General features: G+C 72.2%; 104 protein-coding genes, 1 tRNA gene and 1 pseudogene (2 of these 106 running past the window's edge). 72 read left to right on the forward strand and 34 right to left on the reverse strand.

The window, feature by feature from the left end; all coding sequences use genetic code 11:
- From folE to lysS, 9 genes are all read left to right on the forward strand, one after another.
- Positions 1-549, forward strand: partial view of a GTP cyclohydrolase I gene (gene folE, locus QQZ13_RS08865; RefSeq protein WP_284528659.1) — the 3' portion only. It extends 42 nt beyond the left edge of the window; the window shows 549 of its 591 coding nt (coding positions 43-591); its start codon lies off the left edge, out of view; the stop codon is at positions 547-549.
- Between the two features lie 13 nt (positions 550-562).
- Positions 563-1,384: a dihydropteroate synthase gene (gene folP, locus QQZ13_RS08870; RefSeq protein ID WP_284528660.1), complete on the forward strand. Its 822-nt coding sequence runs from the start codon at positions 563-565 to the stop codon at positions 1,382-1,384.
- On the forward strand, positions 1,381-1,761 hold the full coding sequence (gene folB / locus QQZ13_RS08875) for a dihydroneopterin aldolase (protein WP_284528661.1): 381 nt from the start codon (positions 1,381-1,383) through the stop codon (positions 1,759-1,761). Before folP ends, folB begins: the two co-directional genes overlap by 4 nt.
- Positions 1,758-2,312: a 2-amino-4-hydroxy-6-hydroxymethyldihydropteridine diphosphokinase gene (folK, locus tag QQZ13_RS08880; RefSeq protein ID WP_284528662.1), complete on the forward strand. Its 555-nt coding sequence runs from the start codon at positions 1,758-1,760 to the stop codon at positions 2,310-2,312. The genes folB and folK overlap by 4 nt, the downstream gene beginning before the upstream one ends.
- Positions 2,309-2,803, forward strand: coding sequence for a DUF3180 domain-containing protein (locus QQZ13_RS08885; RefSeq protein WP_284528663.1), 495 nt, complete (start codon positions 2,309-2,311; stop codon positions 2,801-2,803). Before folK ends, QQZ13_RS08885 begins: the two co-directional genes overlap by 4 nt.
- Positions 2,748-3,365: a PH domain-containing protein gene (locus QQZ13_RS08890; protein WP_284528664.1), complete on the forward strand. Its 618-nt coding sequence runs from the start codon at positions 2,748-2,750 to the stop codon at positions 3,363-3,365. Before QQZ13_RS08885 ends, QQZ13_RS08890 begins: the two co-directional genes overlap by 56 nt.
- On the forward strand, positions 3,362-5,005 hold the full coding sequence (locus QQZ13_RS08895) for a PH domain-containing protein (protein ID WP_342395263.1): 1,644 nt from the start codon (positions 3,362-3,364) through the stop codon (positions 5,003-5,005). The genes QQZ13_RS08890 and QQZ13_RS08895 overlap by 4 nt, the downstream gene beginning before the upstream one ends.
- The gene (locus tag QQZ13_RS08900; RefSeq protein WP_284528665.1) at positions 5,002-5,682 is read left to right on the forward strand and encodes a Rossmann-like and DUF2520 domain-containing protein; all 681 of its coding nucleotides are present in this window, start codon (positions 5,002-5,004) and stop codon (positions 5,680-5,682) included. The genes QQZ13_RS08895 and QQZ13_RS08900 overlap by 4 nt, the downstream gene beginning before the upstream one ends.
- A gap of 65 nt (positions 5,683-5,747) precedes the next feature.
- A complete protein-coding gene (gene lysS, locus QQZ13_RS08905) occupies positions 5,748-7,268 on the forward strand; it encodes a lysine--tRNA ligase (RefSeq protein ID WP_284528666.1) in 1,521 nt (506 codons plus the stop codon).
- Here lysS and QQZ13_RS08910 read toward each other — a convergent pair.
- Positions 7,219-8,427 (reverse strand): DUF4192 family protein, encoded by a 1,209-nt coding sequence (locus QQZ13_RS08910; protein WP_284528667.1) that lies wholly within the window; start codon positions 8,425-8,427, stop codon positions 7,219-7,221. The genes lysS and QQZ13_RS08910 overlap by 50 nt on opposite strands.
- A gap of 111 nt (positions 8,428-8,538) precedes the next feature.
- Between QQZ13_RS08910 and QQZ13_RS08915 the strand changes: the two genes are divergently transcribed.
- The 3 genes from QQZ13_RS08915 to QQZ13_RS08925 all read left to right on the forward strand — a co-directional run bounded on the left by QQZ13_RS08915 (position 8,539) and on the right by QQZ13_RS08925 (position 11,031).
- The gene (locus tag QQZ13_RS08915) at positions 8,539-8,727 is read left to right on the forward strand and encodes a hypothetical protein (RefSeq protein ID WP_284528668.1); all 189 of its coding nucleotides are present in this window, start codon (positions 8,539-8,541) and stop codon (positions 8,725-8,727) included.
- Positions 8,728-8,785: 58 nt separating this feature from the next.
- On the forward strand, positions 8,786-10,255 hold the full coding sequence (gene cls / locus QQZ13_RS08920; protein ID WP_284528669.1) for a cardiolipin synthase: 1,470 nt from the start codon (positions 8,786-8,788) through the stop codon (positions 10,253-10,255).
- 68 nt (positions 10,256-10,323) lie between these two features.
- Positions 10,324-11,031: a hypothetical protein gene (locus tag QQZ13_RS08925; RefSeq protein WP_284528670.1), complete on the forward strand. Its 708-nt coding sequence runs from the start codon at positions 10,324-10,326 to the stop codon at positions 11,029-11,031.
- 39 nt (positions 11,032-11,070) lie between these two features.
- On the opposite strand, the gene QQZ13_RS08930 is transcribed toward QQZ13_RS08925, so the two are convergent.
- Positions 11,071-11,301, reverse strand: a complete 231-nt coding sequence (locus QQZ13_RS08930) for a helix-turn-helix transcriptional regulator (RefSeq protein ID WP_284528671.1) — start codon at positions 11,299-11,301, stop codon at positions 11,071-11,073.
- On the reverse strand, positions 11,298-11,906 hold the full coding sequence (locus tag QQZ13_RS08935; protein WP_284528672.1) for a hypothetical protein: 609 nt from the start codon (positions 11,904-11,906) through the stop codon (positions 11,298-11,300). The genes QQZ13_RS08930 and QQZ13_RS08935 overlap by 4 nt, the downstream gene beginning before the upstream one ends.
- Before the next feature lie 164 nt (positions 11,907-12,070).
- Between QQZ13_RS08935 and QQZ13_RS08940 the strand changes: the two genes are divergently transcribed.
- The 6 genes from QQZ13_RS08940 to yicI all read left to right on the forward strand — a co-directional run bounded on the left by QQZ13_RS08940 (position 12,071) and on the right by yicI (position 21,465).
- Positions 12,071-14,596, forward strand: a complete 2,526-nt coding sequence (locus QQZ13_RS08940; protein ID WP_284528673.1) for an ATP-dependent Clp protease ATP-binding subunit — start codon at positions 12,071-12,073, stop codon at positions 14,594-14,596.
- Positions 14,597-14,779: 183 nt separating this feature from the next.
- Positions 14,780-15,793, forward strand: a complete 1,014-nt coding sequence (locus tag QQZ13_RS08945) for a LacI family DNA-binding transcriptional regulator (protein ID WP_284528674.1) — start codon at positions 14,780-14,782, stop codon at positions 15,791-15,793.
- Positions 15,794-15,932: 139 nt separating this feature from the next.
- On the forward strand, positions 15,933-17,258 hold the full coding sequence (locus QQZ13_RS08950) for an ABC transporter substrate-binding protein (protein WP_284528675.1): 1,326 nt from the start codon (positions 15,933-15,935) through the stop codon (positions 17,256-17,258).
- A gap of 72 nt (positions 17,259-17,330) precedes the next feature.
- Complete coding sequence (locus tag QQZ13_RS08955) at positions 17,331-18,302, forward strand: carbohydrate ABC transporter permease (RefSeq protein ID WP_284528676.1); 972 nt, start codon at positions 17,331-17,333, stop codon at positions 18,300-18,302.
- Between the two features lie 83 nt (positions 18,303-18,385).
- A complete protein-coding gene (locus tag QQZ13_RS08960; RefSeq protein WP_284528816.1) occupies positions 18,386-19,213 on the forward strand; it encodes a carbohydrate ABC transporter permease in 828 nt (275 codons plus the stop codon).
- Positions 19,213-21,465: an alpha-xylosidase gene (gene yicI / locus QQZ13_RS08965; RefSeq protein WP_284528677.1), complete on the forward strand. Its 2,253-nt coding sequence runs from the start codon at positions 19,213-19,215 to the stop codon at positions 21,463-21,465. Before QQZ13_RS08960 ends, yicI begins: the two co-directional genes overlap by 1 nt.
- Here the strand turns inward: yicI and QQZ13_RS08970 are convergent.
- Positions 21,462-22,340, reverse strand: coding sequence for a transglutaminase family protein (locus QQZ13_RS08970; protein ID WP_284528678.1), 879 nt, complete (start codon positions 22,338-22,340; stop codon positions 21,462-21,464). The two genes, yicI and QQZ13_RS08970, sit on opposite strands and share 4 nt — an antisense overlap.
- Positions 22,337-24,874 carry a circularly permuted type 2 ATP-grasp protein gene (locus tag QQZ13_RS08975; protein WP_284528679.1) on the reverse strand — a complete coding sequence of 846 codons (2,538 nt, stop codon included), beginning with the start codon at positions 24,872-24,874 and terminating at the stop codon, positions 22,337-22,339. The genes QQZ13_RS08970 and QQZ13_RS08975 overlap by 4 nt, the downstream gene beginning before the upstream one ends.
- A gap of 129 nt (positions 24,875-25,003) precedes the next feature.
- Here QQZ13_RS08975 and QQZ13_RS08980 point away from each other — a divergent pair, with 129 nt between their 5' ends.
- From QQZ13_RS08980 to QQZ13_RS08990, 3 genes are all read left to right on the forward strand, one after another.
- Positions 25,004-25,543 carry an amino-acid N-acetyltransferase gene (locus tag QQZ13_RS08980; protein WP_284528680.1) on the forward strand — a complete coding sequence of 180 codons (540 nt, stop codon included), beginning with the start codon at positions 25,004-25,006 and terminating at the stop codon, positions 25,541-25,543.
- A 45-nt stretch (positions 25,544-25,588) separates the two neighbouring features.
- Entirely contained in the window at positions 25,589-26,257 is a 669-nt protein-coding gene (locus QQZ13_RS08985) for a hypothetical protein (protein ID WP_284528681.1), read from the forward strand.
- A 389-nt stretch (positions 26,258-26,646) separates the two neighbouring features.
- Positions 26,647-27,054: a dehydrogenase gene (locus tag QQZ13_RS08990; RefSeq protein ID WP_284528682.1), complete on the forward strand. Its 408-nt coding sequence runs from the start codon at positions 26,647-26,649 to the stop codon at positions 27,052-27,054.
- 12 nt (positions 27,055-27,066) lie between these two features.
- Here the strand turns inward: QQZ13_RS08990 and radA are convergent, their stop codons facing one another.
- The 5 genes from radA to QQZ13_RS09015 form a co-directional block, all read right to left on the reverse strand.
- Positions 27,067-28,425: a DNA repair protein RadA gene (gene radA, locus QQZ13_RS08995; protein ID WP_284528683.1), complete on the reverse strand. Its 1,359-nt coding sequence runs from the start codon at positions 28,423-28,425 to the stop codon at positions 27,067-27,069.
- A 153-nt stretch (positions 28,426-28,578) separates the two neighbouring features.
- The gene (locus QQZ13_RS09000) at positions 28,579-29,958 is read right to left on the reverse strand and encodes an HNH endonuclease signature motif containing protein (protein WP_284528684.1); all 1,380 of its coding nucleotides are present in this window, start codon (positions 29,956-29,958) and stop codon (positions 28,579-28,581) included.
- A 149-nt stretch (positions 29,959-30,107) separates the two neighbouring features.
- On the reverse strand, positions 30,108-31,061 hold the full coding sequence (locus tag QQZ13_RS09005; RefSeq protein WP_284528685.1) for an L-lactate dehydrogenase: 954 nt from the start codon (positions 31,059-31,061) through the stop codon (positions 30,108-30,110).
- 57 nt (positions 31,062-31,118) lie between these two features.
- The gene (locus tag QQZ13_RS09010) at positions 31,119-31,748 is read right to left on the reverse strand and encodes a hypothetical protein (protein WP_284528686.1); all 630 of its coding nucleotides are present in this window, start codon (positions 31,746-31,748) and stop codon (positions 31,119-31,121) included.
- A gap of 66 nt (positions 31,749-31,814) precedes the next feature.
- Complete coding sequence (locus tag QQZ13_RS09015) at positions 31,815-33,203, reverse strand: MFS transporter (RefSeq protein WP_284528687.1); 1,389 nt, start codon at positions 33,201-33,203, stop codon at positions 31,815-31,817.
- 84 nt (positions 33,204-33,287) lie between these two features.
- Between QQZ13_RS09015 and QQZ13_RS09020 the strand changes: the two genes are divergently transcribed.
- Positions 33,288-33,378, forward strand: a tRNA-Ser gene (locus tag QQZ13_RS09020).
- A gap of 49 nt (positions 33,379-33,427) precedes the next feature.
- Here the strand turns inward: QQZ13_RS09020 and QQZ13_RS09025 are convergent.
- A pseudogene (locus QQZ13_RS09025) lies at positions 33,428-33,645 on the reverse strand (tyrosine-type recombinase/integrase); the annotation flags it as partial.
- A gap of 173 nt (positions 33,646-33,818) precedes the next feature.
- On the opposite strand from QQZ13_RS09025, the gene QQZ13_RS09030 reads away from it, so the two are divergent.
- The 4 genes from QQZ13_RS09030 (at position 33,819) to QQZ13_RS09045 (ending at position 36,452) form a co-directional block, all read left to right on the forward strand.
- Positions 33,819-34,661, forward strand: a complete 843-nt coding sequence (locus QQZ13_RS09030; protein ID WP_284528688.1) for an alpha/beta fold hydrolase — start codon at positions 33,819-33,821, stop codon at positions 34,659-34,661.
- A 150-nt stretch (positions 34,662-34,811) separates the two neighbouring features.
- Positions 34,812-35,504, forward strand: coding sequence for a hypothetical protein (locus QQZ13_RS09035; protein WP_284528689.1), 693 nt, complete (start codon positions 34,812-34,814; stop codon positions 35,502-35,504).
- Positions 35,482-35,895: a phage holin family protein gene (locus QQZ13_RS09040; protein WP_284528690.1), complete on the forward strand. Its 414-nt coding sequence runs from the start codon at positions 35,482-35,484 to the stop codon at positions 35,893-35,895. Before QQZ13_RS09035 ends, QQZ13_RS09040 begins: the two co-directional genes overlap by 23 nt.
- Complete coding sequence (locus QQZ13_RS09045) at positions 35,892-36,452, forward strand: DUF3618 domain-containing protein (protein WP_284528691.1); 561 nt, start codon at positions 35,892-35,894, stop codon at positions 36,450-36,452. Before QQZ13_RS09040 ends, QQZ13_RS09045 begins: the two co-directional genes overlap by 4 nt.
- Positions 36,453-36,526: 74 nt before the next feature.
- Here QQZ13_RS09045 and QQZ13_RS09050 read toward each other — a convergent pair whose 3' ends face one another.
- Entirely contained in the window at positions 36,527-37,243 is a 717-nt protein-coding gene (locus QQZ13_RS09050; protein ID WP_284528817.1) for a TetR/AcrR family transcriptional regulator, read from the reverse strand.
- Positions 37,244-37,352: 109 nt separating this feature from the next.
- Here QQZ13_RS09050 and QQZ13_RS09055 point away from each other — a divergent pair, with 109 nt between their 5' ends.
- The 7 genes from QQZ13_RS09055 (at position 37,353) to QQZ13_RS09085 (ending at position 43,917) form a co-directional block, all read left to right on the forward strand.
- Positions 37,353-37,721, forward strand: coding sequence for a hypothetical protein (locus QQZ13_RS09055; RefSeq protein ID WP_284528692.1), 369 nt, complete (start codon positions 37,353-37,355; stop codon positions 37,719-37,721).
- 103 nt (positions 37,722-37,824) lie between these two features.
- Positions 37,825-38,790, forward strand: a complete 966-nt coding sequence (locus QQZ13_RS09060; RefSeq protein WP_284528693.1) for a TIGR03885 family FMN-dependent LLM class oxidoreductase — start codon at positions 37,825-37,827, stop codon at positions 38,788-38,790.
- On the forward strand, positions 38,787-40,448 hold the full coding sequence (locus QQZ13_RS09065; RefSeq protein ID WP_284528694.1) for an alpha-amylase family protein: 1,662 nt from the start codon (positions 38,787-38,789) through the stop codon (positions 40,446-40,448). Before QQZ13_RS09060 ends, QQZ13_RS09065 begins: the two co-directional genes overlap by 4 nt.
- 12 nt (positions 40,449-40,460) lie before the next feature.
- Positions 40,461-41,228: a histidine phosphatase family protein gene (locus QQZ13_RS09070; RefSeq protein ID WP_284528695.1), complete on the forward strand. Its 768-nt coding sequence runs from the start codon at positions 40,461-40,463 to the stop codon at positions 41,226-41,228.
- The gene (locus QQZ13_RS09075) at positions 41,212-42,063 is read left to right on the forward strand and encodes an ADP/ATP-dependent (S)-NAD(P)H-hydrate dehydratase (RefSeq protein WP_284528696.1); all 852 of its coding nucleotides are present in this window, start codon (positions 41,212-41,214) and stop codon (positions 42,061-42,063) included. The genes QQZ13_RS09070 and QQZ13_RS09075 overlap by 17 nt, the downstream gene beginning before the upstream one ends.
- Before the next feature lie 99 nt (positions 42,064-42,162).
- The gene (locus tag QQZ13_RS09080; RefSeq protein WP_284528697.1) at positions 42,163-42,960 is read left to right on the forward strand and encodes an SDR family oxidoreductase; all 798 of its coding nucleotides are present in this window, start codon (positions 42,163-42,165) and stop codon (positions 42,958-42,960) included.
- A gap of 9 nt (positions 42,961-42,969) precedes the next feature.
- Positions 42,970-43,917 carry an NAD(P)-dependent oxidoreductase gene (locus QQZ13_RS09085; protein ID WP_284528698.1) on the forward strand — a complete coding sequence of 316 codons (948 nt, stop codon included), beginning with the start codon at positions 42,970-42,972 and terminating at the stop codon, positions 43,915-43,917.
- A 17-nt stretch (positions 43,918-43,934) separates the two neighbouring features.
- Here QQZ13_RS09085 and QQZ13_RS09090 read toward each other — a convergent pair whose 3' ends face one another.
- Both QQZ13_RS09090 and QQZ13_RS09095 read right to left on the reverse strand, forming a co-directional pair.
- Positions 43,935-45,677, reverse strand: a complete 1,743-nt coding sequence (locus QQZ13_RS09090; protein WP_284528699.1) for a cell wall metabolism sensor histidine kinase WalK — start codon at positions 45,675-45,677, stop codon at positions 43,935-43,937.
- Positions 45,678-45,836: 159 nt separating this feature from the next.
- A complete protein-coding gene (locus tag QQZ13_RS09095) occupies positions 45,837-46,157 on the reverse strand; it encodes a biopolymer transporter Tol (RefSeq protein ID WP_284528700.1) in 321 nt (106 codons plus the stop codon).
- Between the two features lie 140 nt (positions 46,158-46,297).
- Here QQZ13_RS09095 and QQZ13_RS09100 point away from each other — a divergent pair, with 140 nt between their 5' ends.
- Positions 46,298-46,741, forward strand: coding sequence for a hypothetical protein (locus QQZ13_RS09100; protein ID WP_284528701.1), 444 nt, complete (start codon positions 46,298-46,300; stop codon positions 46,739-46,741).
- A 22-nt stretch (positions 46,742-46,763) separates the two neighbouring features.
- On the opposite strand, the gene QQZ13_RS09105 is transcribed toward QQZ13_RS09100, so the two are convergent.
- Positions 46,764-47,531 (reverse strand): IclR family transcriptional regulator, encoded by a 768-nt coding sequence (locus QQZ13_RS09105; protein ID WP_284528702.1) that lies wholly within the window; start codon positions 47,529-47,531, stop codon positions 46,764-46,766.
- 290 nt (positions 47,532-47,821) lie between these two features.
- Between QQZ13_RS09105 and QQZ13_RS09110 the strand changes: the two genes are divergently transcribed.
- The 15 genes from QQZ13_RS09110 to QQZ13_RS09180 all read left to right on the forward strand — a co-directional run bounded on the left by QQZ13_RS09110 (position 47,822) and on the right by QQZ13_RS09180 (position 61,842).
- Positions 47,822-48,724 (forward strand): ABC transporter substrate-binding protein, encoded by a 903-nt coding sequence (locus QQZ13_RS09110; protein WP_284528703.1) that lies wholly within the window; start codon positions 47,822-47,824, stop codon positions 48,722-48,724.
- A gap of 77 nt (positions 48,725-48,801) precedes the next feature.
- Positions 48,802-49,725, forward strand: coding sequence for an amino acid ABC transporter permease (locus tag QQZ13_RS09115; RefSeq protein WP_284528704.1), 924 nt, complete (start codon positions 48,802-48,804; stop codon positions 49,723-49,725).
- A gap of 5 nt (positions 49,726-49,730) precedes the next feature.
- On the forward strand, positions 49,731-50,513 hold the full coding sequence (locus tag QQZ13_RS09120) for an amino acid ABC transporter ATP-binding protein (protein ID WP_284528705.1): 783 nt from the start codon (positions 49,731-49,733) through the stop codon (positions 50,511-50,513).
- The gene (locus tag QQZ13_RS09125) at positions 50,510-51,253 is read left to right on the forward strand and encodes an SDR family NAD(P)-dependent oxidoreductase (RefSeq protein WP_284528706.1); all 744 of its coding nucleotides are present in this window, start codon (positions 50,510-50,512) and stop codon (positions 51,251-51,253) included. The genes QQZ13_RS09120 and QQZ13_RS09125 overlap by 4 nt, the downstream gene beginning before the upstream one ends.
- The gene (locus QQZ13_RS09130) at positions 51,250-52,017 is read left to right on the forward strand and encodes an SDR family NAD(P)-dependent oxidoreductase (protein WP_284528707.1); all 768 of its coding nucleotides are present in this window, start codon (positions 51,250-51,252) and stop codon (positions 52,015-52,017) included. Before QQZ13_RS09125 ends, QQZ13_RS09130 begins: the two co-directional genes overlap by 4 nt.
- 46 nt (positions 52,018-52,063) lie before the next feature.
- Positions 52,064-52,552 carry a hypothetical protein gene (locus tag QQZ13_RS09135; RefSeq protein WP_284528708.1) on the forward strand — a complete coding sequence of 163 codons (489 nt, stop codon included), beginning with the start codon at positions 52,064-52,066 and terminating at the stop codon, positions 52,550-52,552.
- 33 nt (positions 52,553-52,585) lie between these two features.
- Entirely contained in the window at positions 52,586-53,029 is a 444-nt protein-coding gene (locus QQZ13_RS09140) for a DUF3830 family protein (protein ID WP_284528709.1), read from the forward strand.
- A 109-nt stretch (positions 53,030-53,138) separates the two neighbouring features.
- Entirely contained in the window at positions 53,139-53,615 is a 477-nt protein-coding gene (locus QQZ13_RS09145; protein WP_284528710.1) for a hypothetical protein, read from the forward strand.
- 32 nt (positions 53,616-53,647) lie between these two features.
- Positions 53,648-54,073, forward strand: a complete 426-nt coding sequence (locus QQZ13_RS09150; RefSeq protein ID WP_284528711.1) for a hypothetical protein — start codon at positions 53,648-53,650, stop codon at positions 54,071-54,073.
- 85 nt (positions 54,074-54,158) lie between these two features.
- Positions 54,159-55,721 carry a histidine ammonia-lyase gene (hutH, locus tag QQZ13_RS09155; protein ID WP_284528712.1) on the forward strand — a complete coding sequence of 521 codons (1,563 nt, stop codon included), beginning with the start codon at positions 54,159-54,161 and terminating at the stop codon, positions 55,719-55,721.
- The gene (gene hutU / locus QQZ13_RS09160; RefSeq protein WP_284528713.1) at positions 55,718-57,379 is read left to right on the forward strand and encodes a urocanate hydratase; all 1,662 of its coding nucleotides are present in this window, start codon (positions 55,718-55,720) and stop codon (positions 57,377-57,379) included. Before hutH ends, hutU begins: the two co-directional genes overlap by 4 nt.
- Positions 57,376-58,578, forward strand: coding sequence for an allantoate amidohydrolase (locus QQZ13_RS09165; RefSeq protein WP_284528714.1), 1,203 nt, complete (start codon positions 57,376-57,378; stop codon positions 58,576-58,578). The genes hutU and QQZ13_RS09165 overlap by 4 nt, the downstream gene beginning before the upstream one ends.
- Positions 58,578-59,894 (forward strand): formimidoylglutamate deiminase, encoded by a 1,317-nt coding sequence (locus tag QQZ13_RS09170; RefSeq protein WP_284528715.1) that lies wholly within the window; start codon positions 58,578-58,580, stop codon positions 59,892-59,894. The genes QQZ13_RS09165 and QQZ13_RS09170 overlap by 1 nt, the downstream gene beginning before the upstream one ends.
- Positions 59,891-61,057 (forward strand): imidazolonepropionase, encoded by a 1,167-nt coding sequence (gene hutI, locus QQZ13_RS09175; RefSeq protein ID WP_284528716.1) that lies wholly within the window; start codon positions 59,891-59,893, stop codon positions 61,055-61,057. The genes QQZ13_RS09170 and hutI overlap by 4 nt, the downstream gene beginning before the upstream one ends.
- Positions 61,058-61,149: 92 nt before the next feature.
- Positions 61,150-61,842 (forward strand): hypothetical protein, encoded by a 693-nt coding sequence (locus tag QQZ13_RS09180; protein ID WP_284528717.1) that lies wholly within the window; start codon positions 61,150-61,152, stop codon positions 61,840-61,842.
- 27 nt (positions 61,843-61,869) lie between these two features.
- On the opposite strand, the gene QQZ13_RS09185 is transcribed toward QQZ13_RS09180, so the two are convergent.
- Complete coding sequence (locus tag QQZ13_RS09185) at positions 61,870-62,412, reverse strand: Dps family protein (RefSeq protein ID WP_284528718.1); 543 nt, start codon at positions 62,410-62,412, stop codon at positions 61,870-61,872.
- Positions 62,413-62,544: 132 nt separating this feature from the next.
- Here QQZ13_RS09185 and QQZ13_RS09190 point away from each other — a divergent pair, with 132 nt between their 5' ends.
- Positions 62,545-63,285 (forward strand): sulfite exporter TauE/SafE family protein, encoded by a 741-nt coding sequence (locus QQZ13_RS09190; protein ID WP_284528719.1) that lies wholly within the window; start codon positions 62,545-62,547, stop codon positions 63,283-63,285.
- A 28-nt stretch (positions 63,286-63,313) separates the two neighbouring features.
- Here the strand turns inward: QQZ13_RS09190 and QQZ13_RS09195 are convergent, their stop codons facing one another.
- Positions 63,314-67,132, reverse strand: a complete 3,819-nt coding sequence (locus tag QQZ13_RS09195) for a hypothetical protein (RefSeq protein WP_284528720.1) — start codon at positions 67,130-67,132, stop codon at positions 63,314-63,316.
- Between the two features lie 643 nt (positions 67,133-67,775).
- Here QQZ13_RS09195 and QQZ13_RS09200 point away from each other — a divergent pair.
- The 4 genes from QQZ13_RS09200 to QQZ13_RS09215 all read left to right on the forward strand — a co-directional run bounded on the left by QQZ13_RS09200 (position 67,776) and on the right by QQZ13_RS09215 (position 70,626).
- Positions 67,776-67,979, forward strand: coding sequence for a cold-shock protein (locus tag QQZ13_RS09200; RefSeq protein ID WP_284528818.1), 204 nt, complete (start codon positions 67,776-67,778; stop codon positions 67,977-67,979).
- Between the two features lie 181 nt (positions 67,980-68,160).
- A complete protein-coding gene (locus tag QQZ13_RS09205; RefSeq protein ID WP_284528819.1) occupies positions 68,161-69,267 on the forward strand; it encodes an acyl-CoA desaturase in 1,107 nt (368 codons plus the stop codon).
- 25 nt (positions 69,268-69,292) lie between these two features.
- Positions 69,293-70,135: a transposase gene (locus QQZ13_RS09210; protein WP_284528721.1), complete on the forward strand. Its 843-nt coding sequence runs from the start codon at positions 69,293-69,295 to the stop codon at positions 70,133-70,135.
- Between the two features lie 146 nt (positions 70,136-70,281).
- Complete coding sequence (locus QQZ13_RS09215) at positions 70,282-70,626, forward strand: hypothetical protein (protein ID WP_284528722.1); 345 nt, start codon at positions 70,282-70,284, stop codon at positions 70,624-70,626.
- Positions 70,627-70,974: 348 nt separating this feature from the next.
- Here QQZ13_RS09215 and QQZ13_RS09220 read toward each other — a convergent pair whose 3' ends face one another.
- From QQZ13_RS09220 to QQZ13_RS09230, 3 genes are read right to left on the reverse strand one after another with little or no spacing between them, the layout of a single operon-like run.
- Entirely contained in the window at positions 70,975-71,790 is an 816-nt protein-coding gene (locus QQZ13_RS09220; RefSeq protein ID WP_284528723.1) for an ABC transporter permease subunit, read from the reverse strand.
- Positions 71,787-72,713, reverse strand: a complete 927-nt coding sequence (locus QQZ13_RS09225) for an ABC transporter ATP-binding protein (protein ID WP_284528724.1) — start codon at positions 72,711-72,713, stop codon at positions 71,787-71,789. Before QQZ13_RS09225 ends, QQZ13_RS09220 begins: the two co-directional genes overlap by 4 nt.
- A 26-nt stretch (positions 72,714-72,739) precedes the next feature.
- Positions 72,740-73,456 (reverse strand): TetR family transcriptional regulator, encoded by a 717-nt coding sequence (locus tag QQZ13_RS09230; protein WP_284528725.1) that lies wholly within the window; start codon positions 73,454-73,456, stop codon positions 72,740-72,742.
- A 112-nt stretch (positions 73,457-73,568) separates the two neighbouring features.
- On the opposite strand from QQZ13_RS09230, the gene QQZ13_RS09235 reads away from it, so the two are divergent.
- Positions 73,569-73,895 carry a hypothetical protein gene (locus QQZ13_RS09235; protein WP_284528726.1) on the forward strand — a complete coding sequence of 109 codons (327 nt, stop codon included), beginning with the start codon at positions 73,569-73,571 and terminating at the stop codon, positions 73,893-73,895.
- 47 nt (positions 73,896-73,942) lie between these two features.
- On the opposite strand, the gene QQZ13_RS09240 is transcribed toward QQZ13_RS09235, so the two are convergent.
- A complete protein-coding gene (locus QQZ13_RS09240; protein ID WP_284528727.1) occupies positions 73,943-75,328 on the reverse strand; it encodes an aspartate aminotransferase family protein in 1,386 nt (461 codons plus the stop codon).
- 129 nt (positions 75,329-75,457) lie between these two features.
- Between QQZ13_RS09240 and QQZ13_RS09245 the strand changes: the two genes are divergently transcribed.
- Entirely contained in the window at positions 75,458-76,153 is a 696-nt protein-coding gene (locus QQZ13_RS09245) for an SDR family oxidoreductase (protein WP_284528728.1), read from the forward strand.
- Positions 76,154-76,296: 143 nt separating this feature from the next.
- The gene (locus QQZ13_RS09250) at positions 76,297-77,850 is read left to right on the forward strand and encodes an APC family permease (RefSeq protein ID WP_284528729.1); all 1,554 of its coding nucleotides are present in this window, start codon (positions 76,297-76,299) and stop codon (positions 77,848-77,850) included.
- 6 nt (positions 77,851-77,856) lie between these two features.
- Here the strand turns inward: QQZ13_RS09250 and QQZ13_RS09255 are convergent, their stop codons facing one another.
- Positions 77,857-78,831, reverse strand: a complete 975-nt coding sequence (locus QQZ13_RS09255; RefSeq protein WP_284528730.1) for a hypothetical protein — start codon at positions 78,829-78,831, stop codon at positions 77,857-77,859.
- 501 nt (positions 78,832-79,332) lie between these two features.
- Between QQZ13_RS09255 and QQZ13_RS09260 the strand changes: the two genes are divergently transcribed.
- The 5 genes from QQZ13_RS09260 (at position 79,333) to QQZ13_RS09280 (ending at position 87,249) form a co-directional block, all read left to right on the forward strand.
- Positions 79,333-79,821, forward strand: a complete 489-nt coding sequence (locus QQZ13_RS09260) for a glutaminase (protein ID WP_284528731.1) — start codon at positions 79,333-79,335, stop codon at positions 79,819-79,821.
- 49 nt (positions 79,822-79,870) lie between these two features.
- Positions 79,871-82,081, forward strand: coding sequence for a glycogen debranching protein GlgX (gene glgX, locus QQZ13_RS09265; protein ID WP_284528732.1), 2,211 nt, complete (start codon positions 79,871-79,873; stop codon positions 82,079-82,081).
- Between the two features lie 14 nt (positions 82,082-82,095).
- Positions 82,096-84,558 (forward strand): malto-oligosyltrehalose synthase, encoded by a 2,463-nt coding sequence (gene treY, locus QQZ13_RS09270; protein ID WP_284528733.1) that lies wholly within the window; start codon positions 82,096-82,098, stop codon positions 84,556-84,558.
- 73 nt (positions 84,559-84,631) lie between these two features.
- Entirely contained in the window at positions 84,632-86,374 is a 1,743-nt protein-coding gene (treZ, locus tag QQZ13_RS09275) for a malto-oligosyltrehalose trehalohydrolase (RefSeq protein ID WP_284528734.1), read from the forward strand.
- 56 nt (positions 86,375-86,430) lie between these two features.
- Positions 86,431-87,249, forward strand: a complete 819-nt coding sequence (locus QQZ13_RS09280) for a tryptophan-rich sensory protein (protein WP_284528735.1) — start codon at positions 86,431-86,433, stop codon at positions 87,247-87,249.
- Positions 87,250-87,271: 22 nt separating this feature from the next.
- On the opposite strand, the gene QQZ13_RS09285 is transcribed toward QQZ13_RS09280, so the two are convergent.
- Positions 87,272-88,267: a LacI family DNA-binding transcriptional regulator gene (locus tag QQZ13_RS09285; protein ID WP_284528736.1), complete on the reverse strand. Its 996-nt coding sequence runs from the start codon at positions 88,265-88,267 to the stop codon at positions 87,272-87,274.
- 72 nt (positions 88,268-88,339) lie between these two features.
- On the opposite strand from QQZ13_RS09285, the gene QQZ13_RS09290 reads away from it, so the two are divergent.
- A complete protein-coding gene (locus QQZ13_RS09290; protein ID WP_284528737.1) occupies positions 88,340-89,857 on the forward strand; it encodes an alpha-N-arabinofuranosidase in 1,518 nt (505 codons plus the stop codon).
- Between the two features lie 37 nt (positions 89,858-89,894).
- Here the strand turns inward: QQZ13_RS09290 and QQZ13_RS09295 are convergent, their stop codons facing one another.
- The 4 genes from QQZ13_RS09295 to QQZ13_RS09310 all read right to left on the reverse strand — a co-directional run bounded on the left by QQZ13_RS09295 (position 89,895) and on the right by QQZ13_RS09310 (position 95,457).
- Complete coding sequence (locus QQZ13_RS09295) at positions 89,895-92,132, reverse strand: glycoside hydrolase family 3 N-terminal domain-containing protein (RefSeq protein WP_284528820.1); 2,238 nt, start codon at positions 92,130-92,132, stop codon at positions 89,895-89,897.
- A 123-nt stretch (positions 92,133-92,255) separates the two neighbouring features.
- Positions 92,256-93,143, reverse strand: a complete 888-nt coding sequence (locus tag QQZ13_RS09300; RefSeq protein WP_284528738.1) for a carbohydrate ABC transporter permease — start codon at positions 93,141-93,143, stop codon at positions 92,256-92,258.
- On the reverse strand, positions 93,140-94,159 hold the full coding sequence (locus tag QQZ13_RS09305; RefSeq protein WP_284528739.1) for a carbohydrate ABC transporter permease: 1,020 nt from the start codon (positions 94,157-94,159) through the stop codon (positions 93,140-93,142). The genes QQZ13_RS09300 and QQZ13_RS09305 overlap by 4 nt, the downstream gene beginning before the upstream one ends.
- Positions 94,160-94,167: 8 nt before the next feature.
- Positions 94,168-95,457: an ABC transporter substrate-binding protein gene (locus QQZ13_RS09310; protein ID WP_284528740.1), complete on the reverse strand. Its 1,290-nt coding sequence runs from the start codon at positions 95,455-95,457 to the stop codon at positions 94,168-94,170.
- A gap of 124 nt (positions 95,458-95,581) precedes the next feature.
- Here QQZ13_RS09310 and QQZ13_RS09315 point away from each other — a divergent pair, with 124 nt between their 5' ends.
- Positions 95,582-96,640, forward strand: coding sequence for a LacI family DNA-binding transcriptional regulator (locus tag QQZ13_RS09315; RefSeq protein ID WP_284528741.1), 1,059 nt, complete (start codon positions 95,582-95,584; stop codon positions 96,638-96,640).
- On the opposite strand, the gene QQZ13_RS09320 is transcribed toward QQZ13_RS09315, so the two are convergent.
- Positions 96,546-97,772, reverse strand: coding sequence for an ROK family transcriptional regulator (locus QQZ13_RS09320; protein ID WP_284528742.1), 1,227 nt, complete (start codon positions 97,770-97,772; stop codon positions 96,546-96,548). The genes QQZ13_RS09315 and QQZ13_RS09320 overlap by 95 nt on opposite strands.
- Positions 97,773-97,938: 166 nt before the next feature.
- Here QQZ13_RS09320 and xylA point away from each other — a divergent pair, with 166 nt between their 5' ends.
- Together xylA and xylB are read left to right on the forward strand one after the other, a co-directional pair.
- Positions 97,939-99,129 (forward strand): xylose isomerase, encoded by a 1,191-nt coding sequence (xylA, locus tag QQZ13_RS09325; RefSeq protein ID WP_284528743.1) that lies wholly within the window; start codon positions 97,939-97,941, stop codon positions 99,127-99,129.
- Between the two features lie 97 nt (positions 99,130-99,226).
- Positions 99,227-100,534: a xylulokinase gene (gene xylB / locus QQZ13_RS09330; RefSeq protein WP_284528744.1), complete on the forward strand. Its 1,308-nt coding sequence runs from the start codon at positions 99,227-99,229 to the stop codon at positions 100,532-100,534.
- Between the two features lie 133 nt (positions 100,535-100,667).
- On the opposite strand, the gene QQZ13_RS09335 is transcribed toward xylB, so the two are convergent.
- Positions 100,668-101,393: a GMP synthase gene (locus QQZ13_RS09335; RefSeq protein ID WP_284528745.1), complete on the reverse strand. Its 726-nt coding sequence runs from the start codon at positions 101,391-101,393 to the stop codon at positions 100,668-100,670.
- 105 nt (positions 101,394-101,498) lie between these two features.
- Here QQZ13_RS09335 and QQZ13_RS09340 point away from each other — a divergent pair, with 105 nt between their 5' ends.
- From QQZ13_RS09340 to QQZ13_RS09355, 4 genes are read left to right on the forward strand one after another with little or no spacing between them, the layout of a single operon-like run.
- Positions 101,499-102,134 (forward strand): RNA polymerase sigma factor, encoded by a 636-nt coding sequence (locus QQZ13_RS09340; protein ID WP_284528746.1) that lies wholly within the window; start codon positions 101,499-101,501, stop codon positions 102,132-102,134.
- On the forward strand, positions 102,131-102,595 hold the full coding sequence (locus QQZ13_RS09345; RefSeq protein WP_284528747.1) for a hypothetical protein: 465 nt from the start codon (positions 102,131-102,133) through the stop codon (positions 102,593-102,595). Before QQZ13_RS09340 ends, QQZ13_RS09345 begins: the two co-directional genes overlap by 4 nt.
- A gap of 48 nt (positions 102,596-102,643) precedes the next feature.
- Positions 102,644-104,320: a S8/S53 family peptidase gene (locus QQZ13_RS09350; protein WP_284528748.1), complete on the forward strand. Its 1,677-nt coding sequence runs from the start codon at positions 102,644-102,646 to the stop codon at positions 104,318-104,320.
- Between the two features lie 46 nt (positions 104,321-104,366).
- Complete coding sequence (locus tag QQZ13_RS09355) at positions 104,367-106,835, forward strand: CHAT domain-containing protein (RefSeq protein ID WP_284528749.1); 2,469 nt, start codon at positions 104,367-104,369, stop codon at positions 106,833-106,835.
- Between the two features lie 277 nt (positions 106,836-107,112).
- Here the strand turns inward: QQZ13_RS09355 and QQZ13_RS09360 are convergent, their stop codons facing one another.
- Positions 107,113-107,880: a LysR substrate-binding domain-containing protein gene (locus tag QQZ13_RS09360; RefSeq protein WP_284528750.1), complete on the reverse strand. Its 768-nt coding sequence runs from the start codon at positions 107,878-107,880 to the stop codon at positions 107,113-107,115.
- Positions 107,881-107,911: 31 nt separating this feature from the next.
- Between QQZ13_RS09360 and QQZ13_RS09365 the strand changes: the two genes are divergently transcribed.
- The gene (locus QQZ13_RS09365) at positions 107,912-108,310 is read left to right on the forward strand and encodes a DUF1304 domain-containing protein (RefSeq protein WP_284528751.1); all 399 of its coding nucleotides are present in this window, start codon (positions 107,912-107,914) and stop codon (positions 108,308-108,310) included.
- Between the two features lie 120 nt (positions 108,311-108,430).
- Here the strand turns inward: QQZ13_RS09365 and QQZ13_RS09370 are convergent, their stop codons facing one another.
- The 4 genes from QQZ13_RS09370 to QQZ13_RS09385 are packed head-to-tail and all read right to left on the reverse strand — an operon-like array spanning position 108,431 to position 111,560.
- The gene (locus QQZ13_RS09370) at positions 108,431-109,033 is read right to left on the reverse strand and encodes a thermonuclease family protein (RefSeq protein ID WP_284528752.1); all 603 of its coding nucleotides are present in this window, start codon (positions 109,031-109,033) and stop codon (positions 108,431-108,433) included.
- Positions 109,034-109,072: 39 nt separating this feature from the next.
- Positions 109,073-109,480 carry a transferase gene (locus QQZ13_RS09375; protein ID WP_284528753.1) on the reverse strand — a complete coding sequence of 136 codons (408 nt, stop codon included), beginning with the start codon at positions 109,478-109,480 and terminating at the stop codon, positions 109,073-109,075.
- Positions 109,481-109,521: 41 nt separating this feature from the next.
- The gene (locus tag QQZ13_RS09380; protein ID WP_284528754.1) at positions 109,522-110,619 is read right to left on the reverse strand and encodes a bifunctional glycosyltransferase family 2/GtrA family protein; all 1,098 of its coding nucleotides are present in this window, start codon (positions 110,617-110,619) and stop codon (positions 109,522-109,524) included.
- Positions 110,616-111,560: a phosphodiester glycosidase family protein gene (locus tag QQZ13_RS09385; RefSeq protein WP_284528755.1), complete on the reverse strand. Its 945-nt coding sequence runs from the start codon at positions 111,558-111,560 to the stop codon at positions 110,616-110,618. Before QQZ13_RS09385 ends, QQZ13_RS09380 begins: the two co-directional genes overlap by 4 nt.
- A 111-nt stretch (positions 111,561-111,671) precedes the next feature.
- Between QQZ13_RS09385 and QQZ13_RS09390 the strand changes: the two genes are divergently transcribed.
- Positions 111,672-111,733 carry the 5' end (the start) of a YitT family protein gene (locus QQZ13_RS09390; RefSeq protein ID WP_284528756.1) on the forward strand. It continues 616 nt past the right edge of the window, so the window shows 62 of its 678 coding nt (coding positions 1-62); its start codon is at positions 111,672-111,674; its stop codon lies beyond the right edge, outside the window.

Here is a 111,733-nt window from a genome sequence, read left to right on the forward strand (position 1 = left end):
CTCCTCGAGGCGATCGGGGAGGATCCCGACCGTCCGGGCCTGCGGCTGACCCCGCAGCGGGTCGCCGACGCCTACGCCGAGTTCTTCTCGGGCGTGGGGGAGGATCCCGCGGCCCCGCTCGCGCACACCATCTCGGTGACCCGCGGTCCCGCTCCCGACACGCTGCCCTCGGGGGCGGTGATGCTCCGCGACATCCGCTTCCGGTCGGTGTGCGAGCACCACCTCCTGCCGTTCGCGGGTCATGCGCACATCGCCTACCTGCCGGGTGAGCAGGTGGTCGGGCTCGGCGCGCTGCCGCGCGTGGTCGACGTGCTCTCCGCGCGCCCGCAGGTGCAGGAGCGGCTCGGCGAGCAGATCGCCGACGTCATCGCCGGCTCGCTCGACACCCGCGGGGTGCTCGTCGTCCTCGATGCGACCCACGAATGCGTCACCATGCGCGGCGGACGTCAGCCCGACGCGTCGACGGTGACCGTCGCCGCCCGCGGCGAGCTGGCCGATCCCGCCGCCCGCGCGGAGATCATGCTGCTGCTGACGGGCCGCGCCCCGTGACGGGCACGACGCCATGACCCTCCTGATGGGAATCGTCAACGCGACGCCGGACTCGTTCAGCGACGGCGGGCGCTACCTCGGCGTCGACGACGCGGTCGCCCACGGGCGCGCGCTCGTGGCCGCCGGTGCCGACATCCTCGACGTCGGAGGCGAGTCCACGCGGCCGGGGGCGCAGCGGGTGCGTCCCGACGTGGAGCGCTCGCGGGCGCTGCCGGTCATCGAGGCGCTCGCCGCCACGGGCGCCATGATCAGCGTCGACACGATGAACGCGTCCACCGCGCAGGCGGCCATCGACGCCGGGGCGCTGATCGTCAACGACGTGTCGGGCGGACTGGCAGACCCCGAGATCCTCGAGGTCGTCGCCGACACCGAGGCGCACATCGCGCTGGGTCACTGGCGGGGTCCGTCCACCCAGATGTACGCGCGGGCGCAGTACGACGACGTGGTCGACGAGGTCGTCGCCGAGCTCGCCGAGCGCCGGCACGAGGCGATGGCAGCCGGGATCCCGCCGGGGCGCATCATCCTCGACCCCGGATTCGGCTTCGGCAAGCGCGGAGCGCAGAACTGGGCCCTGCTGCGCGGGCTCGAGCGCATCGTCGCGATGGAGTCCCGGGTGCTCGTGGGAACGAGCCGCAAGGGCTTCCTCGCCGAACTGCTGACGGACGCGACGGACGGCACGGCGGGCGGGGGCGAGGCGACACAGGATCGCCGCGACCTAGCGACCGCGGTCACGAGCGTCCGTGCGGCCGAGGCGGGCGTCTGGGCCGTGCGGGTGCACGACATCGCGACGACGCGCGACGCGCTCGCCGTCTGGACCCGGGGGAGGCGGCCATGACCACCGACGAGATCGCGATCACCGGCATCCGTGCCGTGGGATACCACGGCGTCTACGACCACGAGCGGCGCGACGGTCAGGAGTTCGTCGCCGACGTGGTGCTCGCGCTGTCGCTGCGCCGCGCCGCCGCGACCGACGACGTCGCCGACACCGTCCACTACGGCGAGCTCGCCGAGCAGGTGGCCGGCATCCTGTCGGGCGAGCCGGTCGACCTCCTCGAGACGCTCGCCGAGCGGATCGCCGGCGCGGCCCTCTCGTATCCGATCGTCGACGGCGTGACCGTGACGGTCCACAAGCCCCAGGCGCCGATCGCGGTGCCGTTCGGCGACGTGTCGGTGACCGTGCGGCGGCGCCGGGACGCGGCGGTGGGCGCATGAGCCGCGATCTGGCGCAGGGCGTCGAGGCCGGCTCGCGCCGGCGCGGTGGCCGTCCCGCGGTGCCGGCCGTCATCGCGCTGGGGGCGAACCTCGGCGACCGCGCCGACACGATCGAGGCGGCCCTGGCCGACCTCGCGCGGCTGCCCCTGACCGAGGTGATCGACGCGGCCGAGCCGATCGAGTCCGTCGCGCTGACTCCGACGGGACGGGACGAGTCGGCGCCCGGCTACCTCAACTCGGTCGCGCGGATCCGCACGCGGCTGGCACCGTCGGTGCTCCTGGACTATCTGCATGCGATCGAGGAGCGGCACGGCCGGGAGCGTCGCGCGGCGGGTCAGCCGCGCTGGCAGGACCGCACGCTCGATCTCGACCTGATCGTGTACGGCGAGGTCGTCTCCGACGACCCCGCCCTCACGCTGCCCCATCCGCGGGCCGCCGAGCGCGACTTCGTGCTGGCGCCGTGGCTCCTGCTCGACGGCGATGCCGTCCTGCCCGGACGGGGCCGCGTCGCCGACCTCCTCCGCGCCCTCGGCGACGAGGAGTCGCGATGAAGCGCACCGGTCCCGTCCCCCTCCTGATCGCCGTCGCGATCGGCGTCGTCGCCGGGTTCCTGATCGATCAGGTGCTGACCGCCGGCTCCCAGCCGACGTTCACGCCCTCGCTCATGCTTCCCGTGCTCCTGGTCCTGCTGAGCGTCGCGCTGGTGGCGCTGGCGCTCCCGATCCGCCGCGCGACCGCGGGTGCCGAGGGCCGCCGCGTCGACCCGTTCCACGCCGTGCGGATCGCCATGCTGGCGCGCGCGTCGAGCATCGTCGGCGCGCTCGTGACGGGCGTCGGCGGCGGACTCCTGCTCTTCCTCCTCACGAGACCCGTCACTCCCTCGTTAGGCTCGACGGGTGCGGTGCTGGCATCGGCGGCCGGAGGACTCGTCCTCGTGATCGCCGGTCTCGTGGCCGAGCACCTGTGCACCCTTCGGAAGGACGACGATGACGATCAGCCCGGATCAGCCGACCCCGGCTTCGGACTCTCCCACAGCGACTGACCCGGTCGCCGCCGCCCCCGCGGGCGGTGACGAGACGCTCGACGCCGGCACGTACGACGTCGTCGTCGAGCCGCGCAGCGAGAATCGGCTGCCGCTGGGCGACGGCACGTGGCACCAGATCTCGCGGAAGTACATCGTCGTCCAGCTCATCTCCAACGCGCTCTTCCTCGCGCTCGTGGTCGCGGCAGCCGTCGTGCTCGGGCTGGTCCTGAACCAGGCGTGGGTGTGGATCCCCGCCGCGGCCGTCGTCGCGGTGACGCTCGTCACGCTCATCGTGCTGCCGCGGCAGGCGCGCTCGATCGGCTACCAGCTCCGCGACGACGACCTCGTCTTCCGCCGCGGCATCCTCTGGCAGCGCATGGTGGCCGTGCCGTACGGGCGCATGCAGCTCGTCGACATCACCCACGGCCCGCTCGACCGCGGGTTCGGGATCGCCCAGCTCAAGCTCGTCACGGCCGCGGCGGCCACCGGCGTCACCATCCCGGGGCTCACCCAGGCGGCGGCCGAACGACTGCGCGACACGCTCATCGACGTCGCCGAGACGCGCCGGACCGGACTGTGAGCACGCCCGAGACACCCGCCGTCCCCGCGCCGGCCGCCGTGGCGGACGTGCGCTCGCCGCTGAGCGACGGCGAGTGGCACCGTCTCCACCCGATGACGCCGCTCATGAAGGGCGGGCTCTTCCTCGTCGTCGTCATCGGCATCGTGGTCACCAATCTGCGGGACCGGCTGATCGCGCTGTTCCTGCCGGGCATGGCCGACGAGTACGAGTACGCGGGCGACCCGATCGACTTCATCGTCGCCAACGACCTCCTCATCGTCGCGGCGCTCGTCGTGCTGGGCGTGCTGATCGTGCTGCTGGCGCTGTTCTGGCTGTCGTGGCGGTTCCACACCTTCCGCATCACCGGCGACGACGTGGAGGTCCGCAGCGGCGTGCTCTTCCGCACTCATCGCCGGGCGCCGCTGGACCGGGTGCAGGGTGTGAACCTCACCCGGCCGATGATCGCCCGGATCCTCGGCATGGCCAAGCTGGAGGTCGTCGGCGCCGGCCTCGATGCCAACGTGAAGCTCGAGTACCTGTCGACGCCCAACGCCGAGGCGGTCCGCGGCGACATCCTGCGCCTGGCGTCGGGTCGCCAGCTCGCCGAGGGCCGCCGGGAGACCGGCGGGTCGCCGCGCGGACGCGCGGCCGCGGTGGTCAGCGCGGGGATCACGGGCCTCATCGAGGGCGAGGAGGGCGCGGACGACCATCCGGCCTCCGTGGTCCACCTTCCCCCGGGGCGGCTGATCGGCGCGCACCTGATGTCGGGATCGACCATCTGGCTGATCCTGCTGGTCATCGGCGTCGTGATCGGCTCGATCGTCGGGACGCCGTGGGTGCTGTTCTCGATCGTGCCGGCCCTCATCGGTTTCGGGGCCTACTGGTTCCGTCAGATCACACGGTCGCTGCGGTACTCGATCGCACCGACGCCGGCGGGCGTCCGCATCACCTTCGGCCTGTTCACGACGATCACCGAGACCCTGCCGCCGGGCCGCATCCACGCCGTCGAGGTCGCCCAGCCCCTGCTGTGGCGCCGCCTGGGGTGGTTCCGCATCCGGGTGAACCGGCTCTCGGGTCGCGCGGCGACCGATACCTCGTCGCAGCAGTTCTCCGACGTGCTCCCGGTGGGAACGCTCGCCGACGTCGACCGCGTGCTCCGGCTCATCCTGCCGGGACTCCCCGACGACGCGCTGTCCGCGGTGCTGGAGCGCGGGATCCTCGGCCCCGTCGCAGGCGACCCCTACTCGAACACGCCCCGCCGCGCGCGCTGGCTGCGCCCGCTGTCCTGGCGGCGCAACGGGTTCCTCCTCACCGCCGACGCCCTGCTGCTGCGCAGCGGCGTGCTGCGCCGGGCGCTGGTCGTGCTGCCGCTCGCGCGGCTCCAGTCGATCCGGCTGTCGCAGGGTCCCGTAGCGCGGGCCCTGGATGTCGCCGACATCACCGGGCACACGGTGCTCGGCCAGGTCTCGGGCTCGCTCGGGATCCTCGACCGCACCGCAGCGGTGACCCTGTGGGCCGACGCCGCCGCCGCGGTGATCGACGCCTCGTCGCGCGACCACTCCCACCGCTGGGGGACGACGCCCGCCGAGCCGGTCGCGCCCGAGGCGGCCCCGGCGACGCCGGGCCCGATCGACGCGGCGTCGGCGGAGCTGTCGCCGTGATCCGCAGCGGGCGCCTCGGCGTGGGCATCATCGGCGCCGGCCGCGTGGGACCGGTGATCGGTGCGGCGCTGGGTGGCGCGGGCCACGCGGTGACCGGCATCACGGCCGGCTCCGACCCCGACCGCGTCGAGGCGGTGCTCCCGGGCGTGCCGGTGCTGCCCGCCGACGAGGTGGTGCGCCGCAGCGAGCTGGTGGTGCTGGCCGTGCCGCATGCGGAGCTTCCCGCGCTCGTCGAGGGTCTCGCCGAGCTCGGAGCGTGGCAGGTCGGTCAGCTCGTGCTGCACACCGACCCGTCCTACGGCGTCGACGTGCTCGCGCCGGCCTCGGCTCGCGGCGCGATCCCGCTGGCCGTGCATCCGGCGATCGCCTTCACCGGCACCTCGATCGATCTGCGGCAGCTGCGGGACTCCTACGCCGCCGTGACCGCCCCCGGCGCCGTGCTCCCGATCGCCCAGGCGCTCGCCGTCGAGCTGGGATGCGAGCCCGTCGTCGTCTCCGAGGAGGCCCGCTCCGCGTACGGCGAGGCGATCGCGACGGCGACCGAGTTCTCGGCCTCGCTCCTGCGCCAGTCCTCGGAGCTGCTCGCCGCAGCCGGCGTGGAGGAGCCCGGACGGTACCTGTCCACACTCGTCCATTCGACCGTCGACCGCGCCCTGCAGGGCCTCGACGCCTCCTGACGCGCGGCGGAAGTGCGCGGCGGCGCGCGTGAGAGAATCGAGGGTCTACTTCTGAGGAGCCTGCAATGACCGACGCGCCCGTGCCCGCCGCCGAGCCAGCCGAAGACGACGTCTTCGAGCAGAAGGCGGTCCGCCTGGCCAAGCGCGAGCGACTGATCGCCGACCGCGCGGACGCAGCCGGCGGTGCCTACCCGGTGGCCGTCCCCGTCACGGACACGATCCCGCAGCTGCGGGAGCGCTTCGCCGACCTCGAGGCGGGCGCCGAGACGGGTGTCGTCGCATCGGTCGCGGGCAGGGTCGTGTTCAGCCGGAACACCGGCAAGCTGTGCTTCGCCTCGCTGCAGTCCGGCGACGGCAGCCGGATCCAGGCGATGGTCTCCCTCGCCGAGGTCGGCGAGGAGTCGCTCCAGTCCTGGAAGGAGCTCGTCGACCTGGGCGACCACGTGTCGGTCACGGGTCAGGTGATCTCCAGCCGCCGCGGCGAGCTGTCGATCATGGTCACCGACTGGGCGATCGCCGCGAAGGCGCTGCTTCCGCTGCCGAACCTCTACACCGAGCTCAGCGAGGAGAGCCGTGTGCGCTCCCGCTTCCTCGATCTGATCGTGCGCGACCTCGCCCGCGACACCGTCGTCGCCCGCGCCAAGGTCAACGCGAGCCTGCGCAGCACCTTCGCCGCGCACGGCTTCCTCGAGGTCGAGACGCCGATGCTCCAGGTGCAGCACGGCGGCGCCGCCGCCCGTCCCTTCGTCACGCACTCGAACGCGTTCGACGCCGACCTGTTCCTGCGGATCGCCCCGGAGCTGTTCCTGAAGCGCGCCGTCGTCGGCGGCATCGACCGGGTGTTCGAGATCAACCGCAACTTCCGCAACGAGGGGGCCGACTCCACCCACAGCCCCGAGTTCGCGATGCTGGAGGCCTATCAGGCCTACAGCGACTACCACGGGATCGCCGACCTCACGCAGGAGCTCGTCCAGAACGCGGCGGTCGCCGTGGCAGGTTCGACCACCGTGACCTGGGCCGACGGCACCGCGTTCGACCTGGGCGGGCAGTGGGACCGCATCTCGATGTACGACTCGCTCTCGGAGGCCGCGGGTCGCGCCATCACGCCGCAGACGCCGCTGACCGACCTGCAGGCACTGGCTGCCGAGGTGGGCGTCGAGGTGCCCGCGAAGATCGCCACCCACGGGAAGCTCGTCGAGGAGCTGTGGGAGCACTTCGTCAAGGGCGGTCTGGAGCGTCCGACCTTCGTGATGGACTTCCCGCTCGACACCAGCCCGCTCGTGCGCGAGCATCGCTCCATCGCGGGCGTCGTGGAGAAGTGGGACCTGTACGTGCGCGGCTTCGAGCTCGCCACCGGGTACTCCGAGCTCGTCGACCCCGTCATCCAGCGCGAGCGCTTCGTCGAGCAGGCTGCGCTCGCCGCGCGCGGAGACGACGAGGCCATGCGCGTGGACGAGGAGTTCCTGCGCGCCCTCGAGCACGGCATGCCGCCCACCGGGGGCATGGGCATGGGCATCGACCGGCTGATGATGGCGATCACCGGCCTCGGGATCCGCGAGACGATCCTCTTCCCGCTGGTGAAGTAGGCCCCGTCCTACGGGCGGACGGGTCGTCGTCCTCGCCCCGGCGGAACGCCCAGTCCGGAAGGTGGGCCGACGCCACGAACGAGCGGACGATGTCGGCCAGGCCGTGCTCGCGATCGCCGTCGAGCGCCGCGTCGGCGTAGTGCGCGGCGTGGGTCGAGCGACCGAGCGCCCACGACAGCCAGCCGCACACCGCCAGCGGACCGGCGCGCCTGCCTGCGGCCGTGAGCGCCGCGACCTGGCGGACGAGCGCGAGCGCGCTCTCGAGCCGGGCGGGATCCGGACTCGCGCCCTCCCCCCACATCACCGCGGCGAGATCGGCGGGATACTCCTCCCCGTCCTCCCAGCGGCGCTGCGCGTCCATCGCGCCGGCCCCGCCCGCGGCGTCGCTGGCCCATTGCACGAGCGCCACATCGCGCAGCGCCGGGCGCGACAGGCACCACCCGAGGAGGGCGGCCTGCAGGGGGGACAGCGTATCCGGGTCCCACTGGAGCGCCCGCTCGTACAGCTGCGGCAGGTCGTCGAGCTCGCACGCGGCGGCCAGGGCCGCCGGATCGACACGATCGGCGCGCGGGGACTCGGGTGGCAGCCCGCAGAGCACCGACAGCGCGGCGGAGAGCGAGCGGTGAGCCGCACCGACGCGGCGCCGGTCGGCGGCGGAGCGCTCGGGCAGCTGCGCACCGGTGGACTGGTCGCCATGGACCTCCGGGAGGCCGGCGCCCGCGTCGGGCCCACCGGGCAGGGGATGGGCGACCAGCTCGGACAGCGCGCGCACGCGCGCGGGTCCGACGCGCTGCGACCCCCACCCGTCGGCGGCGACGACGAGGGCGTCGATGAGGTCGAGCCCGCTCGCATCGGCGGTGCGGCGCAGGCCGTCGACGAGGTCGCGGTGCGGCAGGCCCTCGCCGGTGGGGGCATCGCTGTAGACGACGACCACCAGGCCGTCGGCGACCTCGACACGGCAGACCATGCCGATGACGGTCGCGGCGAAGCCGTCGTCGACCATCGCCTCCCGCGGCGGCAGATCGAGCCGCATCGCGCCGAGACTGCGCCCCCGCCGCATGGGCACGACCACGAGGCTGCGGGTCGGCGTGTAGCCGAGCATGCGCGGGATCAGGGACAGGAACTGCGCCGCGTCGGCGGCCTTCACGGTGGTGGTCATCCCCCGAGCGTGCCGCGCCGGATGCGGCCCGACACCGTCGTCCACAGGCGCTCCGCACCCTCGTCGCGCACCCGCCCGATGGGGAGGAGGCGGCGGCGTACGATGGATGCCATGGACACCGACTACTGGGCAGCCGTCGTCTGGTCGCTCGCGCCCACCGTGGTCGTGCTGGGGCTGTTCATCTTCGTGCTGCGCTCGATCCTGCGGATGGACCGCAACGAGCGCCGGGTCTTCACGCGGATCGAGGCGGAGGAGCGGGCCAAGCGCGGTCTCCCGCCCGTCGCCGACGATCGGCCCTGACGCCGCGCGCGACACCCGCCCGATACGCTGAGCGCATCCGAAACCTGGGAGCGCGAACGTGCTGAGCATCACCATCGACTGGCACTGGACCTGGTGGGTCGTCGTGGTCCTCGTCTTCGACATCACCGTCCGCGTGCTCGCGATCATTGTGATCCCGCGCAACCGCCGCCCCACCGCGGCGATGGCCTGGCTGCTCGCGATCTACTTCATCCCGATCATCGGCATCCTGCTGTTCCTGCTCATCGGCAACCCTCGCCTGCCGCGCAAGCGTCGCAAGAAGCAGGAGCAGATCAACCAGTACATCCGCGACACCAGCCGCGGGCTGGACTTCGGGACCCTCCGCCCGAACGCCCCCGAGTGGTTCCGCTCGCTCGTGACGCTCAACCGCAACCTCGGCGCCCTCCCCATCGCGGGAGACAACGGCGCGACCATGATCGCGGGCTACCAGGACAGTCTCGACGCGATGGCCGAGGCGATCCGCGGTGCGCGCAACTACGTCCACGTGGAGTTCTACATCCTCCAGGCAGACGCATCGACCGACAACTTCTTCCGCGCGCTCGAGGAGGTCGCCGAGCGCGGCGTCGTCGTCCGCGTGCTCATGGACCACTGGGCCAACCGCAGCAAGCCCTTCTACAAGGAGACGCTCCGCCGCCTCGACACGATGGGGGCGCACTGGCGCCTCATGCTCCCCGTCCAGCCCTTCAAGGGGAAGTACCAGCGTCCCGACCTCCGCAACCACCGCAAGCTCCTCGTGGTCGACGGCGCGGTCGCGTTCATGGGATCGCAGAACGTCACCGACTCCACCTACAACCTGAAGAAGAACATCAAGCGAGGGCTGCACTGGGTGGACATGATGGCCCGCATCGACGGACCCGTCGTGGCCTCCGTCAACGCGGTGTTCCTCAGCGACTGGTACAGCGAGACCGACGAGATCGTCCAGGGCATCGAGCTGTTCGACGTGAGCGCCGGCACCGGCGATCTCGACTGCCAGGTCATCCCGTCGGGCCCCGGGTTCGAGTTCCAGAACAACCTGAAGCTGTTCATGGGGCTGCTGTTCGCCGCGCAGCGGAAGATCATCATCGTCAGCCCCTACTTCGTCCCCGACGAGGGACTGCTCCTCGCCATCCAGACGGCCTGCCAGCGCGGCATCCACGTCGAGCTCTTCGTCTCCGAGGAGGGCGACCAGGCGATGGTCTACCACGCGCAGCGCAGCTACTACGAAGCCCTCCTGCGCTCCGGGGTGAAGATCTGGATGTACAAGCGGCCCTACATCCTCCACTCCAAGTCGATGTCCATCGACGACGAGGTGGCCGTGGTCGGATCGAGCAACATGGACATGCGCTCGTTCGGTCTCAACCTCGAGATGTCGCTCCTCGTGCGCGGCGAGGAGTTCGTGCAGCAGCTGCGCGCCGTCGAGGACCGCTACCGCGAGGACTCCCGTGAGCTGACGCTGGAGGAATGGCGCCAGCAGCCGCTGCGCTCCACCGTGCTCGACAACCTGGCGCGCCTCACGTCGGCTCTGCAGTGAGACGGATCCCCACGGGCCGACACTCGGGGAGTGGATGCCGTCGCATCCGCACGATCGAAAGGACCCTCATGCCTCGCCGTCCCGTCTCCGCCCTCGTGGGGCTTGCGCTCGCCGCCCTCGCCCTGTCCGGCTGCGCGACCGGCGGCGTCAACGGCGGCGCGGGCGGCCCCGGCGGCGACGAGCAGCCGGGCGCGGGCGGCCTCTCGGTCGGTGCCGCGTGGCTCGCGGGCGGATCGATGATCGCGGTCGTGACCGAGGGCAGCTCGACGTGCACGCCGTCCGTCGAGGACGCCGTGCTCGACGAGGGCGTCCTCGTCGTGACGCTCACCGAGGACACCGGCGAGGACCGGCCGTGCACCGACGACCTCGTGAAGCGCGGCACCGTCGTCGGTGTGCCCGAGGGCGTCGAGCCCGGTACCGGCATCGACATCCAGGTGACGATGGACGGCGGCTTCGGCGAGACCTCGCTCGAGGGCTACTCCGGCGGCGCGGTCGACGAGTACACGCCCTCCGCCGGCTGGGTGGACGACCAGACGTTCGCCATGCTGACCTGGGGATCGTCCTCCTGCGCGCCGCAGGTCGAGTCGGCGACCGCCGCCAGCCCCGGCGCGATCGAGCTGACCTTCGTCGATCCCCCCGCCGACCAGGTGTGCACCATGGACATGGCGCCGCGCGTGACGGTCGTCACCGTCGACGGCGAGGTCTCGCGGGATGCGGCGATCACCGTCTCCGGCGGCGGTGCCGATCGCCCGTCGCCGTCCATCCCCATCGACTGACGCGACGGGCGCCCGGGCCGGCCGGATGCCGCGGCGGGATCAGTCCACGCGGACGAGGAGGTCGCCGACCTCGCAGTCCAGGGCCCGGCAGATCGCCGACAGCGTCGAGTAGCGGATCGCTCGGGCGCGGTCGTTCTTCAGGATCGACAGGTTCACCACCGACACCCCGACCAGCTCCGACAGGCGCGTGAGGGTCATCCCGCGCTCGGCGAGCAGCTCGTCGAGGCGGCAGTGGATGCCGGTGAGCTCGTCGTCGTCGGCGGGGGTCACACGAGTCCCTCGGTGTCGCGCTCGAGCTGCGCTCCGGCCCGGAACACGAACGCGAGCGCCATGATCCCGAACCCGACGACGATCGGCAGGGGCGCGAACTCGAACTGCACGAGCGCCACGCCCCCCAGGCCGTCGTCGAGGTCGGTCGCCGCCATCATCTGCCCGAGTCCGCCGAGACCCTGCGAGAGAAGGCTGCCGAAGGCGACCGCGCTGCCGGTCACGAGGATCGCGGTCTGCATGCTGCGGTGGAAGGGGCGCCGCTGGGCGACGCGCCAGAGCACGTACCCGAAGCTTGCCGTCACCACTCCGACCGTGAGGGCGGCGAGGGCGTCGCCGCCGGCGAGAGCCCAGACGGCGCCGCCGCCGAGCCCGTCCGCCGTGGCGAGGAGCCGGTCGCCGTGGGCCGTCACCACGCCCTCGCCCGCGGGCAGGGGGATGTCGGCGAACAGCTGCACCGGGTAGCGCTCGGGCGCGATCAGGCGGAACAGTGCGCCGATGAGGCCCGTGCCGGCGATGAACGCGCCCGCGAAGACACCGGCCGCGAGGATCAACACGATCGCGGTGCGATCCGCTCTTCCGGGAACGGCGGGTGTCTGCGTGCTCATACCTGTCTCCATATCGAGAATCGTTGTTATCGAAAAACGATATGGATGCCCGTCGTCGGTGTCAAGCGGCGTCACGCCCCCAGCGAACACGGGCATACCGGCATCCGACGGTGGTTATCGTCTTTCGTAAGCGCCAGAACACTCGGCGCGTGGAGGAGTGGACGATGTTCGAGAGATTCACGGACCGTGCCCGTCGCGTGGTTGTGCTCGCCCAAGAAGAGGCGAAGATGCTCAACCACAACTACATCGGCACCGAGCACATTCTGCTGGGCCTGATCCACGAGGGGGAGGGCGTCGCAGCCAAGGCCCTCGAGAGCCTCGGCATCTCGCTGGATGCCGTGCGCGAGCAGGTGCAGGACATCATCGGCCAGGGCCAGCAGCAGCCGACCGGCCACATCCCGTTCACGCCGCGCGCCAAGAAGGTGCTCGAGCTCTCGCTGCGCGAGGCGCTGCAGCTCGGCCACAACTACATCGGCACGGAGCACATCCTGCTCGGGCTCATCCGCGAGGGCGAGGGCGTCGCCGCCCAGGTGCTCGTCAAGCTCGGGGCCGACCTCAACAAGGTCCGCCAGCAGGTCATCCAGCTTCTGAGCGGCTACCAGGGCAAGGAGCCCGCGGGCGTCGCCGCCGGCGCCGGCGAGCAGAACCAGCCGGCCGCCCAGGGCGGATCGGCCGTGCTCGACCAGTTCGGCCGCAACCTCACGCAGGCCGCGCGCGACAACAAGCTCGACCCGGTGATCGGACGCGAGAAGGAGATCGAGCGCGTCATGCAGATCCTGTCGCGCCGCTCCAAGAACAACCCGGTCCTCATCGGCGAGCCCGGCGTCGGCAAGACGGCCGTCGTCGAGGGGCTGGCCCAGGCGATCGTCAAGGGCGATGTGCCCGAGACGCTCAAGGACAAGCAGGTCTACTCGCTCGACCTCGGCTCGCTCATCGCGGGCTCCCGCTACCGCGGCGACTTCGAGGAGCGCCTGAAGAAGGTCACCAAGGAGATCCGCACGCGCGGCGACATCATCGTCTTCATCGACGAGATCCACACGCTCGTGGGCGCCGGTGCCGCGGAAGGCGCGATCGACGCCGCGTCGATCCTCAAGCCGCTCCTGGCCCGCGGCGAGCTGCAGACGATCGGTGCGACCACGCTCGACGAGTACCGCAAGCACTTCGAGAAGGACGCCGCGCTCGAGCGCCGCTTCCAGCCGATCCAGGTGGCCGAGCCCTCGCTCCCGCACGCGATCAACATCCTGAAGGGGCTGCGCGACCGCTACGAGGCGCACCACAAGGTGCAGATCACCGACGGCGCCATCGTCGCGGCGGCCAACCTCGCCGACCGCTACATCTCCGACCGGTTCCTGCCCGACAAGGCGATCGACCTGATCGACGAGGCCGGCGCACGCCTGCGCCTCTCGATCCTCTCGAGCCCGCCCGAGCTGCGCGAGTTCGACGAGAAGATCGCCAAGGTCCGGGAGGACAAGGAGCGCGCGAGCGAGGACCAGGACTTCGAGAAGGCCGCCGCCCTGCGCGACGAGGAGAAGAGCCTGCTCGCCGAGCGTCTGCGCCTGGAGAAGCAGTGGCGCTCGGGCGACGTCGCCTCCCACGCGGTCGTCGACGAGGGTCTGATCGCCGAGGTGCTCGCGCAGGCCACCGGCATCCCGGTGTTCAAGCTCACCGAGGAGGAGACCAGCCGCCTCATGTTCATGGAGAAGGCGCTGCACCAGCGCGTCATCGGCCAGGAAGAGGCGATCGCGGCTCTGTCGAAGACCATCCGCCGCCAGCGCGCGGGGCTCAAGGACCCCAAGCGCCCGTCGGGCTCGTTCATCTTCGCCGGCCCCACCGGTGTCGGGAAGACGGAGCTCGCGAAGGCTCTCGCGGAGTTCCTCTTCGACGACGAGGGCGCGCTGATCTCGCTCGACATGAGCGAGTTCGGCGAGAAGCACACCGTCTCGCGGCTGTTCGGTGCCCCTCCGGGCTTCGTCGGCTTCGAAGAGGGCGGGCAGCTCACCGAGAAGGTGCGCCGCAAGCCGTTCTCGGTGGTGCTGTTCGACGAGATCGAGAAGGCCCACCCGGACATCTTCAACTCGCTGCTGCAGATCCTCGAAGAGGGTCGCCTGACCGACGGTCAGGGCCGCGTCGTCGACTTCAAGAACACGGTCATCATCATGACGACCAACCTGGGTTCCTCGGCGATCGCCGGCGGCCCGGTCGGGTTCCAGGTCGAGGGCAACGCGCAGACGAGCTACGAGCGGATGAAGGGCAAGGTGGACGAGGAGCTGAAGCGTCACTTCAAGCCGGAGTTCCTCAACCGTCTCGACGACATCATCGTCTTCCCGCAGCTGAGCAAGGACGAGCTCCGTCAGATCGTGGGGCTGTTCACCAAGCGGCTCAGCGAGCGTCTGCTCGACCGCGACATGACGGTGGAGCTGTCGGACGCCGCGAAGGACCGCCTGATCGAGATCGGCTTCGACCCGACGCTCGGCGCCCGGCCCCTGCGCCGTGCCATGCAGCGCGAGGTCGAGGACAAGCTCAGCGAGAAGATCCTGCACGGCGAACTCAGCAGCGGCGACCACGTCAAGGTCGGCGCGGAGAACGGGCAGTTCACGTTCGAGCACGGGCCGCGGGGCGAGAAGGTCGCGATCGGAGTCGGCGCCGCCGGCGAGATCAGCGCCACGCCCGACATCGCCGCCACCTCCTGACCTGACGCGACACACGAAGAGCGGATGCCACCCGGCATCCGCTCTTCGTCGTCTGTGCCGGCCGTCAGATATGTTGCCTGCTTCGACAAAGTCCTTGCGTCCACGCGTCGTGTCTGCGTACCATGCTCTCGAAGCGCTTCCGCGAAACGCTTCGAGCACCGCAGACGAGACGACGGAGTCGACATGGCGAACATCACCGAGGTGGCCGAGGCCGCCGGTGTGTCGATCAGCACCGTCTCCTACGCCTTGAGCGGCAAGCGGCCGGTCGCGCCGGACACGCGTCGCCGGATCGAAGCGGCCGTCCGCGATCTCGGGTACAGCCCCAACGCCGGAGCGCGCATGCTCGCCGGCCGGCGCACCCAGATCTTCGCCCTCACCGAGCCGCTGCGGGCCGATTCCCACGCGCCGACGCACATGTCGTTCGTGCTGGCGACCACCGTGGCCGCGCGCCGTCACGACTACGACATCCTGCTGCTCACCGACGAGCAGGCCTCGGCCGGCATGAGCCGCGTGGCCTCCAGCGGTCTCGTCGACGCGATCCTCGTCCTCGACGTCGGCCCCGACGACGAGCGCGTGCCCCTGGCCCGGTCGATCGACACCCCGACCATCTTCATCGGCGTCCCCGACGACAGGGCGGGGCTCGTGTGCGTCGACCTCGACTTCGAAGCCGCCGCGGTGCTCGCCGTGGATCGCCTCGTCGATGCGGGGCACCGGAGCGTCGGCCTCATCGGTCAGCCGGACGTCGCGTACGAGAAGTCGAACTTCCCGCCGCGGCTGCGGCGTGCGTTCGAGGCGCGCGCCGCCGAGCGCGGTGCGCGTGCCGTCGCGCGCACGTCGGGCGACCGCAGCACGAGCGCCGCGGCCACCCGCCGCGCCGTGGCCGAGATGCTCGATGACGGGGTCACCGCCCTCGCGGTGCACGCCGCCGACGACGTGCACCAGGTGGTCTTCGCCGAGCTCGCCGAGCGCGGCCTCTCGGTGCCGGACGACGTGTCGGTGATCTCGGTCGCCGCCTCGTTCGACACCGCCGCGCTTCCCGTCGAGGTGGATGTGATCCCCCTCATCCCCGAGGCGTCCTGCGATCTCGCGGTGGAGCTCGCGCTGCAGAGCCTCACCGACGAGCCGCCCGAGGCGACGCTGCACCTGATCCCTCCCACCCTCATCGTCCGCGGGTCGATCGCGCCGCCACGGCGCTGACCCGCACCTCCGCCCAACTGAACATCGCGCTTCTTCATCCGCGTCATCGAAGCGCTTCGACAACGGCTTCCGCGCCCGCGCCGACGCGTCGACGCATCCCGACAGACCAATGACGGTCACTGCGAAAGGAGTGCCACCGATGGCACGCATCACCCACAGCACCACCCGGCCGGCCGCGCGGCGAGGAGCCGCAGCGCTGGCCGTCCTGACGGTCGGAGCACTCGGCCTGGCCGCCTGTTCGGGCACCGCCGAGGAGACGCCCACCGAGGGCGGCACCCTCAAGCTCTGGCATTACGAAGGCGCCGACAGCGCCATGGGCAAGGCCTGGGCCGAGGCGATCGACGTGTTCGAGGAGGAGACGGGAGCCACCGTCGAGTTCGAGGAGAAGTCGTTCGAGCAGATCCAGTCCACCGCCAGCCAGGTCCTCGACACCGACGCGGCGCCTGACCTCATGGAGTTCAACAAGGGGAACGCGACCGCCGGGTTCCTCGCGAGCACCGGGCTGATCACCGACATCAGCGATGCGGTGGAGGAGTACGGGTGGGCCGACAAGCTGGCGCCGTCGCTCCAGACCACCGCGAAGTACAGCGACGACGGCGTCATGGGCGGGGACACGTGGTACGGCGTCCCGAATTACGGCGAATTCGTCGGCGTGTACTACAACCTCGACGCGTTCGCCGAGGCAGGACTGGAGGTCCCCACCACCTACGCCGAGTTCGTCGACGTGCTCGACGCGTTCGTCGCGAAGGGCATCACTCCGCTGGCCGAGGCCGGTGCCGAGTACCCGCTCGGCCAGCTCTGGTACCAGCTCGCGCTGAGCCAGGCCGACCGCCAGTTCGTGAACGACTACCAGCTCTACGAGAACCCCGTGGACTGGCAGGGCTCCGAGATCACGTACGCGACCGAGACGCTCTCGGACTACGTCGACAAGGGCTACATCGCCTCGGACGTGTCGTCGGTCAAGGCCGAGGACGCGGGGGTGTCGTTCATCAACGGCTCCGCGCCGATCTTCGTGTCGGGCTCGTGGTGGTACGGCCGGTTCGTCGCGGAGGCGACGGGCTTCGACTGGACGATGACCGCCTTCCCCGAGGCGACGCTGTCGCTCGGCTCGTCGGGCAACCTCTGGGTCGTCCCCGAGAACGCGGCCAACAAGGAGCTCGCGTACGAGTTCATCGACATCACGATGCGGCCCGAGATCCAGGCGATCATCGGCAACAACGGCGGCGTGCCGGTCGCGGCCGACCCCGCCGACATCACCGACGAGAAGAGCCAGGAGCTCATCACCGTGTTCAACGGCATCCTCGACGCCGACGGGCTGTCCTTCTACCCCGACTGGCCCGCGCCCGGCTTCTACGACGTGATCGTCCAGCAGCTGCAGGGTCTCGTCACCGGATCGCAGGACGTCGCCACGACCAACGCGAACCTCGGCGCCCAGTACGACGAGGGCACGGCCGACTTCCGCTGATCACCCGGGGCGGCGGCCGGCACCGCGCGCGGCCGCCGCTCCCCCCACCCCGTCCCGGACCGAGGAGTCCCCATGACCACCGCCACGCGACCCGTGCGGCGCATCCGCACCGCGCTCCCCGCGGACGAGCCGTCGATCCCGCAGCGCTCCGGCGGCACCGGCGCCTACTGGCTCTACCTGCTGCCCGGCCTCGCGCTGCTCGTCGTCGTCGTGCTCGTCCCGCTCGTCTGGAACGTGTACCTGACCTTCACGAAGTGGCGCGGGGTGCGCGAGCCGGAGTTCATCGGCCTCGAGAACTGGCAGAAGCTGCTCACCGACGACGACTTCTGGACCTCGTTCGGCAACTCCGTGTGGATGGTCCTCGCGATGGTCGTCGTCCCGACGATCGTGGGCCTCGCCGTCGCCGCACTCCTCTTCGACGTCGTCGGGCGGAAGTTCGGCGGCAGGGTCGGCAGCTTCCTGCGCGCCACGTACTACCTGCCGCAGATCCTCCCGGTCGCCGTCGCCGGCATCGTGATCGGCTGGATCGTGCGGCCCGGGGGCGAGGGCGCGCTCAACCAGATCCTCGCCGTCTTCGGCATCGGCCCGGTCGACTGGCTGGGTCAGATGCCCTCGGCGCTCCTGGTGCTCATGGTCGTGCTCGTCTGGGTGCAGATCGGCTACCCGGTCGTCGTCTTCATGGCTGCCCTGCAGCGGGTCGATCCCGAGCTGTACGAGGCGGCCGAGCTCGACGGCGCGAACTGGCGGCAGCGATTCACCGCGATCACGATGAGCATCATCCGTCCCGAGATCTTCGTGGTCACCCTCACCTGCACGATCGCGGCCCTGAAGGTGTTCGGCCCGGTCTACGTCATCACCGGCGGCGGTCCGGCCGGCGCGACGCTCGTGCCCGCCTACTACGCCTACCAGGAGTTCTTCACCAAGCGGAACGTCGGCTACGGCGCGACGATCGCGACAGTTCTCACGATCGTCGTCGTGATCGTCTCGATCGTCTTCATCCGGGTGCAGACCTCGCTCGAGCGCAAGGAAAGGGCGGGTCTGTGATGGCTGCCACCACCGTTCTGGTCACCGAGGCCGCTGCCGCCCGCGGCTCCTCGCCCCGGCCGCAGCGCCGCCCCCGCGGGGGGATGACGCGCAAGCGCGGCGTGGACTGGCTCCTCCTCGCGCTCGTCTCGCTCGGAGCCCTCCTCGTGCTGGCGCCCTTCTACCTGGTGCTCGTCAACTCCTTCAAGTCGCCGATCGACTACGCGACGTCGGGACCGCTCGCCTTCCCCGAGGCGCTGGACTTCACCGGCATACAGAAGTTCTGGGAGCGGGTGAACTTCCCGCAGAAGGTCTGGAACTCGATCCTGATCTCCGGCGTCGTCGCCGCGGCCGCGGTGCTGCTGTCGATGCTCAACGCGTTCGCGATCGGCATCGGGCGGGTGCGGGGGCGCGCCTGGATCGTGCTGCTGTTCCTGCTGGCGAACCTGCTCCCGCAGGAGGCGCTGCTCTACCCGCTGTACTACATGTTCAAAGAGGTCGGCCTCTACGACAGCGTGTGGGCGGTCATCATCATCTTCACCGTCGTGCAGGCCGCCTTCGGCACGTATCTGCTGTCGGCCGTGTACGGCACGTTCCCGAAGGAGATCCTCGAGGCGGCATCGCTCGACGGCGCCACGCGCTGGCAGATCCTCTGGCGGGTGGTCTTCCCGATCAGCCGACCCACGCTGTCGGTGCTGCTGATCTTCTTCTTCATCTGGACGTGGAACGAGTTCCTCATCCCGCTGACCTTCCTCGCGTCCAACGCCAACCAGACGGTGCCCGTCGCCATCAGCGTGCTGCAGGGCGACCGGCTCATGGACGTGACCACGACGAGCGCGTCCGCACTCCTGGGCATCATCCCGACGCTCATCTTCTTCCTCATCTTCCAGCGCACGCTCACACGCGGCATCACGGCAGGAGCAGTCAAGTAATGAAGTTCACCGACGGGTTCTGGCAGCTGCGCCCGGGCGTCACGGCGCTGTACGCGCAGGAGGCCTTCGACATCGAGGAGACCGACGCCACGGCCGACGGCCCCGGCCTGCGCATCACGGCGCCCACCGCGGTCATCACCGGACGTGGCGCGACGCTCAACCGCCCGGTGCTGACGGTCACCCTGTCGGCGCCCCGGGAAGGGGTGATCCGCGTCCGGGTCGCCCACCACGAGGGCGCGCCCTGGCACGGGGGCTTCGACCTGCCCGGAGCCCGCGACGGCGGAGCCGCGGCGGACGGCGCCGCCGAGGTCGGGGTGGACGACGCCGGGGGCACGGTGCGCTCCGGCGCGCTCACGGCGCGCGTGGCGGCGGGTGCGCCCTGGTCCCTCTCCTTCGAGGTGGACGGACGCCGGGTGACCGGCAGCGGCCACAAGTCGGCGGCCTATCTGCGGCTGAGCGCCGACGCGGCCGTCGACCACGGCATCGTCGGCAACGCGCGCGCCGAGACGGGGGTGCCCGACGAGCGCGTCTTCGTGCACGAGCAGCTCGACCTCGGGGTGGGGGAGACGATCTACGGCCTCGGGGAGCGGTTCGGCCCCCTCGTGAAGAACGGCCAGTCGGTCGACATCTGGAACGCCGACGGCGGCACCTCCAGCGAGCAGGCGTACAAGAACGTGCCGTTCTACGTGTCCTCCGCCGGCTATGGCGTGCTCGTCAACGACCCGGGTCACGTGTCCTTCGAGGTCGGCTCCGAGGCGGTGGAGCGCGTGCAGTTCGCCGTTCCCGGCGAGGTGCTCGAGTACTTCGTCATCGCCGGACCCACCCCCGGCGAGGTGCTGACGCGCTACACGGCGCTGAGCGGGCGACCGCCGGTGGTCCCGGCGTGGTCGTACGGACCGTGGCTGTCGACCTCGTTCACGACCGACTACGACGAGGCCACCGTCACCTCCTTCATCGAGGGCATGGCCGCGCGCGACCTGCCGCTGTCGGTGTTCCACTTCGACTGCTTCTGGATGCGCGAGTTCAACTGGTGCGACTTCGAGTGGGATCCGCGCGTCTTCCCCGACCCGGAGGGGATGCTCGCCCGTCTCCACGACCGCGGGCTGCGGGTGTCCGCCTGGATCAACCCCTACATCGGCCAGCGCTCGCCGCTGTTCGCCGAGGCGGCCGCAGCCGGGTACCTCGTGCGCCGCCGCGACGGCTCCGTCTGGCAGTGGGACCTCTGGCAGGCGGGCATGGGACTCGTCGACTTCACGAACCCGGCAGCCACGGCCTGGTACCAGGGGCACCTGCGGCGGCTGCTCGGACAGGGCGTCGACTGCTTCAAGACCGACTTCGGAGAGCGGATCCCGACCGATGTCGTCTGGCACGACGGCGCCGACCCGGCCCGTATGCACAACCTCTACACGCAGCTGTACAACCGCGCGGTGCACGACGTGCTCGTCGAGCAGCGCGGCGCGGGGGAGGCGGTGCTGTTCGCCCGGTCCGCGACCGCCGGCGGCCAGACGATGCCGGTGCACTGGGGCGGCGACAACACGTCGACCTTCGTCTCGATGGCCGAGAGCCTGCGCGGCGGACTGTCGCTGGCGATGAGCGGGTTCGCGCACTGGAGCCACGACATCGGCGGCTTCGAGGGCACCCCCGACCCCGCGGTGTTCAAGCGCTGGACGGCGTTCGGCCTGCTCTCGAGCCACAGCCGCTTCCATGGGTCCGACTCCTACCGGGTGCCGTGGGCCTTCGACGAGGAGGCGGTGGAGGTGACGCGCCGGTTCTCCCAGCTGAAGATGCAGCTCATGCCGTACCTGTACCAGCTCGGCCTGGATGCGGCCGAGTCCGGCCTGCCGCTCATGCGGCCGCTGTGGATGGAGTTCCCGGACGACCCCGCCGCCCGGTACGTCGATCGCCAGTACATGCTCGGGCCGAGCCTGCTGGTGGCGCCCGTGTTCACCGCCGACGGCGAGGTGGAGTTCTACCTGCCCGACGGGCGCTGGACGAGTCTGCTCACCGGTGAGACGGTCGACGGCGGGCGGTGGCGCCGGGAGCGGCACGGCTTCGACTCGCTGCCGCTGTACGTGCGTGCCGGTGCGGTGCTCCCGTGGGGGGCGCGGGTCGACCGTCCGGACTACGACTACCTCGAGGGCCTGCGGCTGCGGGTGTTCCCGGGCGGGGAGGGGCAGGCGACCGTGGTCGTCACCTCCCCGGACGGCCGGCGCGAGGAGTTCGTGGTGGATCTGTCGGAGGTGACCGGCTAGAGCGGGGCGACGTCGACCGACACGCGCAGCGTGGAGGTCTTGGCCTTCGTGTAGATGATCCCCTTCACCGGGGAGACGTCGCCGTAGTCCCGTCCCCAGGCGACGGTGACGTAGCGGTCGTCGGCCCAGTGGTTGTTCGTCGGGTCGATCGCGAGCCACTGGTCGGTGCCGGGGAGCCAGACGGCCAGCCACGCGTGCGAGGCATCGGCGCCGAACACCCGCTCCTTGCCGGGCGGGGGCTGGGTGGCCAGATAGCCGGAGACGTAGCGCGCGGCCACGCCGTGGGCCCGCAGGCACGCGAGCGCGACGTGGGCGAAGTCCTGGCAGACGCCGGCGCGCTTGCGCATGGCGTCGGCGACGGTGCTCGTGACGGTCGTGGCGGTCGCGTCGTAGTCGAAGTCGCGGAAGATCCGCTCCATGAGGTCGGTCGCCGCCTCGCCGATCGGGCGGCCGGGCGTGAGCGACTGCGCGCCGTAGGCGGCGGCCTCGGCGTCGTGGCGTACGCGCGGCGACTCGATCGCGTACTCGGTCGCGCGCCACGCCTCGGCGATGCCGGGGTGCACGAGCGGGCGGGCCCGCTCCCACGGCTGCGCCAGCGCCGACGCGTCGTACACCGGCACGTCGACGGCCACCTCGCTGGCCGACTCGATCGTGAGCGCCGCATGCGGATCGGTCACATGGAAGTAGGTGGACGCGTTGCCGAAGTAGTCGACGTCGGCCGCGAGGTCGCCGGGCACGGGATCGACGGTGACGGCCGCCTGCGAGACGCGCTGCCACGGAAGCTCGCGCGGGACCAGGTGGAACTGGCCGACGCTGTCCTTCACCGGCTTGGCGTAGGTGTAGGCGGTGCGGTGCCACACGCGGTAGCGCTTCATGCGCGCGCCTCCATGAGCTCGACCAGCGACAGCTCCGACAGCGGCACCGGCGGCGGCCCGCTCTCGAAGTGCAGGCGCGTGATGGCGTCCGACAGCTGCTCCAGCTGCGACTCGACGTCGTCGAGGTAGGCGGCCAGCGCCGGCCGGCGGCCCGCGGTGACGGCGGACAGCTCGGCCACATCGATCTGACGCAGCTGCGTCTCCAGGTGGTCCAGCAGCCGCTCGGCGCGCGTGGACCCGGTCGAGGCGGGCATCGCGGCCAGGTGGCCGCGGAGCTCGACGAGCGTGAACAGCAGCGACCGCGGGTTGTCCGCGTCGAGCAGCAGCAGGTCGAGCACGTCGGCGGTGCGCGTCGATCCCCGGTAGCGGCGGCGGTAGGTCACCACGCTCTCGGATGCCAGGAGCAGTGCCTCGAGCACCTCGCGGTCTCCGCGCAGGTCGCGGCGCTCGGTGGCGCCGACGCTCAGCAGCTGGCAGATCTGCAGCCCGCGCTCCAGATGCCGGCCCGCCTCGATCATGTGCCACCCGGTGTCGCGGATCATGTTGGCCGTGACGCCGTAGAGCGACAGGATCGCGGCGAGCATGCGGCCGCCCGACTCCGCCGTGCGGTGCGCGTGCACCGAGCCCTGCAGGGCGCGGGTGGCCCGGTCGATGTTGGAGAACACGCGCCAGGTGTCGCCCGAGAGCTGATCGCGGACGCTCTCCATGGCCTCGCGCAGCCGGGCGATGGAGTGCGCGGCCGAACCGGGGCGGTGGGTGTCGAGCAGCAGCGAGCGGAACTCCGCCTCGGGGTCGGTCCATCGCGTGCCGGCCAGCCGGTGCAGGGCCGCCAGGAGCACGCGTGCGCTGGGCTGACCGCCGGCCGGCGCACCCGGCTGGTCGAACTCCGCCTGCGTCGCCAGCAGCAGCCGCAGGAGGTCCTCCGTGCGCTCGGCGTAGCGGCCGGTCCAGTACATGTCCGACAGTGCGCGGGGAGCGAGGGTCGGGACGGTGCGCGCCGTCTGCAGGGGAGCGATCTCGGTCAGCCCCTGGTCGGCGTCGGTCTCGGCGCCCTTCAGCACCCAGACGTCCTTCGTGATGGGGGCCGACGTCGCGGTCGCCCGGATCGTCGCGAGGCCGCCGACGAGGGGGCGGTAGGCCGAGCCGTAGCGCAGGGTGAAGGCGCGGAAGCTCATCGCGCGGGCGGAGGCCCGGCCGGAGGATCCGGACCCGGCGTTCCACACGGGAGCCTGCGACAGCGGGAGGAGCTCCTGTCCGACGAAGCGGTGGGGCTCCGCGTCGATGAGGGCGAGGATCTCGTCGGCCGTGCGATCCGCGAGCGCCTTGCGCGGCTCGTCGATGCGCCGCACGAGCAGGGTCGGGTCGCCCGCGGCGAGGCGGGTGCGCACGAAGGCGCGGTCGTCGGGGTCGCCGCACCACCAGGTCGTGACCGACGGCAGCCGCAGCTGCTCGCCGAGGAGGTGCTCGCACGCGGCGGGGAGGAACGGCAGCAGACCCGGGTTCTCGAGGACCCCGGCGCCGAGCCCGTTGACCAGGCGCACCCGGCCGCGCCGCACCGCCTCGGCGAGGCCTGCCACCCCCAGGCGCGAGTCGGCGCGCAGCTCGAGCGGGTCGCACCACGCGGCATCCACTCGCCGGATGATCACATCGATGCGTTCGGTCGGCTTCTTGCCGGGCCATCCTGCCGGCTTCATCCACACCCAGCCCTCGTGCACGACGAGGTCGCTGCCCTGCACCAGCGGGAATCCGAGCGCACCGGCGAGGAACGCCTGGTCGAACGCGGTCTCGGACAGCGCTCCCGGAGACAGGATCACGATGCGCGGGTCGTCGACGTCGGCGGGGGCGTGCGACAGGAGCGCGGCCCGCAGCGCGGCGAAGTACGGCTCCATGCGGTGCAGGTCGCCCTCCTGGTGGAGGTCGGGCAGCACCTGGGAGATGACGCGCCGGTTCTCGGCCGCGAAGCCGAGTCCCGACGGAGCCTGGACGCGGTCGGCCAGGACGTGCCACTCCCCGTCTGCAGACCGGCCGAGGTCGGTCGCCGACAGCAGCAGCGGATGGGGGTCGAACGCGCTCTCGCGACCCATCGGACGGATGAACCCGGAGTGGCCCACGACGACGGCGGCGGGGACGATGCGCTCGCGCAGCAGGGTCTGCGGGCCGTACAGGTCGACGAGCAGGGCGTTGAGCAGCTCGGCGCGCTGGGCGAGGCCGACGTCCAGCGGTGCCCAGCCGGCGGCGTCGATGACGTGCGGCATCGGGTCGAGCTGCCACGGCTGGGTGCCCGTGTCGGGCCGGATGTACGAGACGCCGTCGTCGGCGAGGAACCGGGTGATCTCGCCCTCGACGCGCCGGAGCTCGTCGGCGGTCAGCGACAAGGCGTGGGTGGCCAGGCTCTTCCAGCCGGGACGGAGCCCGCCGTCGCTGTCGACGACCTCGTCGTAGCGCGTCGCCGCGACCGAGCCGTCCACCGAGGGCGCGTCGAAGGGCAGTGTCGGCTGCGACACTGCCGTGGCGTAGTCACGCAGCACACTCACGCCGGCCCCTCCTCCAGACACCCAGAGTACGGGTCCCGCGGGGGTGCGAGGCGCCACAGGCGACGACCGGGAGCGTGCAGCTCGCGGACGCCGGCCCGGGCGCCGGGCGCGGCGCAATACAGTGGTGCGGTGACCGAAGCACAGGCTCCCGCGCGCGCCGAGCGCCGCTACACGGTGCGCCCGGCGCGCACCGGCGACGTCCGCGGCATCCTCGACCTCCTCGATCCGTGGGTGCAGCGCCGCATCCTCCTCGGCAAGGAGCTCGTGACGCTGTTCGAGTCGGTGCAGGAGTTCGTCGTCGCCGAGATCGACGGCCGCCTCATCGGGTGCGGCGCGCTCCACGTGATGTGGGAGGACCTCGGCGAGATCCGCACACTCATCGTCGCGGAGGACTGGCTGCACCACGGCGTCGGCGGTGCGATCGTCGCGCGGCTGGAGGAGCAGGCCCGCGCGCTCGGCCTCACGCGGCTGTTCTGCCTCACCTTCGAGGTCGAGTTCTTCTCCCGCCGCGGCTTCACCGAGATCGGCGAGCAGGTCGTCGACCCCGATGTCTACTCGCAGCTGCTGCGCAGTCCCGACGAGGGTGTGGCGGAGTTCCTCGACCTCGCCCACGTCAAGCCCAACACGCTCGGCAACACGCGCATGCTCAAGACGCTCGAGGGCGCCTAGGCGCGTCCGCCGCGGGCGCTCGGCGCAGCCGCTTAGCCTGGGACGGTGAGCACTCGCCCCGTCCGTCGACACTCGCCCGCCGTGTACCGGCGGCGGCGGCTCGCGGTGCTGCTCCTCGTGGTGCTCGTGATCGGCGCGGCTGTCGCCCTCGCCCTCTGGCGGCCGTGGGAGGGCAGCGCGGCGGCGGCGCCGTCGCCGAGCTCGTCGGGGACCGCAGCCTCGCCGGACGCCTCGCCCAGCGCCTCGGCCGGTGCGCCGGCGACGCCGTCCGGGACGCCGTCCGCCGCGGCCTCGCCGAGCCCGTCGGCCAGCACGATGCCGGTCTGCAGCTCGGGCGATGTGACGGTGTCGGCCGTCACCGACCGCGACAGCTACAGCGCCGGCGCGGAGCCCCAGCTGTCCATCCGCATGGAGAACGGCGGCGACACGGCGTGCGCCATCAACGTCGGCACCGCCGCGCAGTCGTTCACGATCTCGAGCGGCACCGACGTGTGGTGGCGCTCGACGGACTGCCAGACCGAGCCGAGCGACCAGATCGTCCAGCTCGACCCCGGTCAGACCGTCTCGAGCGTCGAGCCCCTCGTGTGGGACCGCACGCGGTCCTCGGTCAGCACATGCGACGACGACCGGCCGAGGGCACTCGCGGGGTACTACAACCTCGTCGTCTCCGTGGGGGGAATCGACTCCGAGCCGACGCAGTTCCGCCTGCGGTAGAGCGGCTGGGACCGGTCACAGGTACTGAGAACATTCTCATGAATTGTCCCCCTAACGGTGGACACACGCTCAGGAAGTCGTGCTTACACTGGATACAGCTCCCATTCGGCTAACCCCCGTTGTCCCCAGCAGCGGATATCGAGATCAACCCCAGTGATCTCGATCTCGGATCCCGGCCGTGGTGAGCGCAGGGCCCTCTCGAGTTTCCCAGTCCCCAATGGGGGGATCGAGAGGGCCCATCTCTTTGCCTCGAATCGTTGCCTCGAGTATCCGGGGATCTCTGCCCCGAATCTTCGCCCCGATCCCTCCGCTCCGAGCCCACAGCCCCGAGCCGGTGACCGTCTGCTCCGGGCGGCCGAGTGCGGAACGGCGCGAATAGGCTGGTGTCCATGGCCGGCAAGAAGCGTGCGAAGGACAAGCCCCCGCTCGATTTCCGCAATCCGCAGCTGGCGGACGCCCTGCAGACCCAGGACATGGCCGCCCTGGCGTTCGCCCTGCGCCACGGGCCGACCGTCGTGCCGCTGATGCGGCCGGGTCAGCGCGACAATCCGCTCGACACCGGCGAGGTGTGGACCTATCGCGACCCGAACACCGGTCAGGTCGCCCTGCTGCTCTTCAGCGATGCGGCGCACAAGCCGGCCACTCTTCCGCCCGCCGTCGGGCTGCAGTCGCCGGGCTGGCTGCGCGCGTTCCTCGGGGTGCACGGCGACGAGATCACCACCGTCATCTTCGACGTCGCGGGGCCTCATCCGATGCAGGCCTCTCCGGCCGACCTGATCGCGGCGCTCGATCTCTGACCGCTCCGGCGCTCAGAATCCGGGCTCGTCGTCGGTGTCGGGCCGGTGGCGGCGCGCGACGTCCTGGAGCGCGCCGGCGAGATCGCGGGAGGACGTGTCGACGATCGCGGTGTAGCCCAGGCGCTCGGCCTCGGTGCGTCGCTGCGCATGCTGGGTCACGGCGCGGATCTCGCCCGAGAGGCTGAGCTCGCCCACGGCGACCAGTCGCGCGGGGTTGGGTCGCTCGCGGACGGCGGAGGCCACGGCCAGCGCGATGGCGAGATCGGCCGCGGGCTCGGTGAGCCGCACGCCGCCCACGGTGGAGACGTAGACGTCGTGGGTGGACACCGCGATCCGCGCACGCTTCTCGAGCACCGCGAGGATCATCGCCACCCGTGCGGAGTCGACGCCGCTGACGATGCGGCGCGGGTTGGGTGCCTGGGTCTGGATCGTGAGCGCCTGGACTTCGACCGGGAGCGCTCGGCGCCCCTCGAGGGCGACGGTGACGCAGGAGCCGGGCTGCCGGGAGCCGTGTCCGAGGAAGAGGCTGCTGGGGTCGGGGACCTCGGCGATGCCGTCGCCGGTCATGTCGAAGCATCCGACCTCGTCGGTGGCGCCGAACCGGTTCTTGAGCGCGCGCACGAAGCGAAGCGAGGTCTGCCGGTCGCCTTCGAAGTGGCACACGACGTCGACCAGGTGCTCGAGGATGCGGGGGCCGGCGATCGATCCGTCTTTCGTGACGTGACCGACGATGATGACGGGCAGGTCGCGCTCCTTGGCGATGCGGATGAGCGTGGAGGCGACCTCGCGTACCTGGCTCGGGTGACCGGCGACCCCGTCGCTCAGCGACGACGAGACGGTCTGCACCGAGTCGACGATGAGCAGCTCGGGCCGCACCTCGTCGATGTGACCCAGGATGGTCGCGAGATCGGTCTCGCTGGCGAGGTACAGCTCATCGTGGAGCGCTCCGGTGCGCTCGGCGCGCAGGCGCACCTGGCCGAGAGACTCCTCGGCGCTGGCGTAGAGGACGCGTCGCCCCGCCCGGGCGCTCTGCGCGGCCACCTCGAGGAGCAGCGTCGACTTGCCGACGCCGGGTTCGCCCGACAGCAGGATGGCCGCGCCGGGGACGATGCCTCCGCCGAGCACGCGGTCGAACTCCCCGACGCCGCTCGTGCGCCGCGGTGTCTCGCTCGTGTCGATCGACGTGATGGGCTGTGCGGCACGGCTGGGGGCGAGGGCGGTGACGCTGTGCACGATGCCGGTCTGCGTCGCCGCCTCGACCACGGTTCCCCACTGCTGGCACTCGCCGCAGCGGCCGACCCACTTGGATGCGGTCCACCCGCACTCGGTGCAGCGGAATGCGGTCGCCGCAGCGGGTCGTCGGGATGCCATGTGCCCAGCGTACGGCGGGCCGCCGACACGGCTGCCGTCGGCGCGACAGTTGTGCGCAGTCGTCGTCGCCTGGGCCGCCGGGAGGGGACGACGACTGCCAACTTCATGGTGCGGACGTGGGGGAGCAGGCGGGATGGGCACGCGGGCGAGCGGTCAGAACGGCACGTCGGATGCGCCGGCGCCGGGGTCGCGTGCGCGGTCGGTGGAGAGGCCGGCATCGGTGGTGAGGCCGGGGCCCGGGTCGGGGACGAACGTGAGGGTCCGCGCTGGCCGGTCGGGGTGCTGTCTGCCGGTGGGGCTGGTCCAGTGCAGCACCCCGTCGGGTGTCTGTCTGACCCGCCACGCGGAGTGGTGTTTCAGGGTGTGGTGCCGTCGGCAGAGGTGGGCGAGGTTGGTGATCTCGGTGGGTCCGTCGTGCTGCCTGGCGGTGGTGTGGTCGATGTCGCACCGCCGGGTCGGGATCCGGCAGCCCGGGAACCGGCAGTGCTCGTCCCGCACCTGCAGGGTCCGTTTCAACTGATCCGAGGGGCGGTACCGGTCCACGGCGAGCACGGTGCCGGTGACGGGGTGGGTGAGGACCCGGTCCCACCCGGTTGCGGTACCCGCGAGCCGGAGCGCGGTGGCGGTGTCGATCGGGGCGTGGCCGGTGAGCTCTGCCGGTGTGGTGTCCGCGCCGAGGGCCGTGAGTGCCGGCACCGTGATCTGCACGTGCGCGACGATCGCCTCCGTTTCGGGGATCGACGCGTTCGAGACCTCGGGCGTCGCGTGCCCGGTCAGCAGCAGGTCCGCGAACACGTCGGCACGGATCTCGTCGATCCGCCGGCAGTCCTGCGCGATCGACGTATCCAGCAGCGTCGCGGCACCCGCCTCTGCGCTCCCTGCACCACGGCGTGCGTCGATGACGCGCCGCGCGTATCGGTCGAGGCGGTCACGGATCCCGTGCGCCAGGTGCGCGGGCAGCGTCGCGATCAGTTCGGCCATCCCGTGGTCCAGATCCCGCACCCACACGCACCGCCCCCGCGCCGCGACCGCGTGCCGCTCGGCGAGGGGGACGGGGTGCAGGCGGGCGGCGAGCATCCGCACCGCCGGCCGCAACCGTCCGGGCGTCTCCCGCCGGGCCACCTCGACCGCGGCCTCCTCGAACACGGCGCGGGCCTCGTCGTCGTCGATCGGCAGTCCCGCCTCGACGATCACCCGCACGTGCGCCCCCGAGACGTCCCCGGCAGCGAGAGCGGCCCACGCCGCAGGGAACCGCTCCGTCAGCACCACCGCGTCGGACAGCTGCCGCTGCACCGTCCGATCCGATACCCGCAGCGCGGCGCCGAGCTGCGCCGCCATCGACCGCAGCGGAATGTCCCGCACCTCCGACGGTCCCGGCACGTCCTCCTGCGCCCGCACCACTACCACGGCCCGCGCCAGAACTGCCGCCTCGCGGGCCTGCAGCGCCGCCATCCCGCGTCGGATCTCGACGAGCTCCTCCACCACCGCATCCACGCCGAACGTCGCCGGGCGGAGCAGAGCGGTGTTCGTCATGCCTCCATCCTTCCCGGAGGCACCGACACCGACACCGACAAAGCCCCGGTCAGGGCCGCTTCCTGTGGATAACGGCGCAGCCAACCCACCTGGGGAGGAAACCCCGAACCCCCAGCCGCGAAGCCGCGGCCTTCACCGACTGACCGGGCTCAGCGGAGCGAGGCGGCGACCTCGCGCAGCGCGCCGGCGGAGTGCTGCAGCAGGTCGAGCTCGTTCGGCGCGAACGTCGTCTCGCGGATCGGTACCGCGCCGACGCTGCTGACCACCGACGGAACGGACAGTGCCACGCCGGACACACCGTGGAAGTCGTCGAGCACCGTCGAGACCGGCATCACGGCGTGCTCGTCCTGCAGGACCGCCTCGACGATGCGGGCGCTGGACAGGCCGATCGCGTAATTGGTGGCGCCCTTGCCCTGGATGACCTTGTACGCGGCGTCGCGCACGTCGACGGCGATCTGGTCGAGCTCCTCGGCGGTGAACTTCGGCTGACCGTTGAGCGGCACCCAGTCGAGGATCGGCACCGTGCCGATCGTCGCGTGCGACCACAGCGGGAACTCGGTGTCGCCGTGTTCGCCCACGATGTAGGCGTGCACGCTCGCGATCGAGACACCCGCGCGCTGCGCGATCTTCCAGCGCAGCCGCGAGGTGTCGAGCACCGTGCCGGAGGCGAAGATCCGCTCGTACGGCAGCCCCGTGGACTCCTGCGCGAGCACCGTCAGCACGTCGCACGGGTTCGTGACGATGACGAAGACGGCATCGGGGGCGACATCGAGCAGCTGCGGCATCATCGTCTTGAGGATCCCGGCATTCACCCCGGCCAGCTCGATGCGCGTCTGACCCGGCTTCTGCTTCGCGCCCGCCGTGATGACCACGACGTGGGATCCCTTCGCGACCGAGATGTCGGCGCCGCCGATGATGTCGCTCGACCCGGTGAACTGCGCGCCGTGGGCGAGGTCGAGCACCTCGGCCTCGGTCTTCTCGGCGGCGATGTCGTACAGCGCGACGTGACGCGCGGACCCGCGGATGAGGGCGGCGTAGGCGACGCTGGAGCCCACCGCGCCGGCGCCGACGACGGTCAGTTTCGAGTTCTCGATCACGCTCATGGGCCCAGTTTGGCAGGCGGGGGATGCCGCGGCCAGCGGCGTGGCGGGGCTCCCTGCTTACGGGGTGACCCAGATGTCCGTTCCGTCGCCGACCGACAGCACCACGGCCGGACTCGTGCTGTGCTCGGTCTCGAACACCAGCGTGCCGCCCGACGCCTGGCCGGGCTCCAGCGTGCCCATCGGCGGCGACTGCTCCTCGAGGCGCAGGTCGGGGTCGGCGTCGACGATGTCGGTGGCGGAGCCCGCGTAGCGGATCCCGATCGTGGCCACATCGGCGGCCTCGCCGCCGGAGCGCGCGATCATCACCTTGACGACGGCGAACACCTTGCCCTCGGCGGGGACCGCGTCGGGCGAGGTCGACTGCACGTCTTGCGTGGCATCGGCGTCGAGTTCGGTGACGACGATCGTGAAGCAGTCGGCGACGATCTCCTCGCCCACCCGGTACGGATCGGCGGCGGTGCCGGCGGGCGCGTCGGACGCCGCGGCCGGGCAGTCGCCCTCGGGTTCCGCGCCCGGGTCGTCGCCCGGCGTCGTCGGGGAGGGGGAATCGGTGGCGGGGGTCGTCGCCGGCGATGGTGAGGATGACTCCGTCGGCTGCGTCGCGGTCTCGGCCGCGCATCCCGTCGTGAGCAATGCCATCCCCAAGAGCATCGCCAGCGCCGACCGCCGAAGCGGCAGGCTCTTCATCCCGTCATCCTCGCATCCCCTCGTCGTCGCAGCCAGGGGTTGCGCCGTCGAGAGGCCGATGCTCTGTCAGGACGCCGGCTGGTCGGCGCGCTCGCTGCGGTGCAGCGCATTGCGGATGCCGACGAACGACACGGCGGCCCCGGCTGCCAGCAGGACCGTCGTCACGATCGCCGCGCGGTGGAAGCCGGCGAGGTCCAGCGCGCCACCGGTGACCGCCGCCAGCGCTGCGATCGCCAGCAGCCCCGCGACCCGGGCGACGGCGTTGTTGACGGCCGATGCGATCCCCGACCGGTGGTGATCGGCCGAGCCCAGGATCGCCGAGGTGAGCGGCGCGACCGTGACCGCGAGACCCAGTCCCAGCAGGATCATGCCCGGCAGAACCTGCAGCCAGTAGTCGAAGTCCTCGGACACGGTCAGCAGCAGCGCGGTGCCGACCGCCATGATCAGGGGGCCGATCGTCATGAACAGCCGCGGTCCGACCCGTCCCGCCCACGAGCCGATCCTCGAGCTGAGTGCGATGACGATGAGTGTCGTCGGCAGGCTCGCGAGCCCCGCGAGCGTTGCGCTCAGGCCGGCGCCCTGCTGCAGGTAGACGGCCACGACGAAGCCGTTGAGGGAGAGCCCCGCGTAGACGAAGAACGTCGCCACGTTGCCGGCGGAGAAGTTGCGGCTGCGGAAGAGGTCGAGCGGCAGGATCGGCGCGTCGGTCAGGTGCTGGCGCCACACGAACGCGGCGAGCAGGAGAATGCCGGCCGCGAGTGGGATCCAGATCTGCGGGGCGTCCCAGCCGGAGTGCGGCTGCTCGATGAGCGCGAAGACCGCCGCGCCGAGGCCGAACGTGCAGAGCGCCGCGCCGAGCCAGTCCACGTGCGCGCCGGGCTCGCGCTCGTCGGCGACCCCCATGCGACCCACCAGCCAGAGGCAGACGCCGATCGGCAGCACGTTCAGCAGGAAGACCCAGCGCCACGAGAAGAGGTCGACGATGACGCCGCCGATCAGCGGGCCGACGATCATCGCGCTGGTCGTGAGCGAGGTCCAGATGCCGATCGCGCGCGAGCGCAGCGGATCGTCCATCGTCGAGGTGATGAGGGCCAGCGAGCTCGGCACCAGGAACGCACCGGCCGCACCCTGAAGTGCGCGGAACGCGATGAGGAGCGTCGTGTCGGGCGCCAGGGCGACGGCGACGGACGCGATCCCGAAGCCGATGAGCCCGATACGCAGGACGAGAACCCGCCCGTACGCGTCGCTGACGGCACCGGCGACCAGGATCAGCGCGCCGAGGGTGACGAGGTAGGCGTCGACGGCCCACTGCTGCGTCGACAGGCCGCCACCGAGCTCGGCCGCGATCGCGGGGAGTGCGACGTTCACCACGGTGCCGTCGAGGAACGCCACGAACGAGCCGAGCACCGCGACGGTCAAAACGGTGCGCTGCGATGTCGTCATCCGCTCGGCCATGGGTTCACCGTACGCCCGTCCGCCGACGTCGGGGGTGAGGGCGACGATTCGCGGCATCCCCGCGGATGACGTAAACTCTTCGGCGGTGACGTGTCCGAGCGGCCGAAGGTGCAACTCTCGAAAAGTTGTGTAGGGTAACCCCCTACCGTGGGTTCAAATCCCACCGTCACCGCCACGATAAGACCCCCGAGAACCGCGGAATTACGCGGATCGTCGGGGGTCTTTCACATTGTCGGACCTTCGTGTGGCAACAGCATGGCAACAACTGAGGACGATCGGGCGCGATCGAGCGCGTCCGACACGCGGTTGAGGTCTTCGTCGAACAGGTCGGCGTAAGTGTCGAGAGTCATCGATGCCGAGGCGTGCCGAGCACGCGTTGTACTTCCTTAACGTTGGCGCCGGCGCTGATCGCGAGACTGGCCGCGGTGTGCCGGACGTCGTGCGATGAACGGAACGTGGATGGTGGCCAATCCTCCATCAGATCCGTCACTTCGAGGTCGAATGGAGCGTACTTCGCGATGACTTCGTCGGAAGAGCTCCGAATCGCCCTATCAGCCGGCGCGGGCGTCGGACAAGCCCCTCGGTCGCCTGTATGGGCTCGCGCACTGTGGTGGCATGTCGCCACACGGGGAGCAGGTGACCCGCGAGGGCGGCTTCCGCCGAATGACCGGCGTCCGGAGAGGGTGCGTCACCGTCGAGCGGTCGTCGTCCCGCGGACTGCCGTTCCGCCTGTCGACCTCGACGGTGCGTGGCGCGACACTCCGGGTGGTGCTCGTCCACGGGATCGGGATGTCGCACCGGTACATGCGTCGACTCCACGAGGCTCTCCGGCTGCAGGCGACGGTCGTGTCGGTCGACATGCCGGGTCACGGTGGTGTGCGCCGGCCCGACGGTGATGCCACGGTCGCCGACATGGCGCTCGCGCTGGCCGAAGCGGTTCCGGCGGTGCCCGGCGTCACGACCGTGTGGGTCGGCCACTCGATGGGCGCCCAGTGGGTCACGGAGCTCGTCGGATCGTCGCATCCGGGGCGCCGAGCGGGGAGACCCGCCGACGGCATCGTCCTCATCGGACCGGTCGCCGACGCGCGCCGTCGCTCGCCTCTCGCGCATGCCGCGAGACTCGGCAGCGACATGCTGCGCGAGTCGCCGCTCGCCAACGCGATCGTCCTGGGCGACTATGTCCGCTGCGGCATCCCGTGGTACGTCGCGCAGCTGCGGCACATGCTCGCCTACCCGATCGAGGCGCGGCTGAGCGCGGTCCCCGTGCCCGTGCTGGTGCTCCGCGGAAGCCGTGACCCGATCGCCGTCACGGAATGGTGCCGGCTGCTCGCAGATCGCGCGCCCGATGGCCGCCTGATCGAGATCGGCAGCCACGCCCACATGGTGCAGCACGGCGCCGCCCGGGCCGTGGCCGACTGCATCGTCGAGTTCGCTCGGGACGCCGCGCGGAGCCAGTGAGAGCGAGCCTCGGCGCGCGCGACTTACAGCGTAAGGTGCGTGCGGTCAAGGGACCTGACCGCGCGATCGCGTCGGCCTACACCTGTTGCACCGGTCGATAGATCGGTCTGCGAGAGGAGCACCAGGTCGGATAGTTACGGGACGGGCCCAATGGGCTCGCACGACGGGGCCTCAGGCTCGTCGGGAAAGGTCGACGCGGCCAAGCAGGAAGCCGCGGATGTGAAGGACACGGCGGTCACGGAGGCCAAAGAGGTCTTGGGGACGGTGAAGGAAGAGGCGGCCACCGTCGTCGGCGAGGCGAAGTCGCAGGCGAAGGATCTCTTCGCCCAGGGCCGGCGAGAGCTGACCGACCAGGCGAACTCCCAGCAGCAGCGCCTTGCACGCGGGCTCCGCTCCACGGGTGACGAGTTGGGCGCGATGGCGTCCGGTTCGGGCGGCGCCGGCCTGGCGGGCGATGTCGCCCGGCAGGTGTCGAGCCGTCTGTCGGCTGCGGCGACGTGGCTGGGTGAGCGCGATGCCCAAGGCGTCGTCATGGAGGTGAAGCGGTTTGCGCGGCGCAAGCCCGGGACGTTCATCCTGGGTGCGGCACTCGCCGGCGTCGTGATCGGCCGCCTGACTCGGGCCCTGGCCTCCAGCGCGTCCGAGGACACCGCCGCGCCGGCCGCCGCTCCGGCGCCGCGAGCCGCGGATCCCGCGTCCGTCGACGCGCCCGTCGTCGCGCCTGTCGATGCGCCCAACGGACTGACGGCCTCGGCCGACCGCGCCGAGACACCCATCTACGCGCAGACCGTTCCGGCGCAGACACCGCGGGAGGGCCAGGATGACCGACCCGACGCCCTCTGAGGAGAAAGCGGCGACGACCTCGTTGGGCGACCTTCTCGGGGAGGTCAGTCGCGACGTGTCGACGCTGATGCGTCAGGAGGTCGCGCTCGCGAAAGCCGAGCTGAAGGAGTCCGCGACACGGTCGGCCAAGGGCGGCGGATTGATCGGCGGCGCCGGGTACGGCGCCGCGATGGCCGTGTTCTTCCTGTCCGTCGCGCTGTGGTGGTGGATCGGGACGCTGATCGGCGGTGGCTGGGCGGCGGTGATCGTCGCGGTGATCTGGGCTGCCGTCGCCGGCATCCTGTTCGCCGCCGGACGTCGGCAGTTCGCGGAAGTGCAGGGCGCCCCCCGGACCGTGGAGACGCTCAAAGAGATACCGGAAACGCTGAAAAGGAACGAGGAGAACCGATGACCGATTCACCAGATGAGATCCGTGCCGAGATCGAACGCACGCGACGAGAGCTGGGCAGCGACGTCGACGCCCTGGCGGACAAGGTGTCGCCTTCCAAGGCGGTCGACCGGCAGATGGCCAAGGTGCGCGGTGCGTTCGGCTCCGTCCGCGAGCGCGTGATGGGAGCGGCCGACGACGCCGGATCGTCGCTGTCGGACGCCGCCGATCATGTCGGTGACGCCAAGGACCGGGTCGTCAGCACGGCGCAGGGCAATCCGCTGGCGGTCGGGCTCATCGCGCTGGGTGCCGGACTGCTGGTCGCCTCGCTCATTCCCGCGTCCGCCAAGGAGAAGGACCTGGCGGCGCAGGTGAAGGAGGGCGCGCAGCCGCTCGTCGATGAGCTGGCCGACGTCGCCAAAGACGTGGGGGAGCATCTCAAGGACCCCGCGCAGCAGGCCGTCGACGCCGTCACGCACGCCGCTCAGGACTCGGCGGCGGTGGTCACCGAGGATGCGCGGTACGCGTCCGACAAGGTCAGGGACCAGGCGGAGCAGTCCCGAGACAACCTCGCCGGCTGACCGCCGACCACGCGTGGACGGGGGCGGGCCCGCCGATCGGCGGACTCGCCCCTCACGTCGTCGCCGAGGGGCTCCTACTGGCTGAGCTCCCGGCTGAGCCGATCGAGGAGGATCTCGAGCGATGCCTCGAACTCCTCGTCGCTGCGATCCTCACTCAGGAGGCCTCGGAGGCGCATGACCTCCGGCGCATCCTCCACGCTGCGGGCGGCGTCCCCCTCGGGAATGTCCGCGTCGCCCTCGTCGAGAGGCTCGTCCGCCGGGGAGACCACCGCACCACGGACGGCGGACTCCAGGAGCAGCTGGCCCAGGAGGAAACTCGTGAACGACCGGTAGGCGCCCACCGCCTGCACATCGGTGAACCCGTAGCCGAGGAGGGCCGCCAGGAACGCGTCGACGACCTCGATGCTGCGCAGCGGCGGTCGCAGCCACGGCGCCGCGGGATGCCGGGTCGCCACGAGCGGGAAGGCCTTCGGGTGGTCGACGGCGATCAGTCGCACCTCGTGGGCCAGGCTCTGGAGGAAGCCCTGCCAGTGCTCGGTGAGCTCGGCGTTGAGTCGCGAGATCAACCCGCCCATCAGCGCGTCGACCACGCCCTCCAGGAGGTCCTCCCGGCCGTGCACGTACCGATACAGCGACATCGCCTCGACGCCGAGCTCCTTCGCGAGCGAGCGCATCGACAGGCCGTCGGTGCCGGCGCGATCGATCTGGGAGAGCGCCGTCCGCACGATCAGCTGCCGGCTCAGGCGGCCACTGTACGACGTCGTCTCGTCGCTCTGCGCCTGGCTCGACATCACCGCCCGAATCTCGCTGCGGTCTCGGTCAGCTCACTCCGCAGCGTCCGCCCACACTAGCTGCCTTACTTTGTAAGCAGCATCCTCCGTCCTCGGATAGAGTGCGACCGTGGGAACCATCTACTACGGCGGCTCGGCGACACCCGTCCATATCGAAGACCGGGCGCTGGCGCATCTGAAGGTCGTGGTCGCCACCAAGCTGCGCCGAGGCGAGAGCTTCACGCTCTCCTGGCAGCATCCCGACGGCCAGGAACGCGGGCGCAGCACGCTGTGGCTCCATCCGTCGATACCTCTGCGATTCGTGTTCGACGAGCCCGATCCCCCCGAACTCAGTCGGGCGTGGCTCGAGGAGCTCTCGCAGACGGCGAGCTCCTCCGGTGGGATCTCGCTCGTGGCGGAGCACATCGCATCCACGCCGCCCGAGGTGCCGGACCCGTCTCCGCAGCAGGTGGTGGTGGCCAAGGCCCCGACCGCGTGAGCGGTCCCCCGCACGAGCTCCGGGTCGGCACGCCGTCCTAGACGCGATCCGCCGGTCGCGCAAGGCCTTGTCCCGGGCTCGGCCGTGCCGTGAGACTCGGGCGATGGCGTTCATCGGATATCACGCATCGCACGAACAGCTGCCCCCGAGTGAGCTGCGGGAGACCGTGGTCCTCGCCGAGCGCGCCGGATTCGACGGCGCGATGTGCTCGGACCACCTCGCGCCCTGGGGCGTCGCACAGGGGCAGTCGGGGTACGCGTGGAGCTGGCTCGGGGCGGCGCTCGCCTCGACGTCCTTCTCGATCGGCGTCGTGACCGCACCGGGGCAGCGCTACCATCCCGCGATCTCGGCGCAGGCGATCGGCACCCTGGAGGAGATGTTCCCGGGCCGGTTCTGGGCGGCGCTGGGCAGCGGCGAGGCGATGAACGAGCACGTCACCGGCGACCCGTGGCCCCCCAAGCCGGAGCGCAACGCGCGGCTGCAGGCGTCGGTCGAGACGATCCGCGACCTCCTGGCCGGGCGCGAGGTGACCCGCGACGACGAGATCCGCGTGCACCGCGCGAGGGTGTGGAGCCGCCCCGAGACCCCGCCGCCGCTGTTGGGCGCCGCCGTCACCGCCGAGACCGCCGCATGGCTGGCGGGGTGGGCCGACGGGCTCGCGACCGTCAACCAGTCGCCCGACGCGCTCGCACGGGTGATCGCCGCCTACCGGGGCGCGGGCGGCCGCGGTCCCGCGGTGCTGCAGGTGCACATCTCCCTCGAGGACACGGAGGACGCGGCCCTGGCGGTGGTGCGGGACCAGTGGCGGCAGTCGGCGGTCCAGGGCGTCTCGCCGTGGGACGTCGAGCAGCCGGAGGACTTCGACGCCCTCGCGGGCAACCCGAGCGACGACGCTCTGCGCACCGGGGCACTCGTGTCCACCGATGCCGAGGAGCTCGCCGGGCGCATCGCGGGGCTCGTGAGGCTCGGATTCGACCGGGTCTACCTGCACGGGATCAGCACCGATCAGCGCGCGTTCCTCGACCGGGCGGAGCACCAGCTGCTCCCCGCGCTGAGGGGGCTGCTGTGAAGATCACCGACACGAGCGACCTCTGGTGGAAGTCGGCGGTGATCTACTGCCTCGACGTCGAGACGTATCTCGATTCCGACGGCGATGGGATCGGGGACTTCACCGGGCTCGCCCGGCGCATCGACTACCTGGCCGACCTGGGCGTGACCTGTCTGTGGCTCATGCCCTTCTACCCGACCCCGGATCGCGACGACGGCTACGACATCAGCGACTTCTACGGGGTCGATCCGCGACTCGGGAGCCACGGCGACGTGGTCGAGGTGATCCGGACCGCGCACGATCGCGGCATGCGGGTGATCGTGGACCTGGTGGTCAACCACACCTCCGACGCGCACCCGTGGTTCGTCTCCGCGCGTCGCAGCCGCAACTCCCCGTACCGGGACTTCTACGTCTGGCGGGACGAGCCGCCCCGCCATCAGCAGCCGACCGTGTTCCCGGGTGAGGAGGCGACCGTGTGGGAACTCGACGAGCGGTCCGGCCAGTACTTCCAGCACGTCTTCTACAAGCACCAGCCCGATCTGAACATCGCGAACCCCCGGGTGCGGGACGAGATCGCCAAGACGATCGGCTTCTGGCTGGCGCTCGGGGTCAACGGGTTCCGCATCGATGCCGTGCCGTTCCTCATCGAGCCTCCCGAGGGCGTCGACCTGGGCGATCCGCACGAGCTCCTGCGCGACATCAAGCGGTTCCTGCAGCGGCGCGTGGGAGACGCGGCACTCCTCGGCGAGGTCAACCTCCCCTTCGCGGAGCAGCTGGACTTCTTCGGCGGCCCGCGCGGCGGCGAACTCGACCTGCAGTTCGACTTCGTCTCGATGCAGGCGCTGTACCTCTCCCTCGCACGCAGCGATCCCGCACCCCTGGCCGACGCGCTCCGGTCCCGCCCCGTCATCCCGTCCGAGGCGACGTGGGCCAACTTCGTCCGCAACCACGACGAACTCACCCTCGACAAGCTGAGCGACGCGGAGCGCGAGGAGGTGTTCGAGGCGTTCGCCCCCGACGAGGCGCAGCGCGTCTACGGGCGGGGGATCACCCGCCGCCTCCCGCCGATGCTCGCCGGCGATCCTCGCCGGGTGCGGATGGTCTACAGCCTCATGTTCTCGCTGCCGGGAACCCCCGTCCTGTTCTACGGCGAGGAGATCGGGATGGGCGAGAACCCCGAGATCACCGGGCGCCAGGCGGTGCGGACGCCGATGCAGTGGAGCGACGAGCGCAACGGCGGGTTCTCGACGGCCCCGCCCTCGCGCCTGGTCGCGCCGCCGCCGAGCGACGGCTACGCGCCGGCCCACGTGAACGTGCGTCAGCAGCGCACCGACGACGACTCGTTGCTGCTGTTCATCCGCCGGCTCATCGGCCGTTACCGGGCCTCACCCGAGATCGGATGGGGAAGCCTGGAGATCCTCGACCACGATGCGGCCGGGGTGCTCGCGCACGCGGTGGACTCCGAGCTCGGGCGCATGATCCTGCTGCACAACTTCACGGACGCGCCGGTGGCGCTGCGTCTGGACATCGGAGCGCAGGAGGAGGGCACGCGACTCATCGACCTCGACCGCCCCGAGCGCGTCCCCGTCGGGGCCGAGCGGCGCATCGACGTGGAGCTCCCGGCCTACGGTCACCGGTGGCTCCGGGTCTCGCCTCCCGGCGACACGCGGATCGGCTGAGAAGGTGGAGCGATGATGATGCCGAAGGAATGGGTGCTCGTCCGCCACGGCGAGAGCGAGGGAAACGTCGCCGCGACGCGCGCGGAGAGGCTCGGCGCGGAGGTCATCGAGCTCGACGTCCGCGACGCCGACGTGCCCCTGTCGGGGACGGGCGAGGAACAGGCCCGCGCTCTGGGGGCGAGGCTGCGCGCGCTCGAGCCGGCGCCGCAGGTCGCCTGGGTGTCGCCCTATGTGCGCGCGCGGCAGACCTTCGCGCTGAGCACCGAGGACGGGCCGCTCATCCCGCGCGTGGTCTCCGACGAGCGGCTGCGCGACCGAGAGCTCGGGGTGCTGGACCTGCTGACGCGTCGCGGCGTCGCGGCCCGCCACCCCGAGGAGGCGGAGCGGCGGGCCCACCTCGGGAAGTACTACCACCGGCCGCCCGGCGGCGAATCGTGGGCGGACGTGGCGCTGCGCCTGCGCTCGTTCCTGCGCGACGCGGCCGACGCGGCGGACGGCTCCGGTGGACCGGGGACGACAGCGGGCACCAACCCGGGCACGATGCTCGTCGTCGCCCACGACGCGGTCGTCATGCTCCTGGTCGCGCTGCTGACCGGCATGGAGGAGTCGCAGCTGCTCGACTTCGCCGCCGCCCATACGGTGCTCAACGCGTCGATCACCCGCGTGGTGTGGGACGGCGCGCGCTGGGAGGTCGTGGAGTTCTCGGACGTCCGGCACCTCGAGCGCGCCGGTGCCGATGTCACGGTCCATCCGGGGAGTCCCGATGTCGAACCCGAGTGATCCCGTCGCCGTCACCCCCGGCCTGCTGCGGACGTGGGGCCTGCCCGAACCGGGCGAGTCGAAGAACTCCCGCGGCCGGGTGATGGTCGTGGGCGGGTCGCGGACCTCGCCGGGGGCGGTGGTGCTGGCCGGAGAGGCGGCGCTGCGCGTGGGGGCCGGGAAGGTCGGCGTCGTCACCTCGCCGGGCGCGGCCGATGCCGTCAGGGCCTCGTTCCCCGAAGCGGGGATCCACGAGCTGGCCGCCGGCGGCGGCGCGACCGCCCGGGAGGTCGTCGCGGACCTGGAGGCGGCCGATGTCGTCCTCGTCGGGCCCGGGATCGACGATCCCGAGGTCGCGCGTGCGCGGCTGGGGCTGCTCGCCGAGGCGCACGTGCGATGCGCGGTGCTCGACGCCTTCGCCGTCGGGGTGCTCCCGCAGATCGATCGCCGCGCGCTGCCGGCGTCGCTCATCGTCAACATGAACCTCGACGAGGCGGCCCTCCTCCTGGGGCGCGAGGTGGACGACCCGATCCGCGACGCCGTGGACATCGCGGCGCGCCTCGATGCCGTCGTCCACTGCTACGAGGCGGTCGCCACGCCCGCGGGCGCCGTCTGGCGCGTGGCCCCCGGCGGCCCGGGACTGGGAACGGCCGGGTCGGGCGACGTGCTCGCCGGCGCGATCGCCGGCTTCGCCGCCCGCGGCATGGACCTCGAGCGCGCGGCGTCGTGGGGCGCGTGGTGTCACGGCCGGTCCGGTGATCGGCTCACCGAGCGGATGGGTCTCGGCTTCCTCGCCCGCGAGCTGGCGTCCGAGCTCCCGTACGCCGTGCGCGAGGCCGAGGGCAGCGCCTCCTAGGCGGGCGCGCCGCACGGACCGGCCTCGGCGCCGTACCCGGGATGGGGGCGCGGTGCAAGGCCCTGGAGGGATCGCGGCGGCCGACCTTGACTGGCGGGCATGGACTTCACACCTCGGCACGCCATCGTCACCGCCTCCGACTCGGGCATCGGCGCCCAGACCGCCATCGCCCTCGCCGACGCAGGGATGGACGTCGGCGTCACCTGGCACAGTGACCGCGAGGGCGCCGAGAGCACGGCGGCGGCCGTCCGGTCGCGCGGCTCGCGTGCGGTCGTGACGCGCCTGGACGTCACCCGGCTGGACGAGGTCGCGGCGGTCGTCGACGGGCTCGCCGACGAGCTCGGCGGGGTGGACGTGTTCGTCAACAACGCGGGCGGCGGGGGCGGGACGCCGTTCCTCTCCCAGTCGCTGGAGGAATGGCGCGACGTCGTCGGCCTCAACCTCGACGGGGCCTTCGTCGCCATGCAGGCCGCGGCCCGCCGCATGGTGGCGGCCGGGGGAGGCGGGCGGATCATCGCGGTCACGAGCGTGCACGAGCACCAGCCGCGCGTGGGCTCGTCGGCGTACGTCGCGGCCAAGCACGGACTCGGCGGACTGGTGAAGACGATGGCGCAGGAGCTCGGCGCCGAGGGCATCACCGTCAACGCCGTCGCGCCGGGGGAGATCGCGACGCCGATGAACGACATGAGCTCGGAGGACGCCGAGAGGACCCACCGCCCGGGCATCCCCCTCGGGCGGCCGGGGCGGCCGGAGGAGATCGCGGCGGTCGTCGCGTTCCTGGCCTCGCCGGCGGCGGCGTACGTGACCGGCGCCAGCTGGACCGTGGACGGCGGGATGCTGCAGATGGGCCCGCAGGCCGGGTCGCACCTGCTCGACGACCGGTGGCGCGACGGATGACGCGCTGAGGTGGCGGGTGCGTCGGAGGCGCCCCGGCTGGGCGTGCTCGGCGTCGGCACCATGGGCGGACGCATCGCCCTCCGTGCTGCGGAGCGCGTCCCCGTCGCGGTGTTCGATCGCGACCCCGACCGTGCGCGGAGTCTCGGCGCCGCCGTCACGGCGGTCGCGTCGGCCGCCGCGCTCGCCGAGCGCTGCGACGTCGTCCTGGTGGTGCTTCCCGATGCCCGTGCGCAGCGCGAGGCACTGTGCGGAACCGGCGGATCCCGGGGGCTGGTCGAGGCGATGGTTCCCGGTGCCCTGCTCGTCGACCTGACCGGCGGCGATCCGGCCGTCTCGCGCGAGGTCGCCGAACGCGTCCGGAACCGCGGCTGCCGGTTCGTCGCGGCTCCGGTTCGCGGCGGGCCGCGCGACGCGGAACGCGGGACGCTGCGCGCCTGGACCTCCGGCGATCCCGACCACGTGGACGCCGCCGCCCGGGTGCTCGCCGCGGCGGGCTGCGTGGCGGAGACCACGTTCGCGGGCTCCGATCCCGGCGCCGCGCTCACGGTGAAGCTCCTCACGAACGCGCTCTGGTTCACCCAGGCCGTGGCGAGCGCCGAGGCCGTCGTGGCGGCGCAGGTGGCCGGCATCGAGCCGGCGAGGTTCGCCGCACTGCTCGCCGACGGCCCCGCTGAGAGCGCGTTCGTGCGCGACTATCTCGGCCGGCTGATCGACGGCGACACCGTGCCGGACTTCGCCCTGAGCGCGGTCGTCGGACAGCTCGACGTGGCGACGCGGCTGGTGGCCGATGCGGGCGGCGGCAGCGGTGCCGTGGCCGCCGTCCGAGACGTCCACCGCGCTGCGCTCGCGCGGTACGGGCCGGTCGCCGGCGAGCTGCTCGGGGCCCGGCACGTGCTCGACGCCGTCGACGGTCGCGTCCCGCAGGCCGAGGGAGGTCCCGCGACCACCCAGCGCTGAGCCTCACCCCTGCGGGCTCACCGCTCCTCGTCGACGGGGGCGGGGAGAGTGATGCGGACGACCGTCCCCTCGCCGAGGACCGATGTCACCGACACGTCGCCCCCGTGCACGCGCACGACCTCGCGCACGATCGCGAGCCCGAGGCCGGTCCCCTGCACCGCCTGATCCTGCGCATTGCTCGCGCGGAAGAAGCGGTCGAAGACCTGGGGCACCTCGTCGGCGGGGATGCCCATCCCGGTGTCGGTGACGCTGATGATCGTGCGCGGGCTTCCGTCCGGCGCCGTGCCCGGACGCACCTCGACGCGGACCTCGCCCCGCGCGGGGGTGAACTTGACGGCGTTCTCCACGACATGCGCGAGCGCCTGCTCGAGCGAGCCCTCGTCGCCGTCGACCGTCGTCCCGGCGTCGACGTCGAGCGCAAGGCGCACGTCACGGGAATCGGCGAGCGTGCGGAGGGAGGCGTCCACGCGGTGCAGCACCGGGTCGAGGTCGAACAGGGCCGCGTGCGCCTCGCCGTCGGCCGCCTCGAGGCGCTCGAGCAGCAGCATGTCCCCCGCGAGATCCTGGAGGCGGCGTGCGTGGCGCTCGATCACCCAGAGGCGGGTCCGCGTGTCGGTGGGCAACGACGCCTCGTCGTCGAGCACCAGGTCGAGGTAGCCCAGGATCGACGTCAGGGGCGTCCGCATCTCGTGGCTCATCGTCCGGATCATGTCGCTCTTGGCGCGGTCGAGTCCCTCCAGCTGCCGGAGCAACCGCTCCCTGCTCGCCAGCATCCGGGCCAGCGCGGCGTGGCGGGACAGCACCGAGACGGCGGCGAGCACGACGGTGGCGGCGGCCAGCACGAGGGCGATGGCGGGGACGGCGGTCTGGGTGGCGACCAGGAGCACCCCGAGGCCCGCCAGGACCGCGAGCGCGGGAACGGGGAGGGTCCGCGGGTTCTCCGCTGCCGGAGGGGGGTCGGGCTCGAGCCGGGTCACGCCGTCCACCCAGATCGCGGCACAGGCGACACCCGCCGGCCACAGGGCGTCCAGCAGCGTCCCGGCGGCATAGGCGCCGTGGTGGACCAGGAGCGCGTAGGCGATGTCGGCGCCGGCGAACAGAAGGAAGCCCGCGACGAGGAACTGCCAGCGCGGGCCCAGTCGCAGGACCGGGGAGGCGGAGATCGCGACGACGGCCGTGATCAGGAGGAGGTCGAAGAGCGGATAGAGGGCGGCGATCGCGCCGTCGAGCACGGTGGTGCCGCGGGTGGCGTCGGAGAAGACGGGCGCGAGGATGACGGCGAGCACCGCGGCCGCGCCCAGCGAGGCCACCGCGCCGTCGAAGAGCGCCGACCTGATCGATCCCTGCGACTGGCGCACGACCAGCACCAGCAGCGCGGCCATGGTGAGGGGGTAGTAGAGGAGGTAGCCGAGATCGGCGAGCGAGGGGGACGGCAGCGTGCCGCTGGAGTCCATCGCGAGCGCGTAGAACGTGTCGCCCGCGGCGTTGAAGGTCACCGCGGCGGCCGCGAGCAGCACCTCCGGTCGCGTGAAGCGGGTGCGCACCGCCACCAGCCAGAAGACGCCGACGGGGACCCACTGGGCCACGAGCGAGAGGACGGCGACCGGTGTCGGAGCCGGGTTCCCGGGCACGAGCAGTGCGGCCACGAACAGGACGTTGACGAGCACGGTGAGGCCGATCAGCACGCGGATCGCCGTGTTCAGCGCCCCGGCGCGGGCGCCGTCGAGGGAGGTCCCGCCGGGCTCGGAAGTGGCCCTCACGGTCGAACCTCCTCGCCCTGACCGTCGCTGCGCTTCGCCGCGCGCGACCGCATCCCGAGCATACGGTCTCCGGGCGCTCAGACCCGCGAGAGAAGTTCAGACCCGCGAGAAGTTCAGACCCGCGAGAAGTTCAGACCCGCGAGAAGTTCAGGCCCACGTTCACGACGTGGCGTCGAGGTCCGCCTCCAGGTCGGCGAGCGCGCGGCGGGCCTGCGCGATGCGGCGCGCCACCGGCTCGTCCCACCACGCCGGGCCCCGCTCTCCCAGGCCGTGCTTCGCCAGCCCGACTCGGCGCCGGGCCGCGGCCACCGCGTCGGCGTCTCCCCGCCTGCGGGCGGCTCCGACCGCGGACCGAGCGCGGCCGAGGTGCGAGGTGAGCGCGTCGACGAGATCGGGCGGGAGCGCGGGATCGGTGCGGCGCCATCTCCGCCCGTCGACGACGAGCCATCGCTCCGACGTCTGCTCGCCATCGTGGGTCATGCGGCGATCCTCGCTGCAGCGCGACCCGGGCGGCAGCGCCTTGACATCCTTCTCGGGCGGTGCACGGCGTGCAGACGCCGGGTGTCAACCCCCTCCGCCGTGACCTCGACGATTCGTAGTGTCGCCGGAGGAGGTGCTGCATGAACAGCGATCAGCGCGGCGGAGACCGTCGCGACATCCAGTCCATCGAGCCCGGCGTCGACGAGGGCGCGGCGCGGTCGACGAAGGCTGCGAGCCCGGAATCGCTGAGCGACGCGGGGCTCGGCTCCCGCGCGTCGGCGCGCACGACCGATGCCGAGCACCGTGACGGCGCGGGCGGCATCCGCCGAGCAGTGTGGCTGGCGGTCGGGCTCGCCCTCGCCGTCATCGCGATCGTCGTGCTCGCGTTCCTCGTGCCGACGGCACCGGCGCTCGCGTGGATCGGCATCGCGCTCCAGGTCGCGCTCGCCGCGCTGCTGGTGGTGAGCGCCCTCGCCCTGCCCGCGGGCGGCTACCGGGCCTCGCGCTTCGCGTGGATCACGGGCTTCCAGGCGGCGGCCGTCGTCGTCGTGCTCGTGCTGATCCTCGTCGTCGCGCTGGTCTGACCGGCGCGGCGACGTTCTCGCGCTAGATCTTGCCGCGTAGCCGCATCGAGAGCGCCCCGGCGGAGATCTGCGCGGCGGCGCCGAGCTGCGGCCAGATGCCCGCGTCGACGGCGATCTTGCGGAACGTGATCCCGACGGCCGCCGCGGGATAGCCGTTGTGGTCGAGGGCGGCCACCGCGACGGAGGCGCAGTCCGGGGTCACCTCGCCCGTCTCGACGGCGTAGCCGCGCGTGCGGGTCTCGGCGAGGATGTCCTCGAACTCGCGGAGCGTCGCCGGCCCGCGGCCGTTGCGCGTCGTGAGGCTCGCCGGGTGCGGGTAGAGCGCGCGGACCTGCTCGCGGGGGAGCAGGGCGAGGATGGCGCGCCCGGTCGCGGTGAGGTGCGCCGGCAGGTGCACGCCGATGTCGGTGACCAGCGACGGCGCCCGCGGCGCGGCGTGCTTGACCACGTACTCCACGTCGTCGTTGTGCAGCACCCCGAGGTGTCCGACCACGGGCAGGCCCGTGCGCCTGACCAGCTTCTCGAGGAGGGGCTCGGCGAGCCTGCTCACCTTGCCGGCGCGCAGGTAGCCGCTGCCGAGCTCGGCCATGAGCGGCGACAGCCCGTAGGCCCGGTCCTCCGGGAAGTGGACGAGGTAGCCCTCCTCCTGCATGACCTTGATGAGCTGGAAGGTCGTCGACCGGGGCAGGCCGACCTCGCGCATCACCGTGGCGGCGCGCACCGGTCCGCTCTGACTCGCGACGAAGCGCAGGACGCGGAGGGCGTGACGGGCAGCGGGGATGTCGCTCATGCGCACACGGTACCCCGCAGTCCGGTATCCCGGACTGCATCCCGGGATCCCTCTGGGCAACCCGGCACGGGCCCGGAACGGATGGGAAACACGGGCGAAACGACGACCGGGCAGGTCTGAGATCCCGGACTCGGGGATGCTCCCGGCCCCTGCAGACCGCGATTTCGGGTTCCTACCATGGCTCTCAACTCCTCGGCTCAGCCCGGGAGCGGGGGTCCCGAAACCCATGCCGAACGGCCGCGGCGCATCCTGCACCACCCGACATCGACGCACCACAGAGAGGTAAGACCATGCACACCGCACGTCTTCGCACCGCTGCCGCCGCCGGCATCGTCCTCGCCGCAGCCCTGGCCCTCGCGGCCTGCAGCTCGGCGGACCCGGCGCCCGCCGAGTCCGCCAGCCCCGCCGCCGAGGTGTCCACGCCGTTCGCCGGCGAGACGCTGACGCTGGCGACCGACGCCAACTACCCGCCCTGCCAGTTCTTCGAAGAGGGCTCCGACGTGATGATCGGCTACGAGGTCGACCTGTGGGACGCCATCGCCGCCAAGCTCGGCGTCACCCTCGAGGTCGAGAACACGCAGTTCGCCAGCCTCATCCCCGGCGTCCAGTCCGGTCGCTACGACATCGCCATGGAGTGCATCAGCGACAACGCCGAGCGCGAGCAGGAGGTGTCGTTCGTCAACTACATCTTCGACAAGACCGACGTCGTGACCATCGAGTCCTACGACGGCCCGATCACCGAGGGCGACGACCTCAGCCTCTGCGGCGAGACCATGGGCGCCCAGACCGGCTTCGACACGATCGACAAGGTCAACGACATCCTCAACCCGGCGTGCGCCGAGGCGGGGCTCGACCCGGTGGTCATCCAGGAGTACCCGAACGCCGCCGACACGTACAACGCGCTGAACTCCGGCCGTGTCGACTTCATGATCCTGGGCACCTCGGCCGCCGCCTACCTCAACCAGACGGCGCCCACCCCGATCAACTACGCCTCGATCCAGTCGTTCCCGCAGAAGTACCTCGGCATGGTGATCGCCAAGGACAACACCGAGCTCCAGGAGGCCATGCTCGCCGGCCTCGAGGCCGTGATCGCCGACGGCACGTACATGGAGATCCTCGAGAAGTGGGGCATGGAGTCGCTCGCCCTCGAGGAGCCCGGCATCAACCTCGCCACCACCCGCCCGCTCGACTGACCCGACGCCGCCAGGGGGCGGCGGCACCGTCCGCCCCCTGGCCGCACCCACCCGCTCCCGACCCGATGGAGGACACCATGACCCTCACGACACCCGAAGGCGCGCCCGCCCCGGCGGCGCACTTCGTCGCCCGACGCCACCCCTGGCGGGGCGTGGGCATCGTCGCGGTGCTCCTGGTCGCCCTCCTCGCCGCGGTCACGGTGATCACCAACGAGCGCTTCGCCTGGCCGACCGTCATCTCGTACCTGTTCGACCCGAAGATCCTCTCCGGACTGTGGATGACGATCTTCCTCACCTTCATCGCGATGGTGATCGGACTGCTGCTGGGCGTCGTCATCGCCGTCATGCGGGTCTCGGAGAGCCGCACGCTGCGCTGGTCGAGCGGTCTCTACGTCTGGTTCTTCCGGGGCACGCCCGTGCTGGTGCAGCTCGTGTTCTGGTACAACCTCGGCTACCTGTTCCCCGAGCTGACCCTCGGCATCCCGTTCCTCGAGCCGTGGGTGTCGGTCACCACCAACGACGTCGTCACCCCGCTGCTCGCCGCCATCCTCGGGCTCGGCCTCAACGAGGGCGCCTACCTCGCCGAGATCATCCGCGCCGGCATCCTGTCGGTGTCGGTGGGCCAGCGCGAAGCCGCCACCTCGATCGGCATGACCCGCGCGCAGTCGTTCCGCCGCATCATCCTCCCGCAGGCGATGCGGGTCATCATCCCACCCACGGGCAACGAGACGATCGGGATGCTGAAGTCCACGTCGCTCGTCTCGGTCATCGCGCTGTCCGACCTGATGTACAGCGCGCAGAGCATCTACTCGCGCACCTTCGAGGTCATCCCGCTGCTGCTCACCGTGTCGATCTGGTACCTCGTGCTCACCTCGGTCCTGAGCCTCGGGCAGAGCAAGATCGAGGCCCACTACGGCCGCGGCGTCACCGCCGCCGAGATCGGCGGGCCGGCCCGCAACGACCTGTTCCCCCTGTTCCGCCGCACCGGAAAGGCAGCGTGAACGCCATGAGCATCACGGACCGCAGCACCGCCGTCGACGTCGTCGACGTGCACAAGAGCTACCACCACCACGAGGTCCTCAAGGGCGTCTCGCTGCACGCCCCCGCCAACACCGTCACCTCGATCCTCGGGCCGAGCGGGTCGGGCAAGTCGACCCTGCTGCGCTCGATCAACCGGCTCATCCCCATCGACTCCGGCATCATCCGCGTCGGCAACCAGATCATCGGCTACGAGGAGCGCGGCGGCAAGTACCACGCCCTGTCGGACCGCGAGATGTGCCGGCAGCGGCAGCGCATCGGCATGGTGTTCCAGAACTTCAACCTGTTCCCCCACAAGACCGTGCTGGCCAACCTCGTCGAGGGACCGCAGGTGGTGCAGCGCCGCCCGCGCCGCGAGACGGAGGCCGAGGCGCGCGAGCTGCTGGCCTCGGTGGGCCTCGCCGAGAAGGCGGACCAGTATCCGGGACAGCTCTCGGGCGGCCAGCAGCAGCGGGTCGCCATCGCGCGCGCCCTCGCCATGAAGCCGGAGCTCATCCTGTTCGACGAGCCCACGAGCGCGCTCGACCCGGAGCTGGTCGGCGAGGTGCTCGACGTGATGCGGCGCCTCGCGGACGGCGCGGAGACCACCATGATCGTCGTCACCCACGAGATCGGCTTCGCCCGCGAGGTCTCCGACCAGGTGGTGTTCATGGCGGACGGTGTCGTGGAGGCGGCGGGCACGCCGTCGGAGGTGCTCGACCCGGAGCGCTCGCCGCGGATCCGCGGCTTCCTCGCCCGGGGGCTCCATTGACCGGGCGGCGCGTGGTGCTGGCCGGAGCGACCGGCGCCCTCGGCCACGCCATCGCCCACGACCTGGCCGAGTCGGGCCATCGCGTCGCCGTGCACGCGCATCGCCGGGCCGACGCCGCCCGCGCCCTCGCCGGCGAGCTGCGCGGCACCGGGCACCTGGTGGTGCAGGCCGACTTCGCCGACGCCGCCCAGACGGATGCGGCGGTCGACGCGATCCTGCGGGCCTGGGGCGACGTCGACCACGTCGTGAACGCCGCCTGGCCCGCCGTCCCCGCCGCGACCGTCGCCGACACCGACGACGCGGCCCTCGAGGCGGGGATGCGCGGCTACCGCGCCCACGCCCACCTGTGCCGGGCGACGGTGCCGAGCCTGCGGCGCACGCGCGGATCGGTCGTCTTCCTCGGCGGCGCGCTCTCGACGCGCCTGCACCCGGGCCTTGGGCAGTTCGGCGCCGGCAAGGCCGCCGCCTCCGCCCTCACCCACGTGCTCGCCCTCGAGGAGGGTCCCGCGGGCGTGCGCGCCAACGTCCTGAGCCTCGGCCGCGTGGCGGTCGACCCCGGCGACGATCTCGCCGAGTCCGACCCGGTCTTCGCCGCCCTCGACCGCATCGGCGAGCTCCGGCGGGTGCTGCCCCTGCCGACCGCCCGCGAGGTGGCCGCCACCGTGCGATGGCTCATCGCCGACGAGTCGTCCGCGCTGACCGGGCAGACGATCACGCTGGCGGGGGGTGAGCGCGTATGAGCGCCCCGACCCTCCTCATCACCGGCGCCGCCGAGCGCGCCGGGGCCGAGATCGCCCTGGCGTTCGCGGCGCAGGGCTACGACGTCCACCTCAACCACTGGGGCCAGTCCGGCCAGGCCGCCGCCGTGATCGAACGGGCCCGCGACGCCGGCCTCCCCGGCGCCGTGCGCGCCGTCGAAGCCGACGTGTCCGACCCGGCGGCGGCGCGCGCGATGGTCGCCGACGTGGTCGCGCACTCCGGGCGGCTGGACCTGCTGCTGCACAACGCGAGCACCTTCCGCCCGCGCCCCTTCGCCGAGCTCACCGAGGACGACGTGGACACGTCGCTGGGGGTCAACCTGCGCGGACCGCTCTTCCTGTCGCAGGCCGCCGCCGCGGTGATGGTGCCCCAGGGCGGCGGCCGCATCCTCGCGATCCTCGGCAACTCCCTCGAGGAGTCCTGGCCCGATCTCGTGCCCCACATCGTCGCCAAGAGCGCGCTGGCGCGGCTGATGGAGCAGCTCGCCGTCGCGCTCAGCCCCCTGGTGCCCTGCAACAGCGTCGCCCCGACGCAGTTCTACCGCTCCGACGACGGCGTGAACGACGAGCTGCGCCGCGCGCGCGGCGAGGACCCCGTCGCCTCGTCCCTGACCCGGATCAAGGGCGTGCCCGTCCGCGAGACCTCGCTCGCCGACGTGATCGACGTCCTCCTGTTCCTCGCCGCGGCGCCCGCCTCGGTGAACGGCGTGACCATCCGCGTCGACGGGGGCCGTGCGCTGATCTGATCCTCCCGTCCGAACTCCACCTCGACCACCACCTGAAAGGACCACCATGTCTGTAGTCGACGACGTCATCGCCGAACTCGACGCCGAACGCGAGCGCATCTGGCTGACGCTCCCCGAGGACGTCCGCGACCTCGGCAACGGCGTGCTCCCGCGCCTCACCGGGCCGAAGAAGCAGTACTTCACGTCGCTGCTGTACGCCGAGGGCGAGGCGCGGACCCTCGCCGACGAGATCCTCTGGGGATTCATCGAGGTCGCCCGCGACCCCGAGACCGACCTGGCCACCATGAAGAAGCTCGTCACCCAGATCATCGACTACAAGGCCGACTTCTTCGACTTCGTCGGCCTGCCGCTGACCTGCACGTGGATCCATCGCTACGCCGAGGGCGCGCGGGCGGCCGAGACGCTCGAGGAGTTCGCCGCCGTCACCGGCGCCGCCCTCTCGTACACCAACCGCGTCCACATGTGGATCCAGAGCGTCTTCCCGTGGGGCATCGCCAGCGCCTTCCCGCGTGCCGACGCCAAGCAGACCGCCTGAGACCGACCCGACACCCAGAAGGAAGAACCGAGCATGATCATCGATTTCATCGTCGACCGGAAGTACGTCTGCGGCATCCGCATCTTCGAGGACCTCGTCCCGAAGACCGCCGCCGAGTTCCGCCGCCAGCTGCCGCTGCGCACCAAGCTGCAGCACGCCACCCTCGTCGGCGACCAGCTGTTCGCCGTTCTCCCGCTGGTGATCCCCATGGAGAACTACATCCTCACGCAGGACCTCGGCGACATGCGCCGCAAGGAGAAGGGCACCGTCGCCGGCACCGTCGTCTTCTACAGCCCGCGCCAGGTGTTCGGCGTGACCTACAGCGACGACCTCGCCATCGAGCCGCTGGGCAACAGCTTCATCGGAGAGGTCATCGACGGCCTCACCGAGCTCGCCCTGGTCGGCGAGGAGACCTGGCGCAAGCAGGACAAGTTCGTCGAGCTGCGCATCAGGGACGAGGCGGCCGCCGCGGCCTGACCCGCCCCGCTTTCGACGGTCGGAGCGCGCATCCGTGCCCCGACCGCTGGTCGAGCGCGCCCTCGACCGGCCCGAGCAGACCCCCACACCGAAGGAAGGAAGGAACGACATGAGCATCGTCACCGACGTCATCGCGGAGCTCAACACCGAACGCGAGCGGATCTGGCTGGAGTGCCCCCAGGAGATCGTCGACATGGGCAAGGGGATCATCCCGCGCCGCACCGGCAGCCACGGGCAGTACCTGACCACGCTGATGTTCGCCGAGAGCGAGGCCCGCACGCTCTCCGACGAGTACCTGTGGGGCATCATCGAGGCCGCCGAGGAGAACCACCTCGACCTCGCCACCCTGCAGATCCTGACGAGCCAGATCGTCGGCTACAAGGCCGCGTTCTTCGACTTCGTCGGGATGCCGGAGGCCGGCGGCTTCGTCGCCCGCTACGTGGAGGCGGCCGCCGCCGCCACGACCCTCGAGGAGTTCCTCGAGCTCACGGGCGCGGCCATCAGCTACGTCAACAAGGTCCACATGTGGGTCGACGCCGTCTTCCCGTGGGGCGTCACCAACGGCTTCAAGCGCGTCGACGCCTGAACGACCCCGAGAACACGAAGGAGAACCCACTCATGAAGCTCATCATGTCCGTCGACGACACCAAGGTCTGCACGATCCAGGTCTTCGACGAGCTCGTGCCCGGCATCGTCGCGGCACTCAGGGAGAACCTGCCGCAAAAGAGCATCCTGCAGCACGGGAAGATCGTCGGGGAGATGGTCTTCTGGACCATGCCGATCGTGGCGCCCTGGGAGAACGTCTACCTGACCGAGGAGGTCGGGGCCATGCGCCGTGCCGAGAAGGGCTACGCCCGCGGCTCGGTCTGCTGGTACAACCCGCGTCAGCAGTTCTGCGTCGTGTACGGCGACGACCTCGCCGACGAGCCGCTGAAGATCAGCTACATCGGCGAGGTCGTCGAGGGCGAGCTCGAGCTCGCCCTGGCCGGCATGAAGAACTGGCTCCAGCAGGGCCAGGTCGTCTCGCTCGAGATCGCGAGCTGACATCCCCCGTCTCCGACGGCGCCGTGAGTCCGCCGGCGCCGTCGGAGATGCATCCATCCCCTCCCCCCGTTCAGTGAGGTAACCCGTGAACACCGCAGTCCTGCCCCGCACCGCGACAGTCGACGTCACCGTCGGCATCGGTGCGCTGACCTTCGAGGACGTCGTCGCCGTCGCGCGCCACGACGCACCCGTCCGACTCGCCGACGAGGCGCTCGCGGCCATGGCCGCCAGCGCGGACGTGATCGCCGCGCTCGCGTCGGACACCGAGCCGCACTACGGCGTGTCCACCGGCTTCGGCGCACTCGCCTCGAAGCAGATCCCGCTCGAGCGGCGCGCGCAGCTGCAGCGGTCCCTCGTGCGCAGCCACGCGGCGGGGTCGGGCCCGGAGGTCGAGCGCGAGGTCGTCCGCGCGCTGATGCTCCTGCGCCTGTCGACCCTCGCCACCGGCCGCACCGGGGTGCGACCCGTGGTCGCCGAGACCTACGCGGCGGTCATCAACGCGGGGATCACCCCGATCGTTTCCGAGTACGGCAGCCTCGGCTGCTCCGGGGACCTCGCACCGCTCGCCCATTGCGCGCTCGCCCTCCTCGGCGAGGGCGACGTGCGCGACGCTGCCGGCGAAGTGGTCCCGGCGGCCGACGCGCTCGCCGCCGCCGGGATCGCCCCCCTCGTGCTGCGGGAGAAGGAGGGGCTCTCCCTCATCAACGGCACCGACGGCATGCTCGGCATGCTCGTGCTGGCCCTCACCGATCTGCGCGACCTGCTCGCCCTCGCCGACCTCGCCGCCGCCATGAGCGTCGAGGGGCTGCTCGGCACCGACAGCGTGTTCGCCGCCGATCTGCAGGACCTGCGCCCGCATCCCGGGCAGCGCACGTCGGCCGCGAACATCCGCGCCGTGCTCGCCGGATCGGGGCTGCTCGCCCGTCCCGAGGGCTTCACCCGCGTGCAGGACGCCTATTCGCTGCGGTGCGCGCCGCAGGTGCACGGCGGGGCGCGCGACACGATCGCCCACGCGCGCGGCGTGGCCGAGCGCGAGCTGGCGTCCGCCGTCGACAACCCGGCGGTCACCCTCGACGGCCGCGTCGAGTCGAACGGCAACTTCCACGGCGCACCCGTCGCCTACGCGCTCGACTTCCTCGCCATCGTCGTCGCCGACCTCGCGAGCATGAGCGAGCGCCGCACCGACCGCTTCCTCGATCCCTCCCGCAGCCACGGCCTGCACGCGTTCCTCGCCGACGACCCCGGCGTCGACTCGGGGCACATGATCGCCCAGTACACGCAGGCGGGCATCGTGAGCGAGCTCAAGCGTCTCGCGGTGCCGGCGTCGGTCGACTCGATCCCCTCGAGCGCGATGCAGGAGGACCACGTGTCGATGGGGTGGGCCGCCGCCCGCAAGCTCCGCCGCGCGGTCGACGGGCTCGCCCGGGTCGTCGCGATCGAGCTGCTCACCGCGGCCCGCGCGATCGACATGCGCGCACCGCTGCGGCCCTCGCCCGTCACGGCCGCCGTGATCGCACGGCTGCGCACCCGCATCGACGGTCCCGGCACCGACCGTCATCTGGCTCCCGAGATCGCCTCTGCGCACGCGATGGTGGCCGACGGCTCGCTGCTCGAGGCGGCCCGCACGGCAGGAGGAGACCTCGCATGACCACCCTCGGACCCCGTCCCGTCCGCGCCCACCGCGGCACCGGGCTGCACACGCTCGGCTGGCCCCAGGAGGCCGCGCTGCGGATGCTGCAGAACAACCTCGACCCCGAGGTCGCCGAGCACCCGGACGAGCTCATCGTCTACGGCGGCACCGGCAAGGCCGCCCGCGACTGGGCGAGCTTCGACGCGATCTCCCGCACGCTCCAGACCCTGCGCGGCGACGAGACGCTCCTGGTCCAGTCGGGCAAGCCGGTCGGCGTGTTCCAGACGCACGAATGGGCACCGCGGGTGCTGCTGGCCAACTCCAACCTCGTCGGCGACTGGGCCACCTGGGACGAGTTCCGCCGGCTCGAGCACCTCGGGCTCACCATGTACGGCCAGATGACCGCCGGCTCCTGGATCTACATCGGCACCCAGGGCATTCTGCAGGGGACCTACGAGACGTTCGCGGCGGTGGCGGCCAAGCGGTTCGGCGGCACCCTCGCCGGGACGATCACCCTCACCGGCGGCCTCGGCGGAATGGGCGGCGCCCAGCCGCTGGCCGTCACGATGAACGACGGCGTGGCCGTCTGCGTCGACGTCGACGACTCGCGCATCCGGCGCCGCATGGAGCACCGGTACCTGGACGTGCGGGCCGATTCGGTCGCCCACGCGGTGGAGCTCGCCGTCGCGGCCCGCGACGCGCGCCGGCCCCTCAGCATCGGCCTGCTCGGGAACGCCGCCGACGTGTTCCCGCAGCTGCTGGCGATGGGGGCGCCCATCGACATCGTCACCGATCAGACCAGCGCCCACGACCCGCTGGCCTATCTCCCGCGCGAGTACGCGTTCGACGAGTGGGAGTCCGCGCGTCTGGCCGACCCCGCGGGGTTCGCCGACGCGGCGCGGCAGTCGATGGCCCGCCAGGTCGAGGCGATGGTGGGCTTCGCCCAGGCGGGGGCGGAGGTCTTCGACTACGGCAACAACCTCCGCACCGAGGCGCGCGCGGCGGGGTACGCCGACGCGTTCGCGTACCCCGGCTTCGTGCCCGCCTACATCCGCCCGCTCTTCGCGGAGGGAAAGGGGCCGTTCCGGTGGGCGGCGCTCAGCGGCGATCCCCGCGACATCGCCGTCACCGACCGGGCCATCCTCGAGCTCTTCCCCGAGAACGAGTCGCTGGCCAAGTGGATCCGCATCGCGGGGGAGCGGGTGCACTTCCAGGGCCTCCCGGCGCGGATCTGCTGGCTCGGCTACGGCGAGCGGGACCGGGCGGGCCTGCGCTTCAACGAGCTCGTCGCCTCGGGGGAGCTGGCCGCCCCGCTCGCGATCGGGCGGGACCACCTCGACTCCGGAAGCGTCGCGAGCCCCTACCGCGAGACCGAGGCGATGAAGGACGGCTCGGACGCCATCGCCGACTGGCCGCTGCTGAACGCGCTCCTGAACACCGCCTCCGGCGCCTCGTGGGTGTCGCTCCACCACGGCGGCGGCGTGGGCATCGGCCGTTCGCTCCACGCGGGCCAGGTCGCCGTCGCGGACGGCACCGCGCTGGCGGCGGAGAAGCTGGCGCGGGTGCTCACCAACGATCCCGGCATGGGGGTCATCCGTCACGTCGACGCCGGGTATCCGGAGGCGGAGGCGGTGGCCGCCGAGCGCGGCGTGCGGATCCCGATGGGCGCGGCATGACCTCGGTGGTCGGCGGCCTGCTCGCCGAGCTCGCCGACGTCGGTCGCACCCGCTCGGGCGGGTACGACCGCGCCGCGTGGACGGCTCCCGACCTGGAGAGCCGGCAGTGGTTCGTGCAGTGCGCGGACGCGCTCGACCTCGAGGTCGAGACCGACCGCAACGGCAACCTCTGGGCGTGGTGGCATCCCGAGCTCGAAGGGTCCGCGCTCGTGCTCGGATCGCACCTGGACAGCGTGCCCGACGGCGGTGCCTACGACGGGCCGCTGGGGATCGCCTCGGCCTTCGCGGCGGTGGCGTCGCTGCGCCGCGACGGCTTCGTGCCCACCCGGCCCCTCGCGGTGGCGGCCTTCGCCGACGAGGAGGGCGCGCGCTTCGGCACCGCGTGCGCCGGTTCCCGCCTGCTCACCGGCGCGCTGCCCGCCGACCGGGCCCTCGCCCTCCGCGACGCCGACGGCACGACCATGGCCGAGGCGATGGCGGCGGCGGGCGTGGACCCCGCGCACGCGGGCGTCGATGCGGCGCGCCTGGCGCGGATCGGCGAGTACATCGAGCTGCACATCGAGCAGGGGCACCTGGCCACCGACGCGGGCGCCGCGGGGCTGTCGGCGGCCGGCGCGCCGGTGGGGGTCGCGGACCGCATCTGGCCGCACGGACGCTGGCGGGTCGACCTGCCGGGCCAGCAGAACCACGCCGGGACCACCCCGATGGCCGCGCGCCGCGATCCGATGGTGCGGCTGGCCCACATCGTCCTCGCGGTGCGCGAGGGCGCGCTCGCGGCGGGTGCGCTCGCCACGGTCGGGAAGGTCACCGTGACCCCCGGGGCGGTGAACGCGGTCGCCGGGAGCGCGTCGCTGTGGATCGACGCGCGCGCAGAGGAGGAGGCGGCGGTGCGGCGGGTGCTCGCCCACGTGCGACGCGTGACGGGGACCGAAGCCGCCGAGGAGTCGTGGACGGCCGAGACCGCGTTCGACCGGGGCCTCACGGCGTCGGTCGCCGCGGCGCTGGGGGGCGTGCCCGTCCTGCCCTCGGGAGCCGGGCACGACGCGGGCGTGTTCGCCCTCGCGGGGATCCCCACCACGATGCTCCTCGTGCGCAATCCGTCGGGCGTCTCGCACGCACCCGAGGAGCGCGCCGACGACGCCGACTGCGAGCACGGGGTCGACGCGCTCATCACCGCCATCCGCCACCGGGCCGGCTGATGGACGCGTTCTGGTGCGAGCGCGCGGTCCTGGGCGACGGCGTCGCCCGGGGCGTGCGCATCGAGGCGGGCGACGGCATCATCCGCGACGTCGAGGTCGACGCCGATCCGCGGCCGGGCGACCTCCGCCTGCACGGCGTCGCGCTGCCCGGACTGGCCAACGCGCATTCGCACGCCTTCCACCGTGCGCTGCGGGGGGTCACCCACGCCGACGGCGGCACGTTCTGGACGTGGCGCACCGAGATGTACCGGGTGAGCGCGCGGCTGGACCCCGACACGTATCGGCGGCTGGCGACCGCGGTCTTCGCGGAGATGGTGCTGGCCGGCTACACGGTCGTCGGCGAGTTCCACTACGTCCACGGCCGGCCCGACGGCACCCCGTATGCCGACGCCGACATGGAGCGCGCGCTGCTCGAGGCCGCGACGGCCGCGGGTATCCGCCTCACGCTGCTCGACACCCTGTACCTGCGGGGCGGGCTGGACGCCGACGGCGCGCCGGTGCCGCTCGGGGAGGAGCAGCTGCGGTTCAGCGACGGATCGGTCGAGGCGTGGGCGTCCCGGCGGGCACGCCTCGCGCCGGGACCCACCGCGCGCATCGGCGCCGCCGTGCACTCCCTGCGCGCCGTGGGCGCCGAGGATCTCGCCGCCTTCCGGGCGGCCACCCGCGGCGCGCCGGTGCACGCGCATGTCTCCGAGCAGCCCGCCGAGAACGCGCAGGTGCGCGCGGCGACCGGGACGACGCCCACCGGGCTGCTGGCGGCGGCCGGCCTCCTCGGTCCGGACTTCACCGCCGTGCACGCCACCCACCTCGACGACGCCGACGTCGCCGCCCTCGGAGGCACCGGCTCCGGGGTCTGCTTCTGCCCCACGACCGAGCGCGACCTGGCCGACGGCATCGGTCCCGCCCACGCCCTCCACGCGGCGGGTGCGCGGCTGTCGCTGGGCACCGACCAGCACGCGATGGTCGACCCCTTCGAGGAGCTGCGGGGGCTGGAGATGGACGACCGGCTCGCCTCCGGGCGACGCGGCAGGTTCACCCCGGCCGCGCTCCTGCGCGCCGCGTCGGAGACGGGCTACCGCTCACTCGGCTGGGAGGGCGGTGTCCTCCGCCCCGGTGCGGCCTGCGACCTCGTCGTGCTCGACGACGCGAGCCCGCGGACCGCGGGTGCCCGCGCGGACCAGCTGTGGCTCGCGGCCACGGCGGCCGACGTCACCGACGTGATCGTCGGCGGACGGCGCGTCGTCGCTGGGGGCCGGCACGAGCTGGGCGACATCGGCCGCCTGCTGCGCGACGCCATCGCGGCGGTGCGGAGGTGAGCACCCTCGTCGACCGGATCGGCCTCCTCGTTACCAACGACGAGGCGATCGGACCGGGCACGGCGGAGCTGCGCGATGCCGCCGTCGTCGTCGAGGCGGGACGGGTGGCGTGGGTCGGCCCCGCGGCGGGCGCGCCCGCGGCCGACGAGCGGATCGATGCCGCCGGCCGCTGCGTCATCCCCGGCTTCGTCGACAGCCACGCGCACCTCGTCTTCGCGGGCGATCGGTCCGAGGAGTTCGTGCACCGGATGCGAGGGGAGGCCTATGGCGCCGGCGGCATCGCCCACACCGTCGCCGCCACCCGTGCGGCCTCCGACGAGCTCCTCCGGGACGGCGCCGCGGCACTGGTCGCGGAGATGCGCGCGCAGGGCACGACGACCGTCGAGATCAAGAGCGGCTACGGCCTGACCGTCGACGACGAGGCCCGGTCGTTGCGGATCGCGCGCGGGCTCACGCCGGAGACGACGTTCCTCGGAGCCCACGTGCCGCCGCCCGAGTACCGGCACGACGTCGCCGGCTACGTGGACCTCGTGACGGGTCCGATGCTCGCCGCCGCCGCACCGCACGCGCGCTGGATCGACGCGTTCTGCGAGCGCGGCGCCTTCGACGTCGACCAGGCGCGCGCCGTGCTCGAAGCCGGCCGCGCACAGGGGCTCGGTCTCCGCCTCCACGCGGGGCAGCTGGGACCGTCGGACGGCGTCCGGCTGGCTGTCGAGCTCGATGCCGCGGCGGTCGACCACTGCACCCATCTGACCGCGGACGACGTCGATGCGCTCGCCGCCGGGCGCACCGTCGCCACGCTCCTCCCGGGCGTCGAGTTCTCCACGCGGCAGCCCTACCCCGACGCGCGCGCCCTCGTCGATGCCGGCGTCGCCGTCGCCATCGCCACCGACTGCAACCCGGGGTCGAGCTTCACCTCGTCGATGGCGCTGTGCATCGCCCTGGCGGTGCGCGAGATGGGCCTGACCCCCGCGGAGGCGCTGCGTGCGGCGACGGCGGGAGGCGCCGCCGCCCTCCGCCGCGACGACGTCGGCGTGATCCGGCCCGGGGCCGCGGCCGATCTCGTCGTCCTGGGGGCGCCGTCGTACGTGCATCTGGCCTACCGGCCGGGGGTGCCGCTCGTGGACGACGTCATCGCGGGCGGCGTGCGGGCGCGGCGCTGACTCCCGTGTCAAGCCACTGGGGTCCCGGTGATCCCCCGCCTACCGTGGGCGGGGCCGCCGTGAGACCACGGCGGGCGCGAGGGGAGCACGGGATGCCGACACGAGAACGTCTGTCCGCGGCCGGAGGGCTCGTCCTGCGTGCGCTGTTCGCCGCCCTCGCCGCGGTGCGCCGTCCCCGGCCGATCCACCCGCGCGGCGTCGCGCTGGTGGGGACGGCGACGTGGATCGGCGCCTCGCAGTCCGGCATCCGCTGGGTCGACGATCCGCCGCCTTCGCCGCAGCAGGTCACCGCCCGGATCTCCCGCTCGGCCGGGTTCCCCGCGCCCCTTCCCGACGTCATCGGCCTGGCGCTCCGGTTCCGCACCGACGAGGGCCCGGCCGATCTCGAGCTGGCGTCCACGGGCGCGGGAGTGCCCGGCCGGTTCGCGCTGCTGCTCCACGGCTCGCCGTCGCGGGCGCACCTCGGCACGCTGCTGCCCTACACCGGCGACCGCGGGCCGGTTCTGCTGGCGGCGCGCACGGTGACGCCGACCGACCTGCCGACGGCGCTACCGGCGCTCGGCGCCAGGCTGCGGCAGGAGCCGTGGCGCCTGCGGCTGTTCGTGGCCACGCCCCGCGGCGCCTGGCATCCCTTCGCCGACCTCGAGCTGCGCAGCGCCGGGCGGCCGTCGGACACGGCGGACCGGGTCGATGCGGGACGGCGGCTCCTGCCCGGGGCGCGGATGCCGCGGTGGGTGCGCGCCCTGCGCCAGCCCTCCTACGACGCGGTCCAGCGCGACCGCTGAACCCGACGGCGCCGCGCCGGAGCACGTTCAGGAGGCGCGGGGCGTCCGGTTCTCCGCGCTGATCATCCACGCGTACTGCTCGAGCTTCTCGATGACCGCGTGCAGGATGTCGGCGCTCGTCGGGTCTTCCTCGTCGACGGCGTCGTGCACGTCGCGGCAGGTGGTGACGGTGTCCTCGAGCCGCACGGTCACGAGGTCGATGACCTCGGTGGTCGAGATCTCGCCCTGCGGGAACTCCGGGAGCGTGGTCGAGGCCGAGACCGTGTCGCTGCGCCCATCGGGAAGGGCGTGGAGTGCGCGCATGCGCTCGGCGATCGTGTCGCTGAACTCGCGTGCGGCCTCGATGATCTCGTCGAGCTGCAGGTGCGTGTCGCGGAAGTTCGTGCCGATGACGTTCCAGTGCGCCTGCTTGCCCTGCGAGGCGAGCTCGATGAGGTCGACGAGCACCTTCTGCAGGTTGTCGCCCAGCGCCTTGGAGGCGGTGAAGCCGCTCTCGGCGTTCTGCTCCTCGGTGAGACGGGCGCCCCGGGCGGGCTTGCGCTTGTTCTTCGTGGTCGTCGTGGTAGCCATGGCGCGAACCTACGTCCTCGGCCCCGCGAAGCGAACGGGGATTGCACGGCGCTCCGCGCGGTGCTAGCGCCGGTGCGACGCCCGGTGACGCACCGGCGAAGAGGATCCCCGAGCCGGTGCGAGGATGGGTCCGTGCTCGACCTCTCCGCGCTCGCCTGGGCGCTGCTCGCGCTCGGGGCGGTCGTGGTCGGGCTGTCCAAGACCGCGATCCCCGGGGCCGGCTCGCTCGCGGTCGCGGTGTTCGCGGCGGTGCTGCCGGCGCGCACCTCGACCGCGACGCTGCTGGTCCTGCTGATCGTCGGCGACGTGCTCGCACTGGCCCTCTACCGCCGGCACGCGGACTGGGCGACCCTGCTGAGGCTGGCGCCGGCGGTCGTCCTGGGGATCGTGATGGGGGCGGTCTTCCTCGCCGTCGCCGACGACACCGGCGTCCGCCGCGTGATCGGGGTCATCCTCCTGGCGCTCGTGCTGACGACGCTGTGGCTCCGACGGCGGCAGGGCGAAAAGGCGCGCTCGGGCGTCGGGGCGCTCATCGGCTACGGCACCCTCGGCGGGTTCACGACCATGGTCGCCAACGCCGGCGGCCCCGTGATGTCCATGTACTTCCTGGCCGCCCGCTTCGACGTGCGCGCGTTCCTCGGGACCGCGGCGTGGTTCTTCGCCATCGTGAACGTCTCGAAGGTGCCGATCGCGGTCGGTCTCGGTCTCCTCACCCCGCAGAGCCTGCTCGTCGACCTCGTGCTCGTCCCCGCCGTCCTCGTGGGCGGCGCCATCGGCTGGCGGATCGCCGGACGCCTCACGCAGGCGGCGTTCGACCGCATCGTGCTGACCCTGACGACGCTGACGGCGCTGTACCTCATCGTGGCGCCCTGACCGGTCCCTGCTCCGGCGGCGGCGGGGATCAGTTCGGCTGGATCCGCGTCACGGCCACGGCGTCGGCGAACAGGCCCGACGTGGTGGCGACGGTCAGCCGCGCGGCGTCCCTGGCGAGCGGCAGCTGGATGCGGAGGGCCCGATCGAGCGTAAGGTCGTAGCTCGCCCCGAACCGGCGGCCGCCGATCACCCCCGAGACCTGCGCCTGCGCCGGTCCCGCGAGCGCGTCGCCGACCAGCTCCCACCGGCCGATGCCGGGGCGGACGTTGAGCGTCAGCGGTGCGGCCGACTCCGCCGGCAGGTCGACGAAGCGGGCCTGCACGACGTCGCCGCGCAGCCCGACCCGATTGGTGACGGCGACGGTGACCCGCCGGCCCGTCCCCGGGGCGACGGTCAGCGTGTTGGCCGCCGTGCGCAGGTTCTGCCCGGCGATCCGCAGCACCGAGCCGGGGCGGCCGTCGTGGTGCACGACGTACTCCCGCAGCGCGTGGGCGATGGCGATCCGCCCGCCGTCGCCGTGGACGGCGACCGTGTCGAGCACGAAGTCGTCGCTGTACAGCGCCTTCACGATGGCCCCGACCTCCGAGGCGAGCCCCTCTCCCAGGCGCCCCCGGAAGGACGACCGTGCGAGCAGGCCGAGCGGTGCCGCGTCGGATGCGAGCTCGACCACGGCGGCGCGCTCCTCGCCCTCCGGCAGGCGCGCGGCCAGCGCCAGCAGTCCGGAGCGCAGCGGCGGAAGCTCGGCGAGCGACTCCGCCGCCGGCACCGCCTGCCGGGCCGCAGCCTCGGCGTCGCGCGCAGCGACGACGAGCGGCGTGCGGTCGAAGGCGATCGCGTCCAGACGCAGTCGCCTGCCGCCGTGCAGCCTCTCCGACCCTTCCAGCGCCTCGCGACCGATGACGACGCCGAGGTCGATGCCGCCGAGCTCGTCCCGCAGCCGGCGGTGTCCTCCGCGCGGTCCGCGCCGGTGCAGCGCGGGCTCCCGCCGGGCGCGGGCGAGCAGGCCCGACGCCTTCGCGAGCCGTCGGACGACCTGCGGCGTGAGGCGGTCCTCGAAGCGCGCGTCGATGCGCAGGTCGTCGATGCGCAGGCCGTCCGTCACCCGCCGCCCCGGGTCGCCCGTGCGCGCGTAGTCGGGCACCGGGACGAACCCGTTCGGCGCCCCGGCGCTCCGGGCCGCCGGCGACGGCTCGCCCGTCAGGAGCAGGTTCTCGCCCTCGGGGGTCGTGATGCCGGTGGCCGCCTCGCCGTCGCCGAGGATCGCGATGGTGCCGCCGAGGATCAGACGGAGCGCATCCCAGATCGGGAGCCGTGCCGCGCCGGCGAACGTGTGGAACGGCAGGAAGTACAGGCGTCCGCCCGACCACTCCCCGCCGGCGTACGAGCTCCCGCCGGCGTACGAGAACGTGTTCGCGCCCGGGTCGACGAGGACCTTCCGCGGTCCGCCGGTGAAGTTGGGGTCGAGCACCTCGATCTCCCAGACCGGTGTCGTGTCGTTCCAGCGGATCGGCCGCACGACGTGGGGCGCCCCCGAGAAGTCGTAGTCCTGCGCGAGGCACAGCACCGGGTCCTGCCCTGCCGCGTGCGCGGCCCGCGTCATCCGGAAGACGTCGACCGGGTCGTGCGTGTTGCCCGAGAGGAACAGCGCGACGAACGCCCAGATCGCCTCGGAGCCGACCTGCGACTGGTGGCGGATGTTGATGAACTCCTCGAGGCCCGATGCCCAGGCCGCCGAGCCGAACCGGTCCAGCGGCAGCTGGTAGATGCCCGAGCCCTTCTCGGCGAGGATCCCCGCCGCGCTGAAGCCCATGCAGTTGCCGTTCGCGGACAGCCCCTTCGAGACGAGCTCGTAGAAGATGCTCTCGATGCCGTCGGTGATGTCCCACCACTCGGGCTCGCTGTCCACCTCGGGGAACGCCTTCGCGAACGTGTTCCGCGAGATGCGCTCGGTCGACGGGTTGCCCGTGCCCCAGTGCCGCTGCGCGTCGGTGAAGCCCCCCGGGGGCGGCAGGAGCGAGACCGACGCCGTGATGCTCTTGATCATCCGGAAGGCGCCGGAGTTCAGGATGCCCTGGTTCTCGCGCAGTCCCCAGCCGTTGCCGGCGTCGAGGCGCTTCTGCCAGAGCCCCAGCCGCGGCCGGTCCTCGGGGTCGCGCTCATGGACGTCGACCCGCAGCTCGTACGAGCGTCCGGGCCACGGCTCGATCCGCGCCGCGAGATCCCGGTCGATGTGGCGGATGTTCTGGCCGTCGCTGACGTCCTGGAAGCCCGCGACCTGCACGCCGTCGCGCAGCAGGGCGACGTCGATCGTCAGATCGTTCTGCCCTCGGCCGAAGCCCTCATCCTCCTTCGTGTCGACGGTGCCGATGCGGACCATCAGGGGTGCGAGCTCCATGGCGCCCGCGTCGGGATACCAGGCGATCGCGCCGCGCTCGAAGGTGTTGTACCGGGCGCCGGGGGCGTCGGGAAGGTCGAGCTCGTCGGAGGTGGGGAAGCCGAGCCGTCCCTGGGGCCCGCCGACGCTGCGGTAGAAGTCGGCGATGGCGCCGTAGACGACGTGGGCGCCGGTGGCAGGACTCCAGAAGAAGGTGCCGTTCGCGAAGCGCGAGTAGCGGCCGAGGTCCGTGCCGCCGCCGGGGCGGACGATCGGGAGCTCGTGGGTCTTCGGGAAGCCCCAGGCCGCGACGCCGCCGGTCGCGTGGAAGGCCTGCAGGATCGCGCCGTGCACCTCGAAGGCGGTGGACGTGCCGTCCTCGAGGTAGATCTCCCCGCCGGTGAAGCGCTGGAACAGCCCCCCGGCGACGGCCTGCTCGGCGGCGACCGGGGCGCCCAGCAGCGCCGCCTCGCCGACCGACTCGTAGGCGACGTAGAGCTCCTCGAACACGGGGAAGGCGCCCGTGGCGGCCGTCCAGTAGACCGCCCCGTGCGAGAACAGGTTCTTGCGCACCGTCGGCAGGGCGCCCGCGATCTCGTCGGAGACGGGGAACCCCAGGAGCGCCCGCTGCGTGAGCCGGCCGTACTCGTCGCGGATGGCGCCATGGATCTCGAAGGCCGCGCCGACGTCGGCGGTGTAGCGGATGTCGGCCCCGGCGAAGCGGCGCACCGTGGACTGCGCCGCGGCGTCCGTCTCGGGCGGGCCCGCCGTCGCACCCGCGTCGAAGGGGAGGGTCCACCGCTTGGCGTCGATCATGCCCGCGGGGGAGAGGCGCCAGTCGTCGACCAGGGCGTCGAGGCCGGACGGGACGTCGTCGGCCCACGCGGCCGCCGCGAGGTCGCCGGCGAACGGGAACGTCGTCCCGTCCGGGAGCGTGCCGATGCTCAGCGAGGTGCCGGCTGCGGGGGCGATCGTCGCCTCCGGCAGCGCAGTCGCCGCCAGGAGCACCCCCGCCGTCTCGTCGAGGACCGCCACGACGTCGTCGTCCACCACGAGCGCGACCGATGACCACTGGTCGATCGGATGGGTGGCGTCGGCGACGGCGAGGCGCCACGATCCCGCCACGGTCTGCACCGCGCCGCACACGCGCACCGCGGTGGCGTCTCCCGCGACCGGCTCGATCCACAGGACGGCCGGCACCTGGGCGGACTCGATGAGGTTCTGGCGCTCGGTCACCGTTCCCCGCGCGGCGAACACGACGCGGAAGACGAACCGCTCCCGGTCGGCCGGCGCCGGCGCGGCGGCGAGCTGCGCCCGGGCGCCCGGGCCGAACCGGACCGCGTCGGCGAACGTGCCGAGGGGTGTCGTCCCGGGCCCGGTCACGGCGGTCAGACCGCTCTGATCGACGGGTGCCGCGGCGACCGAATCGGTCAGGATCCCTGCGGCGGCGCTGAGGTGGACGAGCTCTGTCATGACGACTCCTTCGATCACCGGTGAAGAGCCGCACCGCCCGCGACTGATACATCACGGGCCGCGCCGGACGCGCCCCGCGGTGAGGGGGGTTATGCACGGGGCGCGCGGGGCGTACTGTGCAGAGGAAGCCTCTCTGGCTCCGGGTCGAGTCGGGGGGCTCCCCGGAGTCAGCTTTCCCGCGTCGGACCGCTCGGACGCCGCACCTGCTAGGCTGGGTGTCGGTCTCGAGCCGGTTCGTCCCCAAATCGTCTGCCTCGCTGAAGAGCTGCAGATGGGTTGATGATGGTTTGCTCGACACCCCCGACATCTCTCCGGCGCTGTGCGCCCCTTCGAAGGCTTCCTGATTCTCCCTCCTTTCTCTCCTGCGTCGCTGCACTGGCGCCAGGCCGATGACGACGTGCACGTCGCCGTCGACGACTCCGGGTACGCCGGGTTCGTCGCCGCGCTCCCCGAGGGCTTCGAAGCCCACACCGGTCTCGGCAGGATGCTCGGCGTCTTCCCGACCTCCGATGCCGCGCGCCAGGCCGTCACGGCCGCGCAGGCCCTCCCCGCGCTTCGGCGCGCCCCCCATCGTCCGCGGCGGATTCATCGTCGCGGCAACCCGGGCCGCTCCGGCGGTCCAAGAAACAAGAAGAGGAACACGATGGCCACTGGCACCGTGAAATGGTTCAACTCCGAGAAGGGCTTCGGGTTCATCGCTCCCGATGACGGCTCGGCCGATCTCTTCGCGCACTTCAGCGCGATCGCTGGTGAGGGCTTCAAGGAGCTCCGCGAGGACCAGAAGGTGGAGTTCGACGCTGAGCGCGGACCCAAGGGCATGCAGGCTGCGAACATCCGCGCACTGTGATCGCCCGGTCGGCCGGCGCACGCTCCTGTGCGTCGGCTGACCATCCGCTCCGAGTCTCGGAGCATTCCGATCGGGACATGTCGACGCGCGTACAGTCAGTACCAGCGATCGGCTTCCGCCCTTGGCTTCCCGGCCTCCCCGGCCTCGGCCTTCGGGTCCCGATCACACCAGGGGCGAATCCATCTCCGCCACAGTCACTGAGGCCCGTCTCGGGCCCGTCCGTCAGACCTACGCAGGCACCGCCGAATTCCCGCCGCTGACGCGTGCGTACACCGAGGTGTCGCAAGTCGTCCGCGAGACCGGGCTCCTCAGACGCACCCCGTGGTTCTACACGATGGTCGCCACCCTCATCGCGCTCGGCTTCGCCGGCTGCGTGACCGGGTTCGTGCTGTTCGGCCACAGCTGGTTCCAGCTGCTGATCGCCGGTGCCCTCGGCATCCTGTTCACGCAGGTCGCCTTCCTCGGGCACGAGGCCGCCCACCGTCAGATCCTGACCTCCGGTCCCGGCAACGACCGGCTGGCCCGGGTGCTCGCCAACGGCGTCGTCGGCATGAGCTACTCGTGGTGGACCACCAAGCACACCCGCCACCACGCGAACCCGAACCGCGTCGGCAAGGATCCCGACATCGAGATCGACACGATCTCGTTCCTCGACACCGATGCCGCCTCGGCGCGGGGCCTGCGTCGCCTGATCACCAAGAAGCAGGGCTGGCTGTTCTTCCCGCTGCTGACGCTCGAGGGGCTGAACCTCCACGCCCTCGCGATCCGCCACCTCGGCAGCCGCGAGCCCGTCAAGGGCCGCTGGACCGAGATCGGACTGATCGCGCTGCGCTTCGGCATCTTCGTGGTGCCGGTCTTCATCTTCCTCCCCCTCGGCATGGCGTTCGCCTTCCTGGGAGTGCAGCTCGCGGTCTTCGGCGTCTACATGGGTGCCTCGTTCGCCCCGAACCACAAGGGGATGCCGGTCATCGCCCCCGACGCCAAGCTCGACTTCTTCAGCAAGCAGGTCCGCACCTCGCGCAACGTCGGCGGCGGCTGGTGGGCGACCTGGCTCATGGGCGGGCTGAACTATCAGGTCGAGCACCACCTGTTCCCCAACATGCCGCGCCCACACCTGGCCCGCGCCCGCGAGATCGTGCGGGAGCAGTGCCGCACCCTGAACGTCCCGTACACGGAGACCACCCTGTGGCGCTCCTACGGGATCGTCATCGAGTACCTGAACCGCGTGGGCCTGGCCGCCCGCGACCCGTTCGACTGCCCGATGGTCGGCACCTACCGCCGCGTCTGAGCCGCGCTCGGGGCACAATGGGCCCATGCCGACCGACGACAGCGATGTGCTCGACGCGATCGTCGTCGAGCTGTACGCGCTCCCGCCGGCGGACTTCACCGCAGCGCGCGCCGCTCGGGGCGCGCAGGAGGACGGCGCTCTCGCCGCGCGCGTCGCGAAGATCCGCAAGCCCGTGGTGTCGGCGTGGGTGGTCGACCTGCTCGCCCGTGAGGGGCACCTGACCGAGGCGCTCGAGCTCGGCGCGGCGCTGCGCACCGCGCAGGACGACTTCGACGCCGCCGCGCTGGCCCGGCTGGGACGGCAGCGACGGCAGCTGGTCGCCGCTCTGGCCCGCACGGGGGCCGACCTGGCTGCGGAGCGCGGCGTGAGCGTCGGCGCCGGCGCGCAGCAGGACATCGAGGCGACGCTCAACGCCGCGCTCCTCGACCCGGTCGCCGCGTCGGCCGTGGCGTCGGGACGGCTGGCCAAGCCGCTCGACGCGGCCGGCTACGTCGATCCGGCGGACGCGCTCAGCGGCTCGACGCCGACCGCATCGGCACCTCCGCCTCCTGACGACGAGCTGGCCGAGCGCCGCGCGCGTCGCCAGGCGGAGAAGGCCGCGCGCGACGCCGAGCGCGACGCCGACCGTGCCGAGCGCGAGCAGACGCACGCCGAGGCCGCGCGCGAGCGTGCCGCCGACCGGGCGCAGCGCCTGCAGGAGCGCGTGGAGGAGCTCCGCCGGGAGCTCGAACGCGTCGCTCGCGAGGCGGACGCCGCAGCGGCTGCGCTCGAAGAGGCGGAGAGCGCCGCCCGCGACGCCGCCGCTGCCGCGCGGTCCGCCGCCCGGCGCGCGGAGGCGGCCCGCGGCGCCCTGTCGGCCGACGGCTGAGCGATGCCGGGATGCGTGCCCGGTCATGGGGATTGCGCGCGCCGGGCGAGGACGTGCGCGCGGGGCGGTCGCCGACTAACGTAGGCCGACGAGCGAGACGGCGACGGGGTTGTCGTCGTCGAGGATCATCGACGTGAGGAGCGCACATGCCCTTCCGGAGCAAGGAGACACTGGAGAAGTGGCTCGCCGAGTTCCACGCCGCCCGCGGCGCCGGTGACCTGATCCGCGTGATCGTCCAGGACGGTGCGGGTGGGGCCGACACGGGACTCGTGGTCGTGCCGCTGAACCAGGCCACCGTGTCGGTGTTCATGGAGCCGATCGAGATCGGTGACGCCCACTGGCGCATCACCCTCGAGCCGCAGCCCGACACGACCATCCTGAGCAGCCACCAGCTCCACGCGCTGGCGGTCGAGCTTCAGGTCGCGGCCGAGCTGTGCGCGTTCCTCGAGGCGAAGTCGAACGGATTCGAGGAGCCCGACACGGACGACTGAGGCCGCCGCCCACCGTCGTCCCGGGGACGCACGCGGAAGACGCACAGAAGGGGGTCGGCGACGCTCTGCAGCGCACCGGACCCCCTTCAATGGCCCCCCAGGGTACTTCTTCGTCTGACCCCCATCAGACGCTCTCAGCGTACCCCGCGCGATCGCCCCAATCGCCCGATTTCCGCGTCTTCACGCAACCCTGAGGGAGTGCTGAGGAAGTCTTCACACAACGCCCCCGGTCCCCTCTTCCCCGCCGCGAGCCGACAAGATTCGACCGAGCCGACACGCTCCGCGCGGCTCGAATCGTGTCGGCTCGCACACAGCGTGTCGGCTCGCGATCCGCCGCCGCGGGCGGGGTCAGCCGAGGACGTCGCGGCGCGCCAGGGCCACGGTGCCGAGGGCCACGAGCGCAGCGGAGCCGAGCCACAGGGCCGCCACTCCCGGCAGGTCCCAGCCCTGCGCGAGCGGCGCCTGCCCGAACGCCCACGCGTACGGGGAGAACGCCCGCAGGCCGTCGAGGCTCTCGCTGTTGTTGGCGACGGCCTGCAGCGCGTAGCCCGCGACGGCCACGCCGGCCCCCGCACCCACGGCCACGATCCGCCGTCCCGACAGCGCACCGCCGGCGAAGCCCGCCGTGGCCGAGAAGAGCCCGAGCCCGACCCACGACACCACGACCGCCAGGAGGTTCCCGGGATCGAGCTCCAGCTGGGCGGGGGAGTCGATCGCCCAGACGACCGCCCAGGCGAGCGCCCCGAGGAGGCAGAGCTTGCACAGCACCGCGAGGGCCGCCTCCATCGCGTACTGCGTGCGCCCCACCCCGTGGGCGAGGGTGAGCTCCAGGCGCCCGGACTCCTCCGCGCCGCCGGTCACGTCGCCCGCCCAGGCCACGCCCGCGATGGTGAGCAGCACGAAGCCCATCAGACCGAAGAACGTGGACTGGGTGTAGCCGCTGCCGCTCGTGATGTTCTCGTAGCCGAGCGTGCGGATCAGCTCGGGCGGGAGCGAGTCGAGCAGGCCCTGCAGCTCGGGGGTCTGCATCGACGGGAACAGCGGCAGGTACAGGAGCGCGACCGCGGTGAGCCCCAGCCCCCAGCCGATGAGCCCGCGCGCGCCGTCGCGCAGGAGCCGGCGCGTGATGGGCAGAGGCCGGCGCCGGATCGCGAGGGCGCTCATCGGTCCGTCTCCGACCGGGAGTACAGATCGAGGATCGACTCCTCGAGGTCGGGCTCCTCGACGGTGAGGTCCAGGAGGCGCCCGGCCATCAGGGCGCGCACGACGGCGTCCACCTCGCCCCGGACGGTGGCGGCGACGTGCACGGCGCCCGCCGAGGGCGAGGTGGTCACGGCGACGTCGGTGGCCGCCGGCACGCCCTCGAGGGCCGCCCGCAGCGTGTCGGCGGAGGCATCCACGATCACGGCCCGCAGGCGCCGGATGCTCGCCGACCGCAGCGACTCGACGGAGCCGCGCGCCACGATCCGCCCCTGCGCCAGGACGACCACCTCGTCGGCGGACTGCTGGATCTCGCTGAGCACGTGCGAGCTCAGCAGCACGGTCTGCCCGGCGTCGCGGGCCTCCCGCACCATCGTGAGGAACTCGCGCTGCACCAGCGGGTCCAGTCCGCTGGTGGGTTCGTCGAGCACGAGCAGCGGCGGTCGGTGCATGAAGGCCTGGACGAGCCCGATCTTCTGCTTGTTGCCCTTCGACAGTGTGCGCACGGGGCGGCCGAGGTCGAGGCCGAGGCGCTCGGCCAGCGCTTCGATCGTGCCGGGGGCGACGGGGCCGCTGATCTCCGCGAGGTGCGCGAGCAGCGCGCGGCCGCTGGTGCGGCCGTCGAGCCGCAGCTCGCCGGGCACGAACCCGATGCGGCGGCGCAGCGCGGCGCCGCCCGTGCGCGGGTCGGAGCCGAGCACCCGCACGGTGCCGGCCGAGGGGCGGATGATGTCCAGCAGCAGCCGGAGAGTGGTGGTCTTCCCGGCGCCGTTGGGGCCGACGAGGCCGAAGACGGTGCCGGGGTCGACGACGAGGTCGAGGTCGTGCAGGGCGGCGTGCGATCCGTAGCGCTTGCTGAGCGCGCGGGTCTCGATCACCGGGGTCATGGTGTTCCTTTCGAATCGGAGAGGGATCAGGGCGCGCGCGGCGCCGGCGGATCCGGATCCTGATTCGGGTCGCCATCGCCCTTGTCGGACCGCGGCCCGACGCTGCGACCAGCGGGGCGCCCGTCCGTGAGGGCCTCCTCCGCCATCCGGAGGAAGCGATCGTCGGTGTAGAGGCCGTGGGTGTAGAGATCGAGGATGGGCAGGGTGGCGCGCCGGGACAGCGCCGCCGACATCTCGCGCTCGCCGAAGGCGGCGGCCAGATGCTCCTGCAGGAGCAGCGGGGCCAGGCCGAACACGGTCAGGTAGGCGCCGATCACCTCCCGGTCGGCGACGTCGCGCATGATGCCCGCGTCGATCTGCTCGTCGATCATGCGCCGGGTGCCGTCCAGGAACGCGGCGAACAGGTCGGCGCCCGCCTGGGATCCGTCGGTGAGCATGCGCGAGATGTAGCGCAGCAGCGGCCGGAAGGCCTCGACGTCGGCGAGCCACGACCGTATCGCCTCGGCGGCCGACGGGGAGGTGAGAGCGTCCTTGCGGGCGAACAGCTCGTCGGTGACGAGTGCGTCGCAGGCGTGCCGGAGACCCACCTTCGATCCGAAGTGGTGGAGGACGAGGCCGGGACTCACGCCGGCCTGCTCGGCGATGTCGCGCACGCGCGTGTGGGCGAAGCCGTGCCGGCCGAAGAGGTCGATCGCGGCGTCGCGGATCCGCGCACGGGCGGTCAGATCCGAGGCTGAACTCACGTTCAGTAAGCTATACCGCTGTTCAGCTTCGGGCAAGGGTGGCGGCACGGCCGGCTCCATGTCCCCCGAAATACCGACTGACGGACGGCCGCGACCTTGTTACCGTCGCTCTATGACCCCCACCGAACAGACCGCGGTTTCGCGCGCGACGGGGCACGGACTCGGGATCACCGCTCTCGCCCTCGCGATCGCGACGCCGGTCGCCGCCGTGGCGGGGTGGATCTGGGCGGCCTCGACGCCCGGCATGGCCGCCCTCGGCGTCGGCATCCTCGCCCTCTACGCCGTCGCGGGGCTGGCGGTCATCGCGATCATCGTCGGGCTGGTGTCGCTGGCCGTCTCCAAGCCCAACAGTCTCGCCAAGGTCTCGCTGCTGCTCATCGCGGCGACGGCGATCGTGCTCGTGATGCTGATCTTCCCGCCGACGCTCTGGTTCGCCTGACCCGGCCGTTCGCCTGACCGGCCCCTCGCCTGACCCGGCCCCGGCCGCTAGAGCCGGTTGCCGGCCTCGGTGAGCACGGAGCGCAGGATCGCCTCGATCTCGTCGAACTGCGCCGGCCCGATCGTCAGGGGCGGAGCGAGCTGGATGACCGGGTCGCCGCGGTCGTCGGCGCGGCAGTAGAGGCCGGTGTCGTAGAGGGCGCCCGACAGGAACCCGCGCAGCAGCCGCTCGGACTCGTCGTCGTCGAACGTCTCCTTCGTCGCCTTGTCCTTGACGAGCTCGATGCCGAAGAAGTAGCCGTCGCCGCGCACGTCGCCCACGATCGGCAGGTCGGTGAGCCGCTCCAACGTCGACCGGAAGACGGGGGAATTGTCACGCACGTTCTGGAGGAGTCCCTCGTCCTCGTAGATGTCGAGGTTCGCCAGCGCCACCGCGGCGGCGACCGGGTGACCCGCGAACGTGTACCCGTGGGGGAAGGACATGTCGCCGTGGGCGAACGGCTCGTAGATGCGGTCGCTGATGATCGTCCCGCCCATCGGCACGTAGCCGCTGGTGACCGCCTTGGCGAAGGTGATCATGTCGGGCTGGTAGTCGTAGGCGTCGCACGCGAAGTACTCGCCGATCCGCCCGAAGGCGCAGATCACCTCGTCGCTGACGAGCAGCACGTCGTAGCGGTCGCAGATCTCCCGCACCCGCTGGAAGTAGCCGGGCGGCGGCGGGAAGCATCCCCCGGAGTTCTGCACGGGCTCCAGGAACACCGCGGCCACCGTGTCGGGCCCCTCGAACTGGATCATCTCCTCGATGCGGTCCGCCGCCCACACCCCGAACTCCTCGGGGGTCGAGCCGGTGAACCCCTGCTCGCCGGCGCGGTAGTAGTTGGTGTTCGGGACGCGGAAGCCGCCGGGGGTGACCGGCTCGAACATCGACTTCATGCCGGGCAGTCCGGTGATCGCCAGCGCTCCCTGCGGCGTGCCGTGATAGGCGATGAAGCGCGAGATCACCTTGTGCTTGCCGGGCTTGCCCTGGATCTTCCAGAACTGCTTGGCGAGCTTGAACGCGGTCTCGACCGCCTCGCCGCCGCCGGTCGAGAAGAACACGTGGTTGAGGTCGCCGGGGGCGAGGTCGGCGAGGCGCGCGGCGAGCTCGATCGCCGACGGGTGCGCGTACGACCAGATCGGGAAGAAGGCGAGCTTCTCGGCCTGCGCCGCGGCCGTCTCGGCGAGCACCCTGCGGCCGTGGCCGGCGTTGACGACGAACAGGCCCGACAGGCCGTCGATGTACTGCTTGCCCGCGGCGTCCCAGATGTGGTGCCCCTCGCCGCGCACGATGACCGGGACGCCCCGCTCCATCGTGGACTGGCGTGAGAAGTGCATCCACAGATGGTCCTTCGCCATCCGCTGGAGCTCGGCCTCGGTCCGCTGCGTACCCACCATGACCCGAACCTACTCGCGCGGCCCCTCCCTTCGCGCCGGGGGCGCCGAAATCGCACGAACTGCGCGGGCCGGCCCGTCCGGCGCACACTTCGTGCGATCTGGGCCGCCGAGACGGGGGAGGATGGAGGGATGAGCCGCACATTCGTCGTCACCGGCGCGGGATCGGGCATCGGCGCCGTCCTCGCCCGCCGCCTCATCGGCCGAGGGGACCGTCTCGTCGTCGTCGCCCGCGATGCCGACCGCGCGCAGGACCTGCTCGCAGACCTCCCCGGCAGCACCGCGGTCATCGCCGACCTCGCCGACCCCGCGTCGCTCGAGGCGGCCGTCGCGACGGCCGATCTGCCGTCGCACATCGACGCGGTCGTCCACGCGGCCGGGATCGTCGAGCTGGGCGAGGTGGGCGCACTGCCCGTGTCGGCGTGGACGTCGCAGCTCGCGGTCAACCTCGTCGCTCCCGCCGAGCTCACCCGGCTGCTCCTCCCGCGGGTGCGCGCCGCACGCGGGCAGGTCCTGTTCGTGAACTCCGGCGCAGGGCTCACCGCCCACCCGCAGTGGAGCGCCTACGCCGCGAGCAAGCACGGTCTCCGGGCCCTCGCCGACGCCCTGCGCGGCGAGGAGGCCGCCCACGGCGTGCGGGTGACGAGCGTCTACCCCGGCCGCACCGCCACGCCGATGCAGGCGCAGGTGCACGCGCAGGAGGGCGCCGCCTACGACCCCTCCCGCTTCATCGACCCCGACTCGGTGGCCGCCGCGATCCTCGCCGCGCTCGACGCGACGCCCGACGCCGCCCTCACCGACATCACGGTGCGTCCCGGGCCGCGCTGAGCGTCCTCTGTCGGCGGGCGCGGCGCATGCACTAGGGTCCCCGTCAGGCCCTCGGCACAGGCGAGCGGCCCGGGTCGCCGGCGCACGGGAGCGTCGCGCCCGCACGGGACGGCGCGCGTCCGACGCGCCGGAGAGGGGATGCCATGAGCGACTTCGGCTCGACGACGCCGATCCGCCTGGACCGCAGCGACGGGAAGGGCCTGGCCCGCGGCACCCTGGGCCTGTGGGGCTCGACCGTGATCGGCCTGGCCTCCACCGCGCCGGTCTACTCGCTCGTCGCCACGCTCGGCTACGTCGTGCTGGCGGTCGGCGGGCAGGCGCCCATCGCGTTCGTCATCGCCTTCGTGCCGATGCTCTTCATCGCCTTCGCCTACCGCGAGCTGAACAACGACGTGCCCGACTGCGGCACGACGTTCACCTGGGGGACGAAGGCGTTCGGCCCGTGGGTCGGGTGGATGGGCGGCTGGGGCGTGGCGGTCGCGGGCATGGTCGTGCTCGCGAACCTCGCCCAGATCGCGTCGGTCTACTTCTGGTCGCTGATCGGCTTCGACATCGAGAGCGACGACTGGCGGATCGTCGCGGTGGGCGTGTTCTTCATCGCCGCGATGACGTACATCAGCTGGCGCGGAGTGGAGATCGGCGAGCGGATCCAGAACATCCTGCTCGCCGTCCAGTACCTCGCCCTGTTCATCTTCGTGGTCGCCGCCCTCACGCAGTTCTTCTCCGGCGACGCGCCCGACCCGACGCCGTTCGACTGGCAGTGGCTGAACCCGTTCGCCTTCGCCGACTGGGCCGGATTCACCCAGGCCGTGCTGCTGGCGCTGTTCATCTACTGGGGCTGGGACACCTGCCTCGCGCTGAACGAGGAGACGAAGGACCCGAAGCGGATCCCCGGGCTCGCGGCGCTGCTCACCTGCATCCTCCTGCTCGTCACCTACGTCTCGGTCACGATCGCGGCGATGATGTACGCCGGACTCGGCGAGGACGGCGTGGGCCTCGGCAACGAGGCCAACGCCGACGACTTCTTCCTCGCGATCAAGGACGGTCTGCTCGGGCCGTGGGGATGGCTCCTGGTCGTGGCCGTCCTCATCTCGGCGGTCTCCTCGACGCAGACGACGATCCTGCCGACGGCGCGGGGAACGCTCGCGATGGGCGTGTACCGGGCCCTCCCCGCGCGGTTCAAGCAGGTCCACCCGACCTACAAGACGCCGTCGTTCTCGACCCTCGTCATGGGCGTCGTGGCGTCGCTGTACTACATCGGCATGACGCTCGTCAGCGACGACATCCTGCAGGACTCCATCCTGTCGCTCGGTCTCGCGATCGCGTTCTACTACGCGATCACCGGCTACGCGTGCGTCTGGTACTTCCGCAAGGACCTGTTCACGTCGCCGCGCAACGTCGTCTACCGCCTGGTGCTGCCGCTGCTGGGTGCCCTCATGCTGACGTACGCGTTCGTGCAGTCCGCGATCGACATGTGGGACGTGGACTACGGCTACTCGGGGGAGCTCCTCGGCGTCGGCAGCACGTTCGTCATCGGCATCGGCGCGCTGCTGGTGGGCGTCGTGCTGATGTTCGTCTGGTTCCTGTTCCCCCGGTCCAAGCCGTTCTTCCAGGGCAGGAGCCTCAACCGCGACACCGAGGTCATGGTGCCCGAGGAGCCGGAGGTCTACACGCGCTCCATCGACGGCGGGGTGTGAGGGCGCTCAGCGACGCGCGGCGCGCGACGCGCGGCGGGTGCGCACGGCGAGCGGACGCACGCGCGAGCGCGATCCCCTGAGGCTGTCGGCCCGACGGTCTCCGTTGTCCGTCGCGCCGCGTCGTTCCGACAACACCCTGCTGCCCGACATGGCTCCGCGCCCCGGCCGGCGCACGGCCACGGTGCGGCCGCGAGGGGCCGACACGGCGACGAGGGGAGCACGGCGGCGCCCGCCGCGTGCGACCATGTCGCCGCGCGCGGACCGGGACTCGCGGACGGGCTCCGGCGCGAGGGCGTCGCGCGTGGACACGGCGGCGCCGGCGGGGGCGACCGCTCCGAGGCGCCGCACGGCGCGCTCGAGCAGGTGCACCCAGGACAGCACGCCGCCGAAGGCGAGCACCTCGAAGGCGGCCAGGTTCAGGATGCCGGTGAACATCAGCACGATGCCGACCACCAGCACCGCGACGGCGGTCATCGCGTAGCGCGACAGGAAGCGGGGCAGCTCGGGCAGGGTGCGGCGGCTGACGATGACCAGGCCGAGGAAGCTCAGCATGACGCCGTTGGCAGCGCGATCGTGCAGGAATTCGTTCAGCGTGAGCGGGATGACGCCGATGAGGGCCAGGCACACCCCGAGCGTCACCAGCAGCGGCGGCAGCAGGCGTGCGGCGCGGGCGTCGGCGATGCGCCCTTCGGACATCGCGTTCGCCAGATGGACGGCCAGAGGAATCCCCGCCGCGGCGATCACGAGGCCGCTGAGGATCACGCCCGTGTTGAAGGTGTACCCCGAGGTGTCGGCGAACATGCCCAGGCGGCTGAAGTGCAGGTGCCACCACACGGGGTCCACGGTGCCGGACGCGGCCAGCAGGATCGCTGCGCACAGAATCGCAGCGCCCCACATGGCAGAGGGGCGCTGTGCGCGGGCAAGGTTCGAGAATCGCCGCACGGTCGGGTGCGGTTCGGGTAGGGCGAAGCTCGAGGACATCGGGCGCCTCTTCATCGTGGTCCGGGTGGGGCTTCCCAGCGTGCTGCCTGCCCCCTCCGGATGTTTTCCGGACACGAACTCCCCCAGGAGTTCGAGTGAGTCATACTCGAATCTACGCAATTTCTCGATTCGAGTTTGTCCCCCGAATGGGGGACATGTATTGTGTCATCAGCGCCGGCCACCGGGGGGAGGTTCGGCGCCCCAGACGGATCTCGGGGGGACTGGGGCCACAACGTCACCGTTTGGGAAAAACGATGAGAAAGGTTCCCCTCAGGAGCGGACATCACAGCGATGGCTCCTGAGGGGAACCTGGATCGCGACGCCTAAAGCCGTTTGGGGGAACGGCCGCAGGTGGAGCTGGGGGGCATCCGTTGCGGGCGCGCATGCGTTCCGCCACAAGAGTACCGTGTCAACCTGGGAAATTCATCGTTTCAGCACTATGCGACCCGTCGTTGCCTTCTGAGCAGCCGGTCGCATCGTCCCAGGGCGCACAATGGGCCTGTGACGGATGCTCTCGGTCCCACCGCGGCCGCGGTGCTCGACGCGGCGCGCGCGCGTCTCGCGACGGCGCCGCGCGAGCCGCTCGGCGAGTGGGCGTCGAGCCGCCGGCTGCTCGGACTGGGCCGGTCGCCGCGCATCGTGCGGGTCGGCGAGGCGTGGCATCTCGGGGTGCTGCTGGTGGCCGAGGACGCCCTGTACGCGACGGGCGAGATCCTGCGCGCGCGGGAGGACGTCGTCCGCGGCTTCACCGCGCAGTCCCAGCGCGAACGCGCCGAACGGGCCGCCGCCGCCTTCCGCGGCGGCTTCGCGGAGGGTGAGGCCCTGCACCTCGGCTGGTCGCCGATCGACGTCGACGCGGTCGACGCGGGCGGCTCGTCCGGGCCGCTCAGCAGCGCCGGCGGAGCCCCGATGATCCGCTGGAGCGCGAGCGGCGCGGTGCGCCCGCTCGCCGACTACGTCGCGGACCAGCTTGCGCTCACGGGCCGGTGACACGAGATGGACACGCGAGCGAAGTAGGGTGTGCATCAGGAGGTTTCGCATGCAGGTATGGCCGGGAGCTCCGTATCCCCTGGGGGCCACGTTCGATGGCAACGGCACCAACTTCGCGCTGTTCAGCGAGGGCGCCGAAAGGGTCGAGCTGTGTCTTTTCGACGATGACGGCGCCGAGACGAGGGTGGAGCTGCGCGACGTCGACGCGTACGTGTGGCACGCCTACCTTCCGACGATCCAGCCGGGGCAGCGGTACGGCTACCGCGTGCACGGACCGAACGATCCCGCGAACGGGCTCCGCTACAACCCGAGCAAGCTGCTCCTGGACCCCTACGCCAAGGCGGTCGACGGCGAGGTCGAGTGGGGACAGCCGGTCTTCGGCTACACGTTCGGCGATCCCGACTCGCACAACGACGAGGACTCCGCCGCCCACATGATGAAGGGCGTCGTCGTCAACCCGTTCTTCGACTGGGCCGGCGACCGCCTGCCCAAGACGCCGTACGCCGAGAGCGTGATCTACGAGGCGCACGTCAAGGGGCTCACCCAGCTGCACCCCGAGATCCCCGAGGAGATCCGCGGCACCTACAGCGCCATCGGGCACCCGGTCATCATCGAGCACCTGAAGAAGCTCGGCGTCACGGCCATCGAGCTCATGCCGGTGCACCAGTTCGTCAACGACTCCACGCTCCAGGAGAAGGGGCTGTCGAACTACTGGGGCTACAACACGATCGCCTTCCTCGCCCCGCAGAACACGTACTCCGCCCTCGGCCAGCGCGGCCAGCAGGTGCAGGAGTTCAAGGGGATGGTGCGCGCGCTCCACGCCGCCGGCATCGAGGTGATCCTCGACGTCGTCTACAACCACACCGCCGAGGGCAACCACCTGGGACCCACGCTGTCGATGAAGGGCATCGACAACGTCGCGTACTACCGGCTCGAGGACGACGACAAGCGCTACTACACGGACTACACCGGCACGGGCAACAGCCTGAACGTCGGCAACCCGCACACGCTGCAGCTGATCATGGACTCGCTGCGCTACTGGGTGCTCGAGATGCACGTCGACGGGTTCCGCTTCGACCTCGCCGCGACGCTGGCCCGGGAGTTCTACGAGGTCGACCGCCTGGCCGCCTTCTTCGAGCTCGTCCAGCAGGATCCGGTGGTCTCGCAGGTCAAGCTCATCGCCGAGCCGTGGGACATCGGTCCCGGCGGCTACCAGGTCGGGAACTTTCCGCCGCAGTGGACGGAGTGGAACGGCAAGTACCGCGACACCGTCCGCGACTTCTGGCGCGGCGAGCCGTCGACCCTGGGCGAATTCGCATCCCGTCTCACCGGCTCGGCCGACCTGTACGAGCACTCCGGCCGGCGGCCCGTGGCGTCGATCAACTTCGTGACCGCCCACGACGGGTTCACGCTGCGCGACCTCGTCTCGTACAACGAGAAGCACAACGACGCGAACGGTGAGGACGGCAACGACGGCGAGTCGCACAACCGCTCCTCCAACAACGGCGTCGAGGGCCCCACGGACGACCCCGCGGTCCTCACGCGCCGGGCGCGCCAGCAGCGCAACTTCCTGGCGACGCTGCTGCTCAGCCAGGGCGTGCCGATGATCAGCCACGGCGACGAGCTCGGCCGCACGCAGGGCGGCAACAACAACGGGTACGCGCAGGACAACGAGGTGACCTGGGTCGACTGGACCTCGATCGACCAGCCGCTCATCGAGTTCACCGCGGCGCTGGCGCGGCTGCGCCGGGAGCACCCGACGTTCCGCCGCAGCCGCTTCTTCAACGGCCGCCCCGTGCGCCGCGAGGAGGGGGCGCCCATCCCCGACATCGCCTGGGTGCGTCCGGACGGCACGCAGATGCAGCCCGAGGACTGGGACTCCGGCTTCGGGCGGGCGATCGGCGTGTTCCTCAACGGCGACGGCATCCGCGAGCGCGACCGCCGCGGCGAGGAGATCCACGACCGGCACTTCTTCCTCCTCTTCAACGCGGGCGACGAGCCGGTGGACTTCACGATCCCGGACGTCGACGCCAGTCCGCGGTGGGAGGTCGTGATCGACACGTCCGGTGAGCGCGCGGACAGTGAGCCGCTCGCGGGCGGCGACGCATTCGCACTCCAGCCGAAGGCGCTGGTCGTGCTGCGCGACCACGAGGAGACCGAGCCCGACGTCGACCACTCCGTCGCCGCGTCGCTGGCGGCGCGCACCACTCCCATCGACACCATCCCGGCGCACGCGCCGCAGGCCGAGCTGCCCGGCTGAGCGGGCGGGAAGTCATGACCCGTCGCCCCGTCTCGACCTATCGGCTGCAGATCCGGCCCTCGTTCGGCCTCGACGACGCCGCGGCGCTCGTGCCGTACCTGCACGATCTCGGCGTGGACTGGGTCTACCTCTCGCCCATCCTGCAGGCGGCCGAGGGGTCCGAGCACGGCTACGACGTCGTCGACCCCACGCGCGTGGACGAGTCCCGCGGCGGGCCGGACGCGCTCGCCCGCTTCGCGGCGGCCGCGCGCGGGGAGGGCCTCGGCATCCTCGTCGACATCGTGCCCAACCACCAGGGCGTCGCCGATCCCCGGCACAACCCCTGGTGGGCGGACGTGCTCCGTCGGGGCCGGGACTCGACGCTCGCCGCAGCCTTCGACATCGACGGGGACCACGGCGACGGCCGGGTGCGCCTGCCGGTGCTGGGATCGACGCTGGACGAGGTGATCAGCGCCGGTGAGCTGACCGTCTCACCCGGGCTCCCGGAGGGCGTCGGCGACGCCGGGCCCGCGGGGTCCGGCACCGCTTCCGACGAGCGCGGGGCGGACGCGATCGGGTGGGCGGGGGCGACGGGTTTCGCACGCTACTTCGATACCGTGCTGCCGCTGGCGGACGGCACGGCCCCGGCGGCGGAGACCTCGGATGCCGAGGAGGTGGCGGCCGTGCTCGCCCGTCAGCACTGGGAGCTCGTCCACTGGCGCGACGAGGCCCAGGCGCTCAACTACCGCCGGTTCTTCACGATCACGACCCTCGCCGGGGTGCGGGTCGAGCGCCCCGAGGTGTTCGAGGCCAGCCACCGCGAGGTGCTCCGCTGGTTCCGCGACGGACTCGCCGACGGGCTGCGCATCGATCATCCCGACGGCCTCGCCGATCCCGGCGGGTATCTCGACGACCTGGAGCGGGCCGTACGCGGCGTGCGGAACGACGACGAGGCACCCTACGTCGTCGTGGAGAAGATCCTCGAGCACGGCGAGACGCTCCCGGGCTGGTGGGCGACCGACGGCACCACCGGCTATGACGCGATGGCCGAGGTCGACCGCGTGCTCATCGATCCCCGGGGCGAGGCGGGGCTCACCGCCCTCGACGCACGCCTGCGCGCCGACACGGGCCTCCCGCCGTCGCCCGGCTGGGCAGACCTCACCCACGAGACCAAGCGCGGCGTGGCCGACGGAGCGCAGGCCGCGGAGGTCGGCCGGCTCGTGCGGTGCCTTCCCGCACCGGTGCGGGACGCGCTGGGCGCCGATGTCGCCCGCGACGCGCTGGCCGAGCTGCTCGCCTGCTTCCCCGTCTACCGCTCCTACCTTCCGGACGGCCGCGAGCATCTGGAGCGCGCGGCCGCCGAGGCTGCGTCCCGCCGTCCGGACCTCGCTCCAGCGGTGGCTGCGATCGCGCCGCTTCTGGCGGATCCGGGCCTCGAGCTGTCACGCCGGTTCATGCAGACGACCGGGCCGGTGATGGCCAAGGGCGTGGAGGATGCCGCGTTCTATCGCGACACCCGCCTGGGCACCCTCACCGAGGTCGGCGGCGACCCGTCGGTGTTCTCGCTCGACGTCGACGGATTCCACGCCGCGGCCGAGCGCCGCCAGTCCGCGTGGCCCCACGCGATGACCGCGCTGTCGACGCACGACACCAAGCGCAGCGAGGACGTGCGCGCCCGGCTGTCGGTGCTGGCCGAGGTGCCCGAGCGCTGGGCGACGGCGCTGGACCGGCTCCGGGAGGTCGCCTCGACCGGGCACGGCCCGTTCGACGCCCTGGTCTGGCAGGCGATCGTCGGCGCATGGCCCGCGGCGTCCGCACGGCTCCGGGACTATGCGATCAAGGCGGCGCGCGAGTCCGCCGAGCGCACCTCGTGGGCGGCGCCGGACGCCGGGTTCGAGGAGCGCATCGACGACCTCGTGGCCGCGGCGCACGGCCGCGCCGTATCGATCGTCAACGACCTCGTCGCAGACATCGCGCCGGCCGGGTGGTCCAACGCCCTTTCGGCGAAGCTGCTGCAGCTGGCGGGCCCGGGTGTCCCCGACGTCTACCAGGGCACCGAGCTGTGGGATCTGTCGCTCGTCGACCCCGACAACCGCCGGCCGGTCGACTTCGCCGCGCGGCGACGCCTGCTCGCCGAGCTCGACGAGGGGCTGCTGCCCCCGGTGGACGATTCGGGCGCCGCGAAGCTGCTGCTGACCTCGCGCGCGCTGCGGCTGCGCCGGGACCGTCCCGAATTGTTCACCCGGTACACGCCCATGACGGTCGCCGGGCCGGCGTCCGGGCATGCGATCGCGTTCGACCGCGGTGGCGCGCTCGCCGTCGCCACGCGGCTTCCCGTGGGCCTGGCCGCTGCCGGCGGATGGCGCGACACCGTCCTGCTCCGCCACAGCGGCCCGACCGTCGACGTGCTCACGGGTCGTCTCTTCGCGGGCGGCGAGCTGGCCCTCGCCGAGCTGCTCGACCTCTATCCGGTGGCGCTGCTGGCGCCGGTCGAGTGAGTGCGATGACCGCCTGCCGTTCCACGCGGATGACGACCCGCCGTTCGCGGCGATGACGAGAGAGAGGCCGGGGATGATCGAGGTGTGGGCGCCGCGGGCGGCGCGCGTGCGACTGCGCAGGCCGGGACTCGACGACGTCGAGCTGGCGGAGGACGCCGGCTGGTGGCGGTCGGAGATCGCCCTCGCGAGCGGTGACGAGTACGGCTTCGTCCTCGGCGACGGCGACGACCTCCGTCCCGACCCGCGGTCGCGTCGCCAGCCGCGCGGGGTGCACGAGGCCTCGGCCTGGTTCGATCCGACCGCCTTCGCCTGGACCGATGCCGCGTGGACCGGCCGGCAGCTGGCGGGCGGACTGATCTACGAGCTCCACGTCGGCACCTTCACGCCCGAGGGGACCCTCGATGCGGCGGCGGCCCGGCTGTCCCACCTGGTGGAGCTCGGCGTCACCCACATCGAGCTGCTTCCCGTGAACGGATTCAACGGCACGCACAACTGGGGCTACGACGGCGTGCTCTGGTACGCGGTGCAGGAGGAGTACGGCGGCCCCGCGGCCTACCAGCGGTTCGTCGACGCGGCGCACGGCGCCGGACTGGCCGTCATCCAGGACGTCGTCTACAACCACCTGGGACCGAGCGGCAACTACCTTCCGGAGTTCGCGCCCTACCTGCGCGACGCGGAGCACAACACCTGGGGCGCGAGCCTGGACCTGGACCGGCCGGAAGTGCGCGCCTTCATCGTCGACAACGCGCTGTCCTGGATGCGCGACCACCACGTCGACGGGCTGCGCCTGGACGCCGTGCACGCGCTGCGCGAGTCGCCCGACAGCCCGGTGCACATCCTCCGCGAGCTCGCCGAGTGCACCGATGCGCTGAGCGCCCACCTCGGCCGTCCGCTCACCCTCATCGCCGAGAGCGACCTGAACGATCCCGTCATGATCCTGCCCCGCGAGGCCGGCGGGCACGGCCTCACCGCGCAGTGGTCGGACGACTGGCATCACGCCGTGCACGTCGCGGTCACGGGAGAGGTCGAGGGCTACTACGCGGATTTCGACGCCCTCGAGGCGCTCCCGAAGGTGTGGGCGTCGGGCTTCTTCCACGACGGCACGCACTCGTCGTTCCGCGGACGCGACCACGGCGCGCCCCTGCCCGACGACGTGCCCTCGTGGCGTCTGGTGACCTTCGCCCAGGACCACGACCAGATCGGCAACCGCGCGGCCGGCGACCGCCTCTCCGCGACGCTGTCGCCGGAGCGGCTGGCCGTGACGGCGGTCCTGACCCTGACCGCGCCGGGCACGCCGATGCTCTTCATGGGTGAGGAATGGGGGGCCTCGACGCCCTGGCAGTTCTTCACCTCCCACCCCGAGCCCGAGCTGGCGGCGGCCACCGCCGCGGGACGCAAGGCGGAGTTCGCACGGATGGGCTGGGACGAGTCGCTCGTGCCGGATCCCAACGACCCCGAGACCTTCCGGCGATCGGTCCTCGACTGGAGCGAGCCGGAGGGCGGCGACCACGCCCGTCTCCTGGACCTCTACCGGCGGCTGGCGCGGCTGCGCCGTGAGCGGCCGGAGCTCACCGACCCGCGCTCGGCAGGTCACGGCGGGGCGGCGGCCGAGGCGATCGGCGGCCGCGTCTACGAACTCGCCCGCGGCGACGCGCGCGTGCTCGTGAACCTCTCCGCCGTGCCGTGGGAGGTGCCCGTCCGCCCCGGCGAGACGCTGTGGCTCACGACCCGCGGCGAGCCGGGCGACGGCGAGGGCGGCCGCACCGAGAAGTGGGTGCTCCCGCCCGAGACCGCGCTGGTCGTCGGACCGGCCTAGCCCCGGGCACTGTCAAGGCCCTGTCGCCGGCCGCCGGCAGCGCCTACGTTCGGATCATGGCCTCCCCCACGCCCCGCGCCGATATCGTCCGACAGGTCGCCGTGCTCTCCGCGGTGAGCTTCATGATCGTCGCGGCCATGGTCGGCACCGGGCTGTTCGGCGGCACCAACGTGCGCGATCTGCAGGGCGGAGCGCTGGACGCGGACTCGACGGTGCTGGCCCCCGACCGTCCCGCGTTCGCCATCTGGTCGGTCATCTACGTGCTCATGGCGGCCTACGCCGTCTGGCAGGCGCTCCCCGGGCAGCGCAGCCGTGCCCGGCAGCGCGCGGTCGGCGGCTGGATCGCCCTCACCGCGGTGCTCAACGGGGCCTGGCTGCTGGCCGCGCAGTTCCTGAACCTGATCGCCACCGTCATCTCGATCGTCGTGCTGCTCGTCGCCCTGGCGGCGACGCTGCGCGTGCTCGTCGCCCAGCCGCCGGAGGGACCCCTCGACGTGGGGCTCATGGACGTCACGGTGGGCCTCCACCTCGGCTGGGTGGCCCTGGCGACGGTGGCCAACGTGACCGCGTGGCTCACGGCGGAGGTCGCCCCCGCATCGTGGGCCGGTGCCGCCGAGCCGGTCGCGATCGGCGTGCTCGCCGTCGTGGCCGTCATCGGGTCGGCCCTCGCCCTCGGCACCGGAGGACGCCTCGCGCCGGCGGTCGCCATGGCGTGGGGCCTCGTGTGGATCGGCGTCGCGCGGGCCACGGGCGAGCCGGCGTCGACGCCCATCGCCATCGCCGCGATCGTCGCGGCGGTGGTCGTCCTCTTCGCGGCCGTCCTCGTGCGCGTCGCGTGGCGTCCCGGGGCGGCGACGTCCGGTACGGCCGCCTGACCGCGCCGCACCGGGCGACGGCTCAGGCCGATCCGCGGCGGACGAGCCGCGTCGCGAAGTCCCGCGGGCCGGGGGAGCCGGGGCGTCCCTCGACGATGTCGGCCACGGCGGTCACCGCGGCGGCGGCCATGTCGCGGATGGGCTGTCGCACCGTGGTGAGAGGCGGGGAGAGCCACGCCGCGGCGGGGATGTCGTCGAAGCCGACCACGAGCACGTCGCGGCCGACCGCCAGCCCGAGGTCGTCGGCCGCGCGGTAGACGCCCACCGCCATCTCATCCGAGCAGGCGAACACGCCCACGGTCCCGCCGCCCGCCGTCGCCCGGCGCAGGGCCGGCCGGGCAGCTGCTCGCGCCTCCTCCGCACCCCACGACGCGTGCACCCGCTCGCACGGCACATCGTCTCCGAGCCCGGCGAGGAAGCCCGCCACGCGGTCACGGCCGAACCGGTACGACGGCGCCCCCTCGACGACCACGACGGCGGAGACGCCGCGCGTGCGCAGCAGGCGGGCGGCGTCGCGCACACCCGTGCGGTCGGTCGAGCGCACCGACGGCAGGGGGTGGCGCTGGTCGGAGCGCGGATCGAGGAGCACGACGGGGATGCCGGTGGCCGACACGACGCGCAGCTGCGCGTCGGTGGGAAGGAGGAGCCCGAGCACGACCCCAGCCGGGCGGCGGGCCCGCAGGCGCTCCGGCCAGTCGTCGCCGGGGGCGTCGCGCTCGCCGGTGAGGACGAGGTCGTACCCGCGGTCGGAGGCCGCCGCCCGCGCACCGGCGATCACCTCGTCGGCCCACGGTCCCCCGAAGTGGGACAGCACGAGATCGATGAGGTCGTCAGCCTGCCGGCGGGGGCGGCCGCGGGCGGTGGCGCCGCGGTCGTAGCCGACACGGCGGGCCTCGGCGGCGATCCGGGCGCGCGTCGCGGGGGACAGGTCACCCGCCCCGCGCAGGGCCCGCGAGACGGTGCTCGCGCTCACGCCGCAGGCGGCGGCGATCGCGGCGAGGGTCGGCGAGGAGCGCATCCTCTATTTTTGCGCACACCGATGGCGCGCGCGCGGCGGGTTTGCGAGGGTCGTCCCAGGAAGGGAGCACCAATGTCCGCCGCTCACGCCGTCGTCGATCTGGATGTCACCGGAGACACCATCAGCCGCCACCTCTACGGGCACTTCGCCGAGCACCTGGGGCGGTGCATCTACGGCGGATTCTGGGTCGGGGAGGACTCCGACATCCCGAACGTCCGCGGCATCCGCTCCGATGTGGTCGACGCCCTCCGCGCCCTGCGCGTGCCGAACCTGCGCTGGCCGGGGGGATGCTTCGCCGACGAGTACCACTGGCGCGACGGGGTCGGCCCCCGCGCAGAGCGCCCGACCATGGTGAACACGCACTGGGGCGATGTGGTCGAGGACAACGCCTTCGGGACCCATGAGTTCATGGACCTCTGCGAGATGCTCGGCGCCGACGCGTACGTCAACGGGAATGTCGGCAGCGGCACCGTGCAGGAGATGAGCGAATGGGTCGAGTACCTGACCCGCTCCGGCGACAGCCCCATGGCGCGGCTGCGGCGGGCGAACGGGCGGGACGAGCCCTGGCAGGTCGCGTTCTGGGGCCTCGGCAACGAGGCATGGGGATGCGGCGGCCACATGACGCCCGACTACTACACGTCGCTGGCGCGGCGGTATGCGACGTTCTGCCGCGACCACGACGGCAACCGGCTCACGAGGATCGCCGCGGGCGCCGCCGACGCGGACCTGCGGTGGACCCACGCCCTGATGGCGTCGGCGGTCTCGTCGAACACCCCCGACCCGCAGGCGTCCCCGTACCAGGCGATCTCGTTCCACTACTACACGCATTCCGGAACGGGCATACAGCGGGAGTCGGCCACCGAGTTCGACGCCGAACAGTACTACCGGACGCTCGCGCACGCCGCCGGCGTCGAGCGGGTGATCTCCGCCCACGAGGCCGTGATGGACGCGTACGATCCCGAGCGCCGCATCGGACTGGTGTGCGACGAGTGGGGGACCTGGTGGCGGGTGGAGCCGGGCACCAACCCGGGCTTCCTCTTCCAGCAGAACACCGTGCGCGACGCGCTCGTGGCGGGACTGCACTTCGACGCCTTCCATCGGCACGCCGGGCGGCTGCGGATGGCCAACATCGCCCAGACCCTCAACGTGCTGCAGGCGATGATCCTGACCGACGACGAGGGAGGGCTGGTGCTCACGCCGACCTACCACGTGTACGAGATGAACGTCGGTCACCACGACGCCGCCTCGGCGCCCTCGCACGTCGTGCGCTCCCCGGCCGCCACCGTCGGCGACGAGGAGCTGCCCCTCCTCTCGCTGTCGGCGTCGACGCGCGGGGCCACCGCGCTGCTCTCACTCACCCACTCGGGGATCGAGGGTCCGCTGCCGGTGACCGTCGACCTCCGCGGCCGTCGGGCCGTCGTCGCGCGGGCGCGGGTGCTCACGGGGCCCGACGCGCAGGCGCACAACACTCCCGAGGCCCCCGACGCGGTCGCCCCCGCGCCGCTCGACGCCGAGGTCGGTGCCGACGGCGTCCTCCGCCTCACCCTCCCGGCGCACGCCTTCGCGACGGTCGAGCTGACGCTGGAGTGAGGGGCGCGGCGGCGAGCCGCGGAGCCGCCGGCGGGCGTCAGCGCCGGATCGACACGTCGACGATCCGGCGATCCGCCGCGGTGACCTCGTGCACCGCTCCGGTGAGCTCGAGCACGGCCGTCGTCTCGCGCTCCGCGCACGACGGGCCGACCCACAGGTCGATGGCGCCCGGCTCCACGATGCGGCGGCCGTCCCTGCCGGCGAAGGCCAGCCGCGTGGCCGGCACGTCGAAGTGCACGGTGACCTCCTCGCCCGGTTCGAGCTCGACGCGGGCGAACGCGACGAGCTGCGCCACCGGCCGGGTGACGCTCGCGAACCGGTCGCGGGCGTAGAGCTGGACGACGTCCGCCCCGCGCCGGGAGCCCGTGTTGCGCACCCGCACGCTGGCCGGGAATCCCGCCCCCGCGTCGGCCCCGGCCGGCACCTCGAGGGCGTCGTGGGCGAACGCGGTGTACGACAGTCCGTGGCCGAAGGGCAGCGCGGGGGTGTTGTCGGCGCTCGTGACCTCGTTCGGGCCGCCCAGGAGCGGGTGGAGGTAGGAGTAGGGCTGCACCCCGGCGGAGCGGGGGAGCGAGACCGGCAGGCGTCCGGAGGGCGAGACCCGCCCGGTCACGATGTCGGCCAGCGCCGTGCCGCCCTCCTCGCCCGGGAAGAAGGCCTGTACGGCCGCCGCGGCGGCGTGCTCGCCGCGCAGTGCCCAGTCGATCGCGTAGGGGCGGCCCGATACCACCACGAGCACGATTGGCGTGCCGGTGGCGAGGATCCGCTCCGCGAGCTCGCGCTGCACGCCGGGCAGCTCCAGCGACTCCGCATCGTTGCCCTCTCCGACGGTTCCCCGGCCGAACAGACCCGCGCGGTCGCCGACGACGACGAACGCGACGTCCGCGGAGCGGGCGGCGTCCTCGGCCGCGGTGAAGCCGGACCGGTCCTCGCCCTCGGCGTCGCAGCCGTGTGCGAGGGTGACCTCTGCGCCGTCCAGCGCGTCGGTCAGCGCGGCGGCGAACGAGGGGATCTCGAACCCGAGGGGGACCCCGGGATGGTGGGCGAGCACGTGATTGGCGAACGAATAGCAGCCCATGAGCGCCTCGGCGCTGTCGGCGTTGGGCCCGACGACCGCGACCCGGAGCGGCGCCTGCGCCGGCGCCTGCAGCGGCAGGGTGCCGTCGTTGGTGAGGAGGACGATCGAGGCGGTCGCCAGATCGCGGGCCGCCTGACGGTGAGCCGGGGAATCGAGGTCGACGGACGTCGGCGGCTCGTCGAAGACGGCGTCGAGCAGGCCCAGCTCGTCCTTCTGGGTGAGCACCCGCAGGACGGCGCGGTCGATGATCTCGGGGTCCAGCCCTCCGGAGCGCGCCAGCTCGATCAGCGGCCCCGTGAACGCGTCGCCGGTGGGCAGCTCGACGTCGATGCCGGCGGACAGCGCGAGCACGGCCGCCTCGCCGAGGTCCTGTGCGACCCCGTGCATGGTGTGCAGGAACGCGACGGAGAAGTAGTCCGACACGACCACGCCGTCGAAGCCCCACTCCCCGCGCAGGAGATCGGTGAGGTATGCCGGCGTGGCCGCCACCGGCACCCCGTCGATCTCGGCATAGGAGTTCATCACCGAGCGCACCCCGCCGTCGCGCACCGCCATCTCGAACGGCGGCAGGAAGACGTCGGCGAGCTCGCGCGGGCCGGCGTGGACCGGCGCGTGGTTGCGCCCGCCCTGCGATCCCGAGTACCCGACGAAGTGCTTGAGCGTGGCGTGCACGCCGGCGTCCTGGAGGCCGCGCACGTACGCGGTGCCCAGGACGCCCACCACGTACGGGTCCTCGGCGATGCACTCGTCGACGCGTCCCCAGCGCGGGTCGCGGATGACGTCGAGGACCGGGGCCAGCCCCTGGTGGATGCCCAGCGCGCTCATCGACTCTCCGATGAGGCGGCCCATGCGCTCGACGAGCTCGGGGTCGAACGATGCTCCCCACGCGAGCGGTGTGGGGAAGGTGGCCGCCTTCCAGGCGGCGAGCCCGGTGAGGCACTCCTCGTGGACGATGGCGGGGATGCCCAGCCGGGTCTCCTCCACCAGCCGGCGCTGCTCGCCCCACAGCCAGCCGGCGCGCTCGACCGGATCGACCGGCCGGGTGCCGTAGACGCGCGTCAGGTGCCCGATGCCGTGGCGGGCGGCGTCTTCGTAGCGCGTGGAGCTGGCCATCTCGCCGGCCATCGGCGCCACGAGCTCGTCGCCCTGGTCGACCCAGAACCCGACGAGCTGGGCGATCTTCTCCTCGAGGCTCATGCGGGCCAGGAGGCTCGCGACGCGGGTCGAGACGGCGGGGGAGGTGAGGGTCACGATCGGGATCTCCTTGGTGCGCGGTGGTGCGCGGTGGTGCGAGGGACGGGTGCGCGGGCCGGGGCCGGCTCAGCCCTTGACGGCCCCGGTGAGGCCGCCGACGATGCGGCGCTCGAAGAGGCTGAAGAACACGAGCGCGGGGATCATCGACAGCGAGGTGAAGGCGAGCACCTTGGCGGTGTCGACCGAGTACTGCGATGAGAAGGCCTGCACCCCGAGGGGCAGCGTGTAGCTGGCCTCGTTGTTGAGGATGAACAGCGGCAGGAGGTAGCTGTTCCAGCTGCCGATGAACGCGAGGATGCCGACGGTGATCACGCCCGGCACCGACAGCGGCAGCACCATGCGCCAGAAGAAGCCGAGCCGGCTGCAGCCGTCGATGAACGCGGCCTCCTGGATCTCGTCGGGGATCGCCCGCAGGAACGGCACCAGGATGATGATGGTCGTCGGGAGGGCGAAGGCGATCTGCGGGAGGATGATGCCGCCGAGCGAGTTCATGAGCCCGAGGTCGCGGATCACGATGTACAGCGGCGTGATCGCGACGGTGATGGGGAACATGAGGCCCGCGGCGAACAGCGCGTAGAGCGCGCCGCGCCCGCGGAAGCGGTAGCGGGCGATGACGTAGCTGGCCATGAGCCCGAGCGCCACGACGCCGGCGGTGGTCGCGGTGGCCGTGATCACCGAGTTCAGCACCTGGTTCCAGAACTGCGGTCCCGTGAGCACCGTCAGGTAGTTCTCGATGTTCCACGGGTCGGGCCAGCCCGCCGGGTCGACGGTGATCTGGGAGTTGCTGCGGAACCCGCCGATGATGATGTACAGCACCGGCGCGAGCATGAGCGCGATGACCACGAGGGCCACGAAGTAGACGACGGGGTTGCCCCAGGGGAGCTTCTCCCGGCGGCCGCGACGCCCTCGGGGGGTGACGACGGCGACGGTGGCGGGTGCGGCGACGGCGGTCATCGGCCCTTCTTCCCTTCCGTGAGGGCGCCTTCGGTGTCCCGGCGGAGCACGAAGCGCTGATAGATGAGCGCGACGATCAGCGAGATCACGAAGATCACCACGGCGACGGCGTTGCCGTAGCCGAAGTTGCCGGCGTTGCGTCCGTTGACGACCATGTAGGTCGCCATCGTCGAGGTGCCGGCGGTGGAGGCGACGTACTGTCCCCAGATGATGTAGACGAGGTCAAACAGCTGCAGCGCCCCGATGATCGAGAGGAACGCCCAGATCCGCAGGGTCGGTGCCAGCAGCGGCAGCGTGATGCGCCAGTGGGTCTGCCAGTAGCCGGCGCCGTCGAGGGCGGCGGCCTCGTAGAGCTCCTCCGGGATGCCCTGGAGTCCCGCGAGGAAGAGGATCACCGCGAACCCGACGTACTTCCACGTGAGGATCGCCATGAGGGTCCAGATCGCGATGGACGGATCGGAGATCCAGTCCTGGGCCAGGTTCCCCAGTCCGAGGTCCTGCAGGAGCCCGTTGAGCGCGCCCTGGGTCTGCAGCATGAGGCCGAAGCCGGTGCCGACGACGACCTCGGCGATGACGTAGGGCACGAAGATGAGCACCCGGATGAGGGACTGCCCGCGCATGCGCCGGTTGAGGAGGAGCGCGAGCAGCACCGCGACCGGTCCCTGGAGCACGATCGACGCGATGACGATGAAGCCGTTGTGGCCGAGCGCCTCGAGGAACGTGGGGTCGGTGATGATCGTCAGGTAGTTCTGGAGGCCGACGAAGTCGGTGGGCGGCCCGTAGCCCTGCCAGCGGAAGAAGCCGTAGTAGGCCGCCATCGCGACGGGGAAGATGACGAAGCCGAGGAAGATCAGCAGCGCCGGTCCGACGAGGAGGGCGATCTCCAGTCGGCCGGACCAGCCGATCCCTCGCGGACGGCGGCGCGGCGAGGGCGGGGGCGGCGTGTGGCCGCCCCCGCCGTGCTGCGCGAGATCCGTCTGCGGCGCGTGCGTCACAGATGTCTCGCTGAGGGTCATGATGCCCGTCAGCCCTTCTTGGCCGCGTCGGCGACCGACTGCATCATCTGCTCGGGCGTGCTCTTGCCGGCGAGCAGGTCGACGACGGCGACGTTGAGCGCGTTGCCGACGTTCTGGCCGAGCACCGTGTCGAGCCACTGCGAGACGAACGGCGCCTTGTTGTAGGCCTCGAGCACCTGCTGCAGGTACTCCTCCTGCACCGCGCTCTGGGCGACCGTGTTGACCGGCGGGGCGCTGAACGCCTCGTAGTAGGCCTTCTGCTGGTCGGCGGAGGCGACGAAGTTCAGGAAGTCGGCGCACTCCTTGGGCGCCTTGGCCGAGCACGAGTACCCGTCGACGCCGCCCATCATCGAGCCGGGCTCACCGGCGCCGCCGGACAGCTCCGGGAACGGGAACCAGGCGAGGTCGGGAAGGGGCTGCTCGTCGGGCGTCAGCGAGGCGATCACACCGGGATCCCACGCACCCATGAGCTCCATGGCGGCCTGGTGGTTGGCGACCAGGCCCGCGGAGCTTCCGGCGCCCTGCTGGGCGGAGGTGGTGAGGAAGCCCTCGTTGAACGGCTCGATGGCCGCGAAGTCGGCGAGGTCCTGCGCCGCCTTCAGCCAGCACGCGTCGCTGAAGTCCTTCGAGTCGCCGGTGGCCTCGATGGTCGCCGGGCTGCACTCGCGCAGCGCGAAGTTGTAGTACCAGTGCGCAGCGGGCCAGGCGTCCTTGGCGCCGAGGGCGATGGGGGCGATGCCGGCGTCCTTGAGGGAGCCGACGACGTCCTTGAGCTCGTCGACGGTGGTGGGCGTCGTGGTGATGCCGGCCTCCTCGAAGAGGTCGGACGCGTACCAGAAGCCCGACGGGAGCACGGCCAGGGGCATGGCCCAGACCTTGTCCTGGTAGGTCTCGGCCTTGAACGACCCCTCGGAGATCTCGCTGCGGGCGGTGTCGCTGATGAGGTCGGTGAGGTCCATGAGCTGTCCGGCCTGGACCATGGCGGTCATCTTGCCGCCGCCGCGCTGGAGGAAGATGTCGGGTGGGTCGCCGGCGTTGAGCGCGGTCTGCAGCTTGCCGTCCATGTCCTCGTTCTGCACGGACTGCATCGTGATCGTGACGTTGTCGTTCTCCGCCTCGAAGGCGGCGATCGCGTTCTTCCAGAACTCCTGTCCGGGACCGGTGGTGGAGTTCTGCCAGAGCGTCATCTCCACCGGACCGCCCTCGGCGGCCGGTTCACCCCCGCCGCCGCAGGCGCTGAGCGCGAGCGAGCCGGCGATCAGGAGCGAGGCCCCGGCCAGGATCTTGTGGGCTTTCATGTGATTCCTGTTCTCTTCGTCGAGTCGGCATCCCGGCGGTGCGGCCGGTTGCATAAGTTTCTAAACACAACAAAACGGTGTCAAACGTTTTCGAAACCGTTTTCCAGCCGGCTATCCTGGCGACATGACCCAGCGGCGACCGACGATCCACGATGTCGCCGCGCGCGCAGGCGTCTCGGTGGCCACGGTCTCCAAGGCCATGAACGGCCGCTACGGCGTGGCGACGGAGACCGCCGACAGGGTGCTTCGCGCCGTCGCCGAGCTCGGCTACGAGTCCAGCCTCATCGCCAGCAGCATGCGCTCGCGCCGCACCGGGGTCATCGGCGTGCTGGTCGCCGACTTCGAGCCCTTCAGTGCCGAGGTGCTCAAGGGCGTGGGCGAGGCGCTGCGCGACTCCCGCTACGACCTCCTCGCCTACACCGGCTCCCGCGGCGACGACGACGGCTGGGAGCGCCGCTCGCTGTCGCGCCTGAGTGGCACGCTCATCGACGGCGCCATCATGGTGACCCCCACGGTGGTCAACGTCAGCACCGAGGTGCCGCTCGTGGCCGTCGACCCCCACGCCGGGCCGGCCGACCTGCCCATCGTCGAGTGCGACAGCTTCGGCGGGGCCCGGGAGGCGACGCGCTACCTCATCGAGCTCGGGCACCGGCGCATCGGCTACATCGCAGGGCGGGCCGACCTGCGCTCCTCGATCGCGCGCGACGCGGGCTACCGCCGCGCGCTCGCCGACGCCGGGATCCCGTTCGATCCCGCGTACGTCGGCGCGGGCCGCTATCAGGAGTCGACCGCGCGGGAGGTCGCGATCGACATGCTCTCGACCGCCGATCGGCCCACCGCGATCTTCGCCGCGAACGACATCTCCGCGCTCGCGATCCTGCAGGTCGCGGCGGACCTGGGGCTCGAGGTGCCGCGGGATCTGTCGATCGTCGGGTTCGACGACATCCCCGAGGCCACCCGGCACGCGCCGGCGCTCACGACGGTCCGTCAGCCCATGGGACGGCTGGGCGCGGAGGCGGCAGGCATGCTGCTCGCGCTGCTGCGGGGGGAGGAGCCGGAGGTCACCCACCTGCGGCTTCCGACCAAGCTCATCCCTCGCGCGACGACGGCTCCGCCGGCGACGACGACCCGGCCGAGCTCGGTGATCCGCTCGAGCTCAGGGGGTCGCGCAGCAGCTCGCTGAAGGCGGCCTCCGCGGCGCCGATGAGCAGCCGATCCTCGCCCAGTGCGGCGGGCAGCAGCGCGACGTCGGCCGCGTTCGCGGGCATCGACTGGGCGCGCACGAGGTCGGTGAGCTCGGGCAGGTCCCAGGTCGCGAGGGTCGCGAGGAAGCCGCCGAGCACGACCACCTGCGGGTTGAGCACGTTCACGGCGTTGGCGAGCGCGGTGGAGAGGATGCGGCGCTGACGCGCCACCTCGTCGCCGACGATGGCCGAGGCGTCCGCCTGGGCGGCCTCGGCCAGCGCGGCGGCGAGCGTCGGCTCGTCGGCGCCGGCGAGACCGACGGCCTCCAGCAGCCGCGACCGGCTCACTTCGTCCTCCAGCACGCCTCCCGGGGCGCGGCGGTCGGCGGCGTCGGCGATGCCCGGCCGGTTCTGGCCGAACTCGCCCGCGTAGCCGCCGGCACCGGTCACCGGCATCCCGTTGACGATGAGTCCGCCGCCGATGCCGCTCGCGCCGCCGTTGAGGTAGACCGCGTCGTCGACTCCGACGGCGGCGCCGAACAGGTGCTCGGCGAGCGCCCCGAGGCTCGCGTCGTTGGCGACGAAGGCGGTGAGGCCGGTCGCCGCCTGGAAGAGGTCGCCGAGAGGGGCGTCGGTCCAGCCGAGGTGCGGAGCCTCGCGCACGAGGCCGTCGACGCGGCGCACGAGGCCGGGCACGGCCACGCCGATGGCGACGATCCGGGCGGCGGCGAGGTCGCCGTCACGCCACGCGGCGAGCTGGGCGGTGGTGAGCGCGACGGTGCTCTCGGGCGTCGGCGGCTCGGGCACCTCGATGCGCGCGCGGGCGGCGATCCGGCGATCCAGCCCCACCGCCGCGACGGTGACGGCGTCGACCTCCGGGTTCACGGCCAGGGCGAGCACCGTGGGGTCGGCGGCGACCATCGGCGACGGCCGTCCCACCCGCCGGCTCGGGTCGGGCGCGCGCTCAATGACGAGGCCCTCGCCGACGAGCTCGGCGACGAGGTCGGCGATCGTGGAGCGATTGAGCCCGGTCGCCTCCGTGAGTGCGGCGCGCGAGATCGGCCCGCTGTGGTGCACGAGGTGCAGCAGCCGGGCGAGGTTGGCCTGGCGAACGCCCACCGTCTCACGCACTCGTCCACTGTAGAGCCCGGGCGGCTTTTGTTGCGCTGATTCCGAAATGCGCTGCCCGCGGGCGAGGCGGGCGACGATCATCCGGCGTCTGCCACTGGACGGGCACGGGCCGCGGGTATAGGTTGTAGACCACAACAATTCCCCGCACGTCGCGCAAAGGAGCGTCATGCCCATCTCTCCCACCCCGGCCGACCGGTTCACCTTCGGGCTCTGGACCGTCGGATACAACGGCACCGACCCGTTCGGCGGCCCCACCCGTCCCGCCCTCGACGTCGTCCACGTCGTCGAGAAGCTGGCGGAGCTCGGCGCCTACGGCCTCACCTTCCACGACGACGACCTCTTCGCCTTCGGCTCGTCCGAAGCCGAGCGCCAGTCGCAGATCGACCGACTGAAGGGCGCGCTCGCCGACACCGGCCTCACCATCCCCATGGTGACCACGAACCTCTTCAGCGCGCCCGTGTTCAAGGACGGGGGCTTCACCTCCAACGACCGCGACGTCCGCCGGTTCGCCATCCGCAAGGTGCTGCGGCAGATCGACCTCGGCGCCGAGCTCGGTGCGCAGACCTTCGTCATGTGGGGCGGCCGCGAGGGCGCCGAGTACGACTCGGCGAAGGACGTCCAGGCGGCGCTGGAGCGCTACCGCGAGGCGGTCAACTTCCTCGGCGACTACGTGGTCAGCAAGGGGTACGACCTGCGCTTCGCCATCGAGCCCAAGCCGAACGAGCCGCGCGGCGACATTCTCCTGCCCACGGTCGGACACGCCCTGGCGTTCATCGACTCCCTCGAGCGCCCCGAGATGGTCGGCCTCAACCCCGAGGTCGGGCACGAGCAGATGGCGGGGCTGAACTTCGCCGCCGGGATCGCGCAGGCGCTGTACCACGGCAAGCTCTTCCACATCGACCTCAACGGCCAGCGCGGGATCAAGTACGACCAGGACCTCGTGTTCGGTCACGGCGACCTGCACAACGCCTTCGCGCTCGTCGACCTCCTCGAGCACGGCGGCCCGCAGGGCGGTCCGGCCTACACGGGTCCGCGGCACTTCGACTACAAGCCGAGCCGCACCGAGGACGAGACGGGCGTGTGGGAGTCCGCCGCCGCGAACATGCGCACCTACCTGCTCCTCAAGGAGCGCGCCGCGGCCTTCCGCGCCGACCCCGAGGTGCAGGAGGCGCTCGTCGCCGCGCGCGTCGCCGAGCTGTCGCAGCCGACCTTCGGCGAGGGCGAGACGTACGACGACTTCGTCGCCGACCGCTCCGCCTACGAGGACTTCGACGCCGACGCCTACCTCGGCGGCAAGGGGTTCGGCTTCGTCCGCCTGCAGCAGCTCGCGACCGAGCACCTGCTCGGCGCGCGCTGATCGGCCGCCGCCGCACCGCCGCAGCGCCCTCGGCGCCGGGACGACCTCTCGGCGCCGAGACGCGCGCGCGGCAGTCAGAACACGGAAGGATGCCGCCATGGCACTCGTGATGGGCGTCGACAGCTCGACGCAGTCGTGCAAGGTCGTGATCGTCGATACGGACACGGGAGCGATCGTCCGCGAGGGGCGCGCGTCGCACCCCGACGGGACGAGCGTCGACCCCGAGGCGTGGTGGACGGCGCTGCAGACGGCGATCGCCGCTGCCGGCGGCATGGATGACGTCGCCGCGTGGTCGATCGGCGGGCAGCAGCACGGCATGGTCGCCCTCGACGCGCAGGGTCGCGTCGTGCGAGACGCGCTGCTGTGGAACGACACGCGTTCGGCCGGCGCCGCCGCCGACCTGATCGCCGAGTTCGGCGCCGACGCGCTCGCGCGTCGCACCGGGCTCGTGCCGGTGGCGTCGTTCACGATCACCAAGCTGCGCTGGCTGCGCGACCACGAGCCCGACAACGCCGCGCGCGTGGCGGCGGTGGCGCTGCCCCACGACTGGCTGACCTGGCGCCTGCGCGGCTTCGGTCCCGTCGCGGACGGATCGGGGGAGACGGCGGAGGCGGCGCTGGACGAGCTCGTCACCGACCGCTCCGACGCATCCGGCACGGGGTACTGGAACCCCGCCGACGACGCGTACGACCGCGAGCTGCTCGTCGCGGCCCTCGGTCACGATGCGGTGCTGCCGCGCGTGCTCGGCCCGCGCGAGTCGGTCGCCGATTCCGCCGGCCGCCGCGTCGGCCCGGGCGCCGGTGACAACGCGGGTGCCGCCCTGGGCGTCGGCGCCGGTCTCGGCGACGTCGTCGTGTCGATCGGCACGAGCGGCACCGTCTTCGCGATCAGCGCCGAACCGGTCCGCGACGTGTCCGGGACGGTGGCCGGCTTCGCCGACGCCGACGGGCACTTCCTCCCGATCGTCGTGACCCTCAACGCCGCGCGCGTGCTCGACGCCGTCGCTCGGCTCCTCGGCGTGGACCATGCCGAGCTGTCCCGTCTCGCGCTCGCCGCCGAGCCGGGCGCGGCGGGGCTGACGCTGGTGCCGTACTTCGAGGGCGAGCGCACTCCGAACCTGCCGGATGCCACGGCATCCCTCACCGGCATGACCCTCGCCTCGACGACGCGGGAGAACCTGGCGCGTGCGGCCGTGGAGGGCATGCTGCGGGGGCTCGGCGCCGGAGTGGACGCGCTGCGGGCGGCCGGCGTGCCGATCGAGCGGGCGCTGCTGATCGGCGGTGCCGCGCAGTCCGAGGCGGTCCGACGCGTCGCGCCCGACGTGCTCGGTGTGCCCGTCGAGGTGCCCGCGCCGGGCGAGTACGTCGCCCTGGGCGCCGCCCGGCAGGCCGCCTGGATGGTGTGACACCGGGGCGCCCCGGTCCCCGGGTCGAGGGTGGTCTCGTTTCGTCTCGCTGCGCTCGCTCAACGACCGAGCGTCCTTCCCCCGGTCGTTGAGCGAGGAGCGCAGCGACGAGACGAAACGCCGCGCCCCCGCGTCAGAACGTCTCGGCGAAGGCGCGGAGGATGCGCACCGGCTCGGTGAGCGAGGCGGCCAGCACGCGTGCGGCGATCGCGTCGTAGTCCGACGCGGCGAAGTAGCCGTCGTCGCGGTACACGGCCATGCGCTCGGTGAAGGCCCGGCCGGTCGGCTCGGGGTGGAACTGCGTCGCGTAGAGGCGGTCGCCCACGCGGTACGCCTGCACGGGGCACGCCTCGTTCGTGGCGAGCAGCACCGCGCCCTCGGGCACGCGCCCGGTGCCCTCCTTGTGGGCGGTCAGCGCCGCGAACGTGTCGGCGAGCCCGCCGAAGAGCGGATCGGCGGCGGCGTCGGCGGTGAGCGACACGGTCGTCGGACCGGTGTCCTCCGGGTAGGCGCGGGTGACGTCGCCGCCGAGGGCGCGGGTCGCGACGCCGATGCCGAAGCAGGTGAACAGTGCGGCTACGGACCCGGCGGCGGCCTCCCGGGCGAGGCGGGCCAAGTCGGCTTCGAGCCGGCGCTGCACATCGGTCTTCGTCGATTCGGGATCCGTGACGTTGAACGGGCTCCCGCCGACGACGACCCCCCGCCAGCGCTCGACGGCGTCCGTGGGAAGCGGCGCCGTGACGAGGTCCCAGCGCTCCAGTGACTGCTCGTCCAGCCTCATGGCGCTGCGGAACGACTCGTACTCGGCGGCGGCCGCACCCTGCTGCGGACGGACGCAGAGGTAGACGAGCGGGCGCATGGCCCGAGTCTAGGCGGGGTCCGCGCACACGACCAGGAACGTGTCATCGCGGATGTATCAGGGGCGCTCTGGCCCGCTCTTCAAGATGTGGCCACAATGGGCGGTATGACTGCAACCGACCCGTCGCACGTGCGGGACGACCCCGACGACGACGGTCGGTCGGTCGGCGACGTCTCGATCTGGGACCGGGCAGCCGCGGCGTTCACCCGCTGGCGCGGCGGCGACACCCGCGCCATGGACGACCTCGTGCGCCTCATGACGCCCGTGCTGTGGCACGTCGTGCGCGCGTACGGGCTCGAGCGCTCCCTCGCCGAGGACGTCGTCCAGACCACCTGGCTGACGCTCGTGCGCCGCCACGAGACCATCGCCGAGGACCGTGCGGTAGCCGGCTGGCTGACCACATGCGCGCGCCGGGAGGCGTGGCGCACCGCGAAGGCGCACCAGCGCGTGCGCGCCACGGACGACACCGAGATCGAGCCGCATCTGCCGGTCGAGGTCTCCGCCGAGGAGCGCGCACAGGTCGCCGACAGCGACTCGCGGCTCTGGCGCGCCGTCGGCATCCTCGACGAGCGCTGCCGGCGCCTGCTGCGGATCGTCGCCTTCGAGGAGCGTCCCGACTACGCCCGCATCGCACAGGACCTCGCGATGCCCGTGGGATCGATCGGACCGACACGGCAGCGGTGCCTCGCGAAGCTGCGCACCGCCCTGACGGGTGACGGATGGACAGGAGACGCCTCATGAGCGCTGAGACCGACGCGGAGCTGTTCCGGGCCCTGCGCCGCACCTGGGAGGACGTCGACCCGGCCCCGGCCGACCTCGTCGACCGGATGGTGGCCGCCGTGGCGACCGCCGACCTGTCGCGGGAGTACGCGCTGCTGACGCTCGTGTCGCAGACCGACCTGGCGGCGGTCCGCGGCGACGCCGACGCGCTCACGCTGCAGTTCAGCGACGGCACGGCCAGCGTCCTCATGCACGTGGTGCCGGTCGAGTCCGGCCTGCGGCGCGTGGACGGCTGGGTCGACGCGCCCGCCGTCTCCATCGAACTCGAGCAGGACGGCCGCTCCTGGACGACGGCCCCCGAGCACGGCCGCTTCGCCTTCGACGGCATCCCGGTCGGCATGACGCGGCTGCGCGTGATCCTCGCCGCGGCGACGGATGCCGGAACACCGGCCGAGCTGCGCACGCCCCGCTTCGAGGTGTGAACGCCTGACTCACCGGCCGCCCCCGCGGCACACACGAGAGGATGACCCATGGTCGACGAGCGACGCGGTTCCGAACCCCCGCAGCCGAAGGGATGGTCGTGGCGCGACCGCGCCCGCGGCTCGGTGATCTCGGCGGTGGCGCTGGACCCCGGCACGGAGCCGCTCGACGGCATCGAGGCGTTCCAGACCGTCTATGTGCCTCACCGGCTGCTCGTGAGCTTCGCGCCCGACGACAAGGAGCTGGAGCGGGAGGACGGTCCGTACGGCCGGGTCCGCGAAGCCGCGCGCTCGTTCGGCTGGGGGGTCGTGCCGGAGCTGCTCGACGGCTCCGATCTCGAGCAGGGCGAGCTGCCCGCGCCCCGTCTGCCCGGCGCACCGCGGGTGATCCGGGTGCGGCTGACCACGCCCGACGAGAAGGTCCGCGGCATCTCGCCCGCCCTTCCCGATGCGTGGCGGGTGCTGCAGCAGGTGCGTCGCGACGCGCTCCAGGGCGACGCGGTCCGGGGCCGGGACGGCGAGGTCGACGTGGCGGCGACGCTGCGGGCCGCCGGCCTCGACCGGGTGGGGCTGGACCACGTGCTGACCGTCGACCCCATCGGGATCAATCCGTTCACCAAGACGAACCCGTTCACCAAGACGAACCCCTTCACGAAGACCAACCCGTTCACGAAGACGAATCCGTTCACCAAGACCAACCCGGTCGGCGAGTACGCCGACAACGGGTCCGGTGGCCGGCAGCCGGTCGCGTGGGTCGGGGCGGCGCCGCTGCGCACCCCGGTTCCCGACGGGCACCGTCGTGCGGTCGTGGCCGTGCTCGACACCGGCGCGGGCACCCACGACTGGCTGCCCGACGACATCGTCGATCGGCACGTGACCATCGACGGGCGCCCGGTCGGCCTCGACGACGAGGCGAACCCCGAGATCTATCCCGACCTCTACGGACCTCTCGACGGACAGCTCGACGAGGTGTCGGGGCACGGCACCTTCATCGCCGGCATCGTCCGCCAGGCCGCGCCGGATGCCGACATCCTCGCCGTGCGCGTCGCCGACGCCCAGGGGCTCGTCGAGGAGTCCAACCTCCTCGCGGTCATCGAGGACCTGGGGGTGCTCGTCTCCCGCTACCAGAACGGGGATGAGGGCGGACGGCCGATCGATGTGCTCAGCCTGTCGCTCGGCTACTACCACGAGACGCCGGAGGACGGTCTGTACACGCGCGACCTCTACGACCTGCTCACCGTGCTCCGCGACCTCGGCACGGCCGTGATCGTCTCGGCGGGCAACGACGCGATCGACCGCCCCACGTTCCCGGCGTCGCTGTGGGCGTGGCCCGGCGCCGACAACGGCATCGTCCCCGACGGCGGCGCCCCGCACATCTCGGTGGGGGCGCTGAACCCCGACCGGCGCACCACGGCGCTCTTCTCCAACGTCGGTCCGTGGGTGCGGACGTACGCGGTCGGGGCCGCGGTCGTGAGCACGCTTCCCGACTTCTACGGGGGACTGCAGGCGTCGGCGCGAGATGACGAGTACGAACGGCAGCGCCTGACGATCGGCCCCGAGGACTTCCGCGGCGGCTTCGCCGTCTGGAGCGGTACGTCGTTCGCCGCACCGCTCGTGGCGGGGCGCGTTGCGGCCGCCCTCTCGCCGAGCTCGGCACCGACGCCGCCGGAGAAGAGCATTCCTTCGGTGTGCGAGATCGTCGAGAAGGTGGTCGCCGCCGAGGCCTGACGCGTGCGCGTCGCGCGAAGGGCGGCAGGCACGGCATGCTGTGGGGGTGACCCCCACGGCAGAAGAGCTGTATGCGCGCGGCCGCGAGCTGTCCGCGCAGCGGCGCTACGCCGACGCCGCCGACATGCTCGCGCGGGCGGCCGCCGCGGCCGACGACCCCGACCTCGCCGCGCGGATCATCGGCACCCGCGCGTTCTCCCTGACGCAGACCGGTGACTCCGAGACGGGGGAGCGGACCTGCCGGGAGGCGCTTGCCGACCCGCGCATCAGTCCGCACACACGCGGTGTGCTCGCGGGACAGCTCGGGAGCGTGCTCGTCAACCAAGGCCGCCTCGACGAAGGGCTGGAGTGGCTCGGTCGGGCGATCGACACGATCCCCGACGATCCGATCGCGGTGGCCAACCTCCGGCTGAATCGCAGCCTCGTCCACATGCAGCGGCGGGACCTCGCCGCCAGCACCGCCGACCTCGAGAACGCTCTCGTCGTGTACCGCGAGCACGGCGGCCCCGCCGACATCGCCGAGACGCAGCACAACCTCGGCTACACGGCTCTCCTCGGCGGCGAACTGGTCCGCGCGATGCGCGAGATGAGCGCCGCCCGGCCCGTGCTGGCCGGCTTCTCGCCCGCGAACGCGGCCATCTGCGACAGCGATCGCGCCGAGGTCCTGCGCGACGCCGGGCTCGTCACCGAGGCCGAGCGCCTTCTCGAATCGGCCGCGGCCGCATTCGGTGCGGACGGGATGCCGCAGGCCCGCGCCGAGGCCGAACTCCATCTGGCCTCCTCCCTGCTGCGCCACGAGCCGGCGCGCGCCGAGCAGGTCGCGCGGACGGCCGCCCGGCGGTTCCGCAGCGTCGGGTCGGCGTCGTGGGCGGCGCGGGCCGAGGGCATCCGCCTGCGGTCGCGGATGTCGCGGGGTGCGATGGACCGGTCCGGGCGCATCCGCGGCAGCGCGCGTCGCGTCGACGACGCCGAGGTCGACGCGGTCGCGCGCGAGCTGGCGGGAGCCGGCTTCCGCAACGAGGCGGCCGCGCTCCGGCTGACACGCGAGCTGTGGCGCGCGCGCAGCGGACGGGAGCCCGGACGGATGCCGCGGCTGGCGCCCGGGGCGTCGCTGGATGTGCGGCTCATGGCGTACGAGGTGCGGGCGGTGCGCGCCGCCGCGGCAGGCCGCATCCCCACGGTGCAGCGCGAAGCGGCCGCCGGCCTGGACGAGCTGGCCCAGTGGCGCTCCGCCTACGGCAGCCTCGACCTGCAGACCTCGGTGGCGATGCACGGGCAGGGACTCCTCTTGGCCGGCATCGACTCGGCGGTGCGCTCACGGCGACCCGACCGGGTGTTCGAATGGTCGGAGCGGGCGCGGCAGCTGAGCCAGCAGGTCGTGCCGCTGCGTCCTCCCCCCGACCCCGAGGTGGCCGCCGACCTGGCGGAGCTGCGGATGCTCCGCGCCGACCTCCCCGGCGCGGACTGGCTGTCCGACCCGCGCGCGGTGACGCTCGGCGACCGCGTCCGCCAGCACCAGTGGTCGCGCACCGGCGCCGCCGACGTCGAGGCGCGCCTCGAGCTGACGCAGCTGCAATCGCGCCTGGACGAGGACACCGCGGCGCTCGCCTACGTCTACGGGAGCGCCGGCCTGTCGTGCGTGGTCGTGACCGCGAGTGACGCGGCTCTCGTCGAGCTGGAGGGCTGGGCGGCCGCTCGCGAAGCCATCCCCGGGCTCCGCGCCGACCTCGACATGGTCGCCTCGGTGCGCACCGGCCCCATGGCCGACGTCATCCGTCGCTCGCTCGCCGCGCGTCTGGCCGACCTGTCCCGCGCGCTCGTCGATGTCCCCCTGCGTCATGCGGGCGGCCGGCGCCTCGTGATCACCGCTCCGGGGGTGCTGTCCGGCGTCCCGTGGAGCATGCTCCCCGCTCTCGCGGGCCGGCCGTTCACGCTGGCGGCGTCGGCCTCGCGCTGGGCGCGCAGCGAGGTCGTGCCGGCCCGGCGTGCGGGATTCGCCGCGGGACCGCGAGTGCCGCGCGGCGAGGAGGAGATCGCCGTCGCCGCCGCGTCGTGGCAGGGTGCACGACAGCTGCGCGGCGAGGAGGTGACCGTCGCCGAGGTCACCGCGCTCGCTCGCGACGTGGATCTCCTCCACGTGGCGGCGCACGGGCGTCACGCCGCCGACAACCCCCTCTTCTCCGGTCTCGAGCTCGCCGACGGCGTGCTGTTCGGCTACGACGTCGACCAGGTGCGACCGGTGCCGCGGACCGTCATCCTGTCGGCCTGCGAGGTGGGTCGCTCGTCGGTGCGCTGGGGCGAGGAAGCGGTCGGCATGACGCGGGCGTGGCTGCACGCCGGCGTCGGCTGCGTGATCGCCGCTCCGGTGGTGGTCGCCGACGACGACGCGTGCGAACTGCTGGGAGCCCTGCACGTCGAACTCGCTGCGGGCGCTGCGCCCGCCGTCGCGCTGGCCACGGCCCAGACCCGCACCGGCGTCGTCGCCCCCTTCCAGTGCCACGGCGCCGGACTCTGATCGACACGTCCCCGAACTCCCGATCCGACGGGACTTCCGGGCCACCGGAAGAAATCTTCGCGGCGCGTGTATCAGGATGCCTGCAGGCCGCTCCTGATCAATGAACGACCTGGTGACGCCCGCATGGGGATGCGATCGTCGTCCCCGCGGGGGATCAGCAGGTCGTTCATGAAGGCCGGACGGGATCTTTGGGGGAATCGGTCTTCGGGCCGGCGGGGTCGGGGGGCACCGCCGGCCCCTCGTCGTGCGCGCTCGGCGTCGCGCGCTCGCTGGGGCGTCAGCCGCGCGAGGAGTTCGCGGTGCGCCCCCGGACGATGCCGACGAAGACGTCGACGAGCTCGGACGGGTCGCCCGACGGCCACGCGAGGGCGACACCCGACAGCGGGCCGCCCGTGAGCGGCCGGAAGTCGACGTCCTTGCGGTGGTGCAGCCGCGCCAGCGACATCGGGACGATGACCACCCCGACGCCGGCGGCGACGGTGGCGATCGCCTCCTCGGTGGTCTCGGGGGCGGCGAAGCGCGGCGCCACGACGCCCGGCAGCTCCAGCCCGAGCACGTCGTCGCGGGGGGTGATCACCACCTCGCCGACCAGGTCCGCCGCGGTGAGCTCCTCGGCCGCTGTCAGATGCGAGTCCGCGGCGCACACCACGACGGGGATCTCCTCGTAGAGAGCGATCACGTGGAGCCCGTCGCGCTCGATCGGCAGGCGCACCAGCGCAGCGTCGACCGCGCCGTCGTCCAGGGCGCCACGTTGGTCGGCCACGGCGACGGGGATCAGCTCCAGCGGCGTGCGCGGCATCCGCTCCTGCCAGATGTCGATCCACTTGCCGGGCGTCGTCCCGGCGACCGCGCCGAGCCGGAAAGGTCCGGCGGGTTCGGTCGGGTCGGCGGCAGCCGACGGCGCAGCGGCGCGGGCGGCCGGTGCGGACTTCTTGCTGGGCGGGGTCTTCGCGCCGCGCTGCGTGCGGGGGGTCGTGCCCTTCGCGGCCTTCCGCGACGGAGACGACGGTCGGCGCGCGCCCTTCGATCCCCGTCCCGCAGCCATGCAGTCAGCGTAGTCGCGCTATCGTCAGGACATGGTGCCGATCATCGCGACGATCGCGGCCGCGCTGGCCGCTCTCCTCCACGTCTACATCTTCGTGATGGAGAGCATCCAGTGGAGCCAGCCGAAGGTGTGGCGCCGCTTCGGCGTCGCCGATCAGGCCGCCGCCGACACCACCAAGCCGATGGCCTACAACCAGGGCTTCTACAACCTGTTCCTGGCGATCGGCGTGGTCATCGGGCTTGCGCTGTTCTGGGCGGGCGACCCCGCCACGGCCGCCGCGGTCGCCGGACGCACGCTCGTGCTGTTCAGCCTCGGCTCGATGCTCGCCGCGGCGCTCGTGCTGGTGACCTCGGGCGCGAAGTACCTGCGGCCGGCGCTCATCCAGGGAACGCTGCCCCTGCTCGGCTTCGTCCTCTTCCTCTTCGCCTGACCCCCTGCCCTCTTCGCCGAGCCGACAAGCTTCTGCCGAACCGACACGATCCATCGCGTCAGGATCGTGTCGGCTCGCACGAAGGTTGTCGGCTCGGCGATGAGCGCACCCGGGGGCGCGTCAGCAGGAACCCCAGCGGCCGCGACCTGACGCCCGTGCTTGCTCCTCCGCGGCGGCGAACAGGTCGGCGTGACGCAGGTTCGGCCGCACCGGCATCGCCTCGGCGTGACCGGCGGCGACGAGGTCGAGGTTCGCGAAGACGCCGTCGTCGGTCCACAGGTAGAAGAGGCGGCGCTCGTACCGGTCCGATGAGTCCCGGTCCACCGAGGCCCAGACGCGCGCGCCCTCCGGGAGCAGCTCCCGCAGGTGATCGGTCGCCGCGTCGGCCCCGCACTCCACGGGCGGCGTGACTTCCGGGGTGTCGATGCCGATGAGGCGGATGCGGATCTGCTCGCGCGTCGTCACGACCTCATTCGGCGCGACCACCGTCGCGCGCAGGGTGTCGCCGTCGACGACGTCGTCGACGGTGAGCGCGAAGGCGTCGCCCGGACGTTCCGGTGCCTCCGAAGCGGGCGAGTACGACCCGCCCTCGCTCCCCGGCAAGGTCGGAACGACCCCCGCTCCGACCCAGACGGCGATCACCACCGCCGCCGCCACGATGAGCGCGGCGATCACCGCCACGACGAGACGCGCGCGACGTCGTCCGGTCGTCGCGCGTCTCACGCCCTCACCCTAGGCGAGGGCACGGACGTGGGGACGGTCTCAGGCCGCCAGGTGCAGCCCGCGCCGGTCGGTGGCCACGGCCTCGCCGTCGCCGATCGACTCGTCGTCGCCGATGAGCGACCCGCCGGCCACGCGGGCGTTCGCACCCACGAAGGCGCGGACGCCGATCTTGGCGCGCGGCCCGATCGCCGCTCCCGGTCCGATGTGCGCGTGCGGCGCGATCTCGACCTCCGGACCGATCACCGCATCCGGTTCGATCCAGGCGCCGCGTCCGATGTGCGCGCCTGCCGCGATCTGTGCTCCGGGTTCGACATACGCGCCGGCTTCGACGAGCGCGCTGGCGTGTACCTTGGCCCCGTTCGCGATGAGGCCCCGACCGTTGACGTGCTTGCGGTAGCGCAGCGTCTCGCCCCGGTCGTTCTCGATGTCGACGTAGTTCTTGCCCACTGGTCCTCCTGACAGTGAAGACAACGCATGCAGGGGCATGTTCATTCCCAGACGGGCATCGGAGCCGGCGATCGCTCCGCCGGGGATCGGGCCGGTGCGAACACCACCGCGCGCTGCACGGCGAAGCTCACGACGAACAGCGTCGCATCGGTCACGAGCTTGGCCGCCGGCAGGGGGAGACCGAGATCCGACAGGGCGGTGAGCAGGCCGTAGCTGGCCGTCAGGAGCAGGCCCGCGAGCGAGAAGTACCGTGCGGCGGCCGTCCGCAGCGGCACCGTGCGAGCTGCCCCGAAGACGAGCGAGCGGTTTACCGCGAAGTTGAGGCTCGCGCTGATCACCCGCGCGGCGACGACCGAGAAGAGCAGCCAGCCGGTGAGCGTGTGGAGGAGGAGCAGCGCGAGCGTGTCGACGGCGAAGGCGAGCAGCGCCGACGCCGTGAACCGCAGCAGCGGCGCGGATACGCGCACCGAGTCCGACAGGGGGCGGAAGTGGCTCGACGCGTTCCCCTCGAGGTACACCGTCGCGATCGGCACCTCGGCCAGGGCGATGCCCGTCTCGCGGGCCCGCAGCAGCATCGCGAACTCGTACTCGAACCGGTCGCCGCGCAGCCGCTGCAGCCACGGCAGCACCGGAGGGGGGTAGCCGCGCAGTCCCGTCTGGGTGTCGGTCAGGCGCTGCCCGGTCGCGAGACGGAACAGGCCGCGGGTGATGACGTTCCCGACACGGCTGCGCATCGGCACCGCACCGCCGCCCGCGCCGGTGAAGCTCCGCGCGCCGAGCACGATCGTCGGCGTCGCGCCGCTCGCGCGACGGAGGGCGACGGCGACCCGGCGGATGTCCTCGGGCGTGTGCTGGCCGTCCGCATCGGCCGTGACGACCGGCGCCGCCGGCCACCGGCGGGCGATCTCCGCGAACCCTGTGCGCAGCGCCGCACCTTTGCCGCGGTTGCGGGGGTGGGCCACCACGACCGCTCCGGCGGTCTCCGCCGCGGCGAAGACGTCCCTGTAGAAGGCGCCCGACCCGTCGTCGACGATCAGCACCGGCGCGCGCTCCGGCCCATCCCTCAGAACACGGACGAGCTCGACCAGGCGCCCGTCGGGCTCGAAGGCGGGGATCAGGATCACGTGCACGCCGGTCACCCCGCCAGGTAGAGGATGTCGCTCGTGGCGCGCTCGCCGCCGTTGGAGGGCTGGTTGACGACCTCTCCGTCGAACCACATCTCGCTGGAGCCGCCGCCGTCGAGGTTGTACGCCGTCGTCGCCCCCAGCGAGACCATGATCCGGGCGAGCTCGGTCATCGTGACGCCCCGGCTGTACCCGGTGTCGCGGCCGTCGACGACCACGATCACGAGGTGGTTCTCGTCGACGACCCCGATCGCGGTCCGCGGCTGCTCGCCCTGGATCGAGTGGTTGCCGAAGTTCGTGTCGATCTCGACCTCGTCGATGCCGTCGACCGCCACCCCGTCCTCCACCACGGCGGGACCGAAGCTGAGCGTGTTCCACGCGCCGTCGGCCAGAAGCTCCGCGGCCGTCGTCTCCGTCTCGTCGTACACGGCGACCGTGCCGTCCTCGTAGAAGACGAGCCCCTCGCGGGCCCCCTGGTCGCGGTACACCACGCCGTTGCGGATGACGATGCCGCTGTCGCGGAAGCCGTAGTAGTCGCCGTTGACGGCGAACACCGCGCCGTTGTCCTCGGCGATGGTCGACACGAGATCGGTGATGTTCTCGCCGAACTGGTTCTTCGCGAAGGCGCTCCGCAGCACAGTCGCGTCACTCAGCTCGATGTCGGCCACGTGATACGTCACGGTGTCGTCGCCGGCGCCCTCGGTGACGGTGGTGATCTCCACCGCGGCGTCGTCCGAGGTGAAGGACGTGTCGGTGATCACCGGCTCCGCCCCGTCGTCTGCCGCCTCGTCGCCGGTCGTGGCGGTGCCGGACTGCGCGGCCTCGTAGGCGGCGACGTCCTCGACCACGACGTGCGGCACGACGAACTGGTCGAGCGCCCAGACGGTGCCGCCCGTCGCCGTCAGCGCCACGACGACGCCGCCGGCGATCAGTCCCTGCTTCAGTCGCGTCTTCATGTCGGTCAGTGTCGCGGCCCGCCTCATGCAGCCCGTGTGGCCGGTCTAGGCGAGGCCTATGAGAGCAGGGCGGCGCGGACCGTGGATGCCGGGCGCGACCCGGATGCGAGGATGGGTGCCGTGACCACCCCCGATCGCACCCCCGCGGAGGAGCCCGACCCGACGACGGGGCC

The sequence above is a fragment of the Microbacterium sp. T2.11-28 genome, from assembly GCF_950097975.1.
Classification (GTDB): Bacteria; Actinomycetota; Actinomycetes; order Actinomycetales; family Microbacteriaceae; genus Microbacterium.

What these genes read in the sequence shown, in the direction of transcription:
- folP (WP_284528660.1), top strand. Translation starts at nt 563, where the DNA reads ATGACCCTCCTGATGGGAATCGTCAACGCGACGCCGGACTCGTTCAGC.
- folB (WP_284528661.1), top strand. Translation starts at nt 1,381, where the DNA reads ATGACCACCGACGAGATCGCGATCACCGGCATCCGTGCCGTGGGATAC.
- folK (WP_284528662.1), top strand. Translation starts at nt 1,758, where the DNA reads ATGAGCCGCGATCTGGCGCAGGGCGTCGAGGCCGGCTCGCGCCGGCGC.
- QQZ13_RS08885 (WP_284528663.1), top strand. Translation starts at nt 2,309, where the DNA reads ATGAAGCGCACCGGTCCCGTCCCCCTCCTGATCGCCGTCGCGATCGGC.
- QQZ13_RS08890 (WP_284528664.1), top strand. Translation starts at nt 2,748, where the DNA reads ATGACGATCAGCCCGGATCAGCCGACCCCGGCTTCGGACTCTCCCACA.
- lysS (WP_284528666.1), top strand. Translation starts at nt 5,748, where the DNA reads ATGACCGACGCGCCCGTGCCCGCCGCCGAGCCAGCCGAAGACGACGTC.
- QQZ13_RS08910 (WP_284528667.1), bottom strand. Translation starts at nt 8,427, where the DNA reads ATGACCACCACCGTGAAGGCCGCCGACGCGGCGCAGTTCCTGTCCCTG.
- QQZ13_RS08915 (WP_284528668.1), top strand. Translation starts at nt 8,539, where the DNA reads ATGGACACCGACTACTGGGCAGCCGTCGTCTGGTCGCTCGCGCCCACC.
- QQZ13_RS08925 (WP_284528670.1), top strand. Translation starts at nt 10,324, where the DNA reads ATGCCTCGCCGTCCCGTCTCCGCCCTCGTGGGGCTTGCGCTCGCCGCC.
- QQZ13_RS08935 (WP_284528672.1), bottom strand. Translation starts at nt 11,906, where the DNA reads ATGAGCACGCAGACACCCGCCGTTCCCGGAAGAGCGGATCGCACCGCG.
- QQZ13_RS08940 (WP_284528673.1), top strand. Translation starts at nt 12,071, where the DNA reads ATGTTCGAGAGATTCACGGACCGTGCCCGTCGCGTGGTTGTGCTCGCC.
- QQZ13_RS08945 (WP_284528674.1), top strand. Translation starts at nt 14,780, where the DNA reads ATGGCGAACATCACCGAGGTGGCCGAGGCCGCCGGTGTGTCGATCAGC.
- QQZ13_RS08950 (WP_284528675.1), top strand. Translation starts at nt 15,933, where the DNA reads ATGGCACGCATCACCCACAGCACCACCCGGCCGGCCGCGCGGCGAGGA.
- QQZ13_RS08955 (WP_284528676.1), top strand. Translation starts at nt 17,331, where the DNA reads ATGACCACCGCCACGCGACCCGTGCGGCGCATCCGCACCGCGCTCCCC.
- QQZ13_RS08960 (WP_284528816.1), top strand. Translation starts at nt 18,386, where the DNA reads ATGACGCGCAAGCGCGGCGTGGACTGGCTCCTCCTCGCGCTCGTCTCG.
- yicI (WP_284528677.1), top strand. Translation starts at nt 19,213, where the DNA reads ATGAAGTTCACCGACGGGTTCTGGCAGCTGCGCCCGGGCGTCACGGCG.
- QQZ13_RS08970 (WP_284528678.1), bottom strand. Translation starts at nt 22,340, where the DNA reads ATGAAGCGCTACCGCGTGTGGCACCGCACCGCCTACACCTACGCCAAG.
- QQZ13_RS08990 (WP_284528682.1), top strand. Translation starts at nt 26,647, where the DNA reads ATGGCCGGCAAGAAGCGTGCGAAGGACAAGCCCCCGCTCGATTTCCGC.
- radA (WP_284528683.1), bottom strand. Translation starts at nt 28,425, where the DNA reads ATGGCATCCCGACGACCCGCTGCGGCGACCGCATTCCGCTGCACCGAG.
- QQZ13_RS09000 (WP_284528684.1), bottom strand. Translation starts at nt 29,958, where the DNA reads ATGACGAACACCGCTCTGCTCCGCCCGGCGACGTTCGGCGTGGATGCG.
- QQZ13_RS09005 (WP_284528685.1), bottom strand. Translation starts at nt 31,061, where the DNA reads ATGAGCGTGATCGAGAACTCGAAACTGACCGTCGTCGGCGCCGGCGCG.
- QQZ13_RS09010 (WP_284528686.1), bottom strand. Translation starts at nt 31,748, where the DNA reads ATGAAGAGCCTGCCGCTTCGGCGGTCGGCGCTGGCGATGCTCTTGGGG.
- QQZ13_RS09015 (WP_284528687.1), bottom strand. Translation starts at nt 33,203, where the DNA reads ATGGCCGAGCGGATGACGACATCGCAGCGCACCGTTTTGACCGTCGCG.
- QQZ13_RS09030 (WP_284528688.1), top strand. Translation starts at nt 33,819, where the DNA reads ATGTCGCCACACGGGGAGCAGGTGACCCGCGAGGGCGGCTTCCGCCGA.
- QQZ13_RS09035 (WP_284528689.1), top strand. Translation starts at nt 34,812, where the DNA reads ATGGGCTCGCACGACGGGGCCTCAGGCTCGTCGGGAAAGGTCGACGCG.
- QQZ13_RS09040 (WP_284528690.1), top strand. Translation starts at nt 35,482, where the DNA reads ATGACCGACCCGACGCCCTCTGAGGAGAAAGCGGCGACGACCTCGTTG.
- QQZ13_RS09045 (WP_284528691.1), top strand. Translation starts at nt 35,892, where the DNA reads ATGACCGATTCACCAGATGAGATCCGTGCCGAGATCGAACGCACGCGA.
- QQZ13_RS09050 (WP_284528817.1), bottom strand. Translation starts at nt 37,243, where the DNA reads ATGTCGAGCCAGGCGCAGAGCGACGAGACGACGTCGTACAGTGGCCGC.
- QQZ13_RS09060 (WP_284528693.1), top strand. Translation starts at nt 37,825, where the DNA reads ATGGCGTTCATCGGATATCACGCATCGCACGAACAGCTGCCCCCGAGT.
- QQZ13_RS09070 (WP_284528695.1), top strand. Translation starts at nt 40,461, where the DNA reads ATGATGATGCCGAAGGAATGGGTGCTCGTCCGCCACGGCGAGAGCGAG.
- QQZ13_RS09075 (WP_284528696.1), top strand. Translation starts at nt 41,212, where the DNA reads ATGTCGAACCCGAGTGATCCCGTCGCCGTCACCCCCGGCCTGCTGCGG.
- QQZ13_RS09080 (WP_284528697.1), top strand. Translation starts at nt 42,163, where the DNA reads ATGGACTTCACACCTCGGCACGCCATCGTCACCGCCTCCGACTCGGGC.
- QQZ13_RS09095 (WP_284528700.1), bottom strand. Translation starts at nt 46,157, where the DNA reads ATGACCCACGATGGCGAGCAGACGTCGGAGCGATGGCTCGTCGTCGAC.
- QQZ13_RS09100 (WP_284528701.1), top strand. Translation starts at nt 46,298, where the DNA reads ATGAACAGCGATCAGCGCGGCGGAGACCGTCGCGACATCCAGTCCATC.
- QQZ13_RS09105 (WP_284528702.1), bottom strand. Translation starts at nt 47,531, where the DNA reads ATGAGCGACATCCCCGCTGCCCGTCACGCCCTCCGCGTCCTGCGCTTC.
- QQZ13_RS09110 (WP_284528703.1), top strand. Translation starts at nt 47,822, where the DNA reads ATGCACACCGCACGTCTTCGCACCGCTGCCGCCGCCGGCATCGTCCTC.
- QQZ13_RS09115 (WP_284528704.1), top strand. Translation starts at nt 48,802, where the DNA reads ATGACCCTCACGACACCCGAAGGCGCGCCCGCCCCGGCGGCGCACTTC.
- QQZ13_RS09120 (WP_284528705.1), top strand. Translation starts at nt 49,731, where the DNA reads ATGAGCATCACGGACCGCAGCACCGCCGTCGACGTCGTCGACGTGCAC.
- QQZ13_RS09130 (WP_284528707.1), top strand. Translation starts at nt 51,250, where the DNA reads ATGAGCGCCCCGACCCTCCTCATCACCGGCGCCGCCGAGCGCGCCGGG.
- QQZ13_RS09135 (WP_284528708.1), top strand. Translation starts at nt 52,064, where the DNA reads ATGTCTGTAGTCGACGACGTCATCGCCGAACTCGACGCCGAACGCGAG.
- QQZ13_RS09140 (WP_284528709.1), top strand. Translation starts at nt 52,586, where the DNA reads ATGATCATCGATTTCATCGTCGACCGGAAGTACGTCTGCGGCATCCGC.
- QQZ13_RS09145 (WP_284528710.1), top strand. Translation starts at nt 53,139, where the DNA reads ATGAGCATCGTCACCGACGTCATCGCGGAGCTCAACACCGAACGCGAG.
- QQZ13_RS09150 (WP_284528711.1), top strand. Translation starts at nt 53,648, where the DNA reads ATGAAGCTCATCATGTCCGTCGACGACACCAAGGTCTGCACGATCCAG.
- hutU (WP_284528713.1), top strand. Translation starts at nt 55,718, where the DNA reads ATGACCACCCTCGGACCCCGTCCCGTCCGCGCCCACCGCGGCACCGGG.
- QQZ13_RS09165 (WP_284528714.1), top strand. Translation starts at nt 57,376, where the DNA reads ATGACCTCGGTGGTCGGCGGCCTGCTCGCCGAGCTCGCCGACGTCGGT.
- QQZ13_RS09170 (WP_284528715.1), top strand. Translation starts at nt 58,578, where the DNA reads ATGGACGCGTTCTGGTGCGAGCGCGCGGTCCTGGGCGACGGCGTCGCC.
- QQZ13_RS09180 (WP_284528717.1), top strand. Translation starts at nt 61,150, where the DNA reads ATGCCGACACGAGAACGTCTGTCCGCGGCCGGAGGGCTCGTCCTGCGT.
- QQZ13_RS09185 (WP_284528718.1), bottom strand. Translation starts at nt 62,412, where the DNA reads ATGGCTACCACGACGACCACGAAGAACAAGCGCAAGCCCGCCCGGGGC.
- QQZ13_RS09195 (WP_284528720.1), bottom strand. Translation starts at nt 67,132, where the DNA reads ATGACAGAGCTCGTCCACCTCAGCGCCGCCGCAGGGATCCTGACCGAT.
- QQZ13_RS09200 (WP_284528818.1), top strand. Translation starts at nt 67,776, where the DNA reads ATGGCCACTGGCACCGTGAAATGGTTCAACTCCGAGAAGGGCTTCGGG.
- QQZ13_RS09210 (WP_284528721.1), top strand. Translation starts at nt 69,293, where the DNA reads ATGCCGACCGACGACAGCGATGTGCTCGACGCGATCGTCGTCGAGCTG.
- QQZ13_RS09215 (WP_284528722.1), top strand. Translation starts at nt 70,282, where the DNA reads ATGCCCTTCCGGAGCAAGGAGACACTGGAGAAGTGGCTCGCCGAGTTC.
- QQZ13_RS09220 (WP_284528723.1), bottom strand. Translation starts at nt 71,790, where the DNA reads ATGAGCGCCCTCGCGATCCGGCGCCGGCCTCTGCCCATCACGCGCCGG.
- QQZ13_RS09225 (WP_284528724.1), bottom strand. Translation starts at nt 72,713, where the DNA reads ATGACCCCGGTGATCGAGACCCGCGCGCTCAGCAAGCGCTACGGATCG.
- QQZ13_RS09235 (WP_284528726.1), top strand. Translation starts at nt 73,569, where the DNA reads ATGACCCCCACCGAACAGACCGCGGTTTCGCGCGCGACGGGGCACGGA.
- QQZ13_RS09240 (WP_284528727.1), bottom strand. Translation starts at nt 75,328, where the DNA reads ATGGTGGGTACGCAGCGGACCGAGGCCGAGCTCCAGCGGATGGCGAAG.
- QQZ13_RS09245 (WP_284528728.1), top strand. Translation starts at nt 75,458, where the DNA reads ATGAGCCGCACATTCGTCGTCACCGGCGCGGGATCGGGCATCGGCGCC.
- QQZ13_RS09250 (WP_284528729.1), top strand. Translation starts at nt 76,297, where the DNA reads ATGAGCGACTTCGGCTCGACGACGCCGATCCGCCTGGACCGCAGCGAC.
- QQZ13_RS09255 (WP_284528730.1), bottom strand. Translation starts at nt 78,831, where the DNA reads ATGTCCTCGAGCTTCGCCCTACCCGAACCGCACCCGACCGTGCGGCGA.
- glgX (WP_284528732.1), top strand. Translation starts at nt 79,871, where the DNA reads ATGCAGGTATGGCCGGGAGCTCCGTATCCCCTGGGGGCCACGTTCGAT.
- treY (WP_284528733.1), top strand. Translation starts at nt 82,096, where the DNA reads ATGACCCGTCGCCCCGTCTCGACCTATCGGCTGCAGATCCGGCCCTCG.
- treZ (WP_284528734.1), top strand. Translation starts at nt 84,632, where the DNA reads ATGATCGAGGTGTGGGCGCCGCGGGCGGCGCGCGTGCGACTGCGCAGG.
- QQZ13_RS09280 (WP_284528735.1), top strand. Translation starts at nt 86,431, where the DNA reads ATGGCCTCCCCCACGCCCCGCGCCGATATCGTCCGACAGGTCGCCGTG.
- QQZ13_RS09285 (WP_284528736.1), bottom strand. Translation starts at nt 88,267, where the DNA reads ATGCGCTCCTCGCCGACCCTCGCCGCGATCGCCGCCGCCTGCGGCGTG.
- QQZ13_RS09290 (WP_284528737.1), top strand. Translation starts at nt 88,340, where the DNA reads ATGTCCGCCGCTCACGCCGTCGTCGATCTGGATGTCACCGGAGACACC.
- QQZ13_RS09295 (WP_284528820.1), bottom strand. Translation starts at nt 92,132, where the DNA reads ATGAGCCTCGAGGAGAAGATCGCCCAGCTCGTCGGGTTCTGGGTCGAC.
- QQZ13_RS09300 (WP_284528738.1), bottom strand. Translation starts at nt 93,143, where the DNA reads ATGACCGCCGTCGCCGCACCCGCCACCGTCGCCGTCGTCACCCCCCGA.
- QQZ13_RS09305 (WP_284528739.1), bottom strand. Translation starts at nt 94,159, where the DNA reads ATGACCCTCAGCGAGACATCTGTGACGCACGCGCCGCAGACGGATCTC.
- QQZ13_RS09310 (WP_284528740.1), bottom strand. Translation starts at nt 95,457, where the DNA reads ATGAAAGCCCACAAGATCCTGGCCGGGGCCTCGCTCCTGATCGCCGGC.
- QQZ13_RS09315 (WP_284528741.1), top strand. Translation starts at nt 95,582, where the DNA reads ATGACCCAGCGGCGACCGACGATCCACGATGTCGCCGCGCGCGCAGGC.
- xylA (WP_284528743.1), top strand. Translation starts at nt 97,939, where the DNA reads ATGCCCATCTCTCCCACCCCGGCCGACCGGTTCACCTTCGGGCTCTGG.
- xylB (WP_284528744.1), top strand. Translation starts at nt 99,227, where the DNA reads ATGGCACTCGTGATGGGCGTCGACAGCTCGACGCAGTCGTGCAAGGTC.
- QQZ13_RS09335 (WP_284528745.1), bottom strand. Translation starts at nt 101,393, where the DNA reads ATGCGCCCGCTCGTCTACCTCTGCGTCCGTCCGCAGCAGGGTGCGGCC.
- QQZ13_RS09340 (WP_284528746.1), top strand. Translation starts at nt 101,499, where the DNA reads ATGACTGCAACCGACCCGTCGCACGTGCGGGACGACCCCGACGACGAC.
- QQZ13_RS09345 (WP_284528747.1), top strand. Translation starts at nt 102,131, where the DNA reads ATGAGCGCTGAGACCGACGCGGAGCTGTTCCGGGCCCTGCGCCGCACC.
- QQZ13_RS09350 (WP_284528748.1), top strand. Translation starts at nt 102,644, where the DNA reads ATGGTCGACGAGCGACGCGGTTCCGAACCCCCGCAGCCGAAGGGATGG.
- QQZ13_RS09360 (WP_284528750.1), bottom strand. Translation starts at nt 107,880, where the DNA reads ATGGCTGCGGGACGGGGATCGAAGGGCGCGCGCCGACCGTCGTCTCCG.
- QQZ13_RS09365 (WP_284528751.1), top strand. Translation starts at nt 107,912, where the DNA reads ATGGTGCCGATCATCGCGACGATCGCGGCCGCGCTGGCCGCTCTCCTC.
- QQZ13_RS09385 (WP_284528755.1), bottom strand. Translation starts at nt 111,560, where the DNA reads ATGAAGACGCGACTGAAGCAGGGACTGATCGCCGGCGGCGTCGTCGTG.